Genomic DNA, 115,343 nt, shown 5'->3' on the forward strand with positions numbered 1-115,343 from the left:
AGTGAAACGAATCAGCGCCGATGGTAGTGTGGGGCTTCCCCATGTGAGAGTAGGTCATCGCCAAGCGCCTAATACGAGAAACCCCTAGCACGCTGTGCTAGGGGTTTTTTCGTTTTAGCGGCTTCCGCGTATCGGTTCGCTGCTTGTTCTCTACGTCTTCAAGTTAACGACGGAGTGCGCTACGTCCCTGTAGCTTCGTCCACTCGGACATCCATGTCCTCGCGCGAAACGCTAGCAATGCTCAGCCCACCTCATACGCATAACGCCTTCAACGCCCCGCACTGAAAGCCCGACTTGAAATACGAGAAAACCCAGCATGCTGTACTGGTTTTTCGTTTCTAAACATCTACCTACTGCTCTTCAAACCATTACTAGCTATCAGGAGTGGCATTTCTAAACTCCAGGTCGCATCAACAACAGTTCTTTGACCCGAGCTGATCAATACTAGTAAGCAGACAATTTTGACCGACAGAGTCTGCTTATGAGCGCCGAACACGACTTTTCTCCTTGGCTGGATTGGATTGACGACCAGCAGCAGCGGATGCTGGATGACACCATTCGGTTGGCATTGATCAACTCCGGCTCCTACAACGTCGATGGGGTTAATGAAGTGGCCCGGATGCTGGACCAGATCAGTGCCGATCTTGGCGGTACACGCGAGTACATCGATGTGGCGCCGCAGGTGGTGGTCAACGCTGACGGAGAGACGCTCGAGCAACCGCTGGGCCAGGCATTATCGATCCGTAAACGGCCGGACGCCCCGATCCAGGTTTTTCTGTGCGGCCACCTGGACACGGTCTTTGCCATCGATCACCCGTTTCAGCAGGTTCGCTGGCTTGATGAAGACACCATCAATGGTCCCGGTGTCGCAGATCTAAAGGGCGGCTTGGTGTTGATGTTTACGGCGCTGATGGCACTGGAGCGAACGCCCTGGGCGGATCGTATCGGCTGGGAGGTGTTGCTCAATCCCGATGAGGAGATCGGCTCTCCCGGTTCGGCTCCGTTGCTGAAGCAGGCGGCTCTGCGGCATCAACTGGGCTTGATCTACGAGCCCAGCTTCCCGGACGGCAATCTGGCCGGCGAGCGCAAAGGTAGCGGTAACTTCAGCGTTGTGGTTAAGGGCCGGGCGGCCCATGCTGGACGTGAGCATCACCTTGGCCGTAATGCGATTCGGGCGCTTTGCGACTTTATCAGCGCACTCGACGATCTGAACGGCCAGCGCACCGGGGTCACCATCAACCCCGGCAATATTCAGGGTGGCGGTGCGGTTAACGTGGTTCCCGATACCGCCGTGGCTCGCTTCAACATCCGCCTGGAGCGCCCTGCCGACGAAGACTGGTGTCTGGAGCATATCAACAAGCTGCTGGGCTGGATCAATGCCCGCGACGGCATCTCAATCGAGCTGCACGGTGGCTTTGGCCGCAAACCCAAGCTGCTGACCCCGGCTAACCAGCGTTTATTTGAGTTGGTGCGTGAATGTGGCGAATCCCTGGATATGACGCTGAAATGGTTGCCGACCGGCGGTTGCTGTGACGGCAATAACCTGGCGGCAGCGGGCCTGCCCAATGTCGATACCCTCGGTGTTCAGGGCGGCAAGATTCATAGCAGTGACGAATTCTGCAAGGTCAGCAGCCTGGCACAGCGGGCCAAGCTGAGCGCCCTACTGTTGATGAAATTGGCGACCAGCGACGATCTCAGCTGGCTGGAGCGACGCTGATGCGACTTGTACGTCCGATCACCTTTGCCGACCTGCAGGCGTTGGAGCAACTGGCCGTGGTCGCCGGCGGCAGCATGTCGACCCTGCCGGCCAACCGCGATCACCTGTCGGAAATGATCGCCCGCACCCAGCAATCGTTGCGCGCCGACGTCGATCAACCCGGTGAACAGAGCTACCACTTTGTACTGGAAGAGACCGATACCGGCGAGATCCTCGGCGTCAGCGGCATCGATGCAGCCGTTGGGCTCGATACGCCGTTTTACAGTTATCGAATCGAACAACTGGTCCATGCCTCCAGTGACCTGCAGATCCATAACCGGATTCCGGCCCTGCACCTGTGTCAGGACTACACCGGTGCCAGTCGCTTGTGCAGCCTGTTCCTGGCTCCCGAGCACCGCAACAGTGACAACCTGAACCTGCTGTCGCGGGCCCGGATGCTGTTCATGGCCTGCCATCGCCAGCGATTTGCCGACAAGACCCTGGTCGAGCTGCAGGGCATCGTTGATGACGCCAACAAGTCACCGTTTTGGGAGGCGATCGGGCGCCATTTCTTCAGCATGGACTTTTCCCGCGCCAACTACCTGACCGGTATCCAGTCCAAGAGCTTTATCGCTGACCTGATGCCCCACTATCCGGTCTATATCCCGCTACTGCCGGACGAGGCTCAAGAGGTTATCGCCGCCCCCCGGCCCGACATCGTACCGGTGGTGGAACTATTAGAGGCCGAAGGCTTCCGCCATCGCGGCTATGTCGACATCTTCGATGCTGGACCGACCCTGGAGCTGGCCACGGATCAGATCAAGACCCTGGACCAGAGCCGGACCCAAGCGTTTGAAAGCCTGGCGGCCTCTGATGCCGATCTGCCTGCGGCGCTGCTCTGCAATCAACAGCTGGCGGGCTTTCGCTGTGTGATGACGACGGCGCCGGTGTCCCGTGATGAGCTTGAAACGCGAATTGCCGAGCCGTTGCAGCTGAGTGCAGGCGATGAGCTTCGGCTGCAGCCTCTGGCCCCGTAGTTCAACCAACCGCGACAAATTAACAACGCGATCGGTCGGATTCAACGATGTCGGCGGATCGCAGAATTAGGATGCTAAGGAATAACCCCCAATGATGTTGATCAGACCGATCCAAGCTTCCGACTGGGATGGACTCTGGGCCCTGGCCCACAAGACCGGCCCCGGTTTTACCACCCTGCAGCCGGATGAACCGGCGGTCCGCCGCAAGCTCGACTGGGCGCTTGAATCTTTTGAGGCCGATAAGCCACTGAAGGAAGCGCTGTACCTGTTCGTGCTGGAAGACACCGACACCGGCGAGATTGCCGGTATCAGCGGGATCGAATCGGCGGTCGGGCTGCAGGATCCCTGGTATAACTACCGGGTCGGCACCCTGGTGCACGCCTCCCAGGGCTTGAACGTCTACAACCCGATCAAGACCCTGACCCTGAGCAACGACCATACCGGTCAGTCCGAGGTCTGCACCCTGTTTCTGGACCCGGAATTCCGTCGTGACGGCAATGGCGGGCTGCTGTCGAAATCGCGCTTTATGTTCATGGCCGAGTTCCCCCACTGTTTCACCGACAACGTTATCGCCGAGATGCGCGGTTACTCCGACAGCAACGGCGTATCGCCGTTCTGGGAGGGCTTGGGGCGTCATTTCTTCTCGATCGATTTCGCCCAGGCGGACCAGCTGTCGGGTCAGAACAAGGTCTTTATCGCCGAGTTGATGCCGAAAAATCCGATCTACACCAACATGCTGCCCGACGATGCCCGTGAGGCGATCGGCCAAACCCACGACAACACCACCCCGGCCCGTCGCCTGCTGGAAAGCGAAGGGTTCCGCTACAGCGGCTATATCGACATTTTCGACGGTGGCCCGCTGCTGGAAACCCGGGTGCAGGATATCCGTATCGTGCGCGAGAGCCGCTACTGCAAGGTCCGAATCGGCGAACCCGACGGCGGCTCGGAGCGCTATCTGCTGGCCAACAGCCGCCTGCGCGATTTCCGCTGTTGCGCCGCCAATGCCAGCCTGCTCGGCAACCATATCGTCACCATTTCGGCCGACATGGCCAAGGTGCTCAACGTTCAAGACGGCGATAGTCTGCGGGTTGCGCCGATGTCCGCCAGAAGGAGTTTCTAATGTCTGCATCCCTGTTTATCGATGGCGTTTGGCTTGACGGCGAAGGCGCCGCGCTCGAATCCCTTAACCCGGCCGAAGCCAAGCCGATCTGGCACGGTCACTGTGCTAGCGAAGCCCAGGTCTATCAGGCGATCTGGGCCGCACGACGGGCTTTCCCGGCGTGGTCGGCATTGCCGCAGACTGCCCGGATCGAACAGGTCCGCGCCTACGCGGAACTGCTCAAGTCCAGCGCCGAGGAGCTGGCCCGATTGATCGCCGAAGAGACCGGCAAGCCGCTGTGGGAGACCCGCACCGAAGCCGCCGCGATGGCCGGTAAGATCGAGATCTCGATCAAGGCATTGGAACAGCGCACTGGCACCCACGAATCCGAAGTGGCCGGTGCTACCGCTATGCTGCGGCACAAGCCCCATGGTGTGGTGGCCGTGTTCGGTCCCTATAACTTCCCCGGACATCTGCCCAACGGCCATATCGTCCCGGCGTTGCTGGCGGGGAACTGCGTAGTGCTCAAACCCAGTGAGCTGACCCCGGCGGTGGCCGAAAAGATGGTCCAGCTCTGGCAACAGGCCGGACTGCCCAACGGCGTCTTGAACCTGGTCCAGGGTGAGAAGGAGACCGGTATCGCACTGGCCAGCCACGCCCAGATCGACGGACTGTTCTTCACCGGCAGCTCCGACACCGGGGCGATGCTGCACCGCCAGTTCGGTGGTCAGCCCGGCAAGATCCTGGCGCTGGAGATGGGCGGCAACAACCCACTGATCGTCGACGAGGTGGAGGACCTGAAAGCGGCGGTGCACGACACCCTGCAGTCGGCCTATATCACCGCCGGTCAGCGCTGCACCTGCGCCCGTCGTCTGCTGGTGCCCAAGGGCGAGGCCGGTGATCGCTTCGTCGATGCCTTGATTGACGCGATCGGCAAGATCCGGGTCGGCCGTTTCGATGCCGAGCCGCAGCCCTTTATCGGCTCGCTGATCAGCGAGGCCGCCGCCGATCGGATCGTCGAGGCGCAAACCAGCCTGCAGCAGCTGGGCGGCACTCCGCTGGTAACCCTGGCCAAGTTGGAGCCGGGTACCGGGCTGCTGTCACCGGGCCTGATCGACGTCACCGCGATCGCCGAGCTACCGGATCAGGAATACTTCGGCCCGCTGCTGCAACTGATCCGTTACGACAGCTTTGAGCAGGCGATCGAGCTGGCCAACGCCACCCGCTTCGGCCTGTCCGCCGGGATTCTGAGCGACAGCCGCGCCAAGTATGAGCAGTTCCTGCGCGCCAGCCGTGCCGGCATCGTCAACTGGAACAAACAGCTGACCGGTGCCAGCAGCGCAGCTCCCTTCGGTGGCATCGGCGCCAGCGGCAATCATCGCCCTAGCGCTTACTACGCCGCCGACTACTGCGCCTATCCGGTCGCCAGTCTGGAGTCTGACAAGGTCAGCCTGCCGGCGAATTTGGCTCCGGGGTTGGAGCTGTAACGCGGCCTAGCATCGCCAAGGTCGTCGGGTGAATAACAAGAGTCGTCGATCCGCAGGGTTTATAGGTGGATAGCCTCCATCCTGCGGATCGCAATAGAGGTAGTGCATTGATGAAAGCCTTTGAAGCCAATTTTGACGGGCTGGTGGGCCCGACCCACAACTATGCCGGGCTGTCGTTCGGCAATATCGCCTCCGAAGGTAACCAGGATCGGGCCGCGAACCCGAAACTGGCGGCCCGGCAGGGATTGGCGAAGATGAAGGCGCTGCACGACCGGGGCTTTGTTCAGGGTGTGTTGGCGCCGCAGGAGCGCCCCGACATCCATACCCTGCGTCGTATCGGCTTTTCCGGCAGCGATGCCCAGGTGCTGGCCCAGGCGGCGAAAAAGGCACCGCGGATCCTGGCCGCATGCTGTTCGGCATCGAGTATGTGGACCGCCAACGCCGCCACGGTTTCGCCCAGTGCCGATGCCCACGACGGCCGGGTGCATTTCACCCCGGCCAACCTGACCAACAAGTTCCACCGTTCGATCGAGCACAACACCACCGGGCGGATTCTGGCGGCGACCTTCCCGTCCCAGCGCCACTTCAAACACCACCCGGCCTTGCCGGGGGTTGAGCACTTTGGTGATGAGGGGGCCGCCAACCATACCCGCCTGTGCGGCAGCTATGGCGAACAGGGGATCGAGTTCTTTGTCTACGGCCGTCATGCTTTCGACGAAACCCAGCCCCGTCCCAACCGCTATCCGGCCCGTCAGACCCTGGAGGCGTCCCAGGCGATCGTGCGTTCGCATCAGCTCAACAGCGCCGGAGTGGTGCTGGCGCAGCAGAACCCGTCGGTGATCGATCAGGGTGTGTTCCACAACGATGTGATCGCGGTCGGTAACGGCAACCTGCTGCTATGCCACGAGCAGGCATTTCTGAATCAGACCGAGGTCAAGGCACGCCTGCAGCGACAGTTCGAGATCCAGACCAACGGCCGGCGCAAGTTGCATATCGTCGAGATCAACAGCGAGCAACTCAGTGTCGACGAAGCGGTGCGCTGCTATCTGTTCAACTCCCAGCTGCTGAGCCTGGATGACGAGCGGATGCTGATCGTGGTGCCGGAGGAGTGTCGTGACAATCCCAAGGTTTGGAGCCTGCTGGAGCAGATCAAAGCGGCCGACAACCCGATCAGCGAAGTGGTCGTGTTCGACTTGAAACAGAGCATGAGTAACGGCGGCGGCCCGGCCTGCCTGCGGTTGCGGGTGGTGCTGAACGAAGTCGAACTGGCCGCCACCAACCAGGCGACGCTGATGAGCGATGCGCTCTATGCGCGGCTGAACCGCTGGGTCGACAAACACTACCGTGACCGGCTGCTACCGGCCGATCTGGCCGACCCGCAGCTGCTGATGGAATCGCGCACCGCACTGAACGAGCTGACCGAGATCCTGCAGTTGGGATCGGTCTATCCGTTCCAGCGCTGAGCGGGCCAAGCAAATCCTACTCGTTCGGAACCGTTGCAAAGAATAAGGAAAACCAATGCAAAACCGTGCCGAGATCGTCGAAGCGAATTTCCTTAACCGCGTGGCTGCTGGCGATCTGCCGGATCCGGCCAATCCGCTCACCCTGGACCAGGTTGGTCTGAGGCGGGAGAAACTGATCGAGCTGTTTGAGACCCAGCTGCTCAGTCGTCATCTGGATCTGTGCTCGCGCAAGTTGCAGGCCCGGGGGGAGTCGTTCTACACCATCGGCAGTGCCGGCCACGAGGGCAACGCGGTGCTGGCCGCCGCCTTCCGTCAGGATGACATGGCGTTCCTGCATTATCGCGATGCGGCCTTTCTGATCCAGCGGGCACGGCAGACCCCCGGCGAAACCCCGCTGTGGGACATGCTGTTGAGTTTTGCCGCCTCCAGTGAGGATCCGATCTCCGGCGGCCGTCACAAGGTGCTCGGCAGCAAGTCGCTGTTCGTGCCGCCCCAGACCAGCACCATCGCCTCGCATCTGCCCAAGGCGGTTGGGGCCGCCTACTCGATTCCGCTGGCCAAGCGGATGGGGCACGACGGCGAGCTGGACCACGAAGGCCTGGTGCTGTGCAGCTTCGGCGATGCCTCGGCCAATCACAGCACCGCCCAGGGGGCGATCAACACTGCCTGCTGGACCAGTTACCAGGGGGTTACGCTGCCGCTGGTGTTTATCTGCGAAGACAACGGCATCGGTATCTCCACCAGCACCCCGAACGGCTGGATTCACGCCAACTTCAGCCAACGTCCGGGGCTGCATTATCTGTATGCCGATGGCTTGAACCTGCTCGACAGTTACCGGGCCGCCCGTGAAGCCGAGAGGCTGGCGCGACGGTTCCGACAGCCGGTGTTTCTGCACCTACGCACGGTGCGTCTGTTGGGCCATGCTGGTTCCGATGCCGAGGTGGCCTACCGGCGCCGCGAGCAGATCGAAGCGGTGGAGGCCCAGGATCCGCTGCTGCATTCGGCTCGACTGCTGATCGAGCAAGCTGGGTTGCGGTCGGATCAGCTGGTGGATCTGTACCGAGAGACCGCCGAGCGGGTCGCCCGAGTGGCCGAGCTGGCGATCCAGCGTCCCAAGCTCAACAGCAGTACGGCGGTGATGGCCAGTTTGATTCCGCCGACTCGTCAGCCGAAGCCGGCTAATCCGGTCGATCAGACGCTGAGGGAGCAGCGCTTCGGGCGTGAAATCCGGATGATGGAGCAGCCGCAGCACCTGGCCCGACTACTCAACTGGGCACTGGCCGATCTGATGCTTGAACACGACGAGATCCTGATGATGGGCGAGGATATCGGTCCCAAGGGTGGGGTCTACAACGTCACCAGCAAACTCAGCGAAAAGTTCGGTCAGCACCGGGTGATCAACACCCTGCTGGACGAGCAGAGCATTCTGGGGCTGGCGATCGGGGCCGCCCACAACGGCTTCGTGCCGATCACGGAGATTCAATTCCTGGCCTACGTCCACAACGCCGAAGATCAGATCCGCGGTGAGGCGGCAACGCTGAGTTTCTTCTCCAACGGCCAGTACAGCAACCCGATGGTGATCCGGATCGCCGGTCTGGGCTACCAGAAAGGCTTCGGCGGCCATTTCCACAACGACAACAGCCTCAATGTGTTCCGTGATATTCCCGGCCTGGTGCTGGCCTGCCCCAGCAACGGCAGCGATGCGGTCGAGATGATGCGCGAAGCGGTGCGATTGGCCCGCGAAGAGCAGCGTATCGTGGTGTTTATCGAGCCGATCGCACTCTATATGACCCGCGATCTGCACGAGCCCGACGACGGCCTCTGGACCAGCCTGTACCGCCCACCCGAGCAAGCACAGCCGATTGCGTTGGGACAACTGCACCAGCACGGAGAGGGGCGCCAGTTGGCGATCCTGACCTACGGCAACGGCTACTATCTCAGCCTGCAGGCCGCCCGGACATTGGAGCAACGGGGAGTTGAGTTGCGGGTGATCGACCTGCGCTGGCTGATGCCGTTGAACGAAGCGGCGATCCTCGAGGCGGTAGCCGATTGCGAGCATCTGCTGATCGTCGATGAGTGCCGCACCACCGGCTCGCTGGGCGAGCAACTGGTCAGTCTGGTCAGCGAACAGCTGTCATCACCGCCGAAACTGCAACGATTGAGTGCCGATGACAGCTTTATCCCGTTGGGTCGGGCGGCCACGATCACGTTGCCGTCGAAGCGGTCGATCGAGCTGGCGGCCCTGGAGCTGATGGGATTGGAACCTAGTTCTGGGGCAAAGCCGGGAGCAGCATCATGAGCAGTAAACTGAAAACCCTGGTGATCTGCCCCGGGCGCGGCACTTACAACGCCGCCGAGCTGGGTTACCTGCAGCGTTACCACGCCGACAAGCCGGCGTTATTGGCGGCGCTGGACCGGCAGCGCCAGGCACTGGGGCAACCCCGGCTGAGCGAGCTGGATGGGGCCGAGCGCTACAGCATGGCCCAGCACAGCCGCGGCGATAACGCCTCGGCACTGATCTGGGCCTGCGCCTATGCCGATTTTCTGTCGATCGACCGGGACCGTTACGAGATCTGTGCCCTGACCGGCAACTCCATGGGCTGGTATATCGCCCTGGGCTGCAGTGGTGCGTTCGGTGCTGTTAATTCAATTGGCGTTGATGCAGAGGGACCAGAGCCGGCGTTCGAACTGATCAACGGCATGGGCACCCTGATGCACCAGTCATTGTCGGGCGGGCAGCTGATCTACCCGGAGGTGGATTCAAACTGGCGGCCGATTCCGGGGGGCCGCGAACAGCTGGATACCCTGACCGAGCAGATCAACGCCGAGCCTGATTGCGAACTCTACCTGTCGATCCGACTGGGTGGGCTGCGGGTGTTCGGCGGCAACGAAGCGGCGTTGAAACGTTTGCAGGACGAACTGACACCGGAGCAAGACCGCTACCCGATGCGGTTATACAACCATGCGGCCTTCCATACCCCGCTGATGCAAGACAACGCGGCTCAAGGTCGACAGCAGTTCCCGCCGGATCGGCTCCAGCCTCCGACGATTCCACTGATCGATGGCCGTGGCAGTTGCTGGTCGCCGTTGTCGAGCGATACCGACGCGCTATGGCGCTACACCCTCGACCATCAGGTGGTGCAGCCCTACGACTTCACCGCCGCGGTGCAGGTGGCGGTACGAGAATATGCTCCTGAGCGGATTGTGTTGCTTGGCCCCGGCGCCACCCTCGGCGGCGCGGTGGCTCAGAGTCTGATCCAGATCGGTTGGAACGGTTGGCGCAGCAAGCAGGACTTTATCGAGTCCCAGCAGCGCGAGCCTTACCTGCTATCGCTGGGGATCGAGTCGCAGCGGGTGTTGGTTATCAAGTAGTTAGTACTTACTAGCAAGCAGAGGCAAAGGTTGGCTAGGCCACCGCATGCTGGGCTTGACTCTGGGCCTGGCGGCTTTCGAGGAAACGGACGCGGTCTCCTGGCTGCAACTGCAGGGCTTCGGCGCAAGTCGCTTCTAGCTGCAGACGGCCGTCGGCAAGCAACCGGGCCGGGGCCTGTACCAGCCGGTACTGATCCAGCCGACCGTTGCTGAGCATCATCTCGGTGGCGGCTTTGAGCGGCCGTCGACTTATGCTGATGGCGGCGGTACGGCTATCGCGCACGCCATGAACGTCGCTGATCTGGGCATGGATCGACGGGCCGCCGTCGAACAGGTCAACATAGCCGTCGAACTCAAACCCTTCTTTGAGCAGCATATTCATCGCCGGTGCCGAACTCGGGTGGGGCTTGCCGATCACGGCACGGGCGCTGTCGGGGAGCAGCTCCAGATGGATCGGATGGCGCGGCATCATGTCGGTAATAAACTGCGGGCCTTTCAGTGCTACGGCCTCGACCGCCTGCTGAAATTCGATCCCGAAGAACTTGCTGCCCAGGTGCTGCCACAGCGGCGACTGGCCCTGCTCGTCCTGCCATCCCCGTAGCTCGGCCATCACCCGGTCGCCAAAGCGAGTGGGGAAGTCGGCCATCAGTAGGAATCGACCACGGGACAGGAAACGCCCGACGCCCGGCTGGCGCGCTTCGGGCAGCAGGAACAGCGAGCCGACCTCGGTGGAACCGGTGTAATCGTTGACCAGATTCAGCACCTGGGCTTTGCGGGTCAATGCCAGATCGCGGGAGCGGGTCACCAGCGTCGACAGCTTGTAGGAGTAGAAGGGTTTCTCCAGACCGATGCCGGTATAGACCGCGGTGGTACCGACCACACGGCCACTGTTGGGATCCTCCAGCACCATAAAGTAGCTATGGGAGGCAGGCTTTGAGGAATCGGTAGTCAGGCTGAAAGCCCGCTGACTGGCTTCGATCTTGGCCAGCCAGGCGGCTTCATCGGCAGGCATCGATGTCATCCCTGCGCCGGTGGCGCGGGACAAACTCAGTAGATCGGCAAGATCGGAATGTTGGCAAGGACGGATGATCAGCATGTGCTTCCCCTCAAGCAGTGGCTGTTGAAGACTCCGGCAGAACCGACTCAGCACCCCATGGCGTCGTTGAAACCGGGCTCAATATGCTCATTTACACCCGGTAAACTGCGCTATTTCGCCCGCTTTCGCCTAATCCTGGCGCACCGATCCAGCTCTGCAGAAGCCTTCGAAATATTTTTCATAATGCTCAATAGTTTACCGATCGCGTCAGGAAATGAGCTGTCGAATTGCCCCGGCGAAGCCCGATAAAATGCAAGAAATAACGGTCTCGCCGAATAAAATTCGGCATGCTTGAAAATTGATTCTCCCGGGTCCAAACTTACAGATCCAACCCCATGGGCCTGTTGTTAAAGGGTTGTCTGAAGCTTCTCGACAACCCGGCCGATCAATCCTTTAAAGAACCTACCCTCCCGATGTCTCTGGATAGAATCAATCGCAAGATTATTTCGACGCTGCAGCGCGAAGCACGAATCACCAATCAAGAGCTGGCAGAACGGGTCGGGCTCTCTCCCAGCTCGTGCCTGAACCGGGTTAAAAAACTGGAGCAGCAGGGACTGATTGGCCCCTATCTGAGCGTGCTGAATCTGCCGGCACTGTGCCGTAGCGTCACCGTGATCGCCACCGTCAGTTTGAAGGACCAGAGCACCGAGGCATTCCGGCAGTTCCAGCAACAGGCCGGTGAGATTGACGAGGTGGTGGAGTGCTACACCGTCAGCGGCGCCTTCGATCTGTTTCTGAAGGTGGTGGCTGCGGATATGGGCCGCTACAACGCCATCAACGACCGCCTGCTAGATCTGCTACCCGGAAAGGTCAATATCAGCAGCCATGTGGTGCTGAACGAGGATAAGCCGTTTCGGGGTTATCCGTTGGGGGCGTTGTTGGATTAATGGTGTGAGTCAGGGCCGGTGCAGGCTCGACCGCTGTGGCGCCAGCTGCGGCGTTTCGGTCAACCGTTTACGCTCTTCGCGGGGGGTGAGGCCGAAGTGGCTGCGAAAGGCGGTGCTGAAATGGGAGGCGCTGCTGAAGCCGCAGGCCAGTGCCACCTGAAGGATCGGCTTATCGCTCTGCTGCAGCAACTGGCGGGCCCGCTCCATCCTCAGCTGCAGGTAGAATTTGGATGGCACCGTCTGCAGGTGCTTCTTAAACAGCCGCTCCAGATGCCGCCGTGACACTGCCACATGGTGGGCCAGGTCGTCGGTGCTGAGCGGCTCCTCGATATTGGCTTCCATCAGGGTCACCGCCTCGATCAGCTTGGGCTGGTTGGCACCGATCCGGTGCTTCAGCGGGATCCGCTGGCTGTCTTCGGCGCTGCGGATCCGCTCGCAGACGAACTGTTCGGAGATCGAGGCGGCCAGCTCCGAGCCGTGCTTCAATCCGATCAGAAACAGCATCATGTCCATCGCCGCGGTACCGCCGCTGCAGGTGTAGCGGCCTCCGTCGACCTCGAACAGGCTGTTGGTGATGCGGGTCTGGGGAAACTCTTCGCGTAGTTGGGCCAGGTCCCACCAGTGGATGGTGGCTTTGTAGCCGTCCAGCAAGCCGGCGCAGGCGAGCAGGTAGGAGCCGGTGCCGATACCACCGAACGCCATCGATCCCTGCGATTGACGTCGTAGCCAGGCCAGCACCTCTTCGTTGCCGGTACGTGCAATCGGACTGGCGCCGCAGACGAACAGCACGTCCAGATCGTTGCACTGCTCCAGGCCCCGATCGACCGCGGTCTGGACCCCGCTGGAGCTGATCACCGGATCGCCGTCGCGGCTGATCAGGCAGCTCTCATAGAGTGTTTCCCCACGAATCCAGTTGGCCATCTGCAGCGCTTCGATCGCCGACGAGAAGGCGATCAGCGAGTAGTTGGGCAGCAACAGAAAACCGAACCGCATCGGCGCGTTAGCGCTCGGCTGATCGGTGCTGCTTGGCGTTAGAGGGGATGGCATCCGTTTCGGCGTATCCATTGTTTTTGTTGTCGAGTGCCCGCCAGCGGCTGTCTGGCGATATGTAAGTTGCGAATATTTTACATCTGGCCACTTTTTGCAACATTTTGGCAGCGGTTTAAAAGTCCAGGTCGCTTTGGCGCAATTCCTCCTCTGGGCCTGGCCCTTGTGGTTGGCGCATAATCAAGGCTCAATCGCAGGCTTCTATGCACCTTCTGCATTTATAGCGTTCGATCAGATTCATCAGTAAGGAACAGGCCATGTCAGAGCTTCAGGTAAACCGTAGTACATTCGATCAGGTAATGGTCCCCAATTATGCGCCCCAGGCGGTTATTCCGGTGCGCGGTGAAGGTTCGCGACTCTGGGATCAGGAAGGCAACGAGTACATCGATTTTGCTGGCGGTATCGCCGTCAACGCGCTGGGCCACTGCCACCCGATCCTGGTTGAAGTCCTGAAGGCGCAGACCGATAAACTCTGGCACCTGAGCAACGTCTACACCAACGAGCCGGCACTGCGCCTGGCCAGTAAGCTGACCGAAAAGACCTTTGCCGAGCGGGTGTTCTTCTGTAATTCCGGCGCCGAAGCCAACGAAGCTGCCTTCAAAATGGTGCGCAAGTACGCCTACGACAATTTCGGTGCCCACAAACACCGCATTATTAGCTTCAGCCAGTCGTTCCACGGCCGCACCCTGTTTACCGTCAGCGTTGGTGGTCAGCCCAAGTACCGTGAAGGCTTTGAGCCGGTTCCGGGTGGCATCGACCACGTGCCCTACAACGACCTGGCGGCACTGGAAGCGGCGATGGACGACAGCGTCTGCGCGGTAGTGATGGAGCCGATTTTGGGCGAAGGCGGAGTGATCCCGGCCGATGCCGAATTCGCCCGCGGCGTACGCGAACTGTGCGACCGTCATAATGCGCTGCTGGTATTTGATGAGATCCAGACCGGCGTTGGCCGGACCGGCGAACTGTTCGCCTACCAGGGCCTGGGGGTAACTCCTGATGTGCTGACCAGCGCCAAGGCGTTGGGCGGCGGCTTCCCGATCGGTGCCATGCTGACCACCGCCAAAGCCGCCGAAAGCCTGGGCTTCGGCACCCACGGCAGCACTTATGGCGGCAACCCGCTGGCCTGCGCCGTGGCTGAAGCTGTCGTCGATCTGATCGATACCCCGGACGTATTGGCCGGGGTTGGCCATCGTCACCAGTTGTTCGTCGAGCAGCTGGAAGCGATCAACAGCAAGCACAATATCTTCACCGACATTCGCGGCAGTGGCCTGCTGATCGGTGCCGAATTGACCGAAGCCTGGCACGGCAAAGGCGCCCAGTTCCTAGCCGCCGCCCGTGAAGAAGGACTGATGCTGCTGGTGGCTGGACCCAAGGTGCTGCGGATGACGCCGTCGTTGATTATCGACGAGGCGGATATCCTGGAAGGGATGGCGAAACTGGAGCGGGCCATCGCCAAGGTGTTGGCGGAAGGCTAATCCTGCGTTTGTTGTTAAGGGGCTGTTTATCAGCCCCTTTTTCTTTTCGGCAAAGATGGCGGCAAGGCTGATTATCTTTGTTACCGGTAGTCCTTGTTGCGCTCTTCCCGAGCGCGTTCATTTCTTTTGCCCGCGCAAAAGAAACCGAACCAAAGAAAAAGCGCCCCGCTTGCTTGGTCGGCTTCGCCGACTTCGTTGCGCGTTGAACGGCCCGATGGGCTACGACGGAAACTCGCTCGCTATGCTCTCTCAGACAGCCGACTACGCTGATCCATCGACCCGCTCAATGCTCACCGGCGCAAAAGGGGAGTGGGAGTTAATCCTGAGATGATGTGGTGTTGGCTGGCACGGCCTTAACCGCCCTTGACGCAGCCGAGCACTGTATAGGCAAACGGAAAAGTGACGATGGTTGTTTGAGGCCGCAGGCCGAGTTTCCATCGGAGCCCGTTTGCCTATTCAGCGCGCAGGGAAGCCCGAAGGGCCAAGTCATTGGGCAAAGCATTTTTTGGTTCGTTTTTGTTGCGACAAAAATGAACGCGCTCAGGGGAGCGCAACCAAAGCCATCAAACAGCTCAGCAATCCAGAACAAGCCCCTTGATTCAAGCCAGCCAAATCAGATTACCCGCCGAACAGCCTCCTTAACCCGGCCGATGACCGGCAGCATCGAACCATCAGCCTCCCCCGACACCTGATCAGAATCAACCGGTTCCGCCCAGACCAGAAACCGTAACGGCCCCCCCGGCTGCCAGTTCTCAAATGGGTAACAGGTCACCAGCAACAACCCATCTTGATCCGGATCCAAGCTGATGCCGCCGTCACGGCTGTCGACCACCCGGCGCTCGCTGACCCGATAACGCCGTTCGCCGGTTCGGCTCTGCAACCGAATCACCATCGACTCGCGTAACTGCGGCATAAAATCGAAGTGGGTATCGCGGTGACCGCTGATCAGGGTCACACCGGGCTCTCCGATATCGCGACCGGCATGGCTCAGCCCGGGGCCGAAGGCGAGGGTGCGGCCGCTGTCACCGTCGAGCACGATCTGATCGACCTGAAGCGACGGGATCTGCAATCGGCCGCGGGCGTGGGTGTCGGCCCAGGGCCAGGGTTTGATCGGTTGTGCGTTCGGATCGTATCTCATCGAAGTCCAGCTGTGATCGAGCAGTTGCTGGGCCAGCCAGGCCTTGGCCCAGATCCAGCCGCCGCTGCCCAGCTGCCAGCCTCCGGCCAGCAGCAGGGCGATCAGGCCCCATCGATTTCTCAGCAGGCGGATCAGCATGGCAGAGCCTCCTGGGAACACTGGCGACGACCTTGCTGGCGCGGCTGAAACAGGGCCAGCAGTAGCGCGGCGAGCAGCAGGGCCAGTCCGATCAGCATCTGGCGTTGGGCCGGGGTGGCGGTTTTGGCCATGCCGAAGATCTTCTGGTGACTGCTGCCCTTGGCCAGTTCGGTTTTTTCGGCCTGGGTTTTCAGCGAAGACTGGCTGGGTCGAGCCGGGGTCTTGTCCACCGCCACCAGACTGGTGAATTTGGACACCAGCTGGTGGGCCAGGGCGGTGTCGATGATCTGTTGGCGTAGCTGCTGGCGCGGTTCGCCGGGGGCGGCGCGGCGGTGTTGGTCCATCAGCTCGGCGATCCGGGCCCGACCCCAGAGCACCGGTACCGCCGGGTTGTTGCCGTTGGATTGCAGCTGGATTGTCTGTTGCCAGCGTTGATCGCCGATCCGACCGCTGAGTTGCAGTTGCTTCGGAGGCTGGTCGGCCCGGTAGCTCAGAATCAGCGGCTCGCCCCGGTACAGATCAGGAATCCTTGCCGGATAGCTTTGCAGCGCTTGGTCGCTGTCCAATTGCAGGTCGGTCAGCAGCGGGGCGCGCAGTTTGTCCAACAGCGTTGCCATCTTCTGTTCCACCTCATGGCTGGCGCCGATATAAGTGAAGGTGCCGCGCCCGAGCTGGGCCGCCTTGGTCATAAAGTGGCTGTTGGGGGCCGAGCCGATGCCGATGGTGAACAGTCGGCGTTGACCGAGTTGCTGTTCGATCAGGTTGAACAGCGCATCCTCGTTGCCGACCGCACCGTCGGTGATAAACAGCACTTGCTCGACATAGCCAGCTTGAGGTGGCTGCGTGAGTGCCTGGTGGATGGCGCCGGCCATCTCGGTACCGCCATTGGCTTCGACCCCGGCCACCAGTCGTCGCGCCTTGGCTCGGTAGTGATCGTTTGCCGGTTGCGGCTGGCTGAACAGCGCGTAGCTGCTGTTGTTGAACAGGATCAGATTGAAACGGTCCTGCGGGCTCAGATCATCGATCGCCCGCAGCAGGCTCTGGCGCGCCTGGGCAATGGAATCGCCGTGCATCGAGCCGGAGATATCCAGGATCAGGGTGACCGCCCGTGGTAGTGGCTGCTCGGCGTTGGCAGTTGGGGGAACCAGCATCAACAGGCCGTAATATTGATCGCCCTGTTGGTGGGACAGCAGCGCAGCCTGGGGGGCCTGGCTTGGGGTCGGGGTCCAGACCAGCTCGAAATCGCGGTCGGCTTTCACCTGGGTGTCGGACAAGCGAATCCTGGCCTCGGTCGGACTGAGGCTTTCCACCTCGACGCCGTGGTAACTGCTGCGGACTTTTGCCAATTCAAAACCGGCATTGAGATGAGCGCTGATCCGGACCCGATTGGGTAGCGACTGGCCGGGCTCGGCTACCGGCGGGGTGATCAGCGGGGCATCGGGCACCTGATCGGTCGGTGCGGCCCAGCCGAAACCGTCGCCATTGAGCTGAATTGGTGCGGACTCGGACAGCTGGGGCAGATCGCCGTGATGATCGTCGTCGGGGTTCATCGGTGACAGCGGCTGCCCGGGGATATAGCGCGGTAGGATCACCATCGGAAAGCGCAGCCGGAAGTCACCGCTGTCGTAGCGGGCCTGTTGCTGGTACTCGATCTCGATAGTGATGGTTTCACCGGGGCCGATATTGGCCACCGAAGTGGTGAAAATATTCGGTCGTTGCTGCTCGATCAGGCTGGTTCGCTGGCCGCTCTGCTTGGCCTGCTGATAGGTCTTGCGGGCCTGCTGGCGCTCCTGAATTTCGCCTTCGATAATCCGCTCGCCGATCCGCATTCGCAATCGATCCACGGCGGCCTGTTCCGGCAGCGGGTAGCTGTAAACTCCTTCGACCCAGCCGCTGCCATCGTTACGGAACGTCTGGCTGACCCGGGTGCGCACCAGCAGTCCGGCGATCTCAAAATGTACCCCGGTCTGCTGCAGCAGCGCCTGCTGGCGGCTGCCTGACTCGCCGATCAGTTCCAGCCGAGCCGTTTCGGTCGGTCGAGTGTCCGCCTCCAGCGGGCTGGTGATCGCCGCCGCCCAGCCGGACAGCAGCCACAGCAGCAGCGTGGTGGTTGCTTTAATCCTTAACATGGCGTTGCCCTCCGGTTGGTTTGGCTGGAGCGCCCGGGGTGCGGCGAACCCGCGGTGGGGCGTGCAGGAGCCGGTAATCGGGGTGGTAGGGCACCAGTCGGTAACGGGCGAGCTCTTCGGTGTTGAGTTGTGGATCGTCACTGATCGGAACGAAGTAAAGCATGTCGGGTAACCTCGGCGATGTTTGGGGGAGGTTTGCATTACAGCAGTGCCGGGGTGACAGGTATGGGAGCGGGGGTGGAGAGAAAATGGAGCAAAAAGGGAGGCGGGTCGCGAACAGGCAGCGCTGCTCGTATCGGGTCTGGTACAGTGCAGATTGATAGGGCCTCAAAACAATAACAACGGAAGTATTGAGATGAATAATGCTCTGAATGCATTCAGCTTGGCGGGCCGGGTGGCACTGGTAAGCGGTGCCAGTTCGGGAATCGGCCGTGCGGTAGCGCAGGCCCTAGCGGCTGCCGGAGCCCAGGTGTTGGTCGTAGCGCGCCGCGCCGAAGCATTGCAACAAACGGTGGCGTTGATTGAGCAGCAGGGCGGTCAGGCGGCGGCGCTGGTCGCCGATCTGAGCGACTTTGATGGGTTGGCTGAACTGGTGGCGCGGGCTGGGGAGCCATTTGGTGCTCCGGACATTCTGGTTAATGCGGCCGGATTGAATCTGCGTCAGCGGGTAGACGAGATCAGCCCGCAAAGCTGGGATCAAACCCTGGATATCAATCTCAAGGTGCCGTTCTTTTTGGCGCGGGCCATGGTACCGGCGATGAAAGCCAAGGGCTGGGGGCGGGTGATCAATATCGCGTCGCTGCAGTCGCAGCGGGCGTTCGCCAACAGCCTGCCCTACGGTGCCTCCAAGGGCGGTGTAGCCCAGATGACCCGGGCGATGGCCGAGGCCTGGTCGGCGGAGGGAATCGGCTGCAACGCGATTGCCCCGGGGTTTTTCCCCACCGAGCTGACCGCGCCGGTGTTTGAAGACTCGGACAGGTCGCAGCAGCTGGCCGATCAGACGGCAATCGGGCGCAATGGCCAACTGAGCGATCTGGATGGGCCGCTGATCTTTCTCTGCTCGCGTGCGTCGGACTATGTCACCGGCCAGGTGCTGTTTGTCGACGGCGGCTTTACCGCCAAGTGAGCGGCAGGGACTCCCCGCACCGGGCTGTTTAGGTCGATGCGGGGTTAAGGGGTTGGGCGCAGCGGCCGGTATTACTGGTCGCTATCGGGACGATCTTCCAGCTTCATCATCATATCGATCTCGTCGCTGTCGCTGCGCTCATTAAGCTCATCGATCAACTCGCTGGCAACTTCCGGGATCGCTTCGACCACGGCCACGGCCACATCCATTGCCTGTTCCGGTACCGCTTCGGAGATCCGAGAGACGAACTCGACCGCTTCCTGATTCAGCTCCTGCACTGCCTCTTCCGGCGTATTGATGGTGTCGATGGTGTCGATCAGCTCTTCGATCGCTTCATCGCTCTGACACTCGGATAGGTTGCCGGCATACTCTTCGGCGACCTGGGTGGCCACCTCCGGGATCGCTTCGACCACGGCCACGGCCACATCCATCGCTTGTTCCGGTACCGCCTCGGAGATTCGGGAAACGAATTCCACCGCTTCCTGGTTCCGCTCCTGCACCGCCTCTTCCGGCGTATTGATGGTGTCGCTGGCTTTGATCAGCTCTTCGATCTCTTCATCGCTCTGAGTCTCGGACAGGTTGCCGACATACTCTTCGACAACCTGGCTAGCGGTGTCGGGGATCGCCTCGACCATGGTTACCGCCACATCCATCGCCTGCTCCGGTGCCAGCTCGGAAATGCTGGAGACCAGCTCAACGGCGGTCTGCTCGGTGGTGTCTTCTTCGCGGTCGGCCGGTCGTACAGCTTCGTGTTCTTCGGCCAGAACGCCGGCGTAGAACTCGGCCACTTCAACGGCAGATTCCGGATCGGCTCCGATCGCGGCGGCCGCCATTTCGACCCGCAGTTCCGGATTATCGGTACCGATCTGGGCCGCGACCTCGGCCACCTGCTCGGGCTCGGCATCGGCAACCTGGGCGACCAGATCAGACGCAAGCTCAGGATTGGCGCTCACAATGGCGGAGGTGATCTCCGAGGCCTGATCGGGCACCGCTTCGATCATCGCTTCGTGCAGGCGCAGGCCATCGACGCCCTCGATGGCAGCGATTGCTCCAGCTATCTCGGCGACCTGCTCCGGCGAATTGATGGCAATTGCCTTGGCCATTCGAATCGCTGCAGCCGGATCGGTGTCCGCCACTGCGGCCGCCAGCTCGGCTTCGGCACTAAGCGGTGAATCCGGCTCCTGATATTCGGTCCGCGGGTCGAGATCCACCACCGGGGGAACCGCCGCGGCTTGCATAACAAACTTCTCCTGCTGATCTGCCGGCAGGGCTTCACGGGCAAACATCCGATAGACCACGAAAATGCAGAGCAGCAGCTGCAGTACGCCCAGGAACCAGAACAGCGAGCTGTTGCCGAACTGCTCCATCACCAGCGAGGTGGAGTAGGGCCCGACGATGCCTCCCAACGAGAAGGCCAGGATCAAACAGCCCATACCGGCGACCATCTCGCTCTGGCGCAGTTTGTCGAAGGTTTCCGAAATGCTCAGTGGATAGGTACAGGCGATGATGCCGCAGGTAATGCCGGTGGCGACCGACATCGGCCAGAACAGGCTCTCATCGGCCAGCAGGGTGACGCTAAAGCCCACCAGCGTTGAGATGATCAGGCTGGCCAACAGTACGGTCCGGCGGTCAAACCGGTCCGACAGGTAGCCCACCGGGAACTGCAGAAGAAAGGCGCCCATGATCGCGGCACCCATATAGAGCGACAGCTGGAAATCGATGATGCCGTAGCTGTCGGCGAACACCGGCAGCATGTTGAACGCGGCGGAGTAGATCCAGCCGGACACAAAACAGCTGACAACCCCCAGCGGCGAGATCCGGTATAGCGCCAGCAGCGACATCGGTTCGATCTCTTCCACCGTCGGGCCGCTGCTGCGACTCAGGACGATCGGCACGATAGACGCACAGAGCAGAATACCGCTGAGTACGAACAGCACGGTGCCGGCCGGGCTGGCCAGGTTGATCAGGAACTGGCCGCAGAACAGCGCCACCAGGGTGACGACCTGGTAAAAGGCCAATACTTTGCCGCGGGTCTCCTTGGTGGAGCTCTCGCTGAGCCAGCTCTCCATCGCGGTGTAGGCACAGGCGTTACAGAAACCGATCAGGATCCGCATCGCGGCCCACAGAATCGGATCTGAGGCCAGGCTGCAAATCAGGATGCTGACTGCCGCCAACGCCAGGCAGCCGGCGAACATCCGGATATGTCCGGCCCGGCGGATCAGCAATCGAGCATAAATACCGCCCAGCAGCATGCCGACGAAATAGAGCGACAGCACCATACCGATGGTATCGGTGCCGAGCTGATCCATCCCCATGCGTACCGGCAGCAGAATATTAATCAGGCCGTTGCCCAGCATCATGATGAAACAGCTGATGAACAGCGAGGCAAACGAAAGCAGTGTCAGGCGCAAGGCGGTGGTCTCGTCAGGTGGTTAGCGACAGTACGAAGCGATAAGTATAGAAGAGCTGTGAGGACTCACAATGGCGCGATCTTATCTACCGATAGCAGCATATTCAACGCCTAACGCTGAAAAAAGAACCACCTTAACGCAACCTTTGCAGCCAGGACCGGACGGCGTCAGTGCTAACGGCTAAATAGCCTGCTGATCTCCGAGGCAACCACCGGTTCACTGAACAGATAGCCCTGCCCCAGATCGCAGTTCAGCTCTTTGAGCAACTCGTGCTGCTCCGGGGTTTCGATTCCCTCGGCAACAATCTTGTAACCCAGGTTGTGCCCCATCTCGATCATCGAGCCGACCAGCAGTTGGGCCTTACGGTCATTGAGGATGTCGTCGATAAAGTGCTTATCGATCTTCAGCACGTCGATGTTCATGTGCTTGAGCGACGCGAATGAGGAGTAGCCGGAACCGAAGTCGTCGATTGCCAGCGAAATGCCCAGCGCTTTTAAGCGCTGGAACGCCGACAGGTTCTCGATGTTGGTCTGGACGACCGTTTCGGTGACTTCCAGCTCCAGCTCCGCCGGGCTGATGCCGGTATCGTTGAGGCTGCTTTCCAATGACGAGATCAGGTCCTGATCCAAGAAGTGGTTGGGGTGCACATTGATCGCCGCTTGGATCGGCGCAAGCCCCTGCTGTTTCCAGCTGGCCAGTTGGTTGCAGACCGTCTGGATCACCCACTCGGTCAATGACTTGATCATGCCGATATTCTCGGCCACGCGGATAAAGTCGGACGGAGCCACCTCTCCCAACTGCGGATGCTGCCAGCGCAGCAGCGCTTCGACGCCGACTAAGTGGCCGGTTTGGATATCCATCTTGGGCTGATAGATCAGGCTCAGTTGCTGCTGCTGAATCGATTCGCGCAGGTAGAGTTCGAGCTGCAGCTGGTACTCGGCCTTGTCGGTCAGCTCGGTCTTGTAGAACGCGTAGCGGCTTTTGCCCTGATCCTTGGCTTCGTAAAGCGCGGTATCGGCTGCCTTGATCAGGGCTTGGAGATTATCGCCGTCGGCTGGGAAGTGGGCGATGCCGATGCTGCAGGAGGGGATGATCTCGCGCCCCTTGAGCAGGTAGGGCTCAGCGATAAAGCTCAGGCAGCGCTCGGCCACCTTGGCCGAATAGTAGTCATCGACAATGTCGTGGAGGATGATGCAGAACTCATCGCCACCCAGCCGGGCGATAAAGTCGGTTTCGCAGCAGGCTTGCTTCAGGCGCCTGCCGATCTCCTGCAACAGCTGGTCGCCAACATCATGGCCGAGGCTGTCGTTGACGGTCTTGAAATTGTCCAGATCCAGATAGAGCAGACTGAAACGGTGCTGACCGTGCTCGGACCGCTGCAGTTGCTCCTCCAGGCTGAGGTGAAAATAGTCCCGGCTCGCCAGCCCGGTGAGGGCATCGCGGTAGGCCAGTTCGCGCATCCGCTTATGGTTATGCTCCCGCTCCATGATGATACCCGCCAGACGAGCGGCCGATTGCAGATCGTTCAACTCCTCCTCGTTGGGGGTTGCAGCATGGTTGTAGTACATCCCAAACGCCCCCAGCACCAGGCCGGAGGAGTTTTTGATCGGTTCGGACCAGCAGCTCCGCAGGCCGTGGGGCAGGGCGTACTGCTTCAATTCAGCCCACTTGGGATCGGTGTGGATATCTTCGACGATCACCCGTTTACCAGTGTAGGTCGAGGTGCCGCAGGAACCGACTTCGGGGCCGTTCTTGAGGCCGTTGACTGCCTCGCAGTAGACCTGGGGCAGGCTGGGGGCGCCGCCGTGGAGCAGGGTGTCGCCTTCCAGCTCCAGCATCGAGCAGCGCATTCCGGGGTGGCGGCTTTCGTAGAGCAGCGCGATCTGGTCGTAGATCTCTGAGGCCGACTCGCCCTTGGCGATCATCTCGAGAATCTTGGTGGTCTGTTTGTCGAATATCTCCGAGCGTTTCTTGTCGGTGATATCGACATGGGTGCCGATCAACCGGGTGGCTCGGCCTTCGGCATCGATCAGCTTAAAGGCGCGGGAGCGGATAAACAGGTAGTTGCCATCCTTGTGCCGCATCCGCATCTCGACCTCGAAGCTGTCCAGCTTGCCGGTGACGTAGTGGGCGGCTTTTTTCCGTACCTGTGCCATGTCTTCCGGATGGACCAGGCTTGACCAGGTGTCGAAGGTGGGATCTAGCTCATCGGCGTTATAGCCGAGCATGCTTTTCCATCGTGGCGAGTAGTAGACCTGATCGGTTGACAGATCCCAGTCCCACAGACCGTCATTGGCGCTGCGCATCGCCAGGGCGAAACGCTCTTCGTTGCGAAACAGCTGGTCGGTCTGCTCCTTGACGGTGTTCTGGAGCCGCATGTTGAGACGCGACAGCTCCTGCTGAGTCTGCTTGAGTCGCAGTTCGAACTGCTTACTTTCGGTGATATCTCGGATCGCTCCGACAACCCGTACCGGCTTGCCCTGCTCGTCACGCTCGACGATCTCGCCGCGGTCGAGGATCCAAAGTGTTTCGCCGTCGGCGCGCACCATCCGATGCTCGTGGGCATAGGTCTCATTGCCGGTAGGGTCGGCCAGCATCTTGTCGAGAGCCGCCATCACGGAGGGCCGGTCATCCGGGTGGAGCAGTCCGACGAAATCTTCCACCGGGTGTTGCAGGGCGCTGTTATCCAAGCCGAGGATCTGGCACCAGCGCATGTTGTGGGTGACCGTGTTGTTGCCGATATCCCAATCCCAGATCCCCTCACCGGCGATGTTCATCGCATAGGAGTAGCGATTCTCCCGCTCCTGCAGCTCGTGATAGGCATCTTTGAGTTCGGTCACATCCTTGGCGATGATCAGCAGCTGCGGTTCACCAGAGGGCCCCAAGAAGGGTTTCTTAACCGACAGGTAATGCTTGATCTCGCCGGTTACGCTGTCGGTGGAGGTCTCTTCAACCTGCTGGGATTTGCCGGAACGGATCACCTCGCGGACGTTTTCCAGATAGAAATCGACCTGCGCCCTGTTGCTGTTGAAATGGCCGTCATCTCGGCCGATCAACTGTTCCGGGGTGGTGTTGTAGTGTTGCGCCAGGGCTGGGTTGCCGAGCAGGAACTGTCCGTCCCAGTCTTTCACCATGATGATGTCTGGTGATTCATTGACCACCAGCTTCGACAGGCTGACCTCTTGATGGAAGCGATTCCACAGTTGCAAAGCCAGGTCTTCGCTATCCACTGCCGGACTGGTTGCCTGGCAATGCTGGCAGCTCACCTGATAACGATGCTCCTCGACGGTCTGCACCTGAGATTCGGCTTGGTGGCAGAACGGACATGTCAGCTTTGCTTGAGACATCAGCGTTAGATTCCACTCCTTACGAAATCTAGTGTTGTACAAAGCTGCCGTACTAGCCAGCGGGATTCGAGCCGACAGGCCCCGTCCTAGAGTAGAGAAGACTATTTTAGAACCACCTGATGGGGCCTGCCAAGCCGGCTTAGGTCTAGAGAGTTCGCATCGAAGTAATTGCGACTGCGGTTGTTTGGGGCTGCTGCTCGGGTTGTGTTGATCGACCGATCCAATCCTGGCTGAAACCGGTTCAGCTGAACTGGAAAATTCCTCAATTGACAAAGGGAGTCCCGGCTCGCTAAGGTTCGGCCCTTATCAGGTTGCGTCTGCAAGGTTTGCAGGCCTGGGAAGTTGGTGCGCCAGACGGCAATTCCAACACTGCCCCCGCAACGGTAGATCGGTTAAGTCGTTTCATGGGATCTGCGGATCTCGACCACTGTAGCTCCTCTCTCGACCACGATGGAGAGGGATATGGGAAGGTGAAATGATGGGCCTCTGTTGAAAGTTCGACAGACCCCGCCGGTGAGTCCGGATACCTGCCTGGTAACTGTTAGTCATGGTGTTGCGGAGGGCTTCACCGGGTAACCGTTTCAGGATTCTGAACCCTTACTCCATCCTCCCCAGCTCCGACATTTCTATTTGTTGGAGACAATTTAATGTCCGTAAAAAAACTGCTTTCCCAGGCAGCCGCATTGGCGTTGCTGTCCGGTTCCGTTCATGCCCATCAACAGATGCTTTATACCCCTGAGCTGCTGCGCGATAGCGGCGGTACGATCACCCTGAAGATGCCGTTTACCCATCCGGCCAGCAGTGGTCATGTGATGACGGCCGATGCGCCGGAAGCGTTCTTCAGTGTTCGCAAGGGCAAGAAGACCGACCTGCAGGAGCTGCTCAAACCGATCGAATGGACCAGCGAGACCGGTACCGGCCCGGCTTACGAGGCAGCGGTTCGACTGCGGGGCCTGGGCGACAATGTATTTGTTTACCGGATGGCGCCGTACTATGAAGAGAGCGAAGATCTCTACATTCAGCAGATCACCAAAACCATCGTCAACGTCGGCAGCTTACCCACCGACTGGGATGCCGACCTGGGTCTGGATGCCGAAATCGTACCGCTGACCAAACCCTACGCCATCTACGCCGGGGGTAATTTCACCGGGGTGGTTCGCAGCCAGGGCGAGCCGGTCCCCTTTGCCGAAATCGAAGTCGAGTACGTCAACTACCTGCCGGACGTTGAGACAAACCGCTTTGCCGTCGAACCGACCATCATGCCGCCGGCCGAAGCCTTCGTGACGATGACCATCTATGCCGATGCCAACGGAACCTTTACCTTTGCGCTGCCGCAGGCCGGGCAGTGGGGGTTTGCCGCGCTGGGCGTGGGGCCGAAAACCGAGCATAACGGCAAGGAGCTGTCGCAGGATGCGATGATCTGGGTTCAGGCCCATCCGATCGTTCAAAACCCGGCGGCCAAGGCTAAGCCGTAAAGCAGGAGAGACTATGCATATTGTCGATGGTGCCCTGTCGCTGCCGGTGTTGGCCGGTGGCGCGGCGCTGGCCCTGGGTGGGGTCGCGATCGGGCTGAAGAAGATGGATTACGACCATCTGCCCCAGGTGGGGGTGCTGTCGGCGGCGTTCTTTATCGCTTCCTACATCCACCTGCCGCTGGGATTTTCCAGCGTTCATCTGATCCTCAATGGTTTGATCGGGCTGGCGTTGGGCTGGGCCGCGTTTCCGGCGCTACTGGTGGCGCTGATTTTACAGGCGGTGTTTTTCGGTTTCGGCGGTTTCCTGGTACTGGGGGTGAATACCTTCAATATTGCGCTGCCGGCGGTGCTGGTGTTCTACCTCTGTCGCGGCGGGATCATCGCAGCCAGTCCGAAGGTGGCGGCGCTTTGGGGCGCCCTGGGAGGGGCTTCGGCCATCGCGTTGACCACCATTCTGGTGGCGGCCAGCCTGGCGCTCAGTGGTGAGGCCTTTGTACTGGCGGCCAAAGCGACCTTGATCGCCCATATTCCGGTGATGTTGGTTGAAGGTTTTGTGACCGGGGCGGCGGTGCTGTTGATCCGTCAGGTCAAACCGGAGTTCCTGAATATCTCGGAGGAGTGGGACCATGACTAAGCGCCTGCTGTCGCTGTTGTTGCTGGGCTGGCTGTTGCTGCCGCTGCATGCCCTGGCCCACAACGTGATCGGTGGGGTTTACGCCATCGGTGACCAGATCGAGGGTGAGATCGGTTTCTCTAACGGCGACATGGCCCATGAGGGAACCCTGGTGCGAATCAGCGATGGCAATGGCCGCGAGTTGGGACAGGTGACCACCGATGCCGAGGGCTTTTTTGTCTTCACCGCGACGGAGCGGGTCGAGCATCACTTCTTTGCCGATCTGGGGGCCGGTCACGTGGTCGAGATGGTCTTGCCGCTCGAGCAGTTACCCGTAACTCTGGCGGGCAGCGGCTCTTCTAAACCGGCTGAGCCGACGAAAAACGGCACGACGTCGAACGCTGAAGCCGTCGATCTTCAGCAGCTGCAGCCGCTGATTGAACAGGCGGTGGCTCGTCAGGTGGCGCCGTTGCGCAAGGAGCTGGCGGCCTACAAGGAGAAGGCGTCGCTGCAGGATGTCCTGGGAGGCATCGGCTATATCTTCGGTCTTTGCGGGCTGGGGATCTGGTTACGTCATCGACAAACCGCCAGCGGTGGCGCTTCATCAGAGAGTCGAGACAATGCCACAGGGGCTTGAACACAGCGGTACCTCCTGGAAGGGGCAGCAGCTCAAACACCGCCAGTCAGCGGTCGATCGGCTCGACCCCCGTGCCCGGGTGGTGGCGGTATCGGCCTTTGCGTTGGTGGTGGTGCTGTCGTCTGACCTGATGGCGCTGAGCCTGGCGCTGGCAGGTTCGCTGCTGCTGGCGCTGGTCGCCAGGCTGAATCTCAAGCGGACCCTGCGGCGGGTGATCGCGATGGATCTGTTTATGCTGTTCCTGATCCTGATGCTGCCGTTTACGACCCCGGGTGAGCCCATTTTTCATGTGGCGGGCCTGCCGGCCAGCCAGGAAGGCTTGGTCCACGCGCTGCAGATCACCCTGAAAGCCAATGCGGTGGTGTTGGCGCTGCTGGCCCTGGTCGGTACCCAGACGGCGACGACGCTGGGGCATGCGCTGGCCCACCTGCGTGTACCCGATAAGCTGGTGCACCTGATGCTGTTTACGGTGCGCTACCTCGAAGTGATCGGTCAGGAGTACAAGCGGATGCGCCGGGCGATGCAGGCCCGTGCCTTCGTGTTGCGTGCCAACCGCCATAGCTGGCGCTCGATCGGCTATCTGATCGGGATGCTGCTGGTACACTCGCTGGAGCGATCCGAGCGAATCATGGATGCGATGAAGTGCCGCGGTTACCAGGGCCGCTTTTACCTGTTTGATGATATGCGGCTGACCGCGGTCGATGTCCGTTTCGGAGTGCTGCTGGCACTGTTCTTGAGTCTACTGATAGGGCTGCATCTGTTATGAATCACCAAGAGAATTCGATCAACGAGGCCTGCGGATTGGCCCCGCTGCTTGATATTCGCGGCCTGAGCTACCGCTATCCCCGTCGTGGGCCGGTGCTCGATCAGGTCGATTTTCAGCTCCATGCCGGGGAGCGGGTGGCCTTGACCGGGCCTAACGGCGCTGGCAAAACCACCCTGCTGCATCTGTTGGTGGGGTTGAAGAAAGCCAAGGCCGGACAGATCCGGGCTTTCGGCAGCGAGCGCAGTGCCGAGAGCGATTTCGTCGAGGTACGCGCCCGGGCTGGTTTTCTGTTTCAGGACCCGGACGATCAGCTGTTCTGCCCGACGGTGCTGGAAGATGTTGCGTTCGGGCCGCTGAATCAGGGCAAGAGTCGCGCCGAGGCGCTCGATTGCGCCCGCCAGACCCTGGCATCATTGGGACTGGACGGTTTTGAAGAACGTATCACCCACCAGCTGTCCGGGGGTGAGAAGCGAATGGTGAGTCTGGCCTCGGTGCTGGCGATGGAGCCGGAAGTGTTGTTGCTGGATGAGCCCAGCAATGCGCTGGATACCCAGGCTCGCCAGCGTCTGCTCGATACCCTGCTCTCGCTGCCCCAGGCGATGATTATTATCTCCCATGACGATGACTTTCTGGCCCAGCTGGCGACTCGATGGTTGCGGTTGGAGAATGCCCAGTTGAATCCGTCAGAGCCGGTCTGCGAGCGTCCGCTCAATGGGTTGGCGGAGAAGGTGCCGGCCTGATGGAACTGTTCCAGCCGCTGTCCAATCCGGCGTTCCGCTGGCTGTTTGCCGGTCAGCTGATCTCGCTGCTTGGAACCGGACTGGCCACGGTGGCGCTGGCGTTGCTGGCCTTCGAACTGGAGCCCGAACGCGCCGGTTGGGTGCTCGGTGGCGCGCTGGCGATCAAGATGGTGGCTTACCTGCTGGTGGCGCCGATCGTCGGCGGTTATGCGTCACGGCTGCCTCGGCGCCAGTGGTTGGCCGGTCTGAATCTGGGGCGTGCACTGTTGGTGGCGATGTTGCCACTGGTGGAGCAGAGTTGGCAGCTGTTCGGGCTTATCTTCCTGCTGAATGCGATGGCGGCCGGTTACACCCCGGTCTACCAGGCGGCGCTGCCGGATATCCTGACCGACGATGCCGACTACACCCGGGCGTTGTCACTGTCGCGGCTGGCCATGGAAATTGAAAGCCTGCTGAGTCCGGCGTTGGCGGCCTTTTTACTGTTGTTTACCCCCTTTGCGCTGTTGTTTGAACTCAATGCGGTCGGCTTTGTGGTGGCGGCCTCGTTGTTGTTGTTAGCCAAGGTGCCGGCGGCGGCCCCGAGCGATCGTAGCGGCGGTATCTGGCAGCATGTCAGCTTCGGGATTCGCAGCTACCTGAAAACGCCGCGCTTGCGGGCTGCGTTGCTACTCAATCTGGCGCTGTCTGCAGCCGGTGCCATGATCATCGTGAATACGGTGGTTTATGTCCGCTCGGTCCTGGGGCTGGAGCAGCAGTGGGTGCCGGCGTTAATGGCGGCCAGTGGGGCCGGCTCGATGCTGATCGCCTTCTGGATCCCGGCCCTGGTGGAGCGTTTCGGCGACCGTCGGTTGATGCTTGGTGGCGGTCTGTTGCTGAGCCTGTCGTTGTTTGTCGGCCTGACCGAACCGGGTTACGCCGGCTTGATTCCGCTGTGGCTGCTGATCGGGGTCGGCAGCTCGATGGTGTTGATTCCGACCGGTCGGGTGGTTCGTAACTCCTGCAGCGAATCCGACCGCAACGACTATTTCTCGGCCAACTTCGCCCTGACCCACGGCATGTGGCTGCTGGGCTACCTGCTGGCCGGCTGGCTCGGTCGCGACTCGGATATGCCGCTGGCGTTTTTCGGCCTGGGCGTGTTGGCGCTGTCGGCGACCCTGCTGGCCGCCTGGTTGTGGCCGGCGCGGGACGAGGAGGCGCTGTGGCACCACCATCCGGCGGTGGATCACCTGCACCCTCACGTCCATGACGAACACCACCAGCATGAGCATGAAGGCTGGGAGGGCCCGGAGCCCCATGTGCATCCGCACCATCATCATGCCCACAGCCACCGGCATAAATTCACCATCGACGAGCATCATGTACACTGGCCCAAGCAGTCATGAGAGACCCTATTCTTGTTAACAGGTCATAAGATGAGCGAGATCCATTACCCTTTCAGCGCCGTGGTTGGGCAGCCGTCGTTCAAGCTGGCACTGGTGTTGGCGGCGATCAACCCGCGTATCGGCGGCGTCGTCATTGGCGGACCCCGTGGTAGCGCCAAATCGACCCTGGCTCGCGGTATGGCCGACCTGCTGCCGACCCATCCTCCCTGCGAAGACGATGATGCGTCGGCCTCGCTGCCGGCCGAATTCGTGACCCTGCCGTTGGGCGCCAGCGAAGAGATGCTGCTGGGGACGCTGGATCTACAGCAGGTGCTGCAAGACAAGACCGTCGCGTTTAATCCCGGACTGCTCAGCCGCGCCCACGGTGGAGTCCTCTATGTTGACGAGGTCAATCTGCTGCCCGACAACCTGGTCGATCTGCTACTCGATGTGGCCGCTTCCGGGGTCAACCGGGTTGAGCGCGACGGCATCAGTCACAGCCATAAGGCGGAGTTCCTGCTGGTCGGGACGATGAACCCGGATGAGGGCGAACTGCGCCCGCAACTGCACGACCGTTTCGGGCTGTCGGTGCAGTTGAGTAATCAATATGCCGCCGCCGAGCGAGTAGAGATCGTACGCCAACGTGAAGCCTTTGAAGCCGATCCTGAGGGCTTCTGCCGCCGCTATCAGCCTCAGCAGCAGCAACTGATTGAGCAGATCCAGGCCGCCAGAACCCTTTTGCCCAAGGTCGGTTGCGAGGACGAGCTGCGGCTGGCGATCGCCGAGCGCTGCGCCCAGGCCCAGGTCGACGGTCTGCGTGCCGATCTGGTCTGGTTCCGGGCGGCCTGCGCCCATGCGGCCTGGCAGGGGCGGGAACAGGTCGAACGTCAGGATCTGGATGCGGTGGAAGAGTTGGTGCTGGCCCATCGGCGCCGGGCCCAGGTTTCACCGCCTCCGAGTCCACAGCCGAATCAGCCGCCGCCGCCTTCCGGGCCTCAGGGTGGTGGTTTTAAACGACCCGACACTAGCCGCCGGGATCCAGAAACCGAAGCTGCCGGTGACTGGGGCGCGATGTCGCCGCAGGCCCAGCAGCGACAGGCGATATCGGGAATGGCGCTGGATCATCTAAGCCCCGAAGCGAATTTCACCGGCACCGCCGTTGCTGGTCTGACCGATCGGGCGGGCAAGCGTCGCGGTGACCAAGCCGACGGCCGTCACCAAGGCGCGGAGCTCAGCAATCGTCCCGACTGGTTTGCCACCCTGGTTCAGCAGTTGGGCCAGTGGCCGCCCAAGGCGCTGCGCTGGAAAAAAGCCCAGCAGGGGCAGGCCGCACTGCATCTGGTGCTGCTGGACACCTCGGCGTCCACGCTGGCGCAGCAGCAGTTCGGTCGCGCCAAGGCGGTGCTGGGGCAGATCGCCGAGCGCGCCTACCTTGAGCGTGAGCAGCTGGCGGTGTTCGGTTTCGGCAACAACCGGGTCGACAACCTGCTCCCTCGGGTACGGGCGCCGAAAGAGCTGGATCACTGGCTCGATCAGCTCGAAGCCGGTGGCGGTACGCCGCTCTATCCGGCGCTACAGCAAGCGCAACAGTATCTGTCTCAGTTGCAGCGACGCAGTCCCGGATTGCAGTTATGCAGCTATATCCTGACCGACGGTCGCAGCCGTGCTGAGCTGCAAAGTCTGCAACTGCCGGGCAAAACGGTCTGGATCGACACCGAGGCCGGTGCCGTCAAACGCGGTCGTGGTCGGCGATTGGCGCAGCAGCTGGGGGCCGATTACTGGTCCCTGGAACAATTAACCAGCCCAGCGGGTTAACAACGCGGAGAAAACCATGGCGGACGCTAAACCAGAGACTAAGCCGAAGAAAACCCATCAGGAGCGGATGGCGCGCAAGAAACAGGTGATCGATGAGCGGATCGCCAAGGCCACCGAGGAGCGGGGAGTACTGATCCTGCTCAAGGGTAACGGCAAGGGCAAAAGCAGCTCGGCCTTCGGCACCATGGCCCGTTGTGTCGGCCATGGCCAGAAAGCCGCGGTGATCCAGTTTATCAAGGGCCGTACCGAGACCGGTGAGTTCAAACTGTTCAAAGATCATCCGCAGATCGATTGGCATGTGATGGGCCACGGTTTCACCTGGGAGACCCAGGATAAAACTCAGGATATCGCCGCAGCCGAGAAGGCCTGGGCGCAGGCCGAACAGTTGCTGCAGGATGACAGCCTCGACATGCTGGTTTTCGATGAGATGGCCTACATGTTCAAGTACCGCTACCTCGAGCTGGAACCGGTGCTGAAGGCACTGCAGAACCGCCCAAAAAATCAGCATGTGATCATTACCGGTCGGGTCATGCCCGAAGGGCTGCTGGAGATCGCCGATACCATCAGCGATATCCGCGACGAGCGGCATGCATTCCGGCTGGGGGTTAAGGCCCAGGCCGGCATTGAGTTCTAATTAATAAATTCAGATATTGATTAATCAGGATTTAGATTTGAAAGATCAAAATAGCGAAGTGGCCCGCTGTCCGGCGCTGTTTCTGTCGGCTCCCAGCTCCGGTGAAGGCAAAACCACCTTTACCGCCGCGCTGGCCCGGTACTTTCGTCAGCAGGGTAAGGTGGTTCGGGTCTTCAAGACCGGGCCGGATTACCTCGATCCGCAGATTCTGGCCCAGGCGTCGGGCCAGGACGTGGAGCAGCTTGACCTGTGGATGGCCGGCGAAGCCTATTGCCGACAGAAACTGTACGAGGCTGCCTGCGAAGCCGATCTGATCCTGGTCGAAGGGGCGATGGGGATGTTCGACGGCGATCCCTCCAGCGCCGATCTGGCCGCCCGCTTCAATATCCCGGTGGCGGTGCTGATGGATGTGAAGGGCATGGCCCAGACCGCGGCGGCGTTGGCGACCGGAATGGCCAACTACCGGGACGATGTTCAGGTGGCCGGGTTGATTGCCAACAACTGTTCCACCGCCCGCCATGCCGAGCTGATCCGTGATGCCTTACCCGCCTCGGTACCGCTGTTGGCGGTGCTGGCCAAGGATCCGGAAGTGAAACTGCCGGAGCGTCATCTGGGCCTGGTTCAGGCCGCCGAGGTGCGCGACGAGCTGGAGCTGCGCTTCAACAACGGCGCCCGCTGGGTGGCTGAAGGGGCGTTGGGGCCGAATCCGATTACCGAGCTGCCGCAGCCGGTTGAGTTCCATCCCACCGAACTGCCGCCGGTGCCGAAACTGCTGCCGGGCAAGCGCGTTGCCATCGCTCGGGATGCGGCGTTCAGCTTTATCTACGATGCCAACCTGCATCTGCTCGAACAGCTCGGTGCCAGTTATGAGTTTTTCTCGCCGCTGCACGACAGCGAGCTGCCGCAAGCTGATGCGCTCTGGTTGCCCGGTGGTTACCCGGAGCTACATGCCGAGGCGCTGGCGGCCAACGTGGCGATCAAACAACAGATCCGCGACTTTCATGCCGCCGGCAAGCCGATCCTGGCCGAGTGTGGTGGCTTGCTCTACAGCCTCGAGGATCTGACCGACCTGAACGACCAGTGTCACCCGATGCTGGGCATTATCAGGGGTCATGGAGCGATGCGTGGCAAGCGCGGTTGTCAGGGGATGCAGACCGCGATGCTGCCCGAGGGAGAGGTACAGGCTCACGCCCATCACCGCTCCCGTAGCGCCGACACACCGGAGCCGATCGGCCATGGCCGCCGCCAGCGCCACAGCGCTCCCGGCGAGGCGATCTATCGGGTTGGCGGCTTGACCGCGACCTACCTGCACCTGTTCTTCGCTTCCAATCCCGAAGCGGTGGCGGCGATGCTGTCCGAGCCGGTCGCCTGCGGCGAAGCGCTGACACCGGAAAGCAAGGTTAGCTAGGGGCTATTAGTCGTTGGAAGGTTGGGCGCGTTGTCGGCTGTTTTCAGGCTGGGCAAGGCAAGAGGAGAGATGTTTGGTGATTCCAAATGAACGACGAATAATGCGGCACAGCCTGAAAACAGGCACAACCCGGAGGGACAGTTCCGTGCAGGAACAAGATCTTGCTCTCAGTCTGGCTTTTCCGTCACATGGCGGCTGGCGCGCCAAGCTTCTAAAGGCTGGTAGCCCCTGATGTGGCCCGAGAGCAGCGAATCACCCCAACCGCTTAGAAGTGGGCTGACCACCGGCAGCTGTGCGACCGCCTGCTGTGTCGCAGCGGCGCAGGCGCTGCTGGCGGGTCGGCAACCGCAGCGGGTGGAGATTTCGCTGCCGCGAGGCCAGCAGGTGGAGCTGAGTATCGAGGGCTATCAGCCGCTGGATGGGCACCCTGACAAGGCCTTCAGGGCGATCCGTACTGCCACGATCAAGGATGCCGGCGATGATCCGGACGTGACCCACGGCGCGACGGTTTACGTCGAGCTTCGACTGACCGACGAGCCCGGGGTCAAATTTAAACCGGCCGCCGGAGTCGGCACTGTGACCCGGACCGGGCTGGTGCTACCGGTGGGTGAGCCGGCGATCAATCCGGTACCGCGTCAGATGATGAGCGAACACCTGCTTCGGGCCGCCGATGTGTATGGCTTCGACGGCGGCTTTGAGGTGTCGGTTGGGGTTGAGCAGGGCGAGCAGATCGCGCTGAAGACCATGAACCCACGACTGGGTATCGTCGGCGGCCTATCGATTCTGGGAACCACCGGGATCGTGCGGCCCTATTCCTGCGCCGCCTATATCGCCTCGATCCGTCAGGGCGTCGATGTGGCGCGTAGTAACGGTTTGGACCACTTGGCGGCGACCACTGGCAGCAGCAGTGAGCGGGCGATTCGGAATCACTATGGCCTGACCGAGATGGCGCTGATCGAGATGGGAGATTTTGTCGGCGCGCTGCTCAAACACCTGAACAAGGCACCGGTGGCGCGACTGAGCCTGTGCGGCGGATTCGGCAAGATCGGCAAGCTGGCCAACGGCCACCTGGACCTGAACAGCCGCGCCAGCGCGGTGGACTTCGAGCAACTGGCCCGACTGGCACTGCGGGCCGGGGCCGATGAAGCGCTGGTCGGACAGGTGAAGAGTGCCAACACCAGCATCGAGGCGTTGAACCTGTGCCTACAGGCGAATATCGATCTGGCGACCGAGGTCTGCACCGATGCGCTGAACCAGGCGCAGGCGGTGCTGGCCAAGCGCCAACCCCAGCTCGCGCTGGAAGTGTGGGCGATCGACCGGAAGGGACACTTTGTCGGCCATGCCCGGAGTGATAACTGGCAAGCCGGTCAAAAGAATTAAGTGAAGAGAAGTCCGTGGAAAAAGATCAGCCAATGACGAGCGAAACTAAGCCCGCACAGCCGCGAAAGCCGGCTCAACCGAGAAGAGTATTGCTGCTCGGCGGCACCGCCGATGCCCGCAAAGTGGTTGGACTGCTTGACCAGGCAGGGGTGATGTCGCAGTTAGCGCTGACTTACAGCGTCGCCGGCTTAGTCCGTCGACCCAAACTCGATTGCGAGATCCTCAGCGGCGGCTTTACACCGCACGGTGGACTGGCGCAGTACTGCCGTGATCAGGGGATCGAGTTGATTCTGGATGTGACCCACCCCTACGCGTTGCAGATGAGCAGCAAAGCGGCCGAGGTGGCCGAACAGCTGGCTATTCCACTGGCGCGATTTCATCGTCCGGCCTGGCAACAGCAAGCGGGTGATCGCTGGTGCTGCTTTGACGATTGGGCGCCGCTTTGGCAGCGGGTCGCCGATTACCAGTCGGTGCTGCTGACGGTGGGCCAGGTGGAACTGTCGACGCTAGAGCAACTGCAGCGCCAGAATCCGGTCCAGCGTTTGATTCTTCGCACCGCAGCAGCGCCAAAATTCGAGCTGCCGGAGGGTGTTGAATGGATCAAAGCGATCGGTCCGTTCGCACTTGAGGATGAGCTGGCGCTGTTGCGGCAGTATCGGATCGATCTGCTGGTGAGTAAAAACAGCGGTGGGGACTCCACCCAGGCCAAGCTCGATGCGGCCCGCGAACTCGGCATTGAGGTGTTGATGCTGCAGCGCCCGGCGCTGCCGACGCTGGCGAACCAGTTCGATACCCCGCAGGCCTGTGCCGATTGGATCTGCCGTCGACTCGCTTTATCGCAACCGCCTGCTGAGCAGGAATCCCTATGAAGTACGACTACGAACTCGATCCCCGGCGGATCGAACAGCAAAGTTTTGAGCAGATCCGCCGGCTCTGCGAGTTGGATGGTTTTGACCGCGAACAGCAGCAGGTGGTGATGCGGGTGGTTCACAGTCTCGGGATGCCGAGATTGGCCGAGCAGGTCCGCTTCAGTGCCGAATCCTGTGCGGCCGGTCGCCAGGCGTTGGCGGCGGGTGCGCCGATCCTATGCGATGTGGAGATGGTCAAGCAGGGTGTCACCAAACGGATGGTTGAAGCCGAGCCGCTGTGCTTCCTAAACGATCCGCGTAGCGCCGAGCTGGCCAAGTCCCGTGGTGAGACCCGTTCGATGGCGGCGCTGGAGTTCTGGAAACCACTATTGGGTGGCAGCGTGGTGTTGATCGGCAATGCCCCCACGGCACTGTTCCGATTGCTGGAACTGATCGAGGCTGGCGCCGACAAACCGGCGCTGGTGATCGGTATGCCGGTGGGTTTTGTCGGTGCCGCCGAGTCGAAACAGGCGCTGTGGGAGCAGCACCAGCGACTGGGACTTGAATGCATCACCCTGCTGGGGCGCGAAGGTGGCAGCGCCGTGACCGCCGCCAGCTGCAACGCACTGCTGCGTTGTAATCACGATGAATGGTATTGAGTTGAGCACCAACGAGAGCAAAGAAACGGATATGACGATGAACGAGTTGCCACAGCTGCATGTAATCGGACTGGGCATCGATGAAACGGCGCAACTGGCGCCGGATGCGATCGAGGCGCTGCAGCAGGCCGATCTGGTGGTGGGGTCACCGAGACAGTTGCAGACGGTGGCGGCCCACCGCGAGCCGCTATCCAAACAGCAGGTTCATGATTTCAAGGGGATCCCGGTACTGAAAAAGATTCTGCACAGCGGTGAGTACCGCCGTGTGGCGATTCTGGCTTCCGGTGATCCGCTCTATTACGGCATCGGCCGTTGGTGCCATAACAGCTTTCCGGCCGATCGGGTCACCAGCTACCCGGGCACCTCATCGATCCAGGGCGCCTGTCACCGCCTGGGACTGTCGCAACAGGATATCGAAGTGCTGAGCCTGCACGGCCGACCGGTGCAGAAGCTGCGCACCCGGCTGCGCCCCAATCAGCCACTGCTGATTCTGACCGACAAGCACAGTACGCCCTGGGCGCTGGCGCGGATCTGTCGCGATTGCGGTTTCGACCAGAGCCGCTTGACCGTCGTCGAGGCGTTGGGGTACCCGCAGGAGCAGGTGCGCTCGTTCAGCGTGGAACAGCTGATCGATGGGGACTACGGCTTCGATCCGCTGCACCTGACCCTGATCGAACCGGCCGGCGACGGCTGGCTGCCCCGTTTCCCGGGGATTGCCGATCATCATTTCATCACCGACGGCGACGAGCCGGGCAAGGGGATGATCAGCAAGCGTGAAGTGCGCCTGAGTATTCTGTCGCTGCTGCAACTGGCCAAGGGCGAGCGGGTCTGGGATATCGGTGCCGGCTGCGGCGGTGTCGCGGTGGAACTGGCCTACTGGCAGCCTGAGGCCGAGGTGGTGGCGATCGAGCAGCATCCGCAACGACTCGATTGCCTGCGCCAAAACCGTGAGCGGTTCGGCGTGGTGGCCAACTTGGAGATTATCGAAGGCAGGGCCCCCGAGGCCCTCGAAGAGCTGGCCGTGCCGGACAAGGTGTTCGTCGGCGGCAGCGATGGCGAACTGGCACCGCTACTGGATCAACTGTGGCAGCGCTTGCCGGAGGGTGGTGTGCTGGTGGCCAGCGCGGTGACCGAGCCGACCCGGGCGATTCTGAGCCAGTTCAGCCAGAAGATGACAGCTCAGTTTGGAGATCGGGTGACCCAGGAATCGGTGCAGCTGGGGGTGGCTCGGGGTGAATCCCTGGCCGGTCAGCTGTGTTTTAAACCGAATCTGCCGGTGGTGCTGTTCCGGTTTCAGAAAACGGCCGGAGGCGAGCATGGCTCCCGATAAGAAGCCGGGTTGTCTGTACGGCGTCGGTGTCGGCCCCGGTGATCCGGAGCTGCTGACGGTCAAAGCCTGGCGCTTGATCCGCGGCGCGGCGGTGCTGAGCTACCTGACCAACGAGCAGGGGAGTTCCCAGGCATTGACGATCGCTGCCGATGCGGTGGCCGAGGCCGGTCCGTTGCAGATTCAATTGCCGATTGCGGTGTCGATGCAGACCGAACGCAGAGAGATAAATCGGGCTTACGACCGGGGCGCCGAGCGGATCGCCGCCGAATTGTCTGCTGGACGGGATGTGGTGTTCCTGTGCGAGGGAGACCCGCTGTTCTTCGGCTCATTCAGCTATCTGCTGGATCGGCTGCGGCAGCTGCTTGGAGACGAGCTGCGCTCCCAGGTGGTGCCGGGAATTTCATCGGTCAACGCCGCTGCCTCGGTATTGCAGCAACCGCTGCTGACCCAGCGTCAATCCTTTGCGGTGGTCAGCGGTCGCCATTCCGATGAGCAGATTCTGCAGGCACTGCGCGATCACGATGCGGTGGTGATCATGAAAGCCGGCCAGGCACGGCCACGAATCCTGCAACTGTTGGCACAATCCGGACGGCTCGATGATGCTCGCTATCTGGAATATATCGGCCGCGAGCAACAGCAACAGGTTGATGATGTGCGTCAGCTGGCTGACGAAGCCGGCCCCTACTTCTCGTTGTTCGTGGTGCTCGGCGGGATCGACCAAGGGTTGGTGGCTCCGTCGAGCAAGGAGCTGAATTGATGAGCCCAGCCAGTCGTCAGGGAATCGTTATTGTCGCGTTGACCGAGCCGGGTAAGGCGTTGGGCCAGCAGCTTCAAAACCAGCTGTTGGGGGCCGAACTTTGGTACCGCCCCAAGCCGTTCTCTGACAGGGTGCAGCAGGCTTTTAGCGAAGGCCGCCGACTGATTTTTATCTGCGCCACCGGGATCGTGATTCGTACCCTGGCACCGGTGCTGACCGATAAGAAGCAGGACCCGCCGGTGCTGGTGATGGACGAGCAAGGGCGGCATGTGATCGCGCTGCTGTCCGGTCACGAGGGCGGCGCCAACGATTGGGCCGCCGAGCTGGCAGCCCGAATCGGCGCCAAGCCGGTGATCACCAGTGCCCGCCGCTATCAGCAACCGGGCTATACCATCGGGATGGGCTGCGAGCGCAACTGCCCGCTGGAGGCGTTGGAGTCGCTGCTGTTCGACTGTCTGGCGTTGGCCGGACTGGAGTTGAGCCAGATCGACAGCCTCCACAGCATCGATATCAAGGCCGACGAAGTCGGATTGATCCGGTTGGCCGACAAGCTCGGGTTGAGCTACCGGACCTGGGACAAAGCGGCGCTGAGTCAGGTCGAGGACCAGCTCAGCACCCGCTCGGAGTATGTATTCAAGACCGTCGGGGTTTACGGCGTGGCCGAATCGGCGGCGCTGGTTGGAGCGCAGCAGCTGCGTACCGATCCGGCCGAACCAGTCGAGCTGGTGCTCAACAAGCAGAAAAACCCGCAGGCCACCTGCGCCATCGCCCGGGCCTATCGAGGCTGAGGGCGAGTTATGAATTCACGCAATAGGATTAAGTAATCTTTATGACCAAGCTTTTTGTAGTCGGTACCGGTCCTGGTGCCGCCGATCTGGTCGCGCCGCGGGCGCGGGCGGCGGTTGAAGCCAGTACCGATCTGGTCGCCTACGGCCTCTATCTGGAGCTGCTCGGCGATGTTTGCGATGGCAAGACCCATCACGACCTGCCGCTGGGTGAGGAGATCAACCGCGCCCGGTTGGCGTTGGATCTGGCCGCGTCCGGTAAAACCACCGCGCTGGTTTCCAGCGGCGATATCGGTATCTATGCCATGGCGACGCTGGTGTTCGAGCTGCTCGATCGCCAGCTGCAGGGACAGGAAGATCAGCCGGAATGGCTCGATGTGGAGGTTGAGGTGATTCCGGGGATTTCGGCGATGCAGGCCGGTGCCAGCCGGGTCGGCGCGCTGCTGGGACACGACTTCTGCACCATCTCGCTGTCGGATCTGCTGACCCCGTGGCAGACCATCGAGAAGAGGATCCACAGTGCCGGCAGCGGTGACTTCGTGGTGTCGTTCTACAACCCGGTGTCGAAAAAACGCGACTGGCAGCTCAACAGCGCCCGCGACATCCTGCTGCAGTACCGTCCGGCCGAAACCCCAGTGCTGCTGGGTCGCCAACTGACCCGCGAAGACGAGTCGATCCGGATCATCCGGCTCGACCAACTCGACGCCAAGGATGTGGATATGTTCACCCTGGTCAGTGTCGGCAACAGCGAGTCGCGTCGTATCGTCAACGGTTCCCGCGAGTGGGTTTACACCCCACGCGGCTACCGCAAGAAGCTGTGATGGAAGCCTTGAAGCATTTTTTGAAACAACAGTTGAGCCAACGGGAGACCGAACGATGACGGTTTATTTTATCGGTGCCGGTCCCGGCGATCCGGAACTGATGACCCTCAAGGGCCATCGGATTCTGCAGCAGTGCCCGGTGGTGCTGTACGCCGGTTCGTTGATTCCGCGCGAGGTGCTCGAATCGGTCGAGGGCAAGGCGGAGCAGATCATCGACACCGCGTCGCTGGATCTGGAACAGATCATGGCGCTGATCCTTGAGGCACAGCGCAACGGCCAGGACGTGGCTCGGCTGCAGTGCGGCGACCCGTCGCTGTACGGTGCGATCGGCGAGCAGATCCGTCGGCTACAACAGGCCGGGATCGATTACGAGGTGATCCCCGGGGTCAGCGCGGTGGCGGCATCGGCGGCCTACCTGAAGAAAGAGCTGACCCTGTCCGGCGTATCCCAGACGGTGATCATGACCCGCTACGAGGGTAAGACCCCGTTCCCGGAGCGTGAGCGCCTACCGCAGCTGGCCCAGAGCGGTGCCACCCTGGCGATCCACCTGGGGGTGACCCGGATCCACAAGATCGTCGAGGAGCTGATTCCCCACTATGGCGAAGATTGCCCGGTGGCGGTCTGTTACCGCACCTCCTGGCCCGATCAGGACAAAGTGACTGGCACGCTGAAGGATATCGTCGCCCAGGTGCGCGACAAGGGCTTTACCCGCACCGCGCTGATTCTGGTCGGTCCGGTGCTCGACTGCGACGACTTCAACGAGTCTTACCTGTACGCCAAGGACCAACCCCATATCTACCGGCCCCGGGTCAAACCCGAGACGCCTCGCTCGGTGAAGCGCGATTAGCACGAATAAAGAGCGGCAGTAAGAGAAATTTATCGGTGAGCTGAACGTTTGGCGCAGGGATGCGCCAACATTGGCCACCGGCCAATGCGAGCCCTGGTCAATCAAGCAATTTCGCACAATTGCGCAGACTTGACGGGGCGACAGCTGAAGCGGGCAGGAGGCCCGACTCAGCCATAAATAGAGACACACTGATGCAACTGAATAAGATCCCCACCACCGTGGTTACCGGCTTTCTCGGCAGCGGTAAGACCACGCTGCTGTCCAACGTGCTGAAGCAGGCCCAAGGCAAGCGAATTGCGGTAATCGTGAATGAATTTGGCGAACTGGATATCGATGCCGACCTGCTGCGTAGTTGCCCGCTAGAATGTGAAGAGCCGCCTGAAGACGAGGCTCCTGAAGGTTGCGACATCGCCAAAGCGGAGGATGATAGCGGCATCTACGAGCTGGCCAATGGCTGTATCTGTTGCACCGTGGAGGAGGAGTTCCTGCCGGTGATGGAGCAGCTGGTCGAGCGTCGCGACGATATCGACCATATCCTGATCGAGACCAGTGGTCTGGCGTTGCCCAAGCCGCTGGTACAGGCGTTCAACTGGCCGGGGATCAAGGAATACTGCACCGTCGATGCGGTGATCACCGTGATCGACGGTCCGGCCGTGGCTGCCGGTCGCTTTGCCCACGACACCGACAAGGTCCAGGCGCAGCGCCTGGCCGACGACAGCCTCGACCATGATCCGAGCCTGCAGGAGCTGTTGGAAGATCAGCTTAGTGCCGCTGATCTGGTGGTGGTCAGCAAGAACGATCTTCTCGAAGCCGCCGAGCGCGAGCAAGTGGAAGCGGTCGTCACTCAGCGGGTGCCGGCGGCGGTTAAGACCACCTATATCAGCCATGGTGAAGCGGATCTGGATCTGTTGATGGGGCTGGATGCGGCCGCCGAAGAACGGATCGAATCGGTCCATAATCACCACGACCATCACCATGACCACGGCCACGATCATGACCATGCCCACGATCACTTCGATTCGTTTGTGATTGGCTTGGGTGAGGTCGATAGCGCCAAACTGCAGCAGGTGCTCGGCGGCCTGATCAACGAATTCAATATCTTCCGGGCCAAGGGTTTTGCCGCGCTTCCGGGTAAACCGATGCGTCAGGTACTGCAGGCGGTCGGTAAGCGGCTGGATGTCTATTTCGATCGTCCCTGGAACGCCGACGAAGATCGCCGCACCCAGCTGGTGTTTATCGGCAAAGGGATTGACGAAGCCACCATTCGCAACGCCTTAGAAACCGCGTTGGCTTAACCTCGAGTTTGGCGTAGCAAGATGCATCTACTGGCAGCACAACCGGGCGGTTTCGTCGACGATGAGGGCATTATCGACCTGGATCAGGACCCGGCCGAGGTCGTGATTCTAGCCGCCGCCGACAGTGCGTTGGCGGCGCTGTCCGGTGCGCTGGAGCGTTTCGTTGCGCCAGAGGGCGGATCGTTGCCACAGGTTCGACTGGCCAACTGGGTACAGTTGCTCAAACCGGCGGCCTACGACCTCTACGAGCACAAGGTGCTCGAGCAGGCCCGGGTGGTGGTGGTGTCACTGCTTGGCGGGGCCAGTTACTGGCGTTATGGCTTTGAACGGCTGCAGGCCTGGGCCGAGGCTGATCCGTCACGAACCCTGGTGATCGTGCCGGGTGACGATGCGGTCGATCCGGAATTGTTCGAGGCCTCCAGTGTTGCCGAGCCCGACTGCCATCGGGTCTGGCGCTACCTGCGTGAGGGCGGCGTCGATAACAGCCGCGAGCTGCTGAACTATATTGCCGCCGAGTACTTCGGGTTAGCGCTGAACTGGCGCGAACCGCGACCGTTGCCCCACTGTTTGCTCTACCTGCCGTGTTCCGCCGGACAAGCCAGCTTCGCCGAATGGCAGGCCTATCGGGATCAGCTATCGATGGCTGACGAGAGACCGATCGTCGCGCTGCTGTTTTACCGCTCCCATCTGCAGAGCGATAACACGGCGATGTTTGATGGCTTGATCGCGGCGCTGGAGCAGGCCGGTCTTTGCCCGTTGCCGGTGGCGATCGCGTCACTGAAGGATGCCGAATCCTTGCTACTGGTGAACCGGCTGATCGAGCGCAGCGGTGCCAAGCTGATCATCAACAGCACCGGCTTTGCCTCCAATACCGTCGCCAGTCCGGAGCTGAGCTCGCAACCGACCCGCTTTGAGTCACCGTTCGAGCAGCCGCTGCCGGTGTTGCAGCTGGTGCTATCGAGCAGTACCGAGCAGGACTGGCTCGACCACAAGCAGGGCCTGCGCAGCCGCGATATCGCCATGCAGGTGGTGTTGCCGGAGATGGACGGGCGGATCCATACCCGGGCCCTGAGCTTTAAATCCGAGAGCCACTTCGATCTGCGGGGGCAGCTGTCGGTGGTGCGCTATGCGCTGCACCCGGAGCGGGCCGATTTTGTCGCCCGGCTGGCGTTGGCTCACTGCGGCTTGGCGAGCAAACCCAACCCAGACAAGCGGATCGCGCTGATCCTGGCCAACTACCCGACCAAAGACGGTCGAATCGGCAACGGCGTCGGGCTCGATACCCCGGCCTCGACGGTGAATATCCTGCGGGCGCTGCATCGGGCCGGCTATCCGCTTGGCGACGAGGCGGGGCTACCGGAGGATGGGGATAGTCTGATTCGAGAGTTGTTGGGGGCGGTGACCAACAATCCCAATACCCTGCATCAACGCCACTGTTGGCAATCGATCGCGCTGGAGGACTACCAGCGGGCCTTTGCCGAGCTGCCCGACGCCTGCCAACAGGCGGTGCTGCAGCGCTGGGGTGGCCCGGAGATGGATCCCAAGTGCCGCAACGGCCGGCTGATGCTGGCCGGCATAAGGCTCGGAGAGACCTTTATCGGGATTCAACCGGCGCGGGGCTTCAATCTAGATCTGGCGGCCAATTACCACGATCCGGACCTGATTCCGCCCCACAGCTACCTGGCGTTCTATTTCTGGTTGCGCCACTGCTACGGGGTCGATGCGGTGGTGCATGTGGGCAAGCACGGTAATCTGGAGTGGCTGCCGGGCAAGGGTTCGGCGCTGTCGGCCGAATGCTGGCCCGATATCGCCCTCGGGCCGATGCCCCATTTCTACCCCTTTATCGTTAACGACCCGGGTGAGGGGGCACAGGCCAAGCGCCGCACCCAGGCGGTGGTGATAGATCACCTGATGCCGCCGATGAGTCGGGCCGAAACCTACGCTGAACTAGCTGAGCTGGAAGGCTTGGTGGATGAGTATTACCAGGCCATGGGGATGGATGATCAGCGCCAGGGCTGGTTGCGCCAGCAGATCATCGAGCAGGTGCGCAAGACCCACCTGGATCAGGAGCTGGCCAGCGAGGCGGGCGACGATGACGAGGCGTTGCTGAACGAACTCGACGCCTACCTGTGCGATATCAAGGAGGCGCAGATCCGCCACGGTCTGCATATTCTGGGCGAGCTGCCCAGGCCGCAGAAACTGGCCGAGACCCTGGTGGCGCTGCTGCGCTTGCCGCGCGGTGACGGTGCCGAGGCCCAAGGAATCCTGCACAACCTGGCGCTGGATCTGGCGCTGCAGCAGGATGGCGAACCTTTCGAGCCGCTGGAGGCCTCGGTTCAGCCCTGGCAGGGCGAACGGCCGGAGGTGCTGCAACAGGTCTGCGATAGCCATTGGCGCAGCGAAGCCGATACCCGCGAGCGCCTGGAGCTGTTGGCGCAGCAGCTGATCGAGCAGTACCTGCTATCAGATTCGGATTCAGAGCCGTTCACGGAGCTTGCCGGACTGCCCCGAACCCGAGCCCAGCTCGATTATGCCCGTGCCACCCTGATGCGGGCGTTGAACCTCAGCGCCGAGCAGGAGATCGGCGCTTTGCTGGATGGCTTGGAGGGTCGCTTTGTCGACCCGGGCCCGAGCGGCGCGCCGACCCGGGGTCGGCTCGATACCCTGCCCACCGGGCGTAATTTCTACTCGGTCGACAACCGCTCAATCCCGTCTCCGGCGGCCTGGGCGATCGGTCAGCGTTCGGCTCAGGCGCTGATCGAGCGGCACTTGCAGGAGCACGGTGACTATCCAACCCAACTGGGGTTGTCGGTCTGGGGCACCGCGACCATGCGAACCGGCGGCGACGATATCGCCCAGGCGTTCGCATTGATGGGGGTGCGACCGATCTGGGCGCCGGGTTCGAACCGGGTGGTCGATTTCGAATTGATCAGCTGCCAGCAGTTGGGGCGGCCGCGGGTGGATGTGACGCTGAGGGTCTCCGGATTTTTCCGCGATGCCTTTCCCAACGTGATGCGGCTGTTCGATGCGACGGTGCGTAAACTGGCCGAGCTCGACGAGCCGGGCGACGGTAACCGGATCCGGGCCCATATCGAACAGCGCCAGGCGCAGCTGCAGACTGAGGGGTTAGATCCCGCTGAGGCCGCGCGCCAGGCCAGCTACCGGGTCTTTGGTAGCAAGCCGGGGGCTTATGGCGCCGGGCTACAGGGGTTGATCGACGAGCGTTGCTGGGAGCAGCGCTCGGATCTGGCCGAGGCCTACCTGAACTGGGGCGGCTACGCCTACGGCGATCATCAAGCCTTCGCACAGGCGGGAACTGCGCCTTCTGACGGCAGTCTGAGCGACGGCGTGGAGGCGCCACAAGCGTTCCAGCACCGGTTGTCGCAGCTCGAGGTGGTGATCCAGAACCAGGACAACCGCGAGCACGATCTGCTCGATTCGGACGATTACTACCAGTTCCAGGGCGGCATGAGCAATGCGGTGGAACAGTTCGCCGGCAAAGCGCCGCAGATCTACCACGGCGACCACGCCAACCCGATGCAGCCGAAGATTCGGACCTTGAAGGAGGAGTTGAACCGGGTGATCCGCTCACGGCTGCTGAACCCGAAGTGGCTCACCGCGATGCGCGAACACGGTTACAAGGGCGCATTCGAGATGAGCGCCAGCGTCGACTACCTGTTCGCCTACGACGCCACCACCGAGCTGATTGACGATTACCAATATCAGCAGGTCAGCGAGACGCTGTTGTTCGAGCCCGAGAATCGGCAGTTTCTGGAGCAACATAATCCGGACGCGCTGGAAGAAATCGCCGAGCGGCTGCTGGAAGCGACCCAGCGTGGGCTCTGGTCCGAGCCCGGCGAGCAGGCTGACAAGCTACAAGACCTGCTGCTGGAGTTGGATCAGCGTCAGGAGCAAGCGACCTGAGTCGTTGATCGTAAAAGTACGGATACAGCGGATCCGCCCGTTTTAAGAATAAATTACGACCGCTTCTTCGGGGGCGGATAGGATAAAATAGATTGTTTGGCCGAACCGAATCGGCCGAGATTACTGGAGAAAGAACAGTGCCTAAGCAAGGTATTATGGTGTGCGGACATGGCAGCCGTGACAAGGATGCAGAACGCGAGTTCGGCCGGGTAGCGGCCGGGCTGAAGCAACGCTTCCCGGAGCTGCCGGTCGAATACGGTTTTTTGGAGTTTTCGGCCCCGAACATCCATATGGGACTCAACGCCCTGATCGACCAGGGGGTCGAAGAGATCCTGGCGGTGCCTGGGATGCTGTTTGCTGCCACCCATGCCAAGAACGATATTCCATCGGTCCTGACCACCTTCGGTGAGAGCTGTCGCGAACACGGCCGCCAGGTCGAGGTGCAGTACGGTGAGGAGCTGGGACTGCAGCCGGCGATGATCGACGCCTTCCAGAGCCGCATCTACGAGGCACTGGGGTTGGATCCGGAGAATCCCCCCGAGTCCCTCTACGATACTCTGCTGGTGGTAGTCGGTCGTGGTACCTCCGATACCGAGGCCAACGCTGAAGCTGCCAAGCTGACCCGCATCGTCAATGAAAATATGGGCTTCGGCTGGGCCGACACCGTTTACTCCGGCGTCACCTACCCGTCGGTGGGGATCGGTCTGGAGAAGCTGCTGAAGCTAGGTTACAAGCGTGTCGTGGTGGCGCCTTACTTCCTGTTTACCGGCCGCCTAATCAAGCGGATCTACGGCTACGTCGACAAGGTGGCGGCTGAAAATCCCGGAGTTGAATTTATCAAGGCCGACTACCTGAATGACCACCCCAAGGTGATCGATGCGTTCGAGAACCGGGTTCGTGAAATCATGGGCGGTGAGGTTAATGGGGACGAAAACCTGATGCAGTCCTTCCAGCGCCGTTTAGCCGCTGGTGAAGTGGATATTCACCACCACCATGCCGAGTACCAGCCCGACGGTGACAACCACGAGCACACCCACTCCCACGAGGACAGTCACGGCAAGGGCCACAGCCATACCCATCACCACGGCCATCACCACCACGGTGATCCTAGCCATGACCATTCGCACGGCCATTCACATGACCATTCCCACGATCATGGCCACTCCCACGGTATCTACAAGCATATCGCCCACCCGCTGGGACCGCGCACTATGATCGGTGAAGGGATCTGCTGCTGCTTTATGAGCCAGTTCCCGCAGGAGATTCTGGACGAAGAAGCCGACCGGATTGGGGATATTGATCCGGCCAGTACGCCAGCACATCAGTAGGCTGGATGGATGCGGCTGGTGACTTGAGATGGCCAGCCGCTGTATCTAAATCAACTCGAGCAACTTCAACAGCGTCACCCCTGCGCTGGTGGTCAGCAGTGAGCATAGCGTGGTAATGGCGATGATATTGGCTGCCAGGGTGGCGTTGCCGCCCATGGCGCGAACCATCACGTAGCTGGCGGCGGCGGTGGGGGAGCAGGTCATCAGCAGCAGCACACCCAGCTCGATTCCGCGTAAACCGAGCAGGATTCCTCCGAGGGTCAGGGTCAGCGGGACTACTAGCAGTTTAAGGCTGGCGGCCAGCATGGCGTTTTTACGGTCGTGCCGCAGGGCGCTGAAGTTGAGGCTGGCGCCGGTGCACAACAGGGCTAGCGGCAGGGTCATCTGGGCGAAGTATTCACCGGTGCGCAGCACCATTGCCGGTAGCTCGACCTGATACCAGGCCAACGGTAGCGCCATGACGATTCCGATTATCAGCGGATTTTTGAGGATTCCTTTCAGGGTACTGCGAAAGCCGGTATCTCGATTCAGCGAGCGGCTCAGGGTGATCACCGACAAGATGTTGAACAGGATGGTGACCAGAGCAAGATAGAGCGAGGCGGTGACCAGGCCATCGTTACCGTAGGCGTTGAAGCAGTATGCCAGGCCGATGATGCCCATGTTGGAGCGAAATGCGCCCTGAACCACCACGCCGCGTTCGCTGCTGGGCTCGACCCGGCGGGCTACCAGGAATTCGAACAGTAGAAAAAGCAGCAGGGTGCCGAACAGTCCGACCCCGAGCAGAGTCAGGTTGGCAGTCTGCTCGATGCTGGTGCGACTGATATTGATAAACAGCAGTGCCGGCAGGGTGACGTTGAACACCAGCTTGGAGCCGATGTCGATAAAGTTGTCGTTGATCATCCCACGCCGGTTCAGCAACCAGCCCAGCGTCATGACGATAAAGATCGGCCCGGTGATCGAGAGCGAAAACTGCAGGTTGTTGAGAAAGGCGTCCATAGCAGGTCCGAGCCAAGTTCACGAGTCCGCCCGGGCTGGTAAGGCCGGTGGTCGGGGCAGAAGGCGATGGTAAGGGGATGGTGGCCCGGCAGCAAGCGTTCACTTTAGCGCCGATGGGCGTATGATGGGGGTCTAGCGAGAGAGACCGTTATGAGTTTGACCAGCATCCGGCTGGGCAACGAGATTGCCACCGCCGTTTACAAGAAAGCCCTCGACCAGCAGAAGGTTCAGGGTCAGCAGGTTCTGCAGTTGATCCAGTCGGCCGCACCTGCTGCCAGCACCGTCCAGACCCAGCAGGTAAGCCCGAGCGCGCCCACCGATCGGATTGGTACTCGGGTCAATACGACCGCCTGATGTGACCCTCTGTGTATCCTGAACCATGCCGCTCATTCGGGCGGCATGGCCGTTTCTGGACAGGTGTTCAGGGGGCTCAGAAGCTTTTGTAGGGCAGGAACTTACCCGACAGCACCACGTTGACGCGATCGCCGTTGGGATCCTCCTCGCGTTGGATATCCATCGAGAAGTCGATCGCGCTCATGATGCCGTCGCCGAACTCTTCATGGATCAGTTCTTTGATGGTGCTGCCGTAGACGTTGACCACCTCGTACCAGCGGTAGATCAGCGGGTCGGTCGGTACAGCGGTGGGCAGCGAACCCTTGTACGGCACGATCTGCAGCCAGGCGACGGCTTCATCGGTGAGATCAAACAGCTCGCCAGCGATGGTGGCCTGGCGCTTGTCGAAGGTCATCTGCCCTAGGCAGGCGGCGGTGGTCCACTCATTTGACAGGCCAATGGCATCTGCCACCTCGCTCCATTTGATGCCTTTGGCAACCTTTTGAGCAAGGATCATCGCGGTTACTTCTTCACGGCTACTAATCATGATAAGTCCTCTTTCAATGTCATTTAGTCTGTAAATAAACCAGCAATCCGACGACGGTAAGCGCCAGCACAAATGAAGTACTTTTCCAGAACCGTACCGGGTTGCGATCCATCAAGGGAGGTCGGGGTCCTCTCAGAAACTTCGGATTGGGGTTTCTCAAGTCATAGAGAAATTCACTGATCTCCTCGTATCGCTTAAACGGGTTCGGATTCAGTGCTTTTCGCAGTGTTTGGTCGACCCAGGCAGGAATTTCACGCTCTTCGTCCAGCACAGAACGATATTTGAGGCGTTTCTGAGCCGCCACCGTTCTCGCTTTTGCTACCTGAGTATCGTAGGGGAATCGACCGGACAACATGTGGTAGGCAAGCACCGCCAGAGAGAATTGATCGGAGCGGCTGGAAATCATCTCGCCGACAAAATATTCGGGGGCCATATAAAGCGCGGTGCCCTGCATTTCATCTTGCTCCAGGGTGTTTTCTGCCTCAACAATGCCCGCGATTCTTACGCCACCAAAATCGATTATTTTCACCGTGCCGTTGGTGTCGATCATGACGTTATCGGTCTTCAAATCCTGATGCAGAATTTCAAGCCGGTGCATCGCCTGCAGTCCTTTTGCCACCTGTTCAATGATGCCTCGAACGGTTTCCAGATCCGGCTTAGGATTGTCGATCAACCACTGCTTGAGGGTAATGCCCTCGATATACTCAGTAACGCTATAGAGGTAGTTGCGCTTGCGATTCTGCATGCCCGCTTTCATCACATGGACATTGTCAATTCGCCTTGCAACCCACTCTTCCATCAGAAAGCGTTCTAAATAGGCGGGGTTGTTTCCCAATTCGACGGACGGGATTTTGATGACAACCTGACTGTTGTCTTCAAGATCCTTGGCCAGATAAACATGACTGCGGCTGTTGGAGTGCATTTCCCTGAGAATTAGAAATCCGTCAAACTCTTGTCTGGGCTGCAATAACGGAGGTATTACCAGTTTCTCCATCTGTTGCTGCAGGGGGCTTCCTTCCGTAGCCGACAACTTGTCGACCCGGACAATCTGCAATGTCAGGTTGTCGTCACTGCCCTTTTCGATAGCATGCTGCACCAATGCCTTTGCGGCCTCATCAAGATCGTGTTCATTGGCATGGATGAGTGATGTCACATCCTCCGCATCACAAAATTCGTAAACGCCGTCGGTACAGAGCAGGTAATAATCACCCTGTTTCAGGCCAACGGTCTGGTAATCAACCTCCACATCGAGATTGACCCCCATGGCCCGGCTCAGATAGCTCTTCTCTTTCGATATCCAGGTGCGGTGATCCTTGGTCAACTGCTCAAGTCCTTCACCACGCAAGCGATAAATACGACTATCACCGACATGGAAAAGATGAGCGGTCGAAGCCTTGAAAATAGCTGCGCTCAGCGTGCAGACATAGCCTTTGTCTTTGTTGTAGCGGAACTCACTTCGCTGGGTTTGAGAAAACAACCAGCCGTTGATTGATTCCAATACCTTCAAACCGGAGGTATACACTGACCAGGCATCAGAGGTGCAAAAGTAGTCGTCGAGAAAGCTTTTGACCGAGGTTTCGCTGGCCACCTGACTGACATTGCTGGTACTGATGCCGTCAGCCAGAACCACCGCAGCACCTTTTAGGCTCAGCTGAGGCTCCTTGGGAATCACTGAGCCATAAGAATCCTGATTCAGCGGTTTGACGCCTTTGTCGCTGTATTGCCCAATACTGAGTTTAAGCTGCGTATTCATTCGGTCAGGTTCTTCCAGGCTCGGCCATCCCATCGCTGGGACACCAAGGCATCTATCGGATCTGAATAGAAAACCGGTGGTCGTTAGGGAACCTGCAAATAAGTCCTTGTTCGCAGGTTCCTCAGACCACCGGTGGTTCTCGGTCTATCTGGTTTGATAAAGACTCAACTTACAGAGCCGCTACCGCGCTACCTTCTGCAGCTTTGGTCTTTTTGCTTTTGCTCTCTTTAACGTGAGTCAGGTAAAGAGGCAGGCCTACCAGCAGGAAGCCACCTACCAGATTACCCAGTGCAGTAGGCAGTTCGTTCCAGATGATGTATTCCATGATGGTGAAATCACCGCCCATGATCATCGAGAATGGGAACAGGAACATGTTGACGATGGAGTGTTCGAACGCCATGTAGAAGAACAGCATGATAGGCATCCACATCGCAGCCATCTTGCTACCCGCGGAAGTGGAGATCATGGCACCCACAACACCCATGGATACCATCCAGTTACACAGCATGCCGCGGATAAAGATCGTCATCCAACCCAGCACGCCCTGTTCCTTGTAGCCAAGAGTTCGGGATTCACCGATGGCGCTGACTTTCTCGGCTACAGCACCGCCGTCGATCTGATAACCGTAGGTCAGGATGAAAGAAGCGAAGAATGCCACCATCAATGCACCGGACAGGTTGCCGATAAAGACCAGCCCCCAGTTCCGCCACAGTTCATTCATGGTACAACCCGGACGCTTATCAATTACCGCCAGTGGAACCAGAGTGAATACGCCGGTTAACAGGTCAAACTTCATCAGATAAAGCATGATGAAGCCCACCGGGAACAAACAAGCCCCCAAGATCACGCTACCCGTTTTAGTTATCACTGTAATGGCGAAAAAAGCAGCCAGCGCAAGGATGGCTCCTGCCATAAATGCACGGATATAAGTGTCCTTAGTGGACATAAATATCTTCTGTTCACCCGAATCAACCATCTTGGTGGCAAATTCACTCGGTTCTAAGTAAGCCATGGTAGTACCCCGCTAGGTTAAGGTTGGAATCGTCTTGGCCTCCGCCCGGGTTGTTGTTTTTATTCTTCCCGTTTGGAATCCCAATGGATAACTCCTCATAGCAAGTGTTATGCCTGCAGTGCACAAAAATCCAATTATTCATGTGTATCAATGGCTTGCTATTGGTTTGTTTGGTGTTTGGAAGGTTTTTGTTGCATCGCCTTAGTGCAGAATAATTATCAAGTGGGCGATGCATGTCCGAATTGGTGCGGTGGGATATTGATCAAAGTGAGGGATCGCGATGAGGGTGGCTGCTACTCTTTTCGGGTAATGCTGTATTGGTTGAGTTGGCTGAAGTCACTCGTTGCGCTTTCCCAAGCGCGCCCCTTTTGTAGACAAACAAAAGGGACCAAAAATTGTTTTGCCCAATGACTTGTCGGCTTCGCCGATCCCCTGTGCGTTGGCTTCGCAAATGGGCACCGATTGAACTCGGCCTAAGGCCTCAGACAGTAATCGGTACTGATCCATTTCCGAAGCCAATGCTCGGCTGCGTCAAGGGCGGTTGAGGCCGTACTAACCGTATCTCTGTTGTTCCAGGTCGAACTCCAACACCCCTTTTGCACAGGTGAGCATTGCAGTCTGACAATGGAATAGAGCGATTGATGTTTGAGGGAGCGAAGCGAGTGAGTTCCAATCGCGGCCATTGGCAGGCGAAACGCGCAACGAAGTCGGTGTAGCCGACCAAGCAAGTGGGGCGGTTTTTCTTTGGTTCGGTTTCTTTTGCCCGGGCAAAAGAAATGAACGCGCTCGGGAGAGCGCAATAGGGGCTTACCGTCGCAATATAAGTGCAGGATGGTGAAGATCTTAGCTGAAGTCTCTCAGCCTATTATTCCAACACCGCCACCGACTTGATCTGCAACCACACCGAACTGCCGACCTTCAGCCCTAAACTATCCAACGCCCGGCTGGTGACCCTCGCCAGCAGTGAGGTGGTGCCGACTTCGGCCCTCACCAGCGCCACCGCCGGATGATCGTTGCTGACGATCTCGGCAATTCGGGCCGGCAGCAGATTCTGGATGCTCTGGTCCGGGTGTTGCTCCAGCGCCAGACTGATATCGCGGGCCAGCACTCGTAGTCGTACCGGCTTGTCCAGCGGCAGGCCGCTGTCTTTGACCCACAGGCTGCCGCCGTCGAACTGGGCCCGGGCCAGGTGCCAGCGGCTGTCCTTCTCGGCCACCGTTGCCTTGATCACCACTCCGGCGTCTTCGTCTTTGCGCAGTGGCAGGTCGAGTCGGCTCAGGGTCTGATCCAGCGGGCCGCTGGCCAGTACACGGCCCTGTTCGAGCAGTACCAAGTGATCGGCCAGGCGCGCCACTTCGTCGGGGGCGTGGGTGACATACAGGATCGGAATCTGCAATTGATCGTGGAGCTGTTCCAGATAGGGCAGGATCTCGCGCTTGCGCTTCAGGTCCAGCGCCGACAGCGGTTCGTCCATCAGCAGCAGTTGGGGGCCGGCCGCCAGCGCTCGTGCGATGGCGACCCGTTGGCGTTCGCCGCCGGAGAGGCGATCGGGCATCCGCTCCAGCAGTTCGCCGATCTGCAGCAGCTCAATCGCCTGTTCCAGCGATACTTTGCGCTGCTGCTTGGGGACCCGGCGAACGCCGTATTCGAGGTTGGCGCGGGCGCTCAGATGGGGGAACAGGCTGGCTTCCTGAAACACGTATCCGATTGGACGGCGGTGGGTCGGCAGGCTTTGACCGTCTTTCTGCCACCAGTGGTCGCCGATTCGCAATTGGCCGTCAGGGCTCTGCTCCAGTCCGGCGATCAGTCGTAGCAGGGTGGTCTTGCCGCAACCGGAGGGGCCGAAGATCGCCGTCACACCCCGATCAGGCAGCTGCAGATCGACATCCAGCGTGAAACGGTCTTTTTGGAGTCGGAAACGGGCCTCAATACTCATTGGTGTGGACTCTCATCGGCACAGTTTTATCGACTCAGGGTTTGACCACCGCGAAGCGGCGATTCAGGGCATAGACCAGGATCAGCAGTGCGAACGACATCGCCAGCAAGCCGCCGGAGAGCCAGTGGGCCTGGCCGTATTCGAGGGCTTCGACATGATCGTAGATCGCGATCGACAGGACCTGGGTCTCGCCGGGGATATTGCCGCCAATCATCAGTACCACCCCGAACTCGCCGACGGTGTGGGCAAAACCCAGCACCGTGGCGGTCAGAAAGCCCGAGCGGGCCAATGGCACAGCTACGGTAAAGAAACGGTCCAAGGGGCCTGCGCGCAGTGTAGCGGCCACCTCTAGCGGCCTTGGGCCGATGGCGGTGAAGGCATTCTGCAGCGGCTGCACCACAAACGGCATCGAGTAGAACACCGAGCCGATCACCAGCCCGGTAAAGCTGAATGCCAGAGAACGTCCACCAAGGGCTTCGGCCAGCCCACCGATCGGGCCATTGGGACCCAAAGCGATCAGCAGATAAAACCCCAGCACCGTCGGCGGTAGCACCAGCGGCAGCGCGATTACCGCTTCGAGCAGAAATTTATAACGCCACTGGGTTCGCGCTAGCCACCAAGCCAGTGGGGTGCCGAGCAGCAGTAGGATCAGGGTGGTTAGACCGGCTAGCTGCAGGGTGATGCTTAGGGCGCTCAGGTCGGTTGAATCCATCGAGTCTACCTAGCGGCCCTCCGGAATCGCGTAGCCATGCTGGCGGATTAGCTGAGTGACGTTGTCACTGCGCAGAAAATTCATAAAGGCGTCGATGGCCGGGCTACGGTTGAGCTGAACCGCCTGCTGCACGATCGGCTCGTAAAGGGATGGGTTGACGAGCCAGTGACGGCCAGGTAAGGGTTGCTGTGGATCGGTGATCTGGGACAGCGCCACCAGCCCCAGCTCGGCGTTACCGCTGCTGACGAAGTGGAAGGTCTGACCAATATTTTCTCCTCGAACCAGCTTGCCGCGAACAGAGCTTTGTAAGTTCAGTTTGTCGAGTAGTTGCCAGGCGGCACGGCCGTACGGAGCCAGTTTCGGGTTGGCGATCGCCAGATGGCGGAAGCGACCTTGCTTGAGCTGCTGTTGCAGATCGCCACCGTCCGGGTTTGGGCTCCAGAGTACCAACTGGCCGATGGCGTAGGTAAAACGGCTACCGGCGATGGCTCGACCCTGCTGTTCGAGCAGTTCGGGACGACGCCGGTCGGCCGCCAGGAAGGCATCGAACGGGGCACCGTTGACGATCTGAGCGAAGTGTTTGCCGGTGGAGCCAAAAATTAGCTGGACCCGATGGCCGCTGTCGGCTTCAAACTGCCGTGCCAGGGGGCGGACAGCGTCGCTGAAATTGCTGGCCACTGCGATGCGCAGGGTCTCGGCCTGACTAGCCGAACTTAGAAGTAGCAATATTAACCAGAGTCCCGACAGTCGAGGCAAACTATGTGATCGCATCTACAGATCCAGCTGGGTCGACCGGTTGCTGAGGTAGTCGCGGTAGTCCTGATAAGCCTGCCAGAAACAGTCGACCGCCCGCTGGCCGGATTCGGTCAGTTTGGCTCCGCCGCCGCCGCGGCCACCGGTGCTTTTTTCTACTACCGGCTCTCGGCTCTGACGGTTCATCGAGTCGACCAGTTTCCAGGCGTGGCGGTAGGACATCTCCATCGAGCGGGCCGCCGCACGGATCGAGCCGTGCTCTCGGATTCGCTCCAGCAGGACGACGCGACCGTAACCCAAAAAAGTCCCTTCGGGGCCTTCGATCCAGACCCGACCATGTAGACGATATTCCATATCAATTCTCGGGATATTCGTGATTCTTCGTAGAATATAACGGCAGCCGAATTTTGCAACACCCGCGTCGGATGATGGGTACAGCGTTCAGTGCGGCGCGGCGATGGAGCTGTTGGCCTGAAACCGGATTGTGGCGTTCTCGATATCGCGTTGTGCGGCGATAAACTCGAGCAGCTGCGGCTCGAACATCGGCTTGGCCAGCAGATAGCCCTGCAGTAGATCGGTGCCTTGCTGGCGCAGGAACGCCAGCTGCTGCTCGGTCTCGACCCCTTCGGCCACCACCTGGATACCGAGTTGGTGAGCCAATGCCAGGGTTGCTTGGATCACCGCTTCATCGCTGCTTCCCTGACCGATGCCATTGATAAAGCTGCGGTCGATCTTCAACTGGGAAGCCTGGAGCTGGCTGATGTAGCTGAGCGAGGAGTGGCCGGTACCGAAGTCGTCGATCGATAATGAAATACCGTGTTGATGCAGCATGGTCAGGTTATCGCGTAGCTGCTGGTTATCGGTCATTAGGCTGGTTTCGGTGATTTCCACCGTCAATCGGTTGGTGGGGATATGACTCCAGCGCAGGCGGCGCAGCAGGTTTTCGGCGATCTGGTCCCGCGCCAGTTGTACGGTGGAGATATTGATGCTGATGCGCAGGCCGTCGAGCGGTCCATCCTTCCAGCTTTCCAAGCGCTGGAACAGGTAGTTCAACTGCCGACGGCCCAGCTCAACAATCAAGCCGGAATCTTCGGCAACGGGGATAAACTCGGCCGGGGAGACCCATTCGCCTTGGCTGTTCTGCCAGCGGATCAGAACCTCCAGCGACACCGGCTGCAGGCTATGGCAATCAAATACCGGTTGGAAGCAGAGATGGAACTGGTCGTCATGGTTGAGGGCATCGCGCAGGTTCTGCTCCAGGGACACATGCCGGTGCATCCGGTAGTCCATCGCCTCGTCGAAGAAGCTGAAGCCGTTGCGGCCGTTCTGTTTGGCCCGGTACATCGCCAGGTCGGCTTGTTTCAGCAAGGTGGCAGCTTGGTCCTGGCCGGGAAGGCCGCAGGTGATGCCGAGGCTGGCCGATAGGGTGAAATGGCCGGCCTCCAGTTCGATCGGTTGACAAAGGGTCTGCAGCAGCTCCTCAACCAGCGATTGCAGCGGCCCCTTCTGACTGATGCTCTCCAGCATCACGGCAAATTCGTCTCCCCCCAGGCGCGACAGCAGTGCGTCGCCGGGCAGGACCTGCATCATCCGTTGGGCCGAGATCCGCAGGACCTCGTCGCCGGCCTGGTGGCCGAGGGTATCGTTGATGCTCTTGAAGTTATCCAGGTCGATAAAGAACACCATCAGCTTGCGCTGGCTGTCTTGGCTGAGCTTGTGGTCCAGTTTGTCGACAAAGGTCAGTCGGTTCGGCAGCCCCGTGAGGGTGTCGTGCTGGGCCAGGTATTTGACCCGATTTTCGGCATTGATGCGGGCGGTGACATCCTCGTGGACGGCAACGAACTGACTCAGGTGGCCCCGGCGGTCGTGGATCGGGGTGACCGTCTGCTCGATCACCATCCGGTCGCCGCGGCGGGTGCGGTTAACCACATGATTGCGCCAGGTCTGACCCTGGGTGATCGACTGCCACATCTGCTTGAAGAACTCCGGCCCATGCTCGCCGGAGCTGAGCACCCTTGGGGTCTTGCCGTGAATTTCGTCGGCATTCCAGCCGGTCAGCTTTTCAAAGGCGTGATTGACCCATTGGATCCGGCCTTTGATGTCGGTGATAAAGATGGCGTTGGCGGCACTGCTGATGGCGGTCGTGAGCATCTGTAGCTCGGCTTCCAGCCGTTGCTTGCGCCGCAGGGCCATATTGACCAGCGTCCCACCGATCAGTACCAGCAGGATCAGCATGATAAAGACCAGGATGATGGTCTGGTGCTCGTTACGCCAGCCCATCAGACCCTGTTGCTGATCGAGATTAACCGTGACCACCAGTGGCAGCGGCGAGGTCGAACGGTAGCTGGTGATCAACTGTTGCTCGGGCTTGCCGGTCCCTGTGCCGAGTGTTTGGTGGAACAGGCCAAAATCCCGACTCGACAGCTCTCTGATCAAGCGTTGCGTTGACCGAGGGGCATCGTCCATCTGCACCGATCCGGCCCGGGTCAGCAGCTGGCCGTTGTAGTGCAGCAGCTCAACGGTCACCGGATAAAACTCGTAGGCCGGACGGAACAGCTCGCGCAGGTAATCCGGATTCAGGGCTGCGGTAATCCGCGCCAGGATGATGCCACGGGAGGAGCGAATGTCGACGCAGATCGGGATATGGTGCAGGCTGCTGGCATTGCTCGCACTGCCCAGATAGCGACCCGAGGCTGGGGCTTGAATCAGGTAGCCCGACTGCGCACTCAGAGCCAATTGATCGGCGCACCGGGCCGCCTTGGTCGGTTGCTGCGGAGGGCGCTGGTTGGAAGAGGCGATCCAGTTGCCGTCCCGGTCGTGGATCATCACTTCACGCAGGCTGGGTGCCAGTGACAGGGTATCTCGCAACACCTGGCTAAGGTCGCCCGAGTTTCGACTCAGCAGCGCCGGGTTGAACTCCAGCACCTTGTCGATACTCTGCAAGCGTCCGATCACATCCTGCACGCTTCGGATTGCCGAGCCTTCCAGGGTGTGGGCCAGCAGTTGAGTACGGTCTTCGAGCTCGCGAATCGCTCGCTGTTCGCCGTGCTGCAGCACAAACAGCATCAGCGCCAGGCAGCCACCGGCGATCAACAGAGTAAATAGCGTGACAGCGAAATGGGGCTGGATCACCCCTTGGCTACGTTGTTCCTTGACCACTGATGTTCCAACAACCTGTATTCACAGCCGAACAGGTTTCAGCTGCGGGACTCCTGAGGGAGCTAACGTGACGACCGCTTACGCGATGAATTGACTCGAATAATATCCCTATGCATGATGCGGCCTTCAAAAAACCGTATCTGTTACAAGGATTAAGAATGGGCGCAATTTATCACCATTGGTGCCGCCAATCCAAGCCACTGGGCGGGTTGTTGTTGCTGTTAATGACATGGAGCAGTTTTTCCCAGGCTCAGGTGGCCGCTCCGGCCGACGATAGGCTGCAGCGGATCGAGGCCAGTGGTGAATTACGGGTCTGTATCTGGCCCGGTTACTTCGCGATCTCCTATAGCAATCCCAAGAGTGGCCGGCTCGAAGGTATCGATATCGACCTGTCGGCTGAACTGGCCCGCGAGCTGGGGGTTGAGCTTCGCTATGTGAACACTCACTTTGGCCGCTTTATCGATGATATCGAAGCCGATGCCTGTGATATCGCGATGTTCGGTGTGGGTCGGACCGAGGCGCGGATGCAGCGGATCGACTTCAGCGCGCCCTATCTGGCTAGCGGCATGTACGGCTTGACCACCAAAACTCATGGCTCGATCGATAGCTGGGAAGCGATGGATCAAGCCGATCACGTGGTCTGTGTGCAGCGGGGAACCTATATGGAGGCCGAGATGCGGCGCCGGCTCAAGCATGCCCAGTTGAGTGTGGTGGATAAGCCGTATGAACGTGAGGCGGAGGTACAGTCGGGCCGGGCTGACGTGTTTATCACCGATTATCCCTATGGCCAGAAGATGCTGAAGAACTTCGACTGGGCACGGTTGTTGACCCCCAAACAGGCAGCGGGAGAGAAGTTCCAGTACGCCTATGCGGTGGCAAAAGGTCAGCCGCAATGGTTGGCGCGAATCGATCAGTTTGTCGCGGCGATCAAGCGTGACGGACGGTTGAAGCGTTATGCCGATCTGCACGGATTAGGGCCGATCGTGATCGATTAACCGAGATTGGGCCGCTGTCTGAAACGAAAAAGCCCGCAATTGCGGGCTTTTTGTTTGCCAGGAGCTCTTGGGCAGGCTTATTTGATCTCGGTGATCAGGTACTTGCCCATGCCTTCAGTCTTGGTCATAAACTCGATCTCTTGACCGACCTTGAGGCTGTGGACATCGATCGACGGTGCCAGCTTGAACTTCATCTGCATCGCACCCATGTTCCAGGCTTCGATCGGCTGATGGTAGACCTTAACGTATCCTTTGTGGTCGATGTCCTTGATCACGCCGACCGCCGGGACCGGCTTGTCCGACATCTTCATCTTGCCGGGATTCATTTTGCCGTGGTCCATCTTGCTGTGGTCCATGGCTTTTTCTTCGCTCTGCTTGTGGCCGTGATCGCTGTGGGAGTGAGCCTGGGCGGTGCCGGTTACACCCAGCAGGGCAGACAGCGCGAGAGCGGTGAGGCATTTCTTCATGGCTAATGTCTCTCTGGTGTTGGTTATGGTTCTTGATTTGAGAAGGTTGGGCAGAGGGTAAAATATACAGCCTGGCAGGTCGAAGTAATTGATTTGGGTCATCCACCGTCAGCAGGCAGTTCAGTAAGCTGGCCTCCCTGATTTATCCAACTAAAAAACTCAACTATCGAAGCTCACTATGAAAAAACTGATGACCTTGCTCTGCCTGGCCGGTGCTGCGATGACCGCCACGGCTCAAGCCGATGATGGCGTTGCCACCTACAACACTTACTGCATGGCTTGCCATGGCACTGGAATCGGCCCGATGGCCGGCGATAAGAATCTGTGGCAGCCGCGCCTGGATGCCAAGGGTGGGGTCGATGGTCTGCTGGCCAGCGCCAAAGCTGGTCTGAATGCGATGCCGCCGATGGGCACCTGTATGAACTGCACCGATGAGCAGCTGCGTGCCGCCATCGTGCATATCACTACTTTCAAGTAAGTAGTCGTTCTTGCACCGAACGGTGCAAGTCCCTGCGGCGCCTGTCCTGGGCGCCGTAAGCTTCCTTCAGATCCGGCTTAAAACCCCATCTGTGACAGCAGATCCAGATTCAACTGGTCGAAGGTGTACAGGTCTCCGCCGTTCATCTTCATGAAGGCTTTGGCGGTTTTCTCGTCGGAGAAGCTGGCCAGGGTCGGGCCCATGGCGCCTTTCTTTGAGCTACCGACCACGTACCAGGCGGTGCGAGCGTCGATGTAGGTCTCCTCATCCGGGTGGTCCCAGTGACTGACCGCCATATCGTGGACGAAGGCACTCTGGATATTGTGCTTGTGTTCCGGATCCAACAGGAAGGCAAACATATCCCGGGTTGAGCAGAACTTGTGGGTACGGGTATCACCGCGCTCGTAGAGTTGGCCCTTGGGGCCGGGATAGTTACTGATGATCATGCCACACAGGTGGCACTCTTCACCGCTCTCGATGGCGATCGCTTTCTGGGCCGCCAGGGTTTCGGGGGTGTCTTCTTGGCAACCGGCCAGCCCCAGCAGGGCGGTCAGCAGCAACACCAGCAGTCTTGGGCTCATTACAGACTCCTGCGGTTGAAGATCATCAGCGAGATGCTGACCGGCACGGCCAACCACACCAGCAGGGCCGCCAGCAACGCGCTGGTGGAGAATTTAACGTGCTGAGCAATCGCCATCAGGCCGGTGATCTGCTCGCTGGCGAAGTAGCTGATGTTGACCAGACGGAAGATATCGGTCGGATTGAGCAGCAGCAGATAGGGGAACAGCTCGGCATCAACATCGCCTTCGGTGCCGACCAGCAGGCCCAGCAGGCCGAGATCGAACACCAGTACGAACAGGAACCAGACGATCAGCGCCACACCGGCGGCCTTGGATTTCTCGGATACCAAGGTGCTGATGATGTAGGCAAAGGCGATAAAGACCCAGCCAAGCAGGATCGCCGAGACGATAAAGACTGCAAAAGCCGTAATCAGCTCGCCCCAGCCGGTGGTGTTGGAGAACGAACCCATGATCAAGGCCGCGGCCCCGAAGCCGACCAGGGTGGAGAACGCCATGATGGCACCGTGGCCAAGCATCTTGCCCAACAGCAGTTGCCAGCGGGATAGCGGGTAGGTCATCAACAGCAGCAGGGTGCCGTTTTCGTCTTCACCGACGACGCCGTCGTAGGAGAGCATCAGCGCGATCAACGGGATAATAAAGACCGCCAGGCTGGCCAGGCTGACGATGGTGGTCGACAGCGAGGTGAATCCGACCCGACCGGCAGCGGCAGCGCCGAAATAGGCCAGACCGATCGCCAGCAGGGCGAAGATGGCGGTGATGGCGATAACCCAGCGGTTGCGCAGGCCGTCGCGGAATTCCTTGGCGCATACAGTCAAAATGGCGTTCATCGCTGTTCAGCCTCCATCTGCAGGGTGCCGGTGAAATGGGTGTAGAGATCTTCAAGGGTGGGCAGGTGCAGGTCGAGGTTGTCCAGCCCCGGCAGCGCCATCACCGTCTGCAGTACATTCATCTTGTGCTGGATCGGTAGGGTCAGCTTGTTGGGATCGCTGCTGTCCTGATATTCACGCAGTCCTTCGGGCAGCTCGATCTCACCGTCCAGTCGGAGTGTCATCGGCAGGTTGGCCTTGTCACGCAGGTCGTGCAGATCCCCTTCGGCCAGCAGGCTGCCACGGCCCATGATCAGGGCCCGGTCGATATATTTCTCCACCCCAGGCAGCACGTGGGAGCAGAGGATAATGGTACAGCCGCGGGCTTTGAGTTGTTCCAGACGCTGGTAGAAATCCTGGGTCGCGATCGGGTCGAGGCCGACGGTGGGTTCGTCCAGCAGCAGCAGCTTGGGATCGCCCAATAGTGCCTGGGCCAGGCCCAGACGCTGACGCATCCCTTTGGAGTAGGTCTTGACCCGGCGGTTTTCTGCGTGGCTGAGGCCAACCTGCTCCAACAGTGCGCGGCACTGGGATTTGGGCACGCTCTTGAGCTTGGCGAAATAGCTCAGAACTTCCAGACCGGTAAGCTGGTCGTAGAAGGCCACGTTCTCCTGCAGGAAGCCGAGCTGGCGACGCGAGGTGCGGGCTTCGGACAGGGTCGGATCTTCACCAAATACTCGGACTTGGCCCTTGGTGGCTTCGATCAGACCGAGGATCAGCTTGATGGTGGTGGTCTTACCGGCGCCGTTATGGCCGAACAGGCCGAGGATCTCACCCTGGTGGATATCGAGGTCGAGTCCCTTGAGGGCGTGAACGCCCTGGTAGTGCTTCTCGACCTGGCTCAGTTGTACGATTGGGGTTGCGCTTGTCATCGTTGTGTCAGTTCCTCGGACGCGGCCTGGGTCTGTTTGCGTTGACCCTGTTGATCGACCAATGCGCCGTTGCTGTCGAACGGTGAGTTCATCAGCGGCGCGGAATCGAAGACGCCCGGTGATTTTAAAACCGGGAATTGGCGTTGAACCCAGCGTAGGGTTTCTACCGCCGGGCTATTGAGCAGGACCTTCACCGCCGGGTATTTCCACAGCAGCTTGTCGACCCCGTCATTGGGTTCGTAATGGGTGTCGCCGATACCGTCATCGTTCATATCCCAGCCCAGGTAGTCGCTCCAGTAGTTGCCGCGACCGTCTTTGGACCAATCCTGTTTACGGTTGGAGACGTATTTGACCTGCTCTTTGTTACTGATGAAGGTATTGCCGGAGATGACGTTGTCTTCCGAACCGGCGGTCAGGTGGATGCCCAGGTCGCTCTCGTTGAACTGGTTGCTGACAATCTCGTTGAACACCGAGTTGTACATGAACAGCGCCTTGCCTTCGGCGCCGCTGATGGCGTTGGAACCTTGTCTCAGGTGCGGATTACGACCGGTCTGAACCCCCATTACATGGTTCTGCTCCACCCGAGAGTTGGTGATGAAATTCATCAGGATGCCATAGTTCTGATCATCCTCGGAGCGGTTGTTGACGACGGTGAGATGCTTAGACTGCATCAGCGCGTAGCCGGTGCGGGTGTTCTTGGTGTGGTTATCGATCACCTTGTTGCTGTAGCTGTACATGTAGTGCACGCCGTAGCGCAGGTCATGCAGGTAGTTGCTGATCAGCTCGTTACCGTTGCTGGTGTCGATATAGATGCCGTCGCGGGTGTGCCAGACCTCGTTATCTTTCACCAGTGCACCGCCGACCGCGTACAGATGGATGCCGTTACCGCGGTCTTGGGAGCGGATATCCAGGTTACCCTCGATTTTGTTGGAGAGAATCCGGATGTCCTTGGTGGCATCGACCCAGATGCCGGAGGTGGTGCCTTGAAAATAGTTATTCTGGATCACCGCACCGGTGGCTTCGCGGCCGACGAAGATGCCGGCGTCGAGTTCGGTCAGGTCGTCACCCCAGTTCTGGATCTTCAAGTTCTCGACGGTGATTCCGTCCGACTTCAGGGTCAGGGTGCTGTCGGCACCGTTGCCGTCAAGCACAACGCCGTTGCTGCCGGTCAAGGTCAGCGGTTTGTCGATGACGAAGTTACCTTGGTAGGTGCCTGCTTCAAGGACCAGTTGATCGCCACTCTGGCTGGCGTCGATGGCGGCCTGCAGGGATTGTTGAGGCGACACGGCGATCTGTGCGGCCATCGCCTGGGTACTGGCCAGCAGTACCAAGGTCAGGGGGCATTTCAGGGGCAAGTATCGAAACATCCTGGGTTCCATTTTGCGCGTCAATGGATATCGGTCTGGGACTTCTGAATGCAAGGATACTAGCACCGAAATACGGCGCTGGACTTAGCCTTGGTCAAGAGTGCATCGAATCGGTGATTTATCGCAATGGTTGCCGTGGGGGAATTCCGACCGTCTGGGTCGGATTAGCGCTGCTATACTGGGTATTGCCGTCATCCAACTCATACCATCCAACTCATACAAGCTGTTTGGTACCGCGGAGAAACACTATGAAACGCTTATATTACTTGACCAGTAGTATCGACTGCGCCGAACGAGTGTCGAAGGAACTACATGAAAAAGGCGTGACGGATTGGAATTTCCACATCATGAGCAAGAAGTACGATAACTGGAACAATCTTAAGAAGCGCGGCCTGCATCTGGCCAGCTTCTACTTCCATCAGCACGACGGAAAGCGGATCGCCGAGCGTGGCGCGATTGTCGGCGCGCTGGCAGGATTGTGTGCGATCGCCGGATTTTTGCTCGCCAGCCCGGAAATCGCCTCTGAGTTCCGAGCCTGGTCGCTGGTATCGCTGGCCTTTACCACCGCGATTTTGATCGCGTTCGGGGTCGGTTTTGGGATGATCTACGGACTTGACTCAGAGAACGTCAAAATCCGCCGCTTCCACGATCAGCTCGAAGAGGGCCAGTACCTGATCATGATCGATACCATCAAAGAGGATGCCGACCGGATCAGGGATATCATGGCCGATCAGCCTGGGATTACCGTAGCCGGTGAAGGCCACAGCCAGGTCAATCCATTCCAGATGGCCAGTTGACGCCAGCCTCTTATCGATATTTCCAAGCATAAAAAAGCCCCGCTAATGCGGGGCTTTTTGTTCACTCGTAGTGACAGTGATGCTTAGGCTTCTACCAGCATCCGGCCGCGCATCTCCATGTGGAGGGCGTGACAGAACCAGTTACAGTAGTACCACTGTACTCCGGGCTTGTCGGCGGTGAAGGTGATGGAAGCGGTCGCCTGCGGGCTGATTTCCATCTGCGCGCCGTGGTTAACCATGCAGAAACCGTGGGTAACGTCTTCGATCTTGTCGAGGTTGGTTACCACTACGGTGACTTCGTCACCCAGCTTGACGTTGAACTCGGTGATGCCGTAGTTCGGAGCAACGGAGGTCATGTAAACACGAACCTTGTTGCCGTCACGGATTACCTTGTTGTCGGTCTCCAGGTTAACGCCGTCTTTCTCGGCCATGGCAACAGTGCTGGCGAAGAAGGGATCGTCGCGGCTCCACAGCTTGGAAGGCTTAACCTTGCTGCGGTGTACGATCATACAATCGTGCGGCTCGGCATAGGTGGGGCCGTCGTGAACCAGAACCATCTCGTCGCCGGAGATGTCGATCAGCTGGTCGTTCTCAGCGTGCAGCGGGCCACAGTTCAGGAAGCGGTCCTTAGAGAACTTACACAGCGAGATCAGCCACTTGCCGTCAGCATCACGGGTTTCACCCATGGTGGTGTGGTTGTGGCCCGGCTGGTACTGAACGTCCAGCTTCTGCTTGATGTAGTTAACTTTTTCGCCCTTGTAGGCTTCGATCGCCTTCTGAACGTCCCACTTAACGATCTGGGAGTCGATGAACACGGTGGTGTAGGCGTTGCCGCGGCCGTCAAAGGCGGTATGCAACGGACCCAGACCCAGCTCAGGCTCGGCAACAACAACGTCACGCGGCTTGATCTTGTCGTCGAACAGGTCGTCGAACTTCCACATGTCCATCACGGTAACGGTCGGAGACAGCTTACCGTTGGCAACACAGTGGCGGCCGTCAGGCGCGGTGTTCATACCGTGCGGGCTCTTCGGAACCGGTACGTAGCGGGTCAGCTGGCTGCCCTTACGGCCGTCCAGTACCGGTACATTGTCGGCACCCGGCAGGGTGGTGTACTTACCAGCTTTAACAGCAGCTTCGATACGCTCGATGTTGAAGATAACAACGTGGTCGCGCTCGTTACGCATGGTGCCGGCCAGGTCAACGGCGTTCTCAGAGTTGTAGCAGGTAGAGAAAGCGTACTTACCGGTGTAGTCGGCATCGGTGTTGTCCAGGTTACCGTCAACGATGACCTGGAAGGCAACTTCCATGGTCTCGGCGTCGATAGCGTTGAACATGGTGTAGTAGCCTTCGATATCCTTCATGCTTTCCAGAGCACCGTTGTTCGGGTGCGGGATCCGGAATTCAGCGTTGGCGAAGACGTACTTGGTGTGCGGTACTTTCTGAACACGCAGACCGTGGATGGCCTGACAGTTCGGAACAGTTACGATCTTGTCGGTCTTCATGATGTCGCAACGGATACGTGCAACACGGGTGTTACCCTTGTCGTTGATGAAGACATACTTACCGTCGTAATGACCGTCGGTCATGGACATGTGCGGGTGGTGACAGTCGCCAACCAGGTAAGGGTTCTCGTCGTAGTTAAGAACCTCTTTGGATTCGTTGGTCAGACCCCAACCGGTGGCGCAATCCAGGTTGAATACCGGGATACGCATCAGTTCACGCATTGAGGGCAGGCCCAGTACACGGACTTCACCGGAGTGACCACCACTCCAGAAGCCGTAGTACTCGTCCAGCTCACCCGGTCCGACGTGGGCTGACTGGCTGGCGGCTTGAGCCGGAGCGGAAACCAGTGAACCACCCAGACCAGCGCCGGCGGCGCCTACCAGTGCGGCTGAGCCACCCAGGAACAGACGACGGCTGAGCTTTACGTGCTCGCTCGCGTTGGCGTCCTCGGCGTCTACTTTCGGTAGATCTTTATCATTTGGGTCAATCATTTATCTATTCTCCAAGGTTGTGGGAAGAATCATTTTTATGATTTACAACATGCCCAGTGAGACGGCCCCCCTTGGACCATTCCACGTTTTCCGACCCCGTTTACAGTAGTTGTGGGTACTGCGGTTGCGACCGGTTTGACCTCTGATCTTGGGCGTGAATCAGCTGGTGTTCTAACCTCCTGTTATTTGTTCTTATTTTTCTCAGTTTGCGGTTGCTCCAACCTCGACGGCTGGAATCTTATTAGCTAAAGCTTCTTTCTCCCGCTTACGGCGCTTCTGCACCAGCGGCGGACACTTGTGATCGTTGTAGTAGCTCATCTGGCAATCGAGGCAGTAGTGGCACTCGTTGGCGTTGATGCTGCCATCCGGATGGATCGCCTGGATCTCGCACTCGTTGGCGCAGATCTTACAGGGCTGGCCACACTCCTTACGGCGCTTGAGCCAGTCGAACAGGCGGGCCTTGGACGGAATTGCCAGTGCTGCACCCAGCGGGCAGACGTAGCGGCAGTAGAACTTGCGGTTCACGACCGAGATCAGCAACAGAATGCCAGCGTAGAACACATAGCCCCATTCACGCTGGAATTTCAGCATGATGGCGGTCTTGAACGGCTCGACTTCGGCGTAGCGTTCGGCTTCACCAATCGATTCCAGCGAGACCGCGAACAGTGCCAGCAGGATGATGTACTTGACCGCCCATAGTCGCTCATGGACCGCGAACGGCGGTTCCCACTGCTTGATCTTGAGCTTGCGGGAGACGTGGTTGATCAGCTCCTGCAGGGCGCCGAACGGACACAGCCAGCCGCAGAAGATACCCCGGCCCCAGAGCAGCAGCGTCATCGCCACATAGGCCCAGAGGATGAAGATGATCGGATCGAGCAGGAACAGCTCCCAGCGGAAGTCGCCCATCAGTGCATGGGTAAAGGTGAATACGTTGACCACCGACAGCTGACCCAGGGTGTACCAGCCGATAAACACCACGGTATAGACCAGGAACAGGTGACGGGCATGGTTGAGCAGGCGCGGGTAGCGGACCAGGTAATCCTGGAAGAAGATGATCGCGGTCAGCAATACCAGCGAGATGCTCAGTACGGTGATCTGGAAGGTCTTATCACGCCAGACCGAGACCCACAGCGGCTCCGGCTCCTCTTCCTCGATCACTTCGATCACCGGACGGGTGATGTACTCTTCCTTGGTCATGTAGTCGCCGAAGAAGCTGGTGAATACACTGTCCAGTGCGCCGACCTGACGACGGACCAGCAGTTCCAGCTGCCAAGGTGAGCCGTGATCGAACTCATACTGACTACGGATGATGAAGATCGCCGTCTCTTTGAAGCCGGGGTAGCCCTCTACCACGAAGTCTTGGAAACGGTAGTAATCGGTGTCGTGGAAACTGATGACCTTCTCGTTCTGCTGCATCTGGGTGCGGTCGAAGATACCGCCACGGACAAAGCCGTTGCCCTTGAACGAATAGCGGCCGTTACCGAATACGGCAATGGCATGGTCACCCTCATTAAGCTCGCTCTTGAGCCAGTTGTACTGCTCATCGCCAAGGAGGTTGCGGCCGATGGTCGGGATATTCAGCGGCGCGTAGGCCAGCTCAATAAACAGATCCTGTTTCTTTTCCGGGCTGGCCACGTCGACCTCTTCGGCCTCGGTACCCATGAAGGCTTCATCAATCTGGCCGCGGTTCAGCACCAGGGTTCGGATCGAACCGTCACCGACCAGTGTCTGCCAGTCTGCCTGTTGGAACACGTCCTCTTTGACGGTGGAGGGCGGCACAATGGTGCTCTTTTCCAGTCCCGGCATGCCCAGCGCGATACCGACTTTCTTGGAGGCACGCATGATTGCTTCGTTGACCACCATGACGGTGACGGTGGCACCGGCAACGGCGTCAACGCTGATCACCCCTTCGGTATTGGCGGCACCGACACGAACCCGGTCGGTGACCTTCATGTCATCGTATTGATCGACGAAGTCGAACAGTTTTTGCTCGGGGATACCGACCAGCAGGATCGGCTCGTGGTGTTCCAGCACCACGCTGTGGATGAACTCGCCGTTGGGCTCCATCATCACCAGGGTGTTGATCGGCGCGCCGGAGTAGGCGGGAATATCGACGATGTCATTGGTTTCAAACGCGTAACCGACGACTTCATCGCCTTTATAGACGGTCCGGACCGGCAGGTTGTCTTCACCTACCGGAACTTTGGGGCCGATTTCAGCGCCCTGGAAAGTCGATTCGAGAATTGGCAGCGGGTCTTTGGCATCGCTGACGTTAACAACGGCCCAGCTGTGCATTGACACGATGAGTGCAAGCAAGGCAACTAGTGTCCGGGAGAGTAGTCCGGTCATAGCTAATATCCGTAAAAGCTAATAAAACATTGCAGACGATCACTTGCCTGCACTGCGCCACTATATCCCTGGGGTCTGTCAACGGACTTGATTTAGATTAAGTGTGCCAAGCATCAGCTTGAATGACAGAGGATAGCAACGATCAGAACAGTAAGTGTTAGACATTTGTCATATTTTTCGTCCACCCAAGACTCGGCCGAGACGGCCGAGAGACGGATTCAGGACAGTTTGGGTGGGTCCTGATCCGAGATGGCTTTCTTGAAGCCTTTGACGGCACCACCTAGATCACTGCCCAGGCTGCCCAGTTTTTTACTGCCGAACAGCAGCAAGACGATCAGCAGCACGATCAAGAGCTGCCAGACGCTGATTCCTCCAATTCCCATCTCTTCACCTGTCTTTTTTCAACGCAGACTTACAAGCTAAGCCACCTGGTTATGGCGAGTCTGCAAGTAGCTAATTAATCAGGCGCTAATAAATAACACAGTCATACAGTCGGGAACTTGATATGGATTAGGCTGGTTAGGAATTGGTTTCTTTGTGGCGCTGATGGTTGTGGCAACCATCCGGTTCACAGTGCTCGAGGGAGTCCAGGATGCCGCAGTCGGCGGCCTGACCCATGGGGTTGCGTTCATTGTTGCAGCGCTGCCGTAGTTGGCGAAGTTGCTGCTCGAGTCGCTGTAAGTCGTTGATCTGCTGTAGAACTTGGCTGATATGGCTGTCGATCATGCGGTTGACGTTATCGCAGCTCATGGCCGGGTGCTCGCGGCATTCAAGCAGGGTCGCGATCTCCTCCAGGCTGATATCCATACCCCGGCAATGACGGATAAACAGCAATCGCTCCTTATGGGTGTCGTTGTAGATCCGGTAGTTGCTGTCGCTGCGTGCCGGTGGCGGCATCAGCCCCTGCTTTTCGTAGAAGCGGATGGTGACGGTTTCGGTGCCGGTTTGACGGGCGAGTTCGCCGATACGCATGGCTTGTTCCTATCGCTTGACCTTATATCGACTATAAGGTTTAGGCTTCCGGTAGATCAACTGAAACGACAAGGAGTGAACGGTGCCTGACGTACTTTCCGATTGTGGCAGCTGCTGTGGAACCGGCAGCCAAAAGGCTCCGTCGGCGGAACCTGGCATGCAGCCCAAATCCGGTCTGCAGCTTAGCCGCTGGTATATTGAAGCGATGGATTGTCCGGTTGAAGAGCGGATGATCCGCAAGCGGTTGGAGTCGATGGCGGTGGTCGAGCAGCTTAGCTTCAATCTGCTCGATCGAATCCTGAGTGTCAGCCATCCGCCGGCGGCCAGGAAAGAGATCGAACAGGCGCTAAGCGAGATCGGCTTTGCCGGACAACGGCTTGAGGCAGGTGCTCAATCTAAACCCCAACCGGGCAAGGCTGTAGAACCGAGCCTTTGGCAGAACTATGGGCGGCTGGCGTTAGCGGGGCTTGCGGCTCTGGCGGCCGAGCTGGGTCACTGGTTCAACTGGGGTGATCTGCTCGTGGTGGTTCTGGCATTGCTGGCTTTACTGCTCAGTGGTCCGACCATCTACCGTAAGGGCTGGCAGTCGATCCGGCAGCGTGATCTGAATATCAATGCACTGATGTCGATTGCGGTCACCAGCGCGATGCTGATCGGCGAGTGGCCCGAAGCGGCGATGGTGATGGTGCTGTTTGCGCTGTCGGAGCGGGTCGAGGCCGCCTCGCTGGCAAGGGCGCGGGGAGCAATCCGCAATCTGATGGCACTGGCACCGGACAGTGCCCGGGTGCGACAGGCTGATGGCGGTTGGAAAGAGGTGGCGGCCGCTGACGTAGGCGTCGGCAGCCGAATCCAGGTTCTGCCGGGGGAAAAGATCCCCCTCGACGGCCTGGTGCAGCGCGGAGAGTCGGCGGTCAATCAGGCGGCCGTTACCGGGGAAAGCCTGCCGGTGGATAAGTCGGTTGGTGATCCGCTGTTTGCCGGCACCCTCAACGAAACCGGCCTATTGGAGGTCGAAGTGACGGCCGCTGCCGGTGACTCGACCATCGCCCGGATTATCCATCTGGTGGAGCAGGCCCAGAGCGAACGGGCACCGATTCAGCGTTTTGTCGATCAATTCTCCCGTGTCTATACCCCGGCGGTACTGCTGCTGGCCTTGCTGGTAGCGGGTTTGGCACCGATGTTGTTGGACTGGAGCTGGGGTGATGCGATCTATCGGGCTCTGGTGTTGCTGGTGATTGCCTGTCCCTGTGCGCTGGTGATCTCGACCCCTGTGACCATCGTCAGCGGTCTGGCCACGGCGGCCCGGCACGGGGTGCTGATCAAGGGTGGTCTGTATCTGGAACAGGGACGCAAGCTGGGTGCCTTTGCGTTCGACAAGACCGGTACCCTGACCGAGGGGCAACCCAGCGTGACTAGCTTGCAGCGCCTGGAGGGAGCCGGGAACTCTGGTGTTGATGATCCCGAAACCCAACGATTGCTCGGTTTGGCGGTTACCTTGGCTCAGCACTCCCAGCATCCGATCTCCAATGCGGTGGTGAATTTTGCCGAATCCTATCCGCTGGAACAGGATCCTGATTCGCTGCAACAGTTCCGTAGCGAGGCGGGGCGCGGACTCAGTGGTCTGATCCACGGGCAGCGCTACTGTCTCGGTAATCACCGCTGGCTGCATGAGCGTGGCGGCTGCAGTGCAACTCTGGAGCAGCAGATGGCCGAGATCGAGCGCCGGGGCCAGACGGTGTTGGTACTCTGCCGCGACAACCAGCCGCTGTTGCTGTTTGCCATCGTCGATCAACCCCGCTCACACTCGGCGGCAGCGCTGCAATCCCTGCAGCAGTTGGGACTGCACAGCCGGATGCTGTCAGGGGATAACCAACATACGGTGGATGCGGTCGCAGCGCAGTTGGGGGTGGAGCAGGCCCACGGCGAGCTGCTGCCTGAGCAGAAGCTGGAGCAGCTGCGGCAGATGAAGCAGCAATATGGCTGCGTGGCGATGGTAGGAGATGGGATCAACGACACACCGGCCCTGGCCCAGGCTGACATCGGTTTTGCGATGGCGGCAGCCGGTAGTGACAGCGCGATGGAAACCGCCGATGTGGCGCTGATGGACGACAATTTGGAGAAACTGGGCGGCTTTGTTCGACTCAGTCAACGAACCGCGGTGTTGCTACGCCAGAACATCGCCCTGGCGCTGCTGATCAAAGCGGTATTTCTGCTGCTGGCGTTGACCGGCAATGCGACCCTATGGATGGCGGTGTTCGCCGATATGGGCGCCAGTCTGCTGGTGGTGTTCAACGGCTTGCGATTGCTGCGTTTCCAGATGCTGGGATCCCGCGCTGAATAGTCCAGAGCAGCCGGTGATAAATGAACAGAAAACCAGTAAACAAGCCGTTGATTGACGGCTTTTCACTGTTGCTGGCGTGGCCGCGCAGTACAATGAAATTGAGGAATATTAGAAAAATCTGATGCGCAGAAGGTATTCATTTGAGTCACCTGTAAAAGCCTTCAGCATGACTAGAGTCAGCGCCGCAGGGTTAGGCGAAAGTGGGTGAGAAAGCGCAGTTTACGATCGGTAAATGAGCATTTTGAACCGACTTTCAACGACAGCATGGGGGCTGAATCGGTGATGCGGGAGGCTTGTAGGGAGGAGATGATCATGACCAACCTAACCCGCTTCAATCGTCTGTTTGGCGATACATTTTTCGATGACTTCTTCCGGCCAATGGATCCGAGTGGTTCCGATAAGCCGCCTGCGATCGATGTTCACGACAACGAAGATAGCTACCTGATCAAGGCTGACCTGCCGGGAATCAGCAAGGAGGATATCGAGGTCAAACTCGATAACGGCATCCTTACCATCAAAGCTGAGACCCATTCTGAAGACCGTGAGGAAAAGGATGGCAAGCTGATTCGGCAGGAGCGCCACTACGGTCAGTACCTGCGGCAGCTGTCGGTGGGTAGCGATGTGGATCCGAGTGCGGTCAAAGCCAACTTCGACAACGGGGTCTTGACCCTGAGCTTGCCGAAGCAGCAACGGCGGCTTCCGGAAGGCGTTAAGATCGATATCGGCTAACACAGACTCGAAATGACATCCCATGCTCGGGCACTACGGTTCTCGAGGGCCCTCATCCCCATTAAGGGGGTGAGGGCCGATTTATCTCTTCAGCGATAAAGCGTTGGCTGGCCCAATGGCGACGAATGCCGCCGGCGAGTTAATAGCCAGACGATCAACGCTGCCGCGACACCACACCAGTGGGCCGGGGCATAGAGTGGCCAACCCTGATCGGCCAACCAGGCCTGCTGTTGCAGGCTTTCACTGACCAACTTGGCCGCACCGGCGATCAGCGGCAGGGCGCTGATCAGATGGGGCTGTCGACGAAAATGTTGCCACAGCATCAGTGCTGCCGGGGCGTAGAGCAGTCCGGACAGACCGCAGTAACGGGCTAGCCCCCAGGATGACAGCAGCACCAGGTCCAGAATCAGCAGCGCCAGTGCCAGCGATAGCACCAGCAGACGCCGATCCTTGAACTCCAACCAACTGCCGAAGATCACAAAGCCGAGCAGATCCCACTGCAGGTGGGTGCTGTCGCTATGGACCAGATGGCCGCTGAGCAGGCGCCACCACTGGCCCTGCTGCACTATCGCTTGATGGTCAAAACAGAACAGTGCCAAAGGATCGGCCACCCATCGCGACGGCAGCAGGGCCAGACCGAGAGCAACCCCGGCAAGAGCCAGGGTCACCCAAGGGATCGAACAACGGATCCGGTTCATCATCCTCTCCGATTAACTCAAGCGGATCCGATGACGACGGCCCCAAAGAGCACTGAGTGCCAGCAGGCCGATCAGCAGCAACAGCGAGGGGTCCAGTGCGCCGCCGCCACTTCCGCCACGTTGAGAGTTGCTCAGGGTCGAACGCTCGCCGCTGAATATCGGCGGGTTGGCCGCGGGTTGCGCATTGCCATTGCTGTTGGAATGGGCACTGTCGGTCTGACCGCTGTCGGCGCTGGAGCCGTTGTTGGTCGAGCCGGACTGCTGCCAGTTCTGGCTGCGGTTCTGGCGGGCCTGATGCTCGGTCTCGACGCGCTTCTGGTTGCGACGTTCGATCCCCAACTGTTGGAACACCTGCTCTTCGACCACCAGCAGCGAGGTGTAGTCGGTGACCAGTCCGTACTGAACCGCCAGGTCGGTGATCGCCTGCTTGGTATCACTCTCGACCGACGCATCACCGGCGTAGTAGTCCTGTTGTTGTTGCAGCGCTTCGATCTGGCGCAGCGCCCAGAGCCGTTCCAGTTCCGGGTGATCGCTGGATTGGGCCGGCAGCTGGACCCGGGTCTGGTAGGTTTTCTTATCGGTGCCGATCTGGCCGCTGAGGCGTACCTTAGTGTCGCCGTCACCGAAGTAGTGGCCCATCAACACCAGCTGCTGGCCACGGTACAGCGGCGGTAGTTTGGCCGGAGTCAGGTCGGTCACCCGCACACCGTCGATCTCCACCTTCAGATCACGCAGCGCGGCATGGTTGAGCTTGGTGGCGGCTTGCATCAGTCGGCCCATCACATCGTCGGCGTTGGAGATCTGCGAGGCGAAACCGTTCGAGACCTCGGTCATCCCCTGAAGTAGCGGACGATTGGCGCTGTTGCCCATCACGAAGGTGAACAACCGTACATCGGCTTGTTGCAGCAATTTCAGGAAGGCCCGTTTTTCGGTGGTACCGACATTGGCGACCCCATCGGTCACCAGCACCAACGCGCTGGCCCGGTCGCTGTCGAGGCCGGTAATCCCCTTCTTCAGACCCGCGTAGAGGTTGGTACTGCCGCCGACGCCATTTTGCTGCAGCTTGTTGATCAGCGCGTCAATCCGTTGCGGCTCCACCGGTTGGTAGCCACCGCTCAGATCTTTTGCCTGCTTGCTGAAGGTGATCAGGCGGAAGCGGTCCCCGCTGGGCAGCTTCTGCAATCCCTGACGGACCCCTTCGAGCAGGGTGGCGTATTTGCCGGCCATCGAGCCGGAGGTATCGAGGACAAAGACCCAGTCGCGGTTGCCGCTGATCGGCGGCAGCTCGTTACCCGGGGTCAGGGTCAGCATAAAGGTCCCCTGCTTGGCGTCCGGGGCACGGTAACTGACCAGGTCCACCGCACCGGGCAGCCCTTCGGCCAGGCGCCAGTACAGAAGAATGTCGCGGCTAAGGTCGGCCACCGGCTGGTGTTGTTGGGCAGGGGCGGATTGGAGCGATTGCGCTTCGGCCAGCGCGGCATCGGTTTGGGCTTCAGCAGCGGCCGTCGGGGTTGGGTTGCCCAGCGTTATGTGCCAGTGCTTGGGGCCCTGGTTGCTGATCACTGCCTGGGGGTGTTGCGGCATCCGCAGTTCGTCGATCGGGTAGCGTGAGCGCAGTTCCAGCTCGAAACCGAAGTCCTGCTCGACCTTTTCGTTGCGAAGCCAGAAGGCCTTCTTGTGCTCGTCGACGCCACCGTCCTCCAGCGGGTAGAGAAAGCGGCCGATACTGTTGTCGATCTCGGCCGGTTGTACATAGACCAGTCGAATTTTGACCTGGTCGTTGGCTTTGACCGGGTAGACCCGGCTGTCGAAGGTGCGGTAGTCGTCCTGTTCGGTCAGCGCGGTGCGGTTACCGGCCGCTTTTTGATCATTGTAGATCTGACGGGCCTGCTGCTTGGCGACCACTTCGCCGGTGACCGGCTTGCCGTCGATCCAGTAGCTGAACTCACCCACGGCCGCCTGTTCCGGGACCGGGAAGCTGTAGACCGCCTCCAGATCCTGGCTGTGGGGGTTGGTGAAGACTTGATCGATCCGGGTGGTGGCGTAGCCGTCTTCGATCACGACCTTGACCTGATGGGAGTGGATCTTCAGCTCCGGCAGGCTGCTGTTGGCTGGACGCAGCAGTCCGGCGGCATCGGCGCTGAGACTAACCCCGGCCAGCAGGCCGAACGCGGCACAGGCGCCGCAGATCTTGCCCGCTATTGATCGATAAAGGGATCGGTATCCTGATGTGAGTGGCATGGTTTCTCTCCTCTGATGGGCCGCTTGGGCCTGGGATCAAGCCTTGTTCTGGTTCGGCTTGTGGTTGCGGCTAGTGTGTCGAGGAGAGAGCGGAGCGGTTAGCACTATCGGCTGGGTAGCATCTGGTGATACCCGGCGTGTTATCTGATGGATGAGGGGGTTGTTTCTGGATCTAAACCGGGTTAGCGCTGGTAGTCGCTGAACAGGCTCGATTGCCACTGCCGCATCGCCACCACCAGAGTGGTGCCGTGACGCTGATCCAGGGGTAGCGATGCATCCTTGCGGCACTGGTCGGTAAACTCGTTGAGCAGCTTTTGCATCCGCTGTTGCAGCTCGCCGTTGCTCTGGGTTGAGATCAGTCCATTGGTCACCAGCAGTTGGTCGGAGCTCTTGGCAAATGAGGCCTGGAAAAACTCCTGTTTAATCCGTTGATGGAAGAACTGCTGAATCGGACCACCCGGCAACCAGTTGAAGTTGGGGGCGATGCGCAGCTTGATCCGGTTATTGGGCAACAGCTCGATCACGTGGAGGCGATCCAGCATCGCCAGTTTCTGAATCAGCAGCGTGGGCTCGAGCTGGTATTGATCCAGAATATCCTGATAGCCGTAACCGTTGATGCAGCAGATCGCTACCAGCAGCAGCGGGGTGTCGTCGATCAGTTGTTGCTCCTGTTCGCGGGTTAATTGACTCAGTTGGCGCTGCTCTCGGGACATCTGCTGGATCAGTTCGGTAAACTCCAGATCGATGGCGTCGCAGATCTTCTCCAGTCGCGGCAGTGAAATTTCACCATCGCGAAACAAGCGTTTAATCGAAGCTTCGCTAAGCTCAAGCAACGTGGCGACATCCTGATAGGTCTTGCCGCTGGCTTTGAGCTGGCGTTTCAACGTGGCGATCAGGGCGTTGGTCTGGGGATGATTCATAGTCCATTACTCGTTAGGGAACCTATGAGCAGGTCCTGGCAGATTCCTTGGTATCGAAAGGTTACATAATGCGATACTTTGGGTGCGCCTGCGAGTGACTTTGGATAAAAAAGTAATGCTTAGCTGCACCTTTAGACAGAGTGGACGGAAGTTGATTGTACTTCCGGCAACCCACAGGGAATCGTTACGATGAGTAAATTACTGAACCGAACCGGCGCACTGGCCTATCTGCTGGCGGTGTTTCTGAACGCCTTTGTCGATCTGGGCCATAAGATCACGATCCAGAACACCGTGTTCAAGGTCTACGACGGTGAGATGCAGGTGGTGCTGACCGCTATCGTCAACGGTCTGATCCTGCTGCCGTTTATCCTGCTGCTGTCGCCGGCCGGATTTATCGCCGACCGCTATCCCAAGAACCAGGTATTAAAAGCCTCGGCCTGGGCCGCGTTAGGCCTGACCCTGGGGATCACTCTCTGTTACTACATGGGCTGGTTCTGGCCAGCGTTCGGGATGACCTTTGCCCTGGCGGTGCAGTCGGCATTCTACTCACCGGCCAAATACGGCTATATCAAACCGATGTTCGGCAAGGAGCGGTTGGGCTCGGCCAACGCCGCGGTGCAGGCGGTGACCATCGTGGCGATTCTGGCCGGCACCTTTGTTTACTCGATCTTGTTCGAGCATTTCTATCCGCCCGGTGAGGTTCAAGACAGCAGCGAGATTCTGCGTGCCGTGGCGCCACTAGGCTGGGTGCTGGTGATCAACGCGGTGCTGGAACTCTGGGCGATGTATCGGTTGCCGACGCTGGAGCCGGGCAACCCGGAGAAGCAGTTCTCGGTCGCCGACTACGCCCGCGGCAAGCTGATCAAGGGCAACCTGGGTAGCGTGATTCGTCGACCGGTGATTCGGTTGTCGATCATCGGTCTGGCGGTGTTCTGGTCGGTGGGCCAGGTGATGCTGGCAGCCTTCCCGGCGTTCGCCAAGGAGCAGTTCGATGTCACCAATACCGTGGTCATTCAGGGCATCCTGGCCTGCACCGGGATCGGTATCGTGCTGGGCTCCTGGCTGGCTGGACGGTTGTCGCGCCACCATATCGAGACTGGTCTGATTCCGATCGGTGCAATCGGGGTTGCGGTCGGGCTGATGCTGCTGCCGGGCGTAGAGACCCTGTGGGGCCAGGCGGCGGTGTTCACCACCGTGGGATTGATGGGTGGCCTGTTTATCGTGCCGTTGAATGCGCTGATCCAGTTCCATGCCGGGGACAGCGATATGGGTCAGGTATTGGCGGTCAATAACTGGATTCAGAACCTGGCCATGGCCGGTTTCCTCGGCCTGACGGTGTTCTTTGCGCTGCAGGGTTTCGACAGCCGCTGGTTGCTGGAACTGATCGCGGTGGTGGCGCTGATTGGCGGCATCTACACCATCACCAAGCTGCCGCAGTCGCTGGTGCGGATTCTGCTGACCGCACTGATCAGCCGTCGCTATCGGATCGAAGTGCAGGGGATGAAGAACCTGCCGAGTCGGGGTGGCGTGCTGCTGCTGGGCAACCATATCAGCTGGGTCGATTGGGCCATCGTGCAGATCGCCAGTCCGCGGCCTGTGCGCTTTGTGATGCTCAAGGCGATCTACGACAAGTGGTACCTGAACTGGTTCTTCAAGATGGTCGGCTGCCTGCCGGTACAGCAGGGTGCCGGTAGCCGCGATGCGCTGGTCAAAGTCAGCGAAGCGCTGGATAACGGTGAAGTGGTCTGTATCTTCCCAGAGGGGACGATCTCGCGAACCGGTCACCTGGCCGAGTTCCGAAAGGGCTTCGAGCGTGCCTGTGCCCAGACCGAGAATGACATGCAGATCGTGCCTTTCTACATGCGCGGTCTCTGGGGCAGTCAGTTCTCCCGCTCCTCAGAACGACTCAAGCGTCTGAGCGGCAAGGGAATCCGCCGTGATCTGGTAATCGCCTTTGGCGAGCCGCTGGCCAAGGATACCGGCGCCGATATCGTCAAGCGCCGGGTGTTCGACCTGTCGGTTAGCTCCTGGGAAGCACACGCCAGCACGTTGCCGACCCTGGCCGAAGCCTGGATCGATTCGGCCCGCTCGGTGGGCACCGGATTGGCGATCGCCGATACCCTGGGCACCGACCTCAACGGCCTGCGGGCACTGGCTGGCTCGATCACCATGGCTGGTCGGATCCGCAAGCTCAGCCCAGAGCAGAATATCGGCCTGCTGCTGCCCACCAGCGCTGCCGGTGCGTTGGCCAACATGGCGGGTCTGATGGCCGGTAAGACGCTGGTGAACCTGAACTACAGCGCCAGCGTCGATGCCCTGTTGTCAGCTCAGCGTCAGGCCGAGATCAAGACGATCTACACCTCGCGCCGGTTTGTCGCCAAGTTGCTCAAGCGCGGGCTTGAGGTGCAACCGTTGCTGGCCCAGGTGCAGGTGGTCTACCTGGAGGATCTGCGCGAAGGCTTCGGCAAGCTGGAGCTGCTGGGTAATCTGGTGATGGCACGACTGCTGCCGGCTTCCTGGCTGAAGGCGATGGTTTGTCGTAACCGGGATCCGGAATCGACCGCGGCGATTCTGTTCTCCAGCGGTAGCGAAGGCGCCCCCAAGGGGGTGCGGCTGAGCCATCGCAATATCATGGCCAACCTGAAGCAGGCCGCCGAGGTGCTCAACATCAACGACGGCGATGCGGTGATGGCTTCGTTGCCGCTGTTCCATGCCTTCGGTCTGACCGTGACCCAGTTCCTGCCGCTGATCGAAGGAATGCCGATGATCTGCCATGCCGATCCAACCGATGCCCAGGGGATCGCCCGGGCGGTGGCCCGCTATCGCGCCACGGTGATGTGCGGCACCTCCACCTTCCTGCGTCTGTTCGTGCGCAATAACAAGGTGCATCCGTTGATGCTGGAATCGCTGCGGATTGTGGTGGCCGGGGCCGAGCGGCTTGACCCGCAGGTGCGTAGCGGCTTCCAGGCCAAGTTCGGCAAGCAGATTCTGGAGGGCTACGGCTGTACCGAGACCACCCCGGTGGCCAGCGTCAATCTGCCCGATGCTCTGGATACCCGTTATTGGCAGGTTCAGCACGGCGGCAAACTGGGCACCGTTGGGATGCCGTTGCCGGGTACCAGTTTTATGGTGGTCAATCCGGACACGCTCGAAGAACTGCCCACCGGCGAGGCCGGGATGATCCTGATCGGTGGCGTGCAGGTGATGCAGGGCTATCTGGATAACCCGGAAAAAGATGCCGAAGTGCTGAAGCAGATCAACGGTCGACGCTGGTACGTCACTGGCGACAAGGGTTACATCGATGCCCACGGATTCCTGACCATTAGCGATCGTTACTCCCGTTTCGCCAAGCTCGGTGGCGAGATGGTAAGCCTCAGTGCGGTCGAGCAGGCAGTGCGCGATAGCCTCGAATCAGTCGGCGAGGGCGAGGGTGAGCAGGAACTGGTGGCGGTCAACCTGCCGTGCTCGAAAAAGGGCGAGCAGTTGGTGCTGCTGCACGAGGCCGATCTGGACAGCGCCGCGATCCGTCAGGCGATGCTGGCCAAGGGCGTCAACGGCCTGATGATCCCGGCCCGTTGGCATCGGGTTGAGGCGGTGCCGAAGCTGGGTTCGGGTAAAACCGACTTCGGCAATGCCAAGCAGCTGGCACAGCAGTTTTTGGCCGAGCCGCAGCCGGTTTGAGCGGTTGCGGCGTTATGAGCCGAATTTGATCAAAATATGCACCGCATTCAAGTGAACATCGCTGCCGACTTGGGTATAATTCGCGCCTTTCTCGCAGCGGCGCTTGCCGCGTGACCGGGGAACTACCCGGAAAAGCGCGACCACTCTGACTTAGGGGATATCCATGCTGAACAACGGTTTGACCATCGCTGAATTTGATACTGATCTGGCTGCCGCGATTGCCGCGGAAAAGCAGCGTCAGGAGGAGCACATCGAACTGATCGCTTCTGAAAACTATGCCAGCGAGCTGTCGATGGAAGCGCAGGGCTCCTGCCTGACCAACAAGTACGCCGAAGGTTACCCGGCCAAACGCTACTACGGTGGTTGCGAGCACGTCGACGTGGTTGAGCAACTGGCCATCGATCGCGCCAAGGAGCTGTTCGGTGCCGAGTTCGCCAACGTTCAGCCGCACTCCGGTTCCCAAGCCAACGCCGCCGTTTACATGGCGCTGTGCCAGCCGGGCGATACCGTTCTGGGCATGAGCCTGGCCCACGGTGGTCACCTGACCCACGGTTCTTCCGTTAGCTTTTCTGGCCGTATCTACAACGCGGTTCAGTACGGTCTGAACCCGGAAACCGGCGAGATCGATTACGACGAAGTCGAGCGTCTGGCCCGTGAACACAAGCCGAAGATGATCGTTGCCGGTTTCTCCGCTTACTCACGCATCGTTGACTGGGCTCGCTTCCGCGAGATCGCCGACGCCGTTGATGCTTACCTGTTTGTCGACATGGCGCACATCGCCGGTCTGGTTGCTGCTGGCGCCTACCCGAGCCCGATGCAGTACGCCGACGTGGTTACCACGACGACTCACAAGACCCTGGGTGGTCCCCGTGGCGGTCTGATCCTGTCCAACGGTGACGAAGAACTGCAGAAGAAACTGAACTTCGCGGTTTTCCCGGAAAGCCAAGGCGGCCCGCTGATGCACGTGATCGCGGCCAAAGCGGTTTGCTTCAAGGAAGCGCTGAGCGATGAGTACAAGACCTACCAGCAGCAGGTGGTCAAGAACGCTCAGGCGATGGCCAACACCTTTATGGAGCGCGGCATCGATATCGTTTCCAACGGTACCGACGATCACCTATTCCTGGTTGACCTGATCAAGAAAGACATCACCGGTAAGGATGCTGATGCGGCGCTGGGTCGTGCCAACATCACCGTCAACAAGAACTCGGTTCCGAATGACCCGCGTTCGCCGTTCGTGACCTCCGGTCTGCGTATCGGTTCTCCGGCGATCACCCGTCGTGGTTTCGGTGAAGCCGAAGCGGTTCAGGTGACCAACTGGATCTGCGACGTACTGGACGATATCGACAGCGAAGCGACCATCAACCGCGTTAAGGAAGAGGTTAAAGCTCTTTGCGCCCGCTTCCCGGTTTACAGCAAGTAAACAGGTCTTGTCGCTAGACCCTTTGAGCCCCGCTCTATAGAGAGCGGGGCTTTGTTGTTTTTACTAGGCTCGATATCATAACCGCCCAATAGAATTTAAGGGGCTGTAGGAAAAGGTAGCGAGCGAAGGTGAAGATAGGCAAAAATCGACGAAAAGCGCAGCTTACCGCGTTGTAAGCGAGCATTTTGAGACGGTTTTTAATGACGCTTCACCGAGCGCAGTAGTTTTCCTACAGCCCCTCGCTCTTTAAGACAGGTTTGACGCATGCATTGTCCGTTCTGCAAAGCCCACGAAACCAAAGTGATCGACTCCCGTCTGGTTGCCGAAGGCGAACAGGTGCGGCGTCGGCGTGAATGTCTTGCCTGCAACGAGCGCTACACCACCTACGAAGTCGCCGAACTGTTGATGCCCCGCCTGGTCAAGCAGGATGGGTCGCGGCAGCCGTTCGACGAAGAGAAACTGCGTGCCGGCATTCTCCGCTCGCTGGAGAAACGCCCGGTCGGCATCGACCAGATCGAAGCCTGTATCAATCAGATCAAGCACAGCCTACGCGCCACCGGCGAGCGGGAAGTGCCGTCGATGGTGGTCGGTGAGGCGGTGATGGCGGCGCTGCGTGAGCTGGATCAGGTCGCCTACGTTCGTTTCGCCTCGGTTTACCGCAGCTTCCAGGATATCAGCGAATTTCAGGCCGAAATCGACAAGCTGGCCTCGAACGGCGAGGGCCCGGACTCCAACAATCATTCGGAGACGGAATCCTAGCGATGAGCTATACCGCCGACGACCACCGCCATATGGCGCGGGCGCTGCAACTGGCTGCCCAAGGTCTCTACACCACCGAGCCGAACCCGCGAGTCGGTTGTGTGCTGGTGCGCGATGGCCAGGTGGTTGGTGAGGGCTATCACCAGCGTGCCGGTGAAGGCCATGCCGAGGTCAATGCCCTGGCGGTTGCCGGTGAGCAGGCCCGCGGGGCTACCGCCTATGTGACGCTAGAGCCCTGCAGTCACCATGGCAAGACCGGCCCCTGCTGCGAGGCGCTGGCCGAGGCAGGGGTCGCCAAGGTGATCTCGGCGATGCAGGACCCGAACCCCCAGGTCAGCGGTCGTGGTCACCGTTATCTGCAACAGGCTGGTGCCGAGGTGAGCTGGGGATTGATGCAGTCCCAGGCCGAAGCGATCAATCCCGGTTTTATCAGTCGGATGGCGCGCAAGCGTCCCTTCGTACGGATCAAGCAGGCTGTCAGCTTGGATGGTCGGACCGCCATGGCGTCGGGTGAATCGAAGTGGATTACCGGTGCCCAGGCACGCAGTGATGTGCAGCGGCTGCGGGCGCGTAGTTCGGCGATTCTGACCGGGATCGGCACCGTGCTGGCCGATGACCCGGCGATGACGTTGCGGGCCGAGCAGTTGGGGCTGGATAACGCCGATGAGGTCGTTCGACGTCAGCCGCTACGATTGGTGCTGGACTCGAACTTACAGACCCCAGTGGATGCGGCGATTCTGCAGCAACCCGGCGAGACGGTGCTGGTCTATCGTGATGCACCCGGCGACCGGGTTCAGGCCTTGCAGGACAAGGCTACGCTGTTACAGCGGGATACCAGCGACCTAGCCGGTTTGCTCGAGTGGCTGGCCAGCGAGCGTGAATGCAACGAGCTGCTGGTCGAGGCCGGCGCCACACTCAGTGGTGCAGTGATCGACGCGGGTCTGGCCGACGAGCTGGTGCTCTATCAGGCCACCACGCTACTGGGCTCCAACGCCAGGGCGGCCTTTGAGTTGCCGTTCGACAAGATGGCCGAGCAACGCCGGATGGAACTGCTGGATCAGCGCCGCTTGGGCGATGACCTGCGTCTGACACTAAGATTCAACCATTCATCTCTTAATCACCCAGCGGGGGAGCAGTAACGCGATGTTTACCGGGATAATCGAAGCGGTTGGCGAAGTGGTCGATACCCGTCTGCAGGGCGGTGATCTGCGCCTGCGCCTGCGAACCGGCAAACTGGATCTGGCCGACGTCAAACTGGGTGACAGCATTGCTGTTAACGGCGTCTGCCTGACCGTGGTCGATCTGCCGGGTGATGGGTTCTGGGCCGATGTGTCTCGCGAGACCCTGGCCCATACTGAATTTGAACTGCTGCGGGCCGGTGATCGGGTCAATCTGGAGAAAGCCTTGATGCCGACTAGCCGCTTGGGTGGCCATATTGTCAGCGGTCACGTCGATGGCATCGGTGAAGTGGTCGGGCGTCGTGAAGATGGCCGCTCGATCCGGTTCCAGATTAAAGCGCCGGCCGCGTTGTCGCGCTATATTGCCGCCAAGGGCTCGATCACCGTCGACGGTGTCAGTCTGACCGTCAACGGGGTTGAGGGCAGTCAATTTGAACTCAATATCGTCCCGCATACGCTGGATGAAACCCTGATTAAGGATTACAGTGTCGGCCGCCGGGTGAACCTCGAAGTCGACCTGATCGCCCGCTATCTGGAGCGCCTGTTCAGTGGCAGCGCCGATGAAGATAGCCACGACAATAGCGATGCTGGCGGCCTGAGTATGGCGCTGCTGGCTGAGCACGGCTTTACCGGTCGTCGCTAACGAACACCAATTGCAACTAACACCAATTACTAGCTTCAACGGGAACCACTATGGGCCTTAACTCCACCGCCGAACTGATCGAGGATATCCGTCAGGGCAAGATGGTCATTCTGATGGATGACGAAGATCGCGAAAATGAAGGTGATCTGATCATCGCCGCCGAAAAGGTGCGCCCGGAAGATATCAACTTTATGGCCACCCATGCTCGCGGTCTGATCTGCCTGACCCTGACTCGCCAGCACTGCAGCAAGTTGAAGCTGCCGCTGATGGTGCAGGATAATGGTGCTGCCTATTCGACCAACTTCACCCTGTCGATCGAAGCGGCCGAAGGGGTGACTACCGGTATCTCGGCGGCCGATCGTGCCCACACCGTGCGTACCGCGGTGGACCCGAACGTTAAGCCTGAAGATATCGTCCAGCCGGGCCACATCTTCCCGCTGATGGCGCAACCCGGTGGGGTACTGAGCCGTGCCGGCCATACCGAAGCGGGCTGTGATCTGGCGCGCATGGCCGGATGCATCCCGGCAGCGGCGATCGTCGAGATCATGAACGAGGACGGCACCATGGCGCGTCGTCCCGATCTGGAAAAGTTCGCCGAGAAGCATGACCTGAAGATCGGTACCATCGCCGATCTGATCCACTACCGCACCCTTAACGAGCACACCGTCGAGCGTGGCGAGAGCTACAGCCTGAGCACCGAAGCCGGTGAGTTCCAGGTCACCAGCTACCTCGACAGCATCCACGGCTCCAGCCACCTGGCGCTGGTCAAAGGCGAGATCAACCCGGAAGAGCCGACTCTGGTTCGAGTACATATGGCCGACCCGATGCGTGATGTGATCGGTGCCGTCAACGACGGTGAGCCCAAGTGGTCACTGCGTAAGTCGCTGCAGAAGGTCGCCGACGAGGGTGCCGGGGTGGTTGTTCTGCTGGGTAATGGCGGCTTGGATGACCTGGCCGGTAGCTTGGAAACCCACCTGAATAAGAAACCGTTGCGTAACCCCAACGTCGATGGTGCCGGTGCTTACCAGACCATCGGTACCGGTTCACAGATTCTTCGTGACCTGGGTGTCAGCCAGATGCGGCTGCTCAGCTCACCGATCAAGTTCAGCGCGCTGTCGGGCTTTGACCTCGAGATTGTCGAATTCATCCCCTGTGACGCGTAAGAGGAACCTGCGAATAAGTTCAAAAGTATTTCTGGCCTCCAGACAGGTTCGCAATCAAGGCGCGTCTTTGCAGACATGTCGGGACCTGTTAAAAAGGCGCAACAACGAGTGCGGATCTGTCTGGATGCCCCAAAGGACAAGGCCTGATGTGCACTGACTCGGTGTTGCAACTCTTGCTAAGGGGTGGCCATTAGCGGCGATTTGCGCCTTGATTCAGAACACATCAGGCGCTTGCAGAAACACTTGGGAACTTGTTCACAGGTTCCCACAGAAAGGAAAAGATAGATGACAGTTCAAACAGTAGAAGGTGATTTCACCAACGCCCAGGATGGCCGTTACGCCATCGTTGTCGGCCGCTTCAACGCTTTCGTGGTTGAGAGCCTGGTCGAAGGTGCCGTTGATACCCTGAAGCGTCACGGTGTCGACGAAGCCAATATCCGTATCGTGCGGGTTCCGGGTGCGGTTGAGATCCCGCTGGCGGTGCAGAAGGTTGCCGAGCAGAAGCAGGACGATGCGATCATCGCCCTGGGTGCGGTTATCCGTGGCGGCACCCCGCATTTCGAATACGTCAGTGCCGAGAGCGCCAAGGGCTGCTCCCAGATCGCGCTGGACTTCGGTATCCCGGTGGCCAATGGCATCCTGACCGTTAACTCGATCGAGCAGGCGGTTGAGCGTTCCGGCACCAAGATGGGTAACAAGGGTGCCGAAGCGGCGCTGTCATCGCTGGAGATGGTCAGCCTGCTGAAGCAGCTGGAGGCGTAAGCGGTGAGCGATTCCGACAAGCCGCAGAAGAAGGCCAAGAAGTCCGGCAAGCCGTCCCGTACCCAGATGAAGCGCGAGGCTCGCAGCTTTGCGCTGCAGGCGCTGTACCAATGGCACATGGCTGGCAACCCGCTGAACGATATCGAAGCTCAGTTCCGGGTCGAGAACGATATGTCCGGTACCGACCTGAAACTGTTCAGTGCGCTGCTGCACGGTGTGCCCAGCAAGACCACCGAGCTGGATGAGGCAGTTAAACCCTACCTGGACCGTAAGCAGGATGAGCTGGATCCGATCGAGCTGACCGTGCTGCGGATGGGGACTTTCGAGCTGGCCGAGATGATCGATGTGCCCTATAAGGTCGCGATCAACGAGGCGGTGAATCTGGCCAAGACCTTCGGCGCCACCGACAGCCACAAGTACGTCAATGGTGTGCTGGATCGGGTCGCCCGCGATCTGCGCAAAGCCGAAACCGGCGCCAAGGGCTGATTAGTCACCGATGGCCGTCGCCGAGTTTGACCTGATCAAGCGCTTCTTCGCGTCCCTGCCTCAGCATGGACGCGGCGTTGGTCTGGGTATCGGTGACGACTGCGCGCTGCTAGAAGTCCCGGAGGGCCAACAACTGGCGGTATCGATCGATACCCTGGTCGAAGGTACCCATTTCCTTCCCGGTATTCCCGCCGAGCAACTGGCTTATCGTGCTCTGGGCGCTTGCGTCAGTGATCTGGCCGCGATGGGCGCCGAGCCGGCTTGGCTGACCTTGGCGCTGACGTTGCCCGAATCCGATTCCGACTGGCTGGAAGGCTTCAGTCGTGGACTGGGTGAGGGAATGGCCCAGTATGGCCTGAGCCTAGTTGGCGGCGACACCACCCGGGGCCATCGGGCTCTAAGTCTGCAGGTTCACGGTTGGGTCCCTAAAGGGCAGGCCTTGACACGCCGAGGCGCACAGCCCGGTGACAGCATCTGGGTCAGCGGTACCCTGGGTGATGCGATGGCCGGGTTGGATCAGCTCCAAACCCAGGCAGATCCGGATCCGTATCTACTTGGACGGTTCTATCGCCCCAGTGCTCGGATCGAGTTGGGGTTGGCGCTGCGAGAGATTGCCAGCGCGGCGTTGGATATCTCCGATGGTCTACTGGCTGATCTGAACCACTTGCTGCAGCATCAGGACCTGGGTGCCGAGCTGCAGTTGGCGCAGATTCCACTCTCCGAGGTCCTGCTGGATCGGTATTCGGAGCAACAGGCGTTGAACTGGGCGCTGGGCGGTGGCGAGGACTTCGAACTCTGTTTCTGTGTGCCCGCGAATCGACGCCAGCAGTGGTTGGAAAAACTGCCTGGCTTGAGTGTTTCTTGCCGAGAAATTGGCGCTATTTGTCGTGAACCTGGTCTGATCGGGGTCGATCAGCAGGGGAACCGGCGACCAATGGCAGCCAGTGGCTACCAGCATTTTTAGTAACCCGGCAATGAAATTGCGGGGTTACTTGAGTCGTATAGGGACGTACGACCGAGGCGGTAAGCCTCGCGAGACAAGGGCGGACAGGCGCCGACCTTGTCGTCAACAACATACCGCAGGAACCGGTATGTTGTTCCAGGTTAATAGCTTATCGAGGGTCCGAGATGTCACTGCCAAAACCCAACTGGGGTAATCCAGTTCATCTGGCAGCATTCGGCTTCGGTAGCGGCGCGCCCAAGCGAGCCCCGGGAACCTGGGGTACGTTGGCGGCCATCATTCCTTATCTGTTTCTTCGAGAACTACCGCTTGAGGCTTACCTAGCGGTGATCGTGCTGGCCTTTGTGGTCGGTATCTATCTGTGTGGTCAGACCTCTCGGGACCTGGGGGTTCACGATCACGGCGGCATTGTCTGGGATGAGTTTGTCGGACTGTGGATCACCCTGATTCTGGTACCGCCGGGCTGGGGCTGGCTACTGCTGGGCTTCGTTCTGTTCCGGTTGTTCGATATCGTCAAACCCCAACCGATCCGCTGGGCGGACAAGCGAGTTTCCGGCGGCTTCGGCATCATGATCGATGATGTCTTGGCGGGTATTTACGCTTGGTTGGTGCTGCAGCTGATCATCCACTGGGTCGGCTGAACCGTAACAGCTGCCTAGTAAATGTATCGATAATCTCTATCATTTGCGTTACAAAACAACGACTTAGACTATTTTTTAGCGGCTTGTCTGTCGTGCTGATCTATAATCCCGCCATAGCCTGACTGATTGATGGGGCGTCTATGCTGGGACTTGGCTTTGTTATCAACCTGTTGAAGTTGTATACCGGTTACGCTTTTGTGGTCGCTTTTCTGCTGCAGAGTGGTGTGACGCTGCTGTTGGCGATGCTGGCTTTCTTCGTACTTTCTTTATTGCGTCAGCGGCAAATTCAATCTCGAATGCGGCGACAATCGGCTGTCGTACAGGTCAAGCCCGGTCCAATCTATTACCCGCGTTTTAATCGTTAATCGGGCCAAAAAAAAACCGGTGTGGGCTGTGCTGATGCCGACACCGGTTTTTATTGTCTCGCCACTAGCTAGTTAATTGTTACTTCCAGCCCTTTCGCTCCAAGGGTGAAGAGATTATGGGCCACAACTGCCGATCCTATAGCTGCACTCGCAGTATACGAGGTTGCGGCGCTACAATTAGATGCCAGATTGGGCATTTTACTAACAGCGGTGATTTGAACGATTCCGAAAACATCGGTCGCGCTGATGGTGGCTGCTGATGTGGTTCCAGATACTCCGCCAGGTGCAATGTAATCAAAACAAAACAAGTTTGGATCATGACTGGAGTTATTGGTGATAGTGATACTTACCTCACGACCAGCATATTGGTTGCTGTAGATTACACGCTTATTTGAAGGATTGTCCTCGTAGGATCTGTCCATGGTATTGGATGAACTAGCGCCGCTTGCACCATTCATGCCTAGGCTTATGATTTCAATATCACTACCAGTAGCGGCACTCACAAACCAACCGAAGTTATAAGGATCAGGGGTAACAGTGCTATCGTCATAATTGGTATTGTTTCCCCAGCCATCGGTAAAGGATTCATTTAAGTCAGTAATCGGAAGATAGGGGCCTTTCCAATTATCAGATGCTTCATACCAATCATCGCTTCCGCAATCGGTTTTAGTGGTTTTGGTGATATCGGTGGTGCAGTATTCCGCATTGCTAACCAACTGGCGTAGCTGGGTTGGCACTCTGCCTGTATCGGCAATAAAACCGCTAAATACCGGCTGTCCATTTAGACTACGGGAGCTGTCACCGATAATCGCATAACGGATCTGCTCCAACCGTAGTTTGGTGGTGTCGAAGCGCTGCTGATTGGTCTGATTGACCATAAAATCGGTGGCCATGGCGGTGATCAAGCCCAGTACGCCGACCACGACAATCAGTTCCAGCAGGGTAAAACCACGCTGATTCGGTTTGCTGTTGTTGTGCATTAGTTAACCCCCAGAATTCTAACTACATCGTCGCCATTGCCATCTTCGTATTCGCCGTCAGGTCCGGCGCTGAGCAGAGCTATGCATCCACTTGCGGAGGTGCATTGCGGGAAATTGCCGTTTACGAACTGAGTGTCGTAAAGATAGGGCTGCCCCGGCGCATTTCGCCCCACCCAAAAACCGTCCTTATAGACAACAAAGCAGCTATCGGCGCTGGTGTAGGTGCGGTTACGTTCGAAAGGATCACCTAGTGCGATAATTGCGGTACTGTCTTGCTTGCGATTGGCGTTGATTCCGAAAATGTCGAGCGAACCTACTCCTGTATCTAGTTCACAGTTGCTGTCATTGGCGACCGTTCCGGGAGGGTCGATACGCAGTCTTTTAATACTGTCGTTGCTTAAATAGGGGCCGTTCCAGCCTCGGTTGGAATTGATGTTCCAAGGCGACTGTAGGTCGCCATCTGGAGTACTGCTAGCGACTGTGCCTTCATCACGTGGTTTGATAAATAGGAAACCCAGATCAGCTTTATCCACATTTGTCGTATTGGCGGCGGTACTGGCGAATAAACCTCCTTGCTCGGGGAAGTAACCAGTATCCCGTTTGAACTGATAAATCGCGCTGGCGATCTGCTTCATTTCGGTAACGACCAGCTCTTCGCGGGCACGTTGGTCATAACCCCCGACGGCGACCACGGCGACAGTCGCCATGGCGGCTAGCACCGAGACCACCACCAGTAGTTCGATCAGGGTAAAGCCCTGCTGTTGTTTGTTGTGCATGTTTCAGACTCCCAGCGGCTGTTCGGTTGTCGGCTCGACCAGGCTGTCGGGCGCTGGATGGATATCGAAGTCGATCGCATCCCGTTGCTTTGTCGGATGACCGTCGCGTAGAGGGATTGGAAGCAATCCCAGTACCCGTTCGACTTCGTCGATATCGGTGATACCGGCTTTGACGTGCTCCAGTGCGCTGCGGCGCATATCCTGAACACCCCGCTGTTCCAGATAAGCCTCGATATCGGCATCACTGGCACCTTCAGCGATGGTGCGGGCCAGGCCGTCATCGACCGGCATCACCTGAAACACGCCGATCCGGCCTTTGTAACCGGTCTGGTTGTTGCCCGGCTTGGCCCGGTAGAGCGTCAGGCCGTTGATCTCTTCATCCTTGAAACCCAGTGCCAGCAAACGCTCACGGGGAACGGCGATCTGTTCGCGGTTGTCGGGATCCAGGCGTCGCAACAGCCGCTGACTGATCACCAGCGTGACGGTGGAGGCAATATCGTAGGGATCGACCCCGAGGTTGCGCAGCCGTGGTACCGCCTTGGGGGCGGTATTGGCGTGTAGGGTCGAGAGCACCAGGTGGCCGGTATGGGCGGCCTTGATGGCGGTGTCGATGGTCTCCCGATCACGCATCTCACCGAGCATGATCACGTCGGGATCCTGACGCATGATGGTTCGGGCTGCCTCGGTAAAGTTGACCCGCTCGCCGATGTTGATCTGGTTGACCCCGGCCAGGTCGATCTCGACCGGATCCTCCAAGGTGTAGATATTGCGAGGCTGCTGGCTGATATGTTTGATCAGGGTGTAGAGCGACACGGTCTTGCCGCTGCCGGTCGGGCCGGTTACCAACACCATGCCCTGCAGCCGGTTGATCGCATCGAGAATCGGCGCCGCCTGCTGTGGGGTCAGTCCCAGCTTGTCCAGTTCCAACATCTGCTCGGGTAGATAGAGCAGTCGCAGCACGATGGTCTCGCCGTGCATGGTCGGCAGTACCGAGCAGCGAAAATCCAATCCGTTATTGGCATCGATCTGCATTCGGAAGCGACCACCCTGGGCGATCCGCTGCTCGGAGATATCCAGGCCGGCGATCACTTTCAGACGGGTGGCGACCAGATGGCCGAAGCCGCGCGGCATATCGGCGATATCGCGCATCACGCCGTCGACCCGAAAGCGGATCCGGTAGAAATCGGCGTAGGGCTCGAAGTGAATATCCGAGGCACCCAGCTCGATGGAGTTGGCCAGGGTACGGTTGAGGTAGCGCGGAACGCTGAGTTCATCCAGCGTATCGGCAGCCGCGCCGGTATCGATCCCGGTTTCTTCCGAGGCGAAGCTCAGTTCATCGGGATTGAGTTTGATATCGTTGAGTGCGAGTTTCATGGCTGATTCCTTATCTTCTCTATCCCGCAGAGACCTGCATCATGGCTTTGAAGAAGCCGATATAAACGAACGCGACCATGCCGCCGATCACCAGGGTCATCGCCGGCTCGATCATGCCCATCATCTTCTTGATCCGGATTTCGGACTGGGACTGGTAGAACTTGCCCAGCTCGGTCATCACGTGTTCCAGCTCGCCGCTGCGCTCGCCGATGCCGGTCATATGCTGGACCATGATCGGGATATGGGATTGGCGCAGGCCGTAGGCCAGGCTATGGCCGGACAGGATCTCCTTGGCGGCATGCTCGAAACAGAGCTCCAACCGACGGTTGCCCAGCACACCGCTGATAACCCGCAGTGATTCCAGTACGGTCAGACCGCTGCCCAATAGCATCGACAGGGTCCAGCCCATCTGGGCCATGCCGCTGGTGCGGATACTGGTGCCAATCACCGGCAGATTCAGCAGCACGCGATCGATCACCGCCTTGCCGGGACCGGTGGTGTAGGCCACCAGAGTTAAGAAGACCGCCGCCAGCAGACCACTGCCGACGTAGGGGCCGTAATCGATCAGCCAGGCGGAGGTATCGAGCATCGCCTGGGAGATCGGTGGCAGCTGCTGGGACTTGCCTTCAAGCAGCTTGGCGAACTTGGGTACGATGCCGACCGCCAGGCCGATAAAGACGCCGAACGCGACCAACAACAGGATCGCCGGGTAGGTCATGCTGGAGATCAACTGACGCTTCACCGCGGCGCTGCGCTCGAGGTTCTCGGCAAGGCGTTCCAGTGTCGATTGCAGCTCACCGGAGATCTCGGCGGTGGCGATCAGCTTGGCGGCGACCGGCGGGAACACCCGGCCCTGAGCCTCAACCGCGACCGCAAAGCTGCTGCCGGATTGGATCCGCATCAGCATGTTCTGAATCGCTTTTTGCAGATCGCGCTTCTGACACATCTCCGAGGAGATCTCCAGCGCTTGAGTCAGGGTGTTGCCGGAGCGCAGCATCAGGGCCAGCTGCCGGAAAAACAGCACCTTGTCGATCGCCTTGGCGCTGGTGTAGCGGCTCAGGCTGAATCTGCCCAATACCGCCAGCGGGTTGACGCCGACTTTGCGAATTTTCTTGAGGCTACCGTACTGACTCCGAAGCTTGGCGCTGGCCTGATTGATATCTTCGGCTTCAATGGTGCCGTTGACCTCTTTACCCTGTGGGTTCAGGGCGGTGTATTTAAACGTCGCCATCTGGGGGTCCTATTGATTGATATTGGGATTCAAATTAAAAACTAAGCAATAATCATTACTGTTATTTGGGTGAAGCCTGCTGTCATCGATCTGCTCTCCTGAATTGCGCTTGCTCGATTATTGGGTAGTTAACGGGTCTGGTAGATCAGCAGGGCTTCCTGCAGGCTGGTGGTCCCTTCGAGCACTTTATCGCGGGCATCCTGCCACAGGGTGCTGAGCAGCCCGGCCTGTTGGGCGTAGCGCTTCATCGCATCGTCACCGGCCCCTTCGTGGATCAGCTGTTCCAGTTGCTCGTCCAGCCACAGGGTTTCGTAGATACCAACCCGGCCGCTGTAGCCGGAACCCAGGCAGTGGGAGCAGCCTCTGCCCCGCTGCAGTTGGGTCGGCTGATCAAGCTCCAGCAGGGCCAGTTCGCGGGCATCGGCCGGGTAGCTTTCCTTGCAGTGGCGGCAGATGCGGCGCAGCAGGCGCTGGGCCAGTACTCCCACTAGGGTACTGGCGATCAGGTAGGCGGGGCAGCCGATATCGACCAGCCGGCTGACTGCGGAGACGGCGTTGTTGGTGTGCAGCGTGGACAGCACCATATGGCCGGTCATCGCGGCACGGACGGCGGTTTCGGCGGTTTCGCCGTCACGGATCTCGCCGACCAGCATCACATCGGGATCGTGACGCAGGAAGGAGCGCAGTGCTTTGGCGAAGCTGACTTTTTCCGAGACCTGCACCTGGGAGATCCCGTCGACCACCTGCTCGATCGGGTCTTCCACCGTCATGATATTGCGCTGGGAGGCATCCAGCTCTCGCAGCGAAGCATAGAGGGTTGTGCTCTTGCCGCTCCCGGTGGGGCCGGTAACCAGCACGATGCCGTAGGGCTTGTGGATCGCTTCGAGCATCGGCTCCAGCAGCGGTTGAGGCACGCCCAGTTGCGACAGACTCAGATCACCGGTGCTCTGGCCCAGGATCCGCAGAGTGGCGCGCTCGCCGAAGCGGGTCGGGATGGTCGCGACCCGCATTTCGATCTCTTCCAGCTCCGGCCAGCCTTCGATGCGGTAGCTGAAGCCTCCGTCTTGGGCCATAAACTGCTCGGCGATATCGAGCCCGGACAGAACCTTGATCCGGCTGATCAGGGATTCGGCCAACTCCTTGCTGATCGGCCGCTCGTAAGGCTGCAGGCTGCCATCGACCCGCATCCGCAGTTGCATGCCATCCTCTTCGGCTTCGAAGTGCAGGTCGGTGGCCTGGAGCAGGTAGGCTTCCTTCATGATGTCGTTGAAGATCGAGATCGCATCGAGCCCGGCTTCATACTGCTTGAAATGGGCCCGCAGCACGGCTTCGATCATCAGCGGGTTGGCCATCGCCGTGCTGGAGGGGCGACCGAGGGTACGCTGGACGGTTTCCAGGCCGATCCGGTCGTCCGGGTCGGTGATCAGGGTCAGCAGCTCACCGTCACGCTCGACCGGCAGAAACAGCCGCCGCAACAGCACCTGGGCATTGAACGCGTTTAACAGCTTGGGCCGAACCTCAATATCACGGCGCTCGTAAAACGGCAGATTCCGGCTTTCAGCCAGGGCTCGGTACAACGCCGTTTGCGGCAGGCGCTTGTCGCGACAGATCAGTTCGGTCAACGGTAGGTTGCTACGTCTGGCTCGGGTCTTGAGCTGCGGTAGTTCGGCCAGTTCGATCAACCCGGCCTGGGAGGCGGCTTGGAGTAGCTGTTGTTCGAGGTTGGCCATGCTATTTCGCTGCTCCGCCGCGAATCAGCCGCTCAAAACTGCCCGGATCACGACAGAGGGCGCGAGCTGACTCCAGCGTGATCTGACGCGCCCGGACCAGCCGGGCCAAGGCCTGATCCAGGGTCTGCATTCCCTGGCGGGCGCTGCTCTCCATCACCGAGTAGATCTGATTGGACTTGGCCGATTCGATCAGGTTGGCCACCGCTTTGGTGACCATCAGGATCTCGGCGGCCACGACCCGGCCGCTGCCGTCTGCGGTCGGGACCAGGTTCTGGGCGATCACCGCCTTCAGCGCATGGGCGATCCGCTGTCTAGCCACGGCTTGTTCGTTACCAGGGAAGCTGCCGATCAGCCGCTCGACCACGCCGACCGCATCGTTGGTGTGCAGGGTCGAGAACACCAGGTGGCCGGTCTCGGCGGCGGTGATGGCGGTGCGCATGGTATCCAGATCGCGCATCTCGCCGACCATGATCACATCCGGATCTTCCCGCAGCGCGGCTTTGACCGCACTGGCGAAGTCGGGCACGTCGGTATAGAGCTCCCGTTGGTGCACGATGGAGCGGATATTGGCGTGGACAAATTCGACCGGATCCTCGACCGTCAGGATGTGCTTCTCCTGAGCTTCGTTGATGTCGTTCAGGATCGCCGTCAGGGTGGTGCTCTTGCCCGACCCGGTGGCACCGCAGACCAGCACCAGGCCGCTTTTGAGTCCGGTCAGGTAGCTGATCTGGGTCGGTAGGCCCAGCTCGCGGGTGGTTTTGAGGCTGCCATCCAGATAACGGATCGCCAGCGCACAGTTACCCATCTCGCGGTACAGGTTGACCCGATAACGGAATCCCTTGGGGGTGGTGTAGCCCATGTCCAGGGTCAGATGGCGGGCGAAATGTTCACGGTGTTTGTCGTTCAGCAGCGCATCGGCCATGCCCTGAACTTCGTCGGCGCTGTAATGGTGCTCGCCGAGTTGGTTGATCTTGCCGTGGACTCGATAGGTGGCGGGCAGACCGGCGGATAGGTGCAGGTCGGACGCTTCCAGCTCGACGCATTGTTCCATCAGTTGGATGATCTGTTGGGCGCTATCCAGCCCGGTACTTTCTGTCACGCCAGGGTCCTCGGTTACATCTGTAGTTCAAACTGGATCTCCAGCGGGCCGGTTTCACCGGGCTGGATCTGGAGGTTGCGGATAAAGCCGCGGAAGCTGAGCTGATCGAGGCTGTCGATATAGCGGATAAAGTCGAAATAGCCGCCGCGACAGAGCACCCGGAAGTAGGGGCGGTCGCGAAACAGTTCGTGAATGGCCTGTCCCTGCAGCTCTTCGGGAAGCTCTCGGGTGGCTCCGTTGAGGGTATGTAGCTCGACGATCTGGATCTGATTGCCGGTGGCCAGTCGGGTCAGCTCCAGCTTGGTCTGCTCCTTCAGATCGGGGGCATCCAGCGGCAACAGGGTTTGGTTCAGCCGCAGCAGCTGCTGTTCGATGCCACGCAGCTTGCCATTGACCTCATCGAGGGCGTCCTGGGTAAAGGCGGGGTCGATCTCCGGGGCTTCATAGTTGCCGATCCGCACGTCGATCCGGTTCTGTTTGCGATTGGCCAGTTTCTCGGCCTGGAACATCTGCTCCCACATCATCGCGGCTAGTAATAGATAAGCCCCCAGGCTCAACAGGGCGATCACGAACAGCAACTGCTTACGTTCGGTTGACGACAGGTTGCGATAGCGTTGTTTGATGGTCTGCATCGCTATTCTCCTGCCTGAGCCGGATTGGAATCGGCCAGCAATTGCGACGTCAGTCCGTGTTGGTAGGTCAACTGCACCAGCAGTCGAAAATCGTCGCTATCCGCCTTGGGATTTGAATTCATTACCTGGTAACCCACCGGCTGAACAAACTCACTGAGTCGGGCGACATACTCCTGTGCCGATGAGCTGGACGGAGCGAGCACCTCCAGGCTGAGGTCGTCCCCCTGTTTTAAGATCTGCCCCAGGATGATCTCCGGGCTCAGGGCCAAAGCGATCGCTTTTAACAACGGTGACAGACTCTGAACCCGGTAGCCGAGATTGGCTTCGATCTCATTGGCCAACAGCAAGGTAAGATCGCTCTGTTGCTGGGAATCGGCGATGGCACCCTTGATCTTCAGACTGTCGGCATAGAGGGCCTGGAGCTGATTCTTGACCTTCAGTTCCCGATCAAATTCGGCTTCCAGAGCAGCCAGGCGTTCGGTCTGGTAACGGGTATTCCACTCCATCCAGCCAAGAAAGCTGAACATGCCAGTCACGAGTAGCACCGAGGCGGCAACCGCAAGATTCTTGGGTTGAAACCAGGACTTCCAGCGGGCGCTCTTGGTCTCGGTGGCGCTGATTCGACTCTGGCGGGTGATCGGCAGATGTCCAAAGTGGTGGTTGATACTGCCCTGTAGCGCCAGCAGGGCATCGGCCGGTACCCGGGCCGGTAGCTCAAGATGGTGACTCTGCGCCGAGAATCGCTGAACATCGATACCCAGGTGGTCGGCAAGGTCCTGCAGCAACTCGGGTTGGAGCTCGGCCTGGCTGCAACTGATATAGAGCCGGTTCAGGTCGCTGGGCAGCACGCCGATCAGATCCAGGCATTGGTGCAGATCCACCGGACCGCGACTGCGGGCAGTGGTCAGGATTTCGGCGACGGTATTACGGTTACCGCTGACCAGGGCCAACTGCTCCTGCTGCACTTCAAGCAGGTATTGCAGCTCCAGCTCGCAGTATTGGCCCAGCCCGGCGAAGGCGCTGCCGATTACCGGATAGAAGGCCTCCAGTTTCAGGCCATTGAGATTGAAGGCCCCGATCCAGCGGCGCTGCAGCGTTTTGCTCATGCCGCTGACCAACCAGGGGTGGCTGCTGTCGTTGTCCTCCTCCTCGGACATCAACACTTCGTCGCTGGGACCTTCACGGGTCGACTCGCTGGCCTGCCAGCCGTAGACCAGATCGTCATCGATGGAGATCAGCTTGCCTTGGAGGGTGAAGCACTCTTCAAGCTGGTCACGGTCGATAAATCCGAGCTGGACCGCCAGATCACCAAAGCGGACCAGCGACTGGGGGCCACCCTCGGTCTGGCGTTGCTGCAGCTGCTCGACCACCTCGTCGCGTTGATCCGGAGTCAGATAGCCTCGCTCGACCAGCATCGAACCGATCATCCAGTGCTTGTTCTGCTGGCTGATGGCGCCTTCGAGCTCCCATCGGATCAGCTCCTGCATCTGTTCGTCGCTGCGCGGGCGTAGTGGGCTGACCGGTAGTTGGACCAGGGCGGTCACCACCGAGGGTGTTAGCAGGATCGCTCTTTTCGGTAGGCGGCGGTGTTGCTGCAGTAGTTGATCCAGTACATCGGCAACGGCACGGGTAAAGTCGATGTTACGTGATTCGGCCAGGGCGCGGATATTGGCTTGTTGCTTACCATTCTGGATCACCGCCCCGCGCAGACCGAAGCTGCCGGCCTGAAATGCCAGTAACTGGTAGGACTCGCCGAGCAACTGGCCGACTTCCGGCAGCCGAAGCTTTGGTTTACTGGTCAGATTGGCGGCGTCCAATTCGGGATCGCTGGCTTGGCTGTTGTCGGCACTTTTTTCAAACAACGGTTCGGACTCAACCGAGGTGAATGGGTTGCTGGGAACCGGTTCTAACTCCGTTGCAGGGGACCCAAGGTCAAAATCCGTCGGTGGCTGATTCGGTTCGACGGCGGGTTTTGTTCGTAATGCTTTCAGCAGCTTCATGGCTGACTACTCGTCCCAGCGGCGATAACAATCAGCCGGGGGCCGTTGGCATAGTTATAAATATGCACGGCATAGAGATGGCAATTCAGCGGCAGGCTATCCGCCTGATCGGCCAAGGACTGTAGCTGGGATGCCGCCTGTTGGGTGACATAGGCGCCGATAACTCGGCCATCGTCGGATTGGATGAAGGCGCTGTGATTGATCGTCGGCAGCGGCTGATCGCTGGGCCATAGGTTGAGGGCGTCGTACACCAGGCTGAACTCACCCGGCTGAGGCCGCTGCATCAAACGGGCATCGAACTGAATGGCACGGGGCGACAGCATCACGCGCTGCTTCTTTTCCACCATTCGTTCGGGAATTTGGTTCTGGTCGATCAACTGGTCCAGTTCGACCGACTGATATTGCTGTTGAATTGTTTGAGCGTTGGGGCTTGCTGAACTATTGCCGGCCGCAAGGCTGAGAGGCGTAATGGCAAGCAGCAGACTGAGCACAAAGGGCAGCAATGCGGGCATGGGGATAACTCGTGAAGCAGAGGAAGATCGGCGAGGGAGAACCCCCGCCGACCGAGCTGATAAACACTGTCTAGGCGGGTAACCGCTTAGATGGTGTTACGGGTTCCATCCCACTCGCCCAGCTCTTCCTCTTTGGTGTCACCGGCACCGTCAACGATGGCAACCAGATTGACCTGATCGGCGGTGCTGTAGCTGGCATCGGCCGCGAAGGTGCCGATTTCGAACAGCGCGATAAAGCGGCCGTACTGGAGCTGGTTAACGTGACGGTAGGACGGGACGGTGGTCATGCCACCCAGGTCGTTGGCGTTAAACAGGGTGGATGACGGGCCAAGGCCTACGGCCATCAGGACCGGGGTGTTGGCACCGGCGGCGGTGATTGCTGCACCGGCAGACGCGATGGTCGGAGTGCCGGCTGTGTCGTGGGCAACACCGGCGCTACCCAGTACACGCTCGTAGCCACCGGTCCAGACGGCAACCTGGTCACCCGCTGCCAGTGTTACGGCAGTACCACAACCATTGGCGTTGGTGCCCTGGAAGATGTTGTTTGATACAACGTGGTTAGATCGGCTAGCGATAGTAGTAGTAATGGTGGCATCGGCGCACTCAAGCGAGGCGGTTCCGCTTTCACTGAAGTCGGTGGATTTGCCGTAATCCAGGTACTGCATGGACGTTACACCGATATCGCCCAGGATACCCACGGCATCAGCGGTCAGGGCGACGGTACCGATATCTTCGATAGCGACCAGCTCGTTGGAGGGGTAGGTGGCGCCAGCGGCATTACCATCGGTGGTGACATCTGCACCCAGCAGTGCGTCGAAGTTGTTCGGGTACTGGTTCTTGTTCAGAACCCGGAAGGTGCGGATACCCTTGTTCAGCTCATCCATCATGGCGACGTGAGCGGCAGCGGAGGCACGGGCATCGGTATCTTGCAGTGCGATCGCAGCAGTACCGGCGATGGCGGCCAGGATGGCGACAACAACCAGCAGCTCGAGCAGGGTGAAACCACCTTGCTTGCCTTTCAGCTTGGCGGCTTTGGCACGCAGATCGGCGTCCTGGATGTCTTCAACGTTTACTTTGGCGAATTTTTTTAGCAGTTCAGCAGTTTTGGTTTTAGAGAACATGAGGTGATAAACCTTAGTTAAAAATCAAATTGGAGACCGTTGACATAAGTGCAGATTCCCCCCGCGGGAACTGTGACAACTTAACCAGTCCGATTTAAAACGCTTCCTTTGGTTGTTCCGGTGACCTCACCGGACGTTCCGTTTCGGCTGCCGTCCGTGGCAACCTACATGGCCCCGTTATCCCCCTTGGATATGTTGGGCCGACTTCGTTGCAGCTCTTTCCTAATGCTTAGGCGAGCAGATCGCGCTTGAGCAGGTGCTTGATCATCGACTCGTTGGCCAGGGCCTGATCGCAATCGATAACGTAGCGGTATTGTTTACCGCAGTGGATGATCACTTCCTTCTGGCCGCGGCGCAGAATTTTGATTTCGATCCGGATGTCGCCGAAGCCATCATGAGCAAACAGGCTGCTGTAGAGATCGATAAACTGATTAAGAAACGCCTCGTGGGCAGTGATATCGATCTGGGATGGTTCGGTTACAGCGTTGGCGCTCATGGAGTCCTATCTCTATGTTTGCGAATGAGAACGATTGTCATTGCTTTTGGTGATTGAGTCAATAGCAAATGAGAGTTTTTTGCATTTGAATCTTATTTGTCTTTAAGCAGTGCAATCGAGAACGGATGCGCTGAGGTGAAATAGAGCAGGGCGTGCTCCTTATGGTTTCCTCCAACCCCCTTCAGCAGGGCTTTATTACGGGCAATGCTGATCCAGCTGCCGGGAATATGGCGAATCTCCAAGGGCTGATCCTGATCCGAGCGATTCTGCACTTCGACCACGGTCAGGTAGAGGTTCTTATGCCGATAAGCGCCGACTGGATTTGCCTCCAGGGCCGGATTTCCCAGTTGTATTGCCCGCCCCGGTTCCGGAGCCGGCAGTGGCTGGAAGGCATGATCGGGTCCGGTTGCGCCGCGAAGCCGGTTGGCGACATGGCGGTTTAGCGCGATCAGGTCGTTCATATCGTAGCCGTTGCCGCTGGTGGCTTGGCCTTGCTCAATGCGCTGCTCTTGGCTGGTTTCGTCGTGGCGTTGGTAATCCAGTTCGCGAATCTCACGGGTCTTTTCGTCCGCTTCATCGGGAGTCTCGATGATATGGGGGGTGATCAGCATGATGTACTGGGCTTCAGATTCGACCGTGTTGCGGGTCTGGAACAGCTTGCCGAGGATCGGCAGGTCACCTAACACCGGTATGGTGCTTCGGTCGTCGCGATCGGTTTGGTTGATCATTCCTCCCAGTGCGATGGTGAAGCCGTCCTGCGCCACAACGACCGTTTTCAGGGTGGACTCCGCTACTGTGTCGAGAGCGACCGATTCGATCTGGCCGGTCAAGGCGTTGAAGAACGGAAAGTTCATCCCTGCTCTTTTTAATTCCGAGGTGGATTGAAGAATATCGATGGTAACGGTGCCGTCATCGTTGATGCTGGGCAGCAGTGCCAGGGTATTTCCGACCTTGCGCACTTCGGTTTCCAGTTCGGTATCGGTGGTGGTGGTTGTGCTGTTGTTATTGTTGTTGTTGGTGGTGGTGCTGCCGGCATCGATGCCGGTGGCGATCACCTGATCCTCACCGATAAACAGCCGTGACGGACGGTTGTTGGAGGCCAGCAGGATCGGCTTGGCAATGATCTCGGCGGCGTCGTTTTCTTCCAGCAGCTCGATCTTGGCGTTGATGTATTTGCTGTAGAACTGGTAGAAGCCACCGGTCAGGCCATTGAAGCCGAACTGGGTGACGGAGTTGCCGCGCAGCTGTTCGAGGATCCGGTCCGCATTGTTGAGGCTGGTGCCGTCGGCCAGGTTGATCGTAGCGGTGCCGTCTTGAATCGCCGATAGGGTGGTGCCATTGGCATAGCTGGCGCCGGGCACATTGAGGGCGTCATTGAAACTGAGATCGAAATCCTGGGTGAACTCGTCGGCCTGGTCGATCCGGATGATCTTGGTTTCCAGCAGTACCTGGGGGGTTGGTTTGTCGCTGGTCTCGATCAGATCCTCGATATCGGCCATCGCTTGGCGATCGCTGGTACGGACAAACAATAGGTTGTGGATTCGGTTGGTGGCGATAAAGATCGGAGTTTTGATACCCAGCTTCTTGCCGGCGGTATCGGCGTTGACTTGCTGAGCACTACCGAGCTGATTCAGTTGGGCGGTGTTGAGCTTTTGATTCAGCTTGGTGCCGGTTGGGTCGCGGTCTTCGTCCTCGGGGCGCAGGGTTTTGATCTCGCCGTCACCCTTGCTGGCGTAATTGAGATTACCGCCATTGCTGCTGGAGTTGCTGTCATTGTTGTTATTGACGGTAACGCGATTGTTACTGCCACTGTTGCTGTTATTACTGCTGGATGAGGTCTGGTCGGTGATGCTCTCCAAGTAACCACTGGGGATGCCCTCGAAGTCATCGCGATCGTCCTGGAGTTTCAGGATCACCCGATCGCCGAACAGGCTTTGAATCGTCAGCGCGGTGGCTCGAACATTCTGGTGCTTGAGAACAAACGAGCGGATCTCATCGTCACGATAGACCACGATGTCGTCCTGGTACTGCTGCTCGGTCATGATCAGGTAGCTGTTGTTGCGCTTGTTGTAGCGAAACCACAGGCCCGAGACCCGGGACAGCATTTCGATCGCGTGTTTGAGTTCGACATTCTGCAGCCGCAGGTCGATGCGGGCATCATGGGCTTCACGAGTGACGGCAATATTGGCGCCGGTCATGCTCGACAGAATACGGGTTGCATCCTTGACCGAAGCGTCCTTGAACTCGACCAGATTGATCTTGGGCGGCTTGGCAGCAGTGGATGGTAGCGGGCAGAAGGCAACAAGCAGGGTGGTGATGGCGACTAGGGTTTTGATCTTCATAGCGGTCTACTGCACTACCAGCTTTTCGCTGAAGCTGCCGGTTTCCATAATGAGGTTGAGTTCGTTGATCTGAATAACATGCAGCACCGCGCCGGTGCTGTTGACCTGCTGCAGGCCGACCTTGTCCTGTTCCTTGACCACGAAGGTGCCGACCCCTTCGATCTCCAGTAACGCCTGCTTTTCGTTGTTAACCACTATCATCCCTTTGAAGCTCATATTAGGCAGACCGGCATTTGAGCGTCGTTTGAACACCGGGGCGTTTGCCGTGGTGGGTGCGGCGGGGGTGCTGTTCAGCTTGCTCTGGGGTTTGAAGCTCAGGTCGGTGCTGTTCTGGTAAGGGTTGTTGAACGGATCCCGTGGCCGGTTTTTCAGGTGCTTGTCGAGCTGCTGATTGAGCGTCTGGTAGTAGGTTTCCATCTTGCTCTGCAGGTCGGTGGCTTGGGCGACTAGGGCTGTCGTCTCGGCCGTGCTGTTCTTGGCTGGCAGCCAGGTAACTGTCATGACCAATGCGGCCAATAGACCAAACGGAGGATTCCGGATCTGGATTACGGCAGGCCGTGGTTTCTGGTGCGGTATTGGCACGGTGAGTTCCTGGTCAAGAAAACGTTGAGTACTTCGGCATCGGTGATCTATGCCAGCGCATCTTAATTGTTTTTGAGAATAATTCAATTAACGATAATCATTCTTATAATCATGTGCTATAGTGCCCGGCCATTGGATAGCTGCGTCCGGCAAACACTTGGTCGGGCTTTGTGAATACCGGCTACGGGGCAGGCGGACTGAGGAGGCGAGTCTTCAATGGTTGATGGGAAATTGCGCACTGGAGTGCTCGGCGTAGGGCGTCCAGCACTTACGGCGGTCGCCGCTTTGCTGCTTTCCGGTTGCGCTTTGCAGGGCTTGTCCCAGTCATCCACGACACCCGCGCCCTCTGCGGCGGCGGACTCATCATCTCCCCAAGCTGATGTTGCTGCGGCACCGATTGAATCTTCCACGACTGCTCAGTCGCTCGAAATGTATGTCTATCCCAAAGACGGATCGAGCAGCGGTTATCAGGTTTTGATCGATCTTTAACGTCCAACGTCCAACGTCCAACGACCAACTCAAGGAAGGCTCTTCCTCCGGCATTCGAATAGGTAAGTAAGCTATGACGGCCATCTTCAATCCCGTGGCATCCACCGAAGTCTGTAAGCCGATGCAGGCGGTATTTGACCAATTAAACTCCGTGGTGCTCGGCAAAGAGCCACAGATCAAGCTGTCGCTGACCTGTCTGTTGGCCAACGGCCACCTGTTACTTGAAGATCTGCCTGGCATGGGTAAGACCGTGCTCTCCCATGCCTTGGCTGGCGCCTTGGGGCTGGCGTACAAGCGGGTCCAGTTCACCAACGACCTGCTGCCGGCCGACCTGCTGGGTGCTTCGATCTACAACAAGGACAGCGGCGAGTTTCGGTTTGTCGAAGGGCCGGTATTTTCGGAGCTGTTGCTGGCCGACGAGATCAACCGCGCGACACCGAAAACCCAGAGCGCATTACTGGAAGCGATGGAGGAGCGTCAGGTCAGTCTGGATGGCGAGACCCGACCGTTACCGGAAGCGTTTTTTGTGATCGCGACCCAGAATCCGTCCGAGCAGGCCGGAACCTCGCCGTTACCCGAATCGCAACTGGATCGCTTTATGGTCCGGATCCAGATGGGGTATCCGGCCAAGCAGTCGGAACTGGAAATCCTGGCGGGCGAGAGTCGGCGGCAATTGCTGGAGCAGATGCAGCCCGCGGTCTCGCCGCCGCAGCTGAAAGCCTATCAACAAGCCTGTCGCGACATTCCTGCCGGTGACCAGGTATTGCTGTACCTGTACGAACTGCTGCAGTACAGCCGTGAGTCCGGCCTGTTTGTCAGCGGTGTGTCGACCCGCGGCGGACTGGCGGTGTTGAACGCCGCCAAGGCTTGGGCCTGGCTTAGTGGCGATGCGCAGTTGATGCCGATGCACATTCAGGCGGTGTTCCCCTATGTGGTCGGGCACCGGTTGCAGCGCCGTGATGGCCAGTCGGATCCGGTGCGCAATGGATTGGACATTATCGACCAGGTCGTAATTCCACGTTGAGGCATGGCGATGACGTTGCTTGGGAAACGGCTTCGGAAACAGCCTGGTGGACCGCGCCGACGTATCCGGCCGACCGCCAATGGCGGGCTGTTTTTGGTCTGTCTGCTGGTTATCTTCCTGCTGGCGATCAATCACAGCAATAACCTGCTGTTCACGTTCTGTTTTCTGCTTGGTTCGCTGCTGATCATCAGCTTCTGGAGCAACCTGCGAAACCTGCGCGGCATCCGTGGTCAGTGCGCCGGGGTCGAGCCGGTTCATGCCGGCCAATCGCTTCGTTACGGGGTGGTGCTGCAGGGGCGTGACACGGCTAAGCGGCATCAGCTGCAACTGGGTGATCAACCGGCGTTGCTATCGCTGCAGGGGGATCAGCATCAGCGGGTCGAGCTGTCGGTAGAAACCCGGCAACGGGGCGACTATCCCGCGTCGATGCTGCGTTTAAGCAGTTGCTGGCCATTGGGATTGTTTCAGGGGTCGGTGGTGTTATGCCAGCTGCCGGAAGCCTTGGTTTACCCACGGGCTGAACAGCTACAAGAATTGCAGCTTCGTTCCGAGGGAGAACAGGCCCATCGGCGCGACGGTACCGATTCGTTATCGGGCTTGAAAGAGTATCAACCCGGCGACAATCTTCGTCGGGTCCATTGGCGTGCCCTGGCTCGTAACGATCAGCTCCAGGTCAAGCAGTTCGATGGTGAAGAGGGTCTGCCCTCCGGTTGGCTGCACTGGGAAGATACCGCCGGTTTAGGGCATGAGGCTCGGATCCGTTGTCTGACCCACTGGGTGTTGGATAGCTTCAACCGGGGCTTGGAGTTTGGTCTGCGGTTGCCTGGGCTGCGGATTGAACCGGCAGCTGGTGCACCTCAGCTGCATCGCTGTTTGAGTGCGTTGGCCAGAATACCGGAGGCGGGCCGATGAGTGTGCTCAGCCTGCTGTCTGGCCGTGATCGACTCCGCTCGCAGTTACAGAACCGACCGAGCAGTACGGTAGCCGATCGGCGTCTGGATTGGCTGGTTGCGGTTTATCTGCTGTTGGCCCTGATTCCTACGTTGCTGCCGTTGCCGCTGATGTTGCAGGGGCTGGTGCTGTTGCCGTTCGTGGCCCGTGGCTGGGTTAATCCCCGCCCGCGGGCTCGCAGTCTGCTGGTGGTTCTGGTGCTTTTGGCCTGGGCGGTGCAGATCCAGCTCGGGGCTCAGCCCTGGCTGAGTGGACAGACGTTTCTTAGTGGCCTGTTGATCGCCGCGGCGCTGAAGTGGGCCGAGTCTTCCAGCCCGGGTGAGTTCCGATTCCTGTCCACGCTGAGCCTGGTCCTGTTTGCCCTGAGCAGTCTGCAATTCAATGGGCTGGTTGGCCTGAGCTATCTGCTGCTGGGCGTATTTTCGTTTGTGCTGGTGCAGCTGCTGATCGATGAGCCGGAAGGCTTGTCGGTGTTGGTGGCTCGCTTGGGCACGACAATCCGGCTGCTGTTATTGGCCCTGCCGATCGCCGCGGTTCTGTTTGTCACCGTACCTCGTATTCAGGGGCCGCTGTGGGATCTTGGCATTGTGATGGGGCTGCCGATCGAGCTGGTGATCGACCAGGACCAGCGCGAGCAGGTATTCAAAGCCAGTCTGCAGGCGGGCAAGGTCTCACGGCTGAAAACCAGCGATGCACCGATTCTGGTGGCTGAGTTCGAAGGGGCGGTGCCCTACAAGAGTCGCCTCTACTGGCGTGGCCCGGTCTATGACCTCTACGACGGTATCTCGTGGCAGATGCGCTCGGACTGGGACAATCGCAGTCGCTTGTTGAAAGACTCGTTCCGCAAGCGTGCCCAGTTGGACCAGGTCATCACGTCAAAATCGGACCGGGTATCTTACGAGGCGCGGATCACCGCCAACGGCGGTCGTTGGATGTACGGGCTGGATTTTCCCTACGGCAGCAGTCCGGAGACCTTTATCTCCAACGAGTTTCAGGTGTTGGGTATTCGAAAGCTGACCCGCGAGTTTAACTATCAGCAGCAAGCCTATCTGGAGTACAGCGGCGGCCGTGCGCTGACCGAGGAGGAGCGTCGTCGTTACCTGCAGTTACCGCAAAACGCCAATCCGAGACTACAGCAATGGGGTGGCGAGCTGGCGCTTGCCGAATCCGATCCAGCCCAACGCCTCTACGATCTGCAGGTTCATCTGGCCGAAGGCGATTACCAGTTAACCCAGACGCCCGACATCGAAGAGTATCCAGACAGTCTGGATGAGTTCTTCTTTGACCGAAAAGAGGGCGGTATCGAGCACCTGGCCGGTGCCACCGCGCTGGTACTTCGCGCTGCGGGTATTCCCACCCGACTGGTCTCCGGTTATCGGGGAGGCAGCCTGATCGCGCTGACCAATTTTGTCGTGGTCCGTCAGGCCCATGCCCATGTCTGGGTTGAGGCCTGGGATGAGGCGAAAGGCTGGCAGCGTTTTGAAGCCAAAGATTTTGTCGAGCCGCCGTCGAAGCAGCAGCCCAAACCGGCTGCCAAAGCGACCAAGGCCGAGCCCGACAAACAGAAAGCCGCCAAAGATCCGATCGCCAAGGCCCCGGAGCCATCGGCTAAACCTGCGGGGCAGTCCAAGCCGAAGCACGGGGCCAACCCGGCCAAGGGGCTGGACTGGCTGGTATCGCTGAGCAGCGGGCTTGAAACCTGGATTCTGAACTACAACCCCGACCGGCAGGTGGAACTGATGAAAAAGTCCGGCCTGCGGACGGTGGACTGGAAGTCGTTGCTGGCGATTTCGCTGCTGAGTTTGCTGCTGCTGATGTTGATCTACGGACTGCTGCTTGGGCGCCGCAAGGCTAAGCAGGACCCACTCGAGCGGCTGTTCGGGCAACTCAACCGGGCCATGGCCAAACAAGGCCTGGACTGTGGCCCGCAGGAGTGCCCGCAGCGATGGCTGCAGCGGTTGGAGGTTGAAGCCCAGAATCTGTACCCGGCGCTGGAACTGGTGATTTCGGCCTATATCCGGCTTCGGTACAGCCGCGCCTCGGTAGAGCCAGTGCAGATCAAAGAACTTCAGCGAGATATCAAGCGACTAGCGGGGATGTTGTAAGCATGAAAAGAGAGCAGGGATCAGCCTGGGAAGGAGCGTTCAGTGACAGGGGGTCGGCAGCATGGGCGAGCCGGTTGCGTGGTCTGTTGCTGATGCTGGGGTTGCTGCTGGGCTCCACTGCCTGGGCGGAAGCGACCGATTACCCTCTGGTGATGTCGCAGGTGATCGAGCGCGGTGATCGGGCGGTGGCCGGATACAGTCCCGATGAGGCGGTGCGCTACGGTAACGAGTTCTCCGATCTGTATTTTGGCGGCTTTGAAGGAATGGGGCTGGAGTTTGCCGTGGCGCAGGCCGACCAGCAGGCGATGTTGGAGATCGAGATGGCGTTCAGCCGCCTGATCGGGGCTGCCGTTAGTGGTCAGCCCGAAGCCGAGGTGGCGTCGCTCTGGTCCAGCCTGCGGGCCCAGTTGGTTCGGGCGCCGCTGATCGACAACAGCGATAGTAGTTTCTGGTCGGTGGCGATCCAATCGTTGCTGATTCTGCTGCGTGAAGGGGTTGAAGCTCTGTTGGTGATCGCCGCGCTGGTCGCCTACCTGCGCAAGGCCGGCGCGGCGGACCGGGTAGTGCTGATCTGGATCGGAGTGGGTGCGGCATTGGTGGCCAGCGTACTGACCGCCTGGGCACTGCAAGGGTTGATTAGCAGCAGCGGTGCGGCCAGGGAAACGATCGAAGGGGCGACCATGCTGGTGGCGGCGGTACTGCTCAGTTATGTCAGCTTCTGGCTGTTTTCCCGCCGAGAGATGCAGCAGTGGCAGGGCTTTATCCACAACAAGCTCGGTGATGCGGTCAGCAGCGGCAGCCTGATGGCGATCGTGTCGGTGGCATTCTTTGCCGTCTACCGGGAGGGGGCGGAAACCATCCTGTTCTATCAGGCGCTGGTGGCCGATGTCGGTGACAGCTTGGAGCCGATTGCGGCCGGTTTCGGACTCGCGCTGCTGTTGCTGGGCGTGGTCTACCTGGCGATCTTCCAGCTATCGGTACGTTTGCCGTTGAAGCAGTTCTTTTCCGGTACCGCGGCGTTGCTGTTTGTGTTGGCGGTCGTATTTGCCGGCAAGTCGGTGCTGGAGTTGCAGGTGGCCGGTTGGATTCCCAACACCTACCTGGAGGGTTTGGCTACGGTCGGTTGGCTGGGGATTTTTCCGAGCCTCGAATCCCTGGCGTTGCAGGCCGTCTTTATTGCCGTACCGGTGCTGGCGTGGATGCTGACACTGAAAAAGCGCCGTGCCGATGAGGTTGGTGCGCAAGCTAAGCCCCAATCATAACCGATTCCAACTGAATTCTTGTCCTGGATGTTTCCAGACTGAAACCTCGCTTGTGGGAGTGAAATCACATGTACTTATCTGAACTTTCATGGCTTTACAGCGCCCAGCTGGTCCGCTTTCTGGCGGTCGGGCTTTGTCTGGGTACGTCGACCTGCGTGATGACGCTGTATTTCTGCATGGTGGCCAAGGGGCATACCGAGCCGGCCGAGAAGCGGATCCTACATATTCTCTACACCATCCTGCGGGTCGGGATGGCGTTGGCGTTGCTGACCGAGCTGACCAACCTGATCTACTACTACCACGTCGATAACTTCGTCTACTGGACCGACAACCCCGAGTTGTTGATGCGGCTGACAATCTTTGCGGTGATCTGTACCAATGCGCTGGCGATGCAACATCGTAAGATCACCATGTGGCTGGGTCCGGTCTTTGCCGGTGGATCCTGGTACGCCTATTTCTTCTTCAGCGTCTGGATCGAAACCGAGAGCACCTATTCGACGCTGTTGCTGGGGTACCTGGGTTGGTTGTTGTTCATGTTCGTATTCCTGGCCTGCCTGCGTCTGTTCCTGACCCGCAACCAAAGCAGCCGCTTGGGTGATGGGGCTCGGGCTGACCAATTGGCTTCGGCCAGCTGAGGGGGTGACGGATGACAACGGCAACGACGACCGAAGCGCCCGCAGAGAAACCCAGTAGCTCCCTATTCCTGAAGATAGGAGTCGGGGTGCTGGTGGTGGCGCTTAGCGCGCTCGGCTACCAAGCGTACCTGACGGTTTGGGCTCCCTACGCGGCCTATGAAGACCCGGATATCATGGGCTATCTGGAGCAGGAGAACCCCAAGAGCCTCTCCGGTGGCGATACCACTCACTTCCACTCCAGCAGCGGCGAGACCTTCGCCCAGGAGATCCCCAATATGGGCTGGGGGTTGTCGGCGGCCTTTGACCGGGGCGATGGCTTCTTTGAGCGACCGCTGCAAGCGGCACTGCCGGAGGGCTTTTCCAGCAATAACGATGGCCTGGGGCCTCTCTACAACGCGGTGACCTGCGAAGGCTGCCACCCAGCCGATGGCCGCGGTCGTCCGCCGATGAACGAACATGAGCCGCTGTTGGAAGGTTTCGTGCGAGTCTCGATTCCGGGCACTGGTCCTTATGGCGCTCCGTTGTCGCCGCCCGGTTATGGTCATCAGCTCAGCGATAAGTCCGTCGCCGGTGTACCGCCGGAGGCGACCGTACGGGTCAAGTGGGTCGAGGCTGAGACCGGTGTGCTTCCCGGTGGCGAAACCTACAGCCTACGTAAGCCGGAATTCCTGATTACCAACCTGGCCTATGGCCCATTGCCTGCAGATACGATGTACGACATGCGCTTCGGCCCCCAGGTCTATGGCTTGGGATTACTGGAGGCGATCAAAGAGGAAGATATGCTGGCTTGGGCGGATCCGGATGATGCCGACGGCGATGGGATATCCGGCCGGGTTAACAAAGTCTGGGATCTGGAGCGGGGCGGCAAGGTGATCGGTCGCTTCGGCTGGAAGGCCAATTCCTACGATGTGCGCCAGCAGTCGGCGGAGGCCGCCTACAACGACATGGGGATGAACAACCCGTTGTTTCTCTATCGTCATGACGATCAAGCCATCAACCACAAGGCGCGCCAGAACTGCGAGCCGGAACAGAATGCCTGCCTGGAAGCGATCCAGGGTAAGGACTTCGAGATGACACCGGCGCAGTTGGTGGATGTGACGACCTATCTGCAGACCCTCGGGGTGGTGTATCGACGGGACGTGGACGATCCGGTTGCACTCAAGGGTGAGGCGCTGTTTGCCGAGGCGGGTTGTGGCGGCTGTCATAAGTCCAACATCACCACCGGCGAAACCGAGATCGCGCGGCTGGAAAACCAACTGATTCATCCGTACACCGACCTGCTATTGCACGATATGGGCGAGGGGCTGAAAGGCCGTCCTGACTTCGAGGCCAGCCCGACCGAATGGCGTACCCAGCCATTGTGGGGCATTGGCAAGGTGGAGCTGGTTAACGGCCATACCAACTTCCTGCATGACGGCCGGGCCCGCAATATTCAGGAAGCGATCCTGTGGCATGGCGGTGAGGCCGAGCAGGCCAAGCAACACTATAGGCAGCTGTCGAAGGAGGATCGGCAGGCGTTGCTGAAATTTATCAACAGCCTCTGATCACAGCGATCACCGACTGCCGACTTTACGGCGAGCTAGAACCACCAGCCGATTTCCGCGCCCTTGCGGGAGTCGGCGCAATTGGGGTATCGGTTTATGGATGGATACCCCGCTGAGTTTCAAGCTTAGGGCCGCTATATTGTTGCGCCTTTTTCGCATCGGACACGGCTTCTCTGCCGGATTTGACCTCTATCAAGGATCAGTAATTGATTCTCACTACTATTTGTATAGTAAGTAATTCTGATTCGTATTTGCTTTTGGTTCGTGCTGAATGAATCGAAGGCAGGTTTACTGCTCCAGTAAGAGGCCATCATGGGAATGTTAAATTTCACGGTTACCGGAGGTGAGGGTGATCGTGGTTTCGAGTTCTTCCAGAACCTGAAGACGCTGCTGTACGGTTTGATGTTCCCGATTGCGCTGACGATGGTCAGCGGTTTCTGGTACCTGTTTGTGCCGGCGGATATCAATTGGCAGGCGTCGCAGCTGATTTTGGTCCTGCACCTGCTGGGTGGGGTGATCTCCCTGTTGATCGTCATTCCCTTCTTCATCCTGCATCAGAAAGAGAAAAAGCAGCGTTTACGCTGGCTGGTTACCCCCTGGAAGCTCGGCAAGAAGTCGGATGAGAACGAGCACCAGTTTATCCAGCGACAGATCGGTTATCTGCTGTTGGTGCTGTTGCTGCTGACCTACGGTTCCGGGTTGATGATCGCGTTGCCAGGCCTGCTGTTTGCTTTCGACATGGTCGTGCTCTGGGAAAATCCGACTCAACTGCTGCTCGGCGCCGTCCATCGCTGGGCCGGCGGGTTGATGGTACCGGTATTGCTATTCCATATGCTGTGGCTGCTGCGGCATAAGCAGCCGGCATCTGGGGCCGTTGCCGCGGAGGCCGCCAAGTGAAAATTAATATCACCGTCACTCGGCCGATCCTGCGTTTCGCCTTCTCGGTGGTGGCCGTACTGCTGCTGTTTGCCGGATTGACGCTGTTCCTACCCAACCCCGGGGGCGACGGTATCGATTGGAAGACCGAGCTGCCGTTTTATTCGATGCCCTGGACCAATAGCAGCCCGTTCTACCCGTCCGAATGGAAGACCACCGATGGACATCTGGTGAATTGGCGCTCGGTGCCTTCGGCAACCTTCTGTGGTGAGTGTCATGAAAAAGAGTACAAGGAGTGGGCCTCGTCGATTCATGCGATCACCGGGCCCGATCTGATCTACGAATCGGCCATTCTGCAGAACGAGTTCGGCAGCGCCGCCGGTGGGGCGTTGGCAACGGAAAAGATCCGTTGGTGTGACGGCTGTCACGAGCCGTTGGCCATTCTGGCGGGTGAAGGCTCGCCGTTAACGGCGGTGGGGCCGAACGAGGCGATCGAAGAGGGAGCCACCTGCATCCTCTGCCATACGGCCGTCGAAGCGCGGCCCTTGGCCGGTAACGCCGGGCTGACTCTGAATATCAACGAGATCAAGCGTTATCTGGATCCGACCCTGATCATGGCGGCGCCGGAGCAACACGCCAAATCGATGCAGGCGAAACGGCATAACCCGATGATGGGCAAGTCGGAGATGTGCGGGACCTGCCATACCGAGATCCGCCCGGAGCGGATCAACGGTGACTTTCCGCTGCATTTTCAGGAAACCTTCGACGAGTGGCGTCTGAGCGAATACGCCGATCGTAATATCCAGTGCCAGGACTGCCATATGGATGCTGAACCGGCCCGTTACGTCGATGCGCTCAAGCGAGGTGAGCAGCCAGAACGGAAGATGTCGCACCGCTTCGTCGGCAACAATTACCTGTTGACCGAGTCCGACCTGCCAAAGCAGACCATTGTGACCCTACGCGGGGGCTGGGTTCCGGGAAGGAACGAGCTGATGAGCGGCGAAGAGTGGCTGACCGACTTGAAGAAACAGCAGGGCCTGATTCTGGATCTGCTCAAGTCGGCGGCCGATATGGAGGTATCCACCGGCACGCTGGAATCCAATGGCGCTCTACCGATCGAGATCGCCATCACCAACAGCGGCGCCGGCCATAATCTGCCCACCGGCCCGTTGGACCAGCGCTATCTGTGGATTGAGCTGAAGCTGACGGATAGCCAAAACCAGGTCGTCTATCACTCGGGCTGGTTCGACTGGGAGCAGGGACAGGAAGACCCGGAGGCGGTGC

Annotated in this window: 96 protein-coding genes, 1 pseudogene and 1 riboswitch (1 of these 98 running past the window's edge); of the genes and pseudogenes, 56 read left to right on the forward strand and 41 right to left on the reverse strand. The window is 59.3% G+C overall.

Annotated features, from left to right (window positions below; genetic code table 11):
- Positions 1-481: 481 nt before the first annotated feature.
- The 7 genes from DV711_RS16335 to DV711_RS16365 all read left to right on the forward strand — a co-directional run bounded on the left by DV711_RS16335 (position 482) and on the right by DV711_RS16365 (position 10,154).
- Positions 482-1,717: a hydrolase gene (locus tag DV711_RS16335; RefSeq protein WP_114696812.1), complete on the forward strand. Its 1,236-nt coding sequence runs from the start codon at positions 482-484 to the stop codon at positions 1,715-1,717.
- On the forward strand, positions 1,717-2,733 hold the full coding sequence (locus tag DV711_RS16340) for an arginine N-succinyltransferase (protein WP_114696813.1): 1,017 nt from the start codon (positions 1,717-1,719) through the stop codon (positions 2,731-2,733). Before DV711_RS16335 ends, DV711_RS16340 begins: the two co-directional genes overlap by 1 nt.
- A gap of 91 nt (positions 2,734-2,824) precedes the next feature.
- The gene (gene astA, locus DV711_RS16345) at positions 2,825-3,853 is read left to right on the forward strand and encodes an arginine N-succinyltransferase (protein ID WP_114696814.1); all 1,029 of its coding nucleotides are present in this window, start codon (positions 2,825-2,827) and stop codon (positions 3,851-3,853) included.
- Positions 3,853-5,319: a succinylglutamate-semialdehyde dehydrogenase gene (gene astD / locus DV711_RS16350; RefSeq protein WP_114696815.1), complete on the forward strand. Its 1,467-nt coding sequence runs from the start codon at positions 3,853-3,855 to the stop codon at positions 5,317-5,319. The genes astA and astD overlap by 1 nt, the downstream gene beginning before the upstream one ends.
- A gap of 110 nt (positions 5,320-5,429) precedes the next feature.
- Positions 5,430-6,782 (forward strand): N-succinylarginine dihydrolase, encoded by a 1,353-nt coding sequence (gene astB / locus DV711_RS16355; RefSeq protein ID WP_114696816.1) that lies wholly within the window; start codon positions 5,430-5,432, stop codon positions 6,780-6,782.
- 55 nt (positions 6,783-6,837) lie between these two features.
- On the forward strand, positions 6,838-9,081 hold the full coding sequence (locus DV711_RS16360) for a dehydrogenase E1 component subunit alpha/beta (protein ID WP_114696817.1): 2,244 nt from the start codon (positions 6,838-6,840) through the stop codon (positions 9,079-9,081).
- Positions 9,078-10,154, forward strand: a complete 1,077-nt coding sequence (locus DV711_RS16365; RefSeq protein WP_114696818.1) for an ACP S-malonyltransferase — start codon at positions 9,078-9,080, stop codon at positions 10,152-10,154. Before DV711_RS16360 ends, DV711_RS16365 begins: the two co-directional genes overlap by 4 nt.
- A 34-nt stretch (positions 10,155-10,188) precedes the next feature.
- On the opposite strand, the gene DV711_RS16370 is transcribed toward DV711_RS16365, so the two are convergent.
- The gene (locus tag DV711_RS16370; protein WP_114696819.1) at positions 10,189-11,250 is read right to left on the reverse strand and encodes an arginine N-succinyltransferase; all 1,062 of its coding nucleotides are present in this window, start codon (positions 11,248-11,250) and stop codon (positions 10,189-10,191) included.
- 413 nt (positions 11,251-11,663) lie between these two features.
- Here DV711_RS16370 and DV711_RS16375 point away from each other — a divergent pair, with 413 nt between their 5' ends.
- Positions 11,664-12,137 carry an Lrp/AsnC family transcriptional regulator gene (locus tag DV711_RS16375; RefSeq protein ID WP_114697106.1) on the forward strand — a complete coding sequence of 158 codons (474 nt, stop codon included), beginning with the start codon at positions 11,664-11,666 and terminating at the stop codon, positions 12,135-12,137.
- Positions 12,138-12,146: 9 nt separating this feature from the next.
- On the opposite strand, the gene DV711_RS16380 is transcribed toward DV711_RS16375, so the two are convergent.
- Positions 12,147-13,184 carry a GlxA family transcriptional regulator gene (locus DV711_RS16380; protein WP_165840144.1) on the reverse strand — a complete coding sequence of 346 codons (1,038 nt, stop codon included), beginning with the start codon at positions 13,182-13,184 and terminating at the stop codon, positions 12,147-12,149.
- A gap of 257 nt (positions 13,185-13,441) precedes the next feature.
- Between DV711_RS16380 and DV711_RS16385 the strand changes: the two genes are divergently transcribed.
- On the forward strand, positions 13,442-14,659 hold the full coding sequence (locus DV711_RS16385; RefSeq protein ID WP_114696821.1) for an aspartate aminotransferase family protein: 1,218 nt from the start codon (positions 13,442-13,444) through the stop codon (positions 14,657-14,659).
- Positions 14,660-15,272: 613 nt separating this feature from the next.
- On the opposite strand, the gene DV711_RS16390 is transcribed toward DV711_RS16385, so the two are convergent.
- The 3 genes from DV711_RS16390 to DV711_RS19520 are packed head-to-tail and all read right to left on the reverse strand — an operon-like array spanning position 15,273 to position 18,227.
- The gene (locus DV711_RS16390) at positions 15,273-15,935 is read right to left on the reverse strand and encodes a class GN sortase (protein WP_114696822.1); all 663 of its coding nucleotides are present in this window, start codon (positions 15,933-15,935) and stop codon (positions 15,273-15,275) included.
- The gene (locus DV711_RS16395) at positions 15,929-18,064 is read right to left on the reverse strand and encodes a marine proteobacterial sortase target protein (protein WP_165840145.1); all 2,136 of its coding nucleotides are present in this window, start codon (positions 18,062-18,064) and stop codon (positions 15,929-15,931) included. Before DV711_RS16395 ends, DV711_RS16390 begins: the two co-directional genes overlap by 7 nt.
- Entirely contained in the window at positions 18,051-18,227 is a 177-nt protein-coding gene (locus DV711_RS19520; protein ID WP_165840146.1) for a hypothetical protein, read from the reverse strand. The genes DV711_RS16395 and DV711_RS19520 overlap by 14 nt, the downstream gene beginning before the upstream one ends.
- 192 nt (positions 18,228-18,419) lie before the next feature.
- Between DV711_RS19520 and DV711_RS16400 the strand changes: the two genes are divergently transcribed.
- Positions 18,420-19,190 carry an SDR family NAD(P)-dependent oxidoreductase gene (locus tag DV711_RS16400; RefSeq protein WP_114696824.1) on the forward strand — a complete coding sequence of 257 codons (771 nt, stop codon included), beginning with the start codon at positions 18,420-18,422 and terminating at the stop codon, positions 19,188-19,190.
- Between the two features lie 71 nt (positions 19,191-19,261).
- Here the strand turns inward: DV711_RS16400 and DV711_RS16405 are convergent, their stop codons facing one another.
- Together DV711_RS16405 and DV711_RS16410 are read right to left on the reverse strand one after the other, a co-directional pair.
- On the reverse strand, positions 19,262-21,601 hold the full coding sequence (locus DV711_RS16405; protein WP_114696825.1) for an MFS transporter: 2,340 nt from the start codon (positions 21,599-21,601) through the stop codon (positions 19,262-19,264).
- A gap of 173 nt (positions 21,602-21,774) precedes the next feature.
- Positions 21,775-24,948: an EAL domain-containing protein gene (locus DV711_RS16410; protein WP_114696826.1), complete on the reverse strand. Its 3,174-nt coding sequence runs from the start codon at positions 24,946-24,948 to the stop codon at positions 21,775-21,777.
- Positions 24,949-25,239: 291 nt separating this feature from the next.
- A riboswitch (cobalamin riboswitch) is annotated at positions 25,240-25,497 on the forward strand.
- Positions 25,498-25,595: 98 nt separating this feature from the next.
- Here DV711_RS16410 and DV711_RS16415 point away from each other — a divergent pair.
- From DV711_RS16415 to DV711_RS16510, 20 genes are all read left to right on the forward strand, one after another.
- Complete coding sequence (locus DV711_RS16415) at positions 25,596-26,423, forward strand: DUF4198 domain-containing protein (protein ID WP_114696827.1); 828 nt, start codon at positions 25,596-25,598, stop codon at positions 26,421-26,423.
- 13 nt (positions 26,424-26,436) lie between these two features.
- Positions 26,437-27,057 carry a cobalt transporter CbiM gene (gene cbiM, locus DV711_RS16420; protein ID WP_114696828.1) on the forward strand — a complete coding sequence of 207 codons (621 nt, stop codon included), beginning with the start codon at positions 26,437-26,439 and terminating at the stop codon, positions 27,055-27,057.
- Entirely contained in the window at positions 27,050-27,673 is a 624-nt protein-coding gene (locus DV711_RS16425; protein ID WP_207802671.1) for a hypothetical protein, read from the forward strand. Before cbiM ends, DV711_RS16425 begins: the two co-directional genes overlap by 8 nt.
- Positions 27,657-28,439, forward strand: a complete 783-nt coding sequence (gene cbiQ / locus DV711_RS16430) for a cobalt ECF transporter T component CbiQ (RefSeq protein ID WP_114696829.1) — start codon at positions 27,657-27,659, stop codon at positions 28,437-28,439. Before DV711_RS16425 ends, cbiQ begins: the two co-directional genes overlap by 17 nt.
- Complete coding sequence (locus DV711_RS16435) at positions 28,436-29,179, forward strand: energy-coupling factor ABC transporter ATP-binding protein (RefSeq protein WP_114696830.1); 744 nt, start codon at positions 28,436-28,438, stop codon at positions 29,177-29,179. The genes cbiQ and DV711_RS16435 overlap by 4 nt, the downstream gene beginning before the upstream one ends.
- On the forward strand, positions 29,179-30,561 hold the full coding sequence (locus DV711_RS16440; protein WP_133297476.1) for an MFS transporter: 1,383 nt from the start codon (positions 29,179-29,181) through the stop codon (positions 30,559-30,561). The genes DV711_RS16435 and DV711_RS16440 overlap by 1 nt, the downstream gene beginning before the upstream one ends.
- A 30-nt stretch (positions 30,562-30,591) precedes the next feature.
- The gene (locus DV711_RS16445) at positions 30,592-32,355 is read left to right on the forward strand and encodes an ATP-binding protein (protein WP_114696831.1); all 1,764 of its coding nucleotides are present in this window, start codon (positions 30,592-30,594) and stop codon (positions 32,353-32,355) included.
- A gap of 16 nt (positions 32,356-32,371) precedes the next feature.
- Positions 32,372-32,989 (forward strand): cob(I)yrinic acid a,c-diamide adenosyltransferase, encoded by a 618-nt coding sequence (gene cobO, locus DV711_RS16450; protein WP_114696832.1) that lies wholly within the window; start codon positions 32,372-32,374, stop codon positions 32,987-32,989.
- Between the two features lie 37 nt (positions 32,990-33,026).
- Positions 33,027-34,397 (forward strand): cobyrinic acid a,c-diamide synthase CobB, encoded by a 1,371-nt coding sequence (locus tag DV711_RS16455; protein WP_243633868.1) that lies wholly within the window; start codon positions 33,027-33,029, stop codon positions 34,395-34,397.
- A 231-nt stretch (positions 34,398-34,628) separates the two neighbouring features.
- On the forward strand, positions 34,629-35,777 hold the full coding sequence (locus tag DV711_RS16460; protein ID WP_114696833.1) for a cobalt-precorrin-5B (C(1))-methyltransferase: 1,149 nt from the start codon (positions 34,629-34,631) through the stop codon (positions 35,775-35,777).
- A gap of 32 nt (positions 35,778-35,809) precedes the next feature.
- A complete protein-coding gene (gene cobK / locus DV711_RS16465) occupies positions 35,810-36,646 on the forward strand; it encodes a precorrin-6A reductase (protein WP_114696834.1) in 837 nt (278 codons plus the stop codon).
- Positions 36,643-37,284: a precorrin-8X methylmutase gene (locus DV711_RS16470; protein WP_114696835.1), complete on the forward strand. Its 642-nt coding sequence runs from the start codon at positions 36,643-36,645 to the stop codon at positions 37,282-37,284. Before cobK ends, DV711_RS16470 begins: the two co-directional genes overlap by 4 nt.
- Before the next feature lie 37 nt (positions 37,285-37,321).
- Complete coding sequence (cbiE, locus tag DV711_RS16475) at positions 37,322-38,614, forward strand: precorrin-6y C5,15-methyltransferase (decarboxylating) subunit CbiE (RefSeq protein ID WP_114697109.1); 1,293 nt, start codon at positions 37,322-37,324, stop codon at positions 38,612-38,614.
- On the forward strand, positions 38,601-39,371 hold the full coding sequence (gene cobI, locus DV711_RS16480) for a precorrin-2 C(20)-methyltransferase (RefSeq protein WP_114696836.1): 771 nt from the start codon (positions 38,601-38,603) through the stop codon (positions 39,369-39,371). The genes cbiE and cobI overlap by 14 nt, the downstream gene beginning before the upstream one ends.
- Positions 39,371-40,159 (forward strand): cobalamin biosynthesis protein, encoded by a 789-nt coding sequence (locus tag DV711_RS16485; protein WP_114696837.1) that lies wholly within the window; start codon positions 39,371-39,373, stop codon positions 40,157-40,159. Before cobI ends, DV711_RS16485 begins: the two co-directional genes overlap by 1 nt.
- A gap of 41 nt (positions 40,160-40,200) precedes the next feature.
- Entirely contained in the window at positions 40,201-40,977 is a 777-nt protein-coding gene (cobJ, locus tag DV711_RS16490; RefSeq protein ID WP_114696838.1) for a precorrin-3B C(17)-methyltransferase, read from the forward strand.
- 55 nt (positions 40,978-41,032) lie between these two features.
- Positions 41,033-41,824, forward strand: a complete 792-nt coding sequence (gene cobM, locus DV711_RS16495; protein WP_114696839.1) for a precorrin-4 C(11)-methyltransferase — start codon at positions 41,033-41,035, stop codon at positions 41,822-41,824.
- Between the two features lie 191 nt (positions 41,825-42,015).
- Positions 42,016-43,119 carry a cobalamin biosynthesis protein CobW gene (cobW, locus tag DV711_RS16500; RefSeq protein ID WP_114696840.1) on the forward strand — a complete coding sequence of 368 codons (1,104 nt, stop codon included), beginning with the start codon at positions 42,016-42,018 and terminating at the stop codon, positions 43,117-43,119.
- A 21-nt stretch (positions 43,120-43,140) separates the two neighbouring features.
- Positions 43,141-47,043 (forward strand): cobaltochelatase subunit CobN, encoded by a 3,903-nt coding sequence (cobN, locus tag DV711_RS16505; RefSeq protein ID WP_114696841.1) that lies wholly within the window; start codon positions 43,141-43,143, stop codon positions 47,041-47,043.
- A gap of 155 nt (positions 47,044-47,198) precedes the next feature.
- The gene (locus DV711_RS16510) at positions 47,199-48,371 is read left to right on the forward strand and encodes a sirohydrochlorin chelatase (RefSeq protein ID WP_114696842.1); all 1,173 of its coding nucleotides are present in this window, start codon (positions 47,199-47,201) and stop codon (positions 48,369-48,371) included.
- A 45-nt stretch (positions 48,372-48,416) separates the two neighbouring features.
- Here DV711_RS16510 and DV711_RS16515 read toward each other — a convergent pair whose 3' ends face one another.
- A complete protein-coding gene (locus DV711_RS16515) occupies positions 48,417-49,367 on the reverse strand; it encodes an AEC family transporter (protein WP_114696843.1) in 951 nt (316 codons plus the stop codon).
- Between the two features lie 150 nt (positions 49,368-49,517).
- Here DV711_RS16515 and DV711_RS16520 point away from each other — a divergent pair, with 150 nt between their 5' ends.
- Positions 49,518-49,721 carry a putative motility protein gene (locus tag DV711_RS16520; RefSeq protein WP_114696844.1) on the forward strand — a complete coding sequence of 68 codons (204 nt, stop codon included), beginning with the start codon at positions 49,518-49,520 and terminating at the stop codon, positions 49,719-49,721.
- Between the two features lie 76 nt (positions 49,722-49,797).
- Here DV711_RS16520 and cynS read toward each other — a convergent pair whose 3' ends face one another.
- From cynS to DV711_RS16560, 8 genes are all read right to left on the reverse strand, one after another.
- Positions 49,798-50,247, reverse strand: a complete 450-nt coding sequence (gene cynS / locus DV711_RS16525; protein WP_114696845.1) for a cyanase — start codon at positions 50,245-50,247, stop codon at positions 49,798-49,800.
- Between the two features lie 19 nt (positions 50,248-50,266).
- On the reverse strand, positions 50,267-52,000 hold the full coding sequence (locus DV711_RS16530) for a bifunctional protein-serine/threonine kinase/phosphatase (protein WP_114696846.1): 1,734 nt from the start codon (positions 51,998-52,000) through the stop codon (positions 50,267-50,269).
- A gap of 169 nt (positions 52,001-52,169) precedes the next feature.
- A complete protein-coding gene (locus DV711_RS16535; protein ID WP_114696847.1) occupies positions 52,170-53,012 on the reverse strand; it encodes a formate/nitrite transporter family protein in 843 nt (280 codons plus the stop codon).
- An 865-nt stretch (positions 53,013-53,877) separates the two neighbouring features.
- Positions 53,878-54,948, reverse strand: a complete 1,071-nt coding sequence (gene modC, locus DV711_RS16540) for a molybdenum ABC transporter ATP-binding protein (protein WP_114696848.1) — start codon at positions 54,946-54,948, stop codon at positions 53,878-53,880.
- 34 nt (positions 54,949-54,982) lie between these two features.
- A complete protein-coding gene (gene modB, locus DV711_RS16545) occupies positions 54,983-55,660 on the reverse strand; it encodes a molybdate ABC transporter permease subunit (RefSeq protein WP_114696849.1) in 678 nt (225 codons plus the stop codon).
- A gap of 9 nt (positions 55,661-55,669) precedes the next feature.
- Entirely contained in the window at positions 55,670-56,431 is a 762-nt protein-coding gene (gene modA, locus DV711_RS16550; protein WP_114696850.1) for a molybdate ABC transporter substrate-binding protein, read from the reverse strand.
- The gene (locus tag DV711_RS16555; RefSeq protein WP_114696851.1) at positions 56,432-56,767 is read right to left on the reverse strand and encodes a winged helix-turn-helix domain-containing protein; all 336 of its coding nucleotides are present in this window, start codon (positions 56,765-56,767) and stop codon (positions 56,432-56,434) included.
- Positions 56,768-56,854: 87 nt separating this feature from the next.
- Positions 56,855-59,572 (reverse strand): bifunctional diguanylate cyclase/phosphodiesterase, encoded by a 2,718-nt coding sequence (locus tag DV711_RS16560; protein WP_114696852.1) that lies wholly within the window; start codon positions 59,570-59,572, stop codon positions 56,855-56,857.
- A 158-nt stretch (positions 59,573-59,730) separates the two neighbouring features.
- Between DV711_RS16560 and DV711_RS16565 the strand changes: the two genes are divergently transcribed.
- A complete protein-coding gene (locus DV711_RS16565) occupies positions 59,731-60,567 on the forward strand; it encodes a substrate-binding periplasmic protein (protein ID WP_207802672.1) in 837 nt (278 codons plus the stop codon).
- Positions 60,568-60,644: 77 nt separating this feature from the next.
- Here DV711_RS16565 and DV711_RS16570 read toward each other — a convergent pair whose 3' ends face one another.
- Positions 60,645-61,034, reverse strand: a complete 390-nt coding sequence (locus tag DV711_RS16570) for a copper-binding protein (protein WP_114696853.1) — start codon at positions 61,032-61,034, stop codon at positions 60,645-60,647.
- A 178-nt stretch (positions 61,035-61,212) separates the two neighbouring features.
- On the opposite strand from DV711_RS16570, the gene DV711_RS16575 reads away from it, so the two are divergent.
- Positions 61,213-61,512, forward strand: coding sequence for a c-type cytochrome (locus tag DV711_RS16575; RefSeq protein ID WP_114696854.1), 300 nt, complete (start codon positions 61,213-61,215; stop codon positions 61,510-61,512).
- Positions 61,513-61,589: 77 nt separating this feature from the next.
- On the opposite strand, the gene DV711_RS16580 is transcribed toward DV711_RS16575, so the two are convergent.
- From DV711_RS16580 to DV711_RS16595, 4 genes are read right to left on the reverse strand one after another with little or no spacing between them, the layout of a single operon-like run.
- The gene (locus DV711_RS16580; RefSeq protein ID WP_114696855.1) at positions 61,590-62,093 is read right to left on the reverse strand and encodes a nitrous oxide reductase accessory protein NosL; all 504 of its coding nucleotides are present in this window, start codon (positions 62,091-62,093) and stop codon (positions 61,590-61,592) included.
- Entirely contained in the window at positions 62,093-62,920 is an 828-nt protein-coding gene (locus DV711_RS16585; protein ID WP_114696856.1) for an ABC transporter permease, read from the reverse strand. Before DV711_RS16585 ends, DV711_RS16580 begins: the two co-directional genes overlap by 1 nt.
- Positions 62,917-63,831 carry an ABC transporter ATP-binding protein gene (locus DV711_RS16590; RefSeq protein ID WP_114696857.1) on the reverse strand — a complete coding sequence of 305 codons (915 nt, stop codon included), beginning with the start codon at positions 63,829-63,831 and terminating at the stop codon, positions 62,917-62,919. Before DV711_RS16590 ends, DV711_RS16585 begins: the two co-directional genes overlap by 4 nt.
- Positions 63,828-65,198: a nitrous oxide reductase family maturation protein NosD gene (locus DV711_RS16595; protein WP_114696858.1), complete on the reverse strand. Its 1,371-nt coding sequence runs from the start codon at positions 65,196-65,198 to the stop codon at positions 63,828-63,830. Before DV711_RS16595 ends, DV711_RS16590 begins: the two co-directional genes overlap by 4 nt.
- Positions 65,199-65,446: 248 nt before the next feature.
- Between DV711_RS16595 and DV711_RS16600 the strand changes: the two genes are divergently transcribed.
- Positions 65,447-65,995 carry a hypothetical protein gene (locus DV711_RS16600; protein WP_114696859.1) on the forward strand — a complete coding sequence of 183 codons (549 nt, stop codon included), beginning with the start codon at positions 65,447-65,449 and terminating at the stop codon, positions 65,993-65,995.
- An 83-nt stretch (positions 65,996-66,078) separates the two neighbouring features.
- Here DV711_RS16600 and nosZ read toward each other — a convergent pair whose 3' ends face one another.
- From nosZ to cadR, 4 genes and pseudogenes are all read right to left on the reverse strand, one after another.
- The gene (gene nosZ / locus DV711_RS16605; RefSeq protein WP_114696860.1) at positions 66,079-67,989 is read right to left on the reverse strand and encodes a TAT-dependent nitrous-oxide reductase; all 1,911 of its coding nucleotides are present in this window, start codon (positions 67,987-67,989) and stop codon (positions 66,079-66,081) included.
- A gap of 201 nt (positions 67,990-68,190) precedes the next feature.
- Positions 68,191-70,338, reverse strand: a complete 2,148-nt coding sequence (nosR, locus tag DV711_RS16610) for a transcriptional regulator NosR (protein ID WP_114696861.1) — start codon at positions 70,336-70,338, stop codon at positions 68,191-68,193.
- Between the two features lie 227 nt (positions 70,339-70,565).
- A pseudogene (gene tatA / locus DV711_RS16615) lies at positions 70,566-70,721 on the reverse strand (twin-arginine translocase TatA/TatE family subunit); the annotation flags it as partial.
- 136 nt (positions 70,722-70,857) lie between these two features.
- On the reverse strand, positions 70,858-71,310 hold the full coding sequence (cadR, locus tag DV711_RS16620) for a Cd(II)/Pb(II)-responsive transcriptional regulator (protein ID WP_114696863.1): 453 nt from the start codon (positions 71,308-71,310) through the stop codon (positions 70,858-70,860).
- Positions 71,311-71,467: 157 nt separating this feature from the next.
- Between cadR and DV711_RS16625 the strand changes: the two genes are divergently transcribed.
- On the forward strand, positions 71,468-73,651 hold the full coding sequence (locus DV711_RS16625; RefSeq protein WP_114696864.1) for a heavy metal translocating P-type ATPase: 2,184 nt from the start codon (positions 71,468-71,470) through the stop codon (positions 73,649-73,651).
- Between the two features lie 312 nt (positions 73,652-73,963).
- Entirely contained in the window at positions 73,964-74,380 is a 417-nt protein-coding gene (locus DV711_RS16630; RefSeq protein WP_165840147.1) for an Hsp20/alpha crystallin family protein, read from the forward strand.
- Between the two features lie 89 nt (positions 74,381-74,469).
- Here DV711_RS16630 and rrtA read toward each other — a convergent pair whose 3' ends face one another.
- The 3 genes from rrtA to DV711_RS16645 all read right to left on the reverse strand — a co-directional run bounded on the left by rrtA (position 74,470) and on the right by DV711_RS16645 (position 78,239).
- Complete coding sequence (rrtA, locus tag DV711_RS16635) at positions 74,470-75,078, reverse strand: rhombosortase (RefSeq protein ID WP_165840148.1); 609 nt, start codon at positions 75,076-75,078, stop codon at positions 74,470-74,472.
- Between the two features lie 12 nt (positions 75,079-75,090).
- Positions 75,091-77,319, reverse strand: a complete 2,229-nt coding sequence (locus tag DV711_RS16640; RefSeq protein ID WP_114696867.1) for a VIT and vWA domain-containing protein — start codon at positions 77,317-77,319, stop codon at positions 75,091-75,093.
- A 182-nt stretch (positions 77,320-77,501) separates the two neighbouring features.
- Entirely contained in the window at positions 77,502-78,239 is a 738-nt protein-coding gene (locus DV711_RS16645) for a helix-turn-helix domain-containing protein (RefSeq protein ID WP_114696868.1), read from the reverse strand.
- Positions 78,240-78,428: 189 nt separating this feature from the next.
- Here DV711_RS16645 and DV711_RS16650 point away from each other — a divergent pair, with 189 nt between their 5' ends.
- The 11 genes from DV711_RS16650 to DV711_RS16700 all read left to right on the forward strand — a co-directional run bounded on the left by DV711_RS16650 (position 78,429) and on the right by DV711_RS16700 (position 90,298).
- Positions 78,429-81,920 (forward strand): acyl-[ACP]--phospholipid O-acyltransferase, encoded by a 3,492-nt coding sequence (locus DV711_RS16650; protein ID WP_114696869.1) that lies wholly within the window; start codon positions 78,429-78,431, stop codon positions 81,918-81,920.
- A 163-nt stretch (positions 81,921-82,083) separates the two neighbouring features.
- The gene (glyA, locus tag DV711_RS16655; protein WP_114696870.1) at positions 82,084-83,340 is read left to right on the forward strand and encodes a serine hydroxymethyltransferase; all 1,257 of its coding nucleotides are present in this window, start codon (positions 82,084-82,086) and stop codon (positions 83,338-83,340) included.
- 264 nt (positions 83,341-83,604) lie between these two features.
- Positions 83,605-84,099 carry a transcriptional regulator NrdR gene (gene nrdR, locus DV711_RS16660; protein WP_114696871.1) on the forward strand — a complete coding sequence of 165 codons (495 nt, stop codon included), beginning with the start codon at positions 83,605-83,607 and terminating at the stop codon, positions 84,097-84,099.
- 2 nt (positions 84,100-84,101) lie between these two features.
- On the forward strand, positions 84,102-85,238 hold the full coding sequence (gene ribD / locus DV711_RS16665) for a bifunctional diaminohydroxyphosphoribosylaminopyrimidine deaminase/5-amino-6-(5-phosphoribosylamino)uracil reductase RibD (RefSeq protein ID WP_114696872.1): 1,137 nt from the start codon (positions 84,102-84,104) through the stop codon (positions 85,236-85,238).
- 4 nt (positions 85,239-85,242) lie between these two features.
- Positions 85,243-85,920 (forward strand): riboflavin synthase, encoded by a 678-nt coding sequence (locus DV711_RS16670; RefSeq protein WP_114696873.1) that lies wholly within the window; start codon positions 85,243-85,245, stop codon positions 85,918-85,920.
- A gap of 50 nt (positions 85,921-85,970) precedes the next feature.
- Complete coding sequence (gene ribBA, locus DV711_RS16675; protein ID WP_114696874.1) at positions 85,971-87,083, forward strand: bifunctional 3,4-dihydroxy-2-butanone-4-phosphate synthase/GTP cyclohydrolase II; 1,113 nt, start codon at positions 85,971-85,973, stop codon at positions 87,081-87,083.
- A 285-nt stretch (positions 87,084-87,368) separates the two neighbouring features.
- On the forward strand, positions 87,369-87,845 hold the full coding sequence (ribH, locus tag DV711_RS16680) for a 6,7-dimethyl-8-ribityllumazine synthase (protein ID WP_114696875.1): 477 nt from the start codon (positions 87,369-87,371) through the stop codon (positions 87,843-87,845).
- Positions 87,846-87,848: 3 nt separating this feature from the next.
- A complete protein-coding gene (gene nusB / locus DV711_RS16685) occupies positions 87,849-88,331 on the forward strand; it encodes a transcription antitermination factor NusB (protein ID WP_207802673.1) in 483 nt (160 codons plus the stop codon).
- Positions 88,332-88,341: 10 nt separating this feature from the next.
- Positions 88,342-89,295 carry a thiamine-phosphate kinase gene (gene thiL, locus DV711_RS16690; protein ID WP_114696876.1) on the forward strand — a complete coding sequence of 318 codons (954 nt, stop codon included), beginning with the start codon at positions 88,342-88,344 and terminating at the stop codon, positions 89,293-89,295.
- Positions 89,296-89,459: 164 nt separating this feature from the next.
- A complete protein-coding gene (locus DV711_RS16695; RefSeq protein ID WP_114696877.1) occupies positions 89,460-89,933 on the forward strand; it encodes a phosphatidylglycerophosphatase A family protein in 474 nt (157 codons plus the stop codon).
- Positions 89,934-90,073: 140 nt separating this feature from the next.
- Positions 90,074-90,298, forward strand: coding sequence for a hypothetical protein (locus DV711_RS16700; RefSeq protein WP_114696878.1), 225 nt, complete (start codon positions 90,074-90,076; stop codon positions 90,296-90,298).
- Between the two features lie 68 nt (positions 90,299-90,366).
- Here the strand turns inward: DV711_RS16700 and DV711_RS16705 are convergent, their stop codons facing one another.
- The 13 genes from DV711_RS16705 to DV711_RS16765 form a co-directional block, all read right to left on the reverse strand.
- The gene (locus DV711_RS16705; protein WP_114696879.1) at positions 90,367-91,278 is read right to left on the reverse strand and encodes a type II secretion system protein; all 912 of its coding nucleotides are present in this window, start codon (positions 91,276-91,278) and stop codon (positions 90,367-90,369) included.
- Positions 91,278-92,054: a type II secretion system protein gene (locus tag DV711_RS16710; protein ID WP_114696880.1), complete on the reverse strand. Its 777-nt coding sequence runs from the start codon at positions 92,052-92,054 to the stop codon at positions 91,278-91,280. Before DV711_RS16710 ends, DV711_RS16705 begins: the two co-directional genes overlap by 1 nt.
- Before the next feature lie 3 nt (positions 92,055-92,057).
- Complete coding sequence (locus DV711_RS16715) at positions 92,058-93,428, reverse strand: GspE/PulE family protein (RefSeq protein ID WP_114696881.1); 1,371 nt, start codon at positions 93,426-93,428, stop codon at positions 92,058-92,060.
- A gap of 19 nt (positions 93,429-93,447) precedes the next feature.
- Positions 93,448-94,659 carry a type II secretion system F family protein gene (locus tag DV711_RS16720; protein ID WP_114696882.1) on the reverse strand — a complete coding sequence of 404 codons (1,212 nt, stop codon included), beginning with the start codon at positions 94,657-94,659 and terminating at the stop codon, positions 93,448-93,450.
- Positions 94,660-94,787: 128 nt separating this feature from the next.
- Positions 94,788-96,389 carry a GspE/PulE family protein gene (locus DV711_RS16725; protein WP_114696883.1) on the reverse strand — a complete coding sequence of 534 codons (1,602 nt, stop codon included), beginning with the start codon at positions 96,387-96,389 and terminating at the stop codon, positions 94,788-94,790.
- Between the two features lies 1 nt (position 96,390).
- Entirely contained in the window at positions 96,391-97,488 is a 1,098-nt protein-coding gene (locus tag DV711_RS16730; RefSeq protein ID WP_207802674.1) for a type IV pilus twitching motility protein PilT, read from the reverse strand.
- Positions 97,489-97,502: 14 nt separating this feature from the next.
- Positions 97,503-98,120, reverse strand: coding sequence for a hypothetical protein (locus DV711_RS16735; RefSeq protein WP_114696884.1), 618 nt, complete (start codon positions 98,118-98,120; stop codon positions 97,503-97,505).
- A gap of 2 nt (positions 98,121-98,122) precedes the next feature.
- Positions 98,123-100,120 (reverse strand): hypothetical protein, encoded by a 1,998-nt coding sequence (locus DV711_RS16740; protein ID WP_114696885.1) that lies wholly within the window; start codon positions 100,118-100,120, stop codon positions 98,123-98,125.
- Positions 100,117-100,632 (reverse strand): hypothetical protein, encoded by a 516-nt coding sequence (locus DV711_RS16745; RefSeq protein WP_114696886.1) that lies wholly within the window; start codon positions 100,630-100,632, stop codon positions 100,117-100,119. The genes DV711_RS16740 and DV711_RS16745 overlap by 4 nt, the downstream gene beginning before the upstream one ends.
- A gap of 86 nt (positions 100,633-100,718) precedes the next feature.
- Positions 100,719-101,753: a prepilin-type N-terminal cleavage/methylation domain-containing protein gene (locus tag DV711_RS16750; protein ID WP_114696887.1), complete on the reverse strand. Its 1,035-nt coding sequence runs from the start codon at positions 101,751-101,753 to the stop codon at positions 100,719-100,721.
- Between the two features lie 229 nt (positions 101,754-101,982).
- Positions 101,983-102,249 carry a hypothetical protein gene (locus tag DV711_RS16755; protein ID WP_207802675.1) on the reverse strand — a complete coding sequence of 89 codons (267 nt, stop codon included), beginning with the start codon at positions 102,247-102,249 and terminating at the stop codon, positions 101,983-101,985.
- Positions 102,250-102,341: 92 nt separating this feature from the next.
- Entirely contained in the window at positions 102,342-104,591 is a 2,250-nt protein-coding gene (locus DV711_RS16760) for a type II secretion system protein GspD (RefSeq protein WP_114696888.1), read from the reverse strand.
- 6 nt (positions 104,592-104,597) lie between these two features.
- Positions 104,598-105,092: a hypothetical protein gene (locus DV711_RS16765; RefSeq protein ID WP_114696889.1), complete on the reverse strand. Its 495-nt coding sequence runs from the start codon at positions 105,090-105,092 to the stop codon at positions 104,598-104,600.
- Between the two features lie 297 nt (positions 105,093-105,389).
- Between DV711_RS16765 and DV711_RS19395 the strand changes: the two genes are divergently transcribed.
- The 9 genes from DV711_RS19395 to DV711_RS16805 all read left to right on the forward strand — a co-directional run.
- The gene (locus DV711_RS19395; RefSeq protein WP_133297478.1) at positions 105,390-105,662 is read left to right on the forward strand and encodes a hypothetical protein; all 273 of its coding nucleotides are present in this window, start codon (positions 105,390-105,392) and stop codon (positions 105,660-105,662) included.
- 73 nt (positions 105,663-105,735) lie between these two features.
- Positions 105,736-106,686: an AAA family ATPase gene (locus DV711_RS16770; protein WP_243633869.1), complete on the forward strand. Its 951-nt coding sequence runs from the start codon at positions 105,736-105,738 to the stop codon at positions 106,684-106,686.
- 9 nt (positions 106,687-106,695) lie between these two features.
- Positions 106,696-107,598 (forward strand): DUF58 domain-containing protein, encoded by a 903-nt coding sequence (locus DV711_RS16775; protein ID WP_165840149.1) that lies wholly within the window; start codon positions 106,696-106,698, stop codon positions 107,596-107,598.
- The gene (locus DV711_RS16780) at positions 107,595-109,742 is read left to right on the forward strand and encodes a transglutaminase TgpA family protein (RefSeq protein ID WP_114696891.1); all 2,148 of its coding nucleotides are present in this window, start codon (positions 107,595-107,597) and stop codon (positions 109,740-109,742) included. The genes DV711_RS16775 and DV711_RS16780 overlap by 4 nt, the downstream gene beginning before the upstream one ends.
- 2 nt (positions 109,743-109,744) lie before the next feature.
- Positions 109,745-111,004, forward strand: a complete 1,260-nt coding sequence (locus tag DV711_RS16785) for an FTR1 family iron permease (protein WP_114696892.1) — start codon at positions 109,745-109,747, stop codon at positions 111,002-111,004.
- Positions 111,005-111,072: 68 nt separating this feature from the next.
- On the forward strand, positions 111,073-111,639 hold the full coding sequence (locus tag DV711_RS16790) for a hypothetical protein (RefSeq protein ID WP_114696893.1): 567 nt from the start codon (positions 111,073-111,075) through the stop codon (positions 111,637-111,639).
- A gap of 11 nt (positions 111,640-111,650) precedes the next feature.
- Positions 111,651-113,183 (forward strand): di-heme oxidoreductase family protein, encoded by a 1,533-nt coding sequence (locus DV711_RS16795; RefSeq protein ID WP_114696894.1) that lies wholly within the window; start codon positions 111,651-111,653, stop codon positions 113,181-113,183.
- Between the two features lie 312 nt (positions 113,184-113,495).
- On the forward strand, positions 113,496-114,080 hold the full coding sequence (locus tag DV711_RS16800; RefSeq protein WP_114696895.1) for a hypothetical protein: 585 nt from the start codon (positions 113,496-113,498) through the stop codon (positions 114,078-114,080).
- On the forward strand, positions 114,077-115,343 hold the 5' portion of the coding sequence (locus DV711_RS16805; RefSeq protein ID WP_114696896.1) for a multiheme c-type cytochrome. 371 nt of this gene lie beyond the right edge of the window; 1,267 of the gene's 1,638 nt are visible here — the first part of the coding sequence; it begins with the start codon at positions 114,077-114,079; the stop codon falls past the right edge of the window. Before DV711_RS16800 ends, DV711_RS16805 begins: the two co-directional genes overlap by 4 nt.

It is taken from the genome of Motiliproteus coralliicola (genome assembly GCF_003345655.1).
Classification (GTDB): Bacteria; Pseudomonadota; Gammaproteobacteria; order Pseudomonadales; family Balneatricaceae; genus Motiliproteus; species Motiliproteus coralliicola.

Coding starts and splice junctions, on each gene's coding strand:
- DV711_RS16335 (WP_114696812.1), top strand. CDS start 482: ATGAGCGCCGAACACGACTTTTCTCCTTGGCTGGATTGGATTGACGAC.
- DV711_RS16340 (WP_114696813.1), top strand. CDS start 1,717: ATGCGACTTGTACGTCCGATCACCTTTGCCGACCTGCAGGCGTTGGAG.
- astA (WP_114696814.1), top strand. CDS start 2,825: ATGATGTTGATCAGACCGATCCAAGCTTCCGACTGGGATGGACTCTGG.
- astD (WP_114696815.1), top strand. CDS start 3,853: ATGTCTGCATCCCTGTTTATCGATGGCGTTTGGCTTGACGGCGAAGGC.
- astB (WP_114696816.1), top strand. CDS start 5,430: ATGAAAGCCTTTGAAGCCAATTTTGACGGGCTGGTGGGCCCGACCCAC.
- DV711_RS16360 (WP_114696817.1), top strand. CDS start 6,838: ATGCAAAACCGTGCCGAGATCGTCGAAGCGAATTTCCTTAACCGCGTG.
- DV711_RS16365 (WP_114696818.1), top strand. CDS start 9,078: ATGAGCAGTAAACTGAAAACCCTGGTGATCTGCCCCGGGCGCGGCACT.
- DV711_RS16370 (WP_114696819.1), bottom strand. CDS start 11,250: ATGCTGATCATCCGTCCTTGCCAACATTCCGATCTTGCCGATCTACTG.
- DV711_RS16375 (WP_114697106.1), top strand. CDS start 11,664: ATGTCTCTGGATAGAATCAATCGCAAGATTATTTCGACGCTGCAGCGC.
- DV711_RS16380 (WP_165840144.1), bottom strand. CDS start 13,184: ATGCCATCCCCTCTAACGCCAAGCAGCACCGATCAGCCGAGCGCTAAC.
- DV711_RS16385 (WP_114696821.1), top strand. CDS start 13,442: ATGTCAGAGCTTCAGGTAAACCGTAGTACATTCGATCAGGTAATGGTC.
- DV711_RS16390 (WP_114696822.1), bottom strand. CDS start 15,935: ATGCTGATCCGCCTGCTGAGAAATCGATGGGGCCTGATCGCCCTGCTG.
- DV711_RS16395 (WP_165840145.1), bottom strand. CDS start 18,064: ATGTTAAGGATTAAAGCAACCACCACGCTGCTGCTGTGGCTGCTGTCC.
- DV711_RS19520 (WP_165840146.1), bottom strand. CDS start 18,227: ATGCTTTACTTCGTTCCGATCAGTGACGATCCACAACTCAACACCGAA.
- DV711_RS16400 (WP_114696824.1), top strand. CDS start 18,420: ATGAATAATGCTCTGAATGCATTCAGCTTGGCGGGCCGGGTGGCACTG.
- DV711_RS16410 (WP_114696826.1), bottom strand. CDS start 24,948: ATGTCTCAAGCAAAGCTGACATGTCCGTTCTGCCACCAAGCCGAATCT.
- DV711_RS16415 (WP_114696827.1), top strand. CDS start 25,596: ATGTCCGTAAAAAAACTGCTTTCCCAGGCAGCCGCATTGGCGTTGCTG.
- cbiM (WP_114696828.1), top strand. CDS start 26,437: ATGCATATTGTCGATGGTGCCCTGTCGCTGCCGGTGTTGGCCGGTGGC.
- DV711_RS16425 (WP_207802671.1), top strand. CDS start 27,050: ATGACTAAGCGCCTGCTGTCGCTGTTGTTGCTGGGCTGGCTGTTGCTG.
- cbiQ (WP_114696829.1), top strand. CDS start 27,657: ATGCCACAGGGGCTTGAACACAGCGGTACCTCCTGGAAGGGGCAGCAG.
- DV711_RS16435 (WP_114696830.1), top strand. CDS start 28,436: ATGAATCACCAAGAGAATTCGATCAACGAGGCCTGCGGATTGGCCCCG.
- DV711_RS16440 (WP_133297476.1), top strand. CDS start 29,179: ATGGAACTGTTCCAGCCGCTGTCCAATCCGGCGTTCCGCTGGCTGTTT.
- DV711_RS16445 (WP_114696831.1), top strand. CDS start 30,592: ATGAGCGAGATCCATTACCCTTTCAGCGCCGTGGTTGGGCAGCCGTCG.
- cobO (WP_114696832.1), top strand. CDS start 32,372: ATGGCGGACGCTAAACCAGAGACTAAGCCGAAGAAAACCCATCAGGAG.
- DV711_RS16460 (WP_114696833.1), top strand. CDS start 34,629: ATGTGGCCCGAGAGCAGCGAATCACCCCAACCGCTTAGAAGTGGGCTG.
- cobK (WP_114696834.1), top strand. CDS start 35,810: ATGACGAGCGAAACTAAGCCCGCACAGCCGCGAAAGCCGGCTCAACCG.
- DV711_RS16470 (WP_114696835.1), top strand. CDS start 36,643: ATGAAGTACGACTACGAACTCGATCCCCGGCGGATCGAACAGCAAAGT.
- cbiE (WP_114697109.1), top strand. CDS start 37,322: ATGAACGAGTTGCCACAGCTGCATGTAATCGGACTGGGCATCGATGAA.
- cobI (WP_114696836.1), top strand. CDS start 38,601: ATGGCTCCCGATAAGAAGCCGGGTTGTCTGTACGGCGTCGGTGTCGGC.
- DV711_RS16485 (WP_114696837.1), top strand. CDS start 39,371: ATGAGCCCAGCCAGTCGTCAGGGAATCGTTATTGTCGCGTTGACCGAG.
- cobJ (WP_114696838.1), top strand. CDS start 40,201: ATGACCAAGCTTTTTGTAGTCGGTACCGGTCCTGGTGCCGCCGATCTG.
- cobM (WP_114696839.1), top strand. CDS start 41,033: ATGACGGTTTATTTTATCGGTGCCGGTCCCGGCGATCCGGAACTGATG.
- cobW (WP_114696840.1), top strand. CDS start 42,016: ATGCAACTGAATAAGATCCCCACCACCGTGGTTACCGGCTTTCTCGGC.
- cobN (WP_114696841.1), top strand. CDS start 43,141: ATGCATCTACTGGCAGCACAACCGGGCGGTTTCGTCGACGATGAGGGC.
- DV711_RS16510 (WP_114696842.1), top strand. CDS start 47,199: ATGGTGTGCGGACATGGCAGCCGTGACAAGGATGCAGAACGCGAGTTC.
- DV711_RS16515 (WP_114696843.1), bottom strand. CDS start 49,367: ATGGACGCCTTTCTCAACAACCTGCAGTTTTCGCTCTCGATCACCGGG.
- DV711_RS16520 (WP_114696844.1), top strand. CDS start 49,518: ATGAGTTTGACCAGCATCCGGCTGGGCAACGAGATTGCCACCGCCGTT.
- cynS (WP_114696845.1), bottom strand. CDS start 50,247: ATGATTAGTAGCCGTGAAGAAGTAACCGCGATGATCCTTGCTCAAAAG.
- DV711_RS16530 (WP_114696846.1), bottom strand. CDS start 52,000: ATGAATACGCAGCTTAAACTCAGTATTGGGCAATACAGCGACAAAGGC.
- DV711_RS16535 (WP_114696847.1), bottom strand. CDS start 53,012: ATGGCTTACTTAGAACCGAGTGAATTTGCCACCAAGATGGTTGATTCG.
- modC (WP_114696848.1), bottom strand. CDS start 54,948: ATGAGTATTGAGGCCCGTTTCCGACTCCAAAAAGACCGTTTCACGCTG.
- modB (WP_114696849.1), bottom strand. CDS start 55,660: ATGGATTCAACCGACCTGAGCGCCCTAAGCATCACCCTGCAGCTAGCC.
- modA (WP_114696850.1), bottom strand. CDS start 56,431: ATGCGATCACATAGTTTGCCTCGACTGTCGGGACTCTGGTTAATATTG.
- DV711_RS16555 (WP_114696851.1), bottom strand. CDS start 56,767: ATGGAATATCGTCTACATGGTCGGGTCTGGATCGAAGGCCCCGAAGGG.
- DV711_RS16565 (WP_207802672.1), top strand. CDS start 59,731: ATGGGCGCAATTTATCACCATTGGTGCCGCCAATCCAAGCCACTGGGC.
- DV711_RS16570 (WP_114696853.1), bottom strand. CDS start 61,034: ATGAAGAAATGCCTCACCGCTCTCGCGCTGTCTGCCCTGCTGGGTGTA.
- DV711_RS16575 (WP_114696854.1), top strand. CDS start 61,213: ATGAAAAAACTGATGACCTTGCTCTGCCTGGCCGGTGCTGCGATGACC.
- DV711_RS16580 (WP_114696855.1), bottom strand. CDS start 62,093: ATGAGCCCAAGACTGCTGGTGTTGCTGCTGACCGCCCTGCTGGGGCTG.
- DV711_RS16585 (WP_114696856.1), bottom strand. CDS start 62,920: ATGAACGCCATTTTGACTGTATGCGCCAAGGAATTCCGCGACGGCCTG.
- DV711_RS16590 (WP_114696857.1), bottom strand. CDS start 63,831: ATGACAAGCGCAACCCCAATCGTACAACTGAGCCAGGTCGAGAAGCAC.
- DV711_RS16595 (WP_114696858.1), bottom strand. CDS start 65,198: ATGTTTCGATACTTGCCCCTGAAATGCCCCCTGACCTTGGTACTGCTG.
- DV711_RS16600 (WP_114696859.1), top strand. CDS start 65,447: ATGAAACGCTTATATTACTTGACCAGTAGTATCGACTGCGCCGAACGA.
- nosZ (WP_114696860.1), bottom strand. CDS start 67,989: ATGATTGACCCAAATGATAAAGATCTACCGAAAGTAGACGCCGAGGAC.
- nosR (WP_114696861.1), bottom strand. CDS start 70,338: ATGACCGGACTACTCTCCCGGACACTAGTTGCCTTGCTTGCACTCATC.
- cadR (WP_114696863.1), bottom strand. CDS start 71,310: ATGCGTATCGGCGAACTCGCCCGTCAAACCGGCACCGAAACCGTCACC.
- DV711_RS16625 (WP_114696864.1), top strand. CDS start 71,468: ATGCAGCCCAAATCCGGTCTGCAGCTTAGCCGCTGGTATATTGAAGCG.
- DV711_RS16630 (WP_165840147.1), top strand. CDS start 73,964: ATGACCAACCTAACCCGCTTCAATCGTCTGTTTGGCGATACATTTTTC.
- rrtA (WP_165840148.1), bottom strand. CDS start 75,078: ATGAACCGGATCCGTTGTTCGATCCCTTGGGTGACCCTGGCTCTTGCC.
- DV711_RS16640 (WP_114696867.1), bottom strand. CDS start 77,319: ATGCCACTCACATCAGGATACCGATCCCTTTATCGATCAATAGCGGGC.
- DV711_RS16645 (WP_114696868.1), bottom strand. CDS start 78,239: ATGAATCATCCCCAGACCAACGCCCTGATCGCCACGTTGAAACGCCAG.
- DV711_RS16650 (WP_114696869.1), top strand. CDS start 78,429: ATGAGTAAATTACTGAACCGAACCGGCGCACTGGCCTATCTGCTGGCG.
- glyA (WP_114696870.1), top strand. CDS start 82,084: ATGCTGAACAACGGTTTGACCATCGCTGAATTTGATACTGATCTGGCT.
- nrdR (WP_114696871.1), top strand. CDS start 83,605: ATGCATTGTCCGTTCTGCAAAGCCCACGAAACCAAAGTGATCGACTCC.
- ribD (WP_114696872.1), top strand. CDS start 84,102: ATGAGCTATACCGCCGACGACCACCGCCATATGGCGCGGGCGCTGCAA.
- DV711_RS16670 (WP_114696873.1), top strand. CDS start 85,243: ATGTTTACCGGGATAATCGAAGCGGTTGGCGAAGTGGTCGATACCCGT.
- ribBA (WP_114696874.1), top strand. CDS start 85,971: ATGGGCCTTAACTCCACCGCCGAACTGATCGAGGATATCCGTCAGGGC.
- ribH (WP_114696875.1), top strand. CDS start 87,369: ATGACAGTTCAAACAGTAGAAGGTGATTTCACCAACGCCCAGGATGGC.
- thiL (WP_114696876.1), top strand. CDS start 88,342: ATGGCCGTCGCCGAGTTTGACCTGATCAAGCGCTTCTTCGCGTCCCTG.
- DV711_RS16695 (WP_114696877.1), top strand. CDS start 89,460: ATGTCACTGCCAAAACCCAACTGGGGTAATCCAGTTCATCTGGCAGCA.
- DV711_RS16700 (WP_114696878.1), top strand. CDS start 90,074: ATGCTGGGACTTGGCTTTGTTATCAACCTGTTGAAGTTGTATACCGGT.
- DV711_RS16705 (WP_114696879.1), bottom strand. CDS start 91,278: ATGCACAACAACAGCAAACCGAATCAGCGTGGTTTTACCCTGCTGGAA.
- DV711_RS16710 (WP_114696880.1), bottom strand. CDS start 92,054: ATGCACAACAAACAACAGCAGGGCTTTACCCTGATCGAACTACTGGTG.
- DV711_RS16715 (WP_114696881.1), bottom strand. CDS start 93,428: ATGAAACTCGCACTCAACGATATCAAACTCAATCCCGATGAACTGAGC.
- DV711_RS16720 (WP_114696882.1), bottom strand. CDS start 94,659: ATGGCGACGTTTAAATACACCGCCCTGAACCCACAGGGTAAAGAGGTC.
- DV711_RS16725 (WP_114696883.1), bottom strand. CDS start 96,389: ATGGCCAACCTCGAACAACAGCTACTCCAAGCCGCCTCCCAGGCCGGG.
- DV711_RS16735 (WP_114696884.1), bottom strand. CDS start 98,120: ATGCAGACCATCAAACAACGCTATCGCAACCTGTCGTCAACCGAACGT.
- DV711_RS16740 (WP_114696885.1), bottom strand. CDS start 100,120: ATGAAGCTGCTGAAAGCATTACGAACAAAACCCGCCGTCGAACCGAAT.
- DV711_RS16745 (WP_114696886.1), bottom strand. CDS start 100,632: ATGCCCGCATTGCTGCCCTTTGTGCTCAGTCTGCTGCTTGCCATTACG.
- DV711_RS16750 (WP_114696887.1), bottom strand. CDS start 101,753: ATGTTCTCTAAAACCAAAACTGCTGAACTGCTAAAAAAATTCGCCAAA.
- DV711_RS16755 (WP_207802675.1), bottom strand. CDS start 102,249: ATGAGCGCCAACGCTGTAACCGAACCATCCCAGATCGATATCACTGCC.
- DV711_RS16760 (WP_114696888.1), bottom strand. CDS start 104,591: ATGAAGATCAAAACCCTAGTCGCCATCACCACCCTGCTTGTTGCCTTC.
- DV711_RS16765 (WP_114696889.1), bottom strand. CDS start 105,092: ATGACAGTTACCTGGCTGCCAGCCAAGAACAGCACGGCCGAGACGACA.
- DV711_RS19395 (WP_133297478.1), top strand. CDS start 105,390: ATGGTTGATGGGAAATTGCGCACTGGAGTGCTCGGCGTAGGGCGTCCA.
- DV711_RS16770 (WP_243633869.1), top strand. CDS start 105,736: ATGACGGCCATCTTCAATCCCGTGGCATCCACCGAAGTCTGTAAGCCG.
- DV711_RS16775 (WP_165840149.1), top strand. CDS start 106,696: ATGACGTTGCTTGGGAAACGGCTTCGGAAACAGCCTGGTGGACCGCGC.
- DV711_RS16780 (WP_114696891.1), top strand. CDS start 107,595: ATGAGTGTGCTCAGCCTGCTGTCTGGCCGTGATCGACTCCGCTCGCAG.
- DV711_RS16785 (WP_114696892.1), top strand. CDS start 109,745: ATGAAAAGAGAGCAGGGATCAGCCTGGGAAGGAGCGTTCAGTGACAGG.
- DV711_RS16790 (WP_114696893.1), top strand. CDS start 111,073: ATGTACTTATCTGAACTTTCATGGCTTTACAGCGCCCAGCTGGTCCGC.
- DV711_RS16795 (WP_114696894.1), top strand. CDS start 111,651: ATGACAACGGCAACGACGACCGAAGCGCCCGCAGAGAAACCCAGTAGC.
- DV711_RS16800 (WP_114696895.1), top strand. CDS start 113,496: ATGGGAATGTTAAATTTCACGGTTACCGGAGGTGAGGGTGATCGTGGT.